Here is a 115,343-nt window from a genome sequence, read left to right as displayed (position 1 = left end):
GGCGACCGGCTCGGCCGCAAGCGACTGCTCGTCATCAGTCTCCTGATGATGGGCGGCGCGACGTTCCTGATCGGTCTCCTGCCCACCTACGCCACGCTGGGCGCCGGAGCCGCCGTCCTGCTGACCCTGCTCCGGCTGATCCAGGGCTTCGCCCTCGGCGGCGAATGGGGCGGCGCGGTGCTGCTCGTCTCCGAGCACGGCGAGCCCCGCAACCGCGGCTTCTGGGCCTCGTGGCCGCAGGCCGGCGCCCCGGGCGGCAACCTGATCGCCACCGGCGTGCTCGCGCTGCTCACCGCCGTCCAGCCCGACGACGCCTTCCTCGCCTGGGGATGGCGGATCCCGTTCCTGCTGTCCGGCGTGCTCGTGCTGATCGGCCTGTGGATCCGGCTCACCGTCACCGAGTCCCCCGTCTTCCAGGAGGCGCTCGCCAAGCAGGACAAGGCGCCGTCGATGCCCATCCTCGACGTGTTCCGCTACCACTGGCGTGACGTCGTCCTCGCGATCGGCGCCCGGCTGGTCGAGAACATCTCCTACTACGTCATCACCGCCTTCATCCTGGTGTACGCGGTGGAGGCGGCCGGCCTGTCCAAGCAGACCGCGCTCAACGCGGTGCTGATCGCCTCGGCGATCCACTTCGTCACGATCCCGCTGTGGGGCGCGCTCTCCGACAGGGTCGGCCGCCGGCCCGTCTACCTGTTCGGCGCCGCCGCGATGGGCCTGTGGGCGTTCGCCTTCTTCCCGCTGATCGACACGAAGTCGTTCTTCCTGGTCACACTCGCCGTGACCGTCGGCTTGATCTTCCACGGCGCGATGTACGGACCGCAGGCGGCGTTCTTCTCCGAGATGTTCGGGACCCGCATGCGCTACTCGGGCGTGTCGATCGGCTACCAGCTCGCCTCGATCGTGGCCGGCGCGCTCGCCCCGATCATCGCCGTCGCCCTCCTCGGCGCCTACGACTCCGGCCTTCCCGTCTCCATCTACGTGGCGGGCGCGGCCGTGCTCACCCTGCTCGCGGTCTACCTGTCCAAGGAGACCCGCGACCGCGATCTGACCGCCATCGAGGCGACCTCGACCCCCGGCCAGCTGCCCGTCCACATCGTGAAGGAGGCCTGATGTCCCGCCGTGTCCAGGGGCTGCTCATCGCCGCGGTGGTCGCGGCCGCCGGGCTCACCGCCGCCCCCGCCTCCGCCTCCTCGTGCCGGTCGATCGCCGTGCCGGGAGCCGAGCACCAGATCAGCGCCTGCCTCGACGACCTGACCACCAAGGGCACCCTGGTCTCGGGCCACACCGACGTGACCGACTGGTCCGGGCTCAACTCCGCCGGAGCCGTGAACCCGAGCGGCGTGCCGGGCACGCAGATCGACGGCTACTTCCCCGACACCTCGACCGGGGACACCAACCACGGGTGGAACCACGACTCGCAGTTCGTCATCCGGCTCCCCGAGCACTGGAACGGCGGCCTGGTCGTCGCGGGGTCGCCGGGCAACAGGGAGACCTACGCCAACGACTTCACGATCTCCGACTGGGCGCTCGCCAAGGGCTACGCCTACGCGGCGACCGACAAGGGCAACGTCGGCGCCACGTTCTACCTCGACGGCAAGCGCCCCGGCGACGCGGTCGCCGAGTGGAACGACCGGGTCAGCCAGCTCGCCGTCGCGGCCAAGAAGGTCGTCAAGAAGAGGTACGGCAAGGCGCCGAAGACCTCCATCGTCGCCGGCCAGTCCAACGGCGGCTACCTCGTGCGCTGGCAGCTCGAGAACCGTCCCGACCTGTGGGACGGCGGCGTCGACTGGGAAGGCGTGTTGTGGAAGGCCGACGGGCCCAACCTGCTGACGTTCCTGCCGGCGGCGCTGCGGGCCTACCCCTCGGGTGACACTCAGGGCATGCTCACCGCGGGCTTCGCGCCCGGCTCCGAGTTCCTGTGGCCCTTCCACTACCAGATCTACTGGGACCTCACCCAGCGGATCTTCCGCGAGGAGTTCGACCCGGACTTCGACGGCGTCACCCAGGCGGGCACGCCGTACTGCGCCACGGGCACGCCCGCCTGCGACACCGACTACGACTACGCGTCCAGGCCCCAGAGCGTGCACCAGGCCGTGGAGAGGGTCTCCCTCACCGGCAAGATCAAGCGCCCGCTGATCACCGTGCACGGCACTCTGGACACCTTGCTCCCCATCAGCCAGGATTCGGACGTCTACGCCAACATGATCGCCGACCACCACCGTGACGGCCTGTTCCGGTACTACCGGATCGAGGACGGCAACCACGTCGACGGTCTGTACCCCGCCTATCCCGACCAGCTCCGCCCGCTGCTGCCGTGCTTCCGCAGCGCCTTCACCGCTCTCGAGCGGTGGATCGGCACCGGCGCGCCGCCCCCCGCCAGCCGTACCGTTCCCCGCCCGACCACGGGCGACCTGGAAAACACCTGCTCTCTCGGAGCCACGCAATGAGTTCATCGATCTCGTCCGAGCGCGTCACCACGCCGCGCCTGACCCTCAACGTCGTCTCGGTGCCGGAGGCGACGGGCGACCCCGTCGTGTTCGTCCACGGCAACGTCTCGTCGAGCACGTTCTGGCACTCCACCATGACGGCGATCGCCGGGCGGTTCCGGCCGCTCGCCCTCGACCTGCGCGGGTTCGGCGATTCCGACCCGGAACCGGTGGACGCGTCCCGCGGCGTGCGGGACTACTCCGACGACGTGCTGTCGTTCCTCGACACGATCGGGCCGGCGCATCTCGTCGGCTGGAGCCTGGGCGGAGCCGTCGTCATGCAGGCGCTCCGCGACCGGCCTGAGGCCGTCAGGAGCCTCACGCTGGTCAACCCCTGCTCACCGTACGGCTTCGGCGGGACGCAGGGTCCCGAGGGGGCGCTCAACCACCCCGACGGCGCCGGATCGGGCGGCGGGGCCGCCAACCCGGACTTCGTCGCGGCGATCAAGGCCCGTGACCTGACGGCGGACTCGCCCATCTCCCCCCGCTCCGTGCTCCGGGCCGCCTACGTGGCCCCCGGCACGGACCTGGGCGAGGAGGAGGACGCGTTCGTGGAGTCGATGTTGTCCACCCGCATCGGCGACGACCACTATCCGGGCGACTCCGCCGCCACCGACGCGTGGCCGGGCCTCGCGCCGGGCAAGCGGGGCGTGCTCAACACCCTCGCCCCGACCAACTTCCGCATCGACGACCTGCACACGATCGATCCCAAGCCGCCGATCCTGTGGATCAGAGGAGCGCAGGACGTGATCGTCTCAGATACGTCGCTGTTCGACCTCGCGCACCTGGGCGCGATCGGCGCGGTCCCCGGCTGGGACGGCACCCCGGCCCAGCCGATGATCGCCCAGACGCGAGCGGCCCTGGACCTCTACGGCGCCTACCGCGAGGTGGTCATCGAGGGCGGCGGCCACGGCCCCCAGATCGACAGTCCCGCCGAGTTCCGCGAGGCGCTCCTGGCTCACCTGCTCGAACGGTAACGAAGGATCCGCCGCGCGATCCTCCTGAGAAGCGACGGCGCGGGCCGCATTCCGGCGGGCAGGACGCTCACCTGCCCGCCGCGGCCCACCGTCAGGCCGAACAGCAGGTCGACGTCCTTCTCGTCCATCCGCAGGCTCGGCCGCCAGGATCCCGGCCCGATGCTGTCGTCCCCGCCCATCCGGCTCACCGGCACCTTCGCGATGAGCTGCCCGGCCAGGCGCCCGGGGATCCCCGGCTCGACGAGCGCGGGCACCGCCATGCTCCGGCCGCGTCCGTCCCGCTCGCGCAGCACCAGTTCCGCCGGCGGTCCCCCACTGGGCGGCACGTACGGCACGGGCACGACGACGAAGACGTGGCCCTCCTGGTGGGCGACCGAGGTCCTCGACGACACGAGCGCGATCGATTCGGGGAACGACTTGGGCTCCACGCAGACGCTGAGCTCGCCGCGCTCCGACCAGCACGGCACGACCAGCCGGCGGGGGTCCTCCGCGAGCACCCCCGCGCAGTTCATCGGCGCGTCGGGCCGGGCGACGCGGGTGCGGCCGGGATGCACGCCGCGCATCCGCACGTGGACCTCCCACACGCCCGGGCGCAGCGGCCTGCCCAGCGCGGCCGATCCCACGTCCAGCCGGGCCTCGCCGCTCGCCCAGACGCGCACCTGGTCCCCCACGGCGGCCCTGCCGACCGTGCTGGTCACCGGGAGGAAGTACATGACGCCGGTCTCCGCGTCGCGGATGTAGACCTCCATCCGGGCCTTGTCCGCCGCCTGGGTGACGTCGGCCGCCTCCTGGTCGAGCAGCCCGTGCATCGGCACCATGGGCGTCCAGAACAGCCGCCCTCCCTCCGACCGGAACCGCAGCGGGCTCCCGTCCGCGCGCACGATCTCGACGCCGAGGTCGAGGGCCAGCACGCTCTGCTCCCAGCGCACGTCGCGCAACTCGGCGCGCAGCCGCGTGCCCTGGAACGCCGCGGCGAGCTCGATGAGCGTCTGCATCCTGCCGTGGCGGAGCAGTGCCACCCGAGCCCTCAGATGGACGGGGAGGTAGGTGTCCAGGGCCGGCGGGAAACGCTCGACGGTGAGGCGGTACAGCAGGGAGAACAGGATCGTGCGCTCGTCGTCGGGGGTCGCCAGGAAACGGCTCCCGCCGAGGCGGCGCAGCCCCAGCACCCGGTACCAGTGGGCGTAGATGCGGTCACGCTGCCGGCCCGGCCCGGTGTGGGCGTCGACGACGTCGAGGATCGCGTGCAGCCCGTCGAACAGCGCCTCGGGGTCCGGCGACTCGTCCTCGATCGGCCCGAGATGGCAGCAGATCTCCTCGGCCAAAATCGCGACCACCTTCGCCGCCAGGTACGCCCTGGTCACGAATGACGGCTCGGACAAGGGGCGGTCGGGGAAGCGCAACTGGTGGGACTCGACGAACTCGCGGCTGAACAGCTTGTGCGCCGTCGGCAACGCCAGCAGGTGGTCGCGCAGGACGTCGGCGCGAGGCTGGTTCCGGGTGAAGGCCGACAGCGGCGGACCGCCGTCCACCACCCTGCCGACCAGCACGTCCGCGTCGGCCTCCACCGCCATGCCGTACATGTGCTCCAGCGCGGCGGGCTCCAGCCGGTCGTGCTGGTTCATCAGGTAGACGTAGTCGCCGCAGGCGACCGACAGGCCCACGTTGCGCGCGCGGGCGAGGGAGCCGTTGTGGTCCAGATGCAGCACGCGGACGTTGGGCCGGTTCGCGGCGATCGCGTCGAGCCGCTTGCGCGCGCCGTCCGTCGATCCGTCGTCCGCGAAGATCACTTCGTACTCTTCCGGCGGGAGCGACTGCTCGAGGAGCGAACGCACGCACGCGCCGAAGGCGTCATCCGCCAGCCCGGGGTTGAACACGGGCACAACCACGCTGACCTTCACACCCATGAGGCCAAGGGTGCAGTGCAGACCGGCGGTATCCCCTCAGGCTTGCCGAAAGGTCGACCAAATCTGACCAGAGAATGGACGCCTCACCGGTGTGAACGGACCGGCGGAAGGCTGGGCGGATTCGGTCTAGTACCAGCCGGTCGACTGGGAGTGCGCCCATGCTCCGCAGGGCGACTTGTACCGGCCGGCGATGTACCCGAGCCCCCACTTGATCTGCGTGGCGGGGTTGGTCTGCCAGTCGGATCCCGCGCTGGCCATCTTGCTGCCGGGCAGGGACTGGGGGATGCCGTACGCGCCGCTGTAGCGGTTCATCGCCCGCTGGTTCCAGTGGCTCTCACGGTCCCACAGCTTCTCCAGGCAGCCCCACTCGCTGCTCCAGCCGCGAGCGTCGGCCATCTGCTTGCCGAGCGCCTTGTTGCTGCCGGGGTCCGGCGTTGAGCCGGGCGGGAAGTTCGCCGGGGAGAAGCCGCCGCCGCCGGGGGCCTTGGGGACGATCTTCACGGGGTCGAGGTCGGCCTTGCGGTTGTCCGTGAGCTCTTTCAGCTTGGCCTGCTTGAGCGCCTGGACGGCATGCGCCTTGAGCGCGTCGTTCTCCGGGTTGGGCGCGTAGGGATCGCTGTTGGCGATGTCCTGGAGGGTGAGCACGTTCCTCGGGGCCTTCGCGTTGTCCATGGCCGTGCGCACGACGTAGGCCGTGCCGCCGGCGAGGACCGCGATCGTGACGCCGATGATGGCGACCCGCTTGGGGGTGACCCAGCCGGGCTTCGATTGGACGTCGGGGCGCTTCGAACGAGAGCGCGACCCGGGCGGACGATCCCTCAGCTGCTGACCAGAGCTCACGGCACCTGAGCTTGCCCTGTCTTGGGGGGTGTTGCGCAACCGAATCGTGAAACCCAGTTGGTGTTCTCTTGACCTAACCGGCCCGCTACATGGACTTTCCATAGAAATGTGATTTTGGTCACATCACCCGTAAATCCCGTCACAGCGGACCCGACAGGATGCCCTTTCCAGCTTGCCCTCGTTTCGTCGGGATCATGTGCGCCCGATGTCACAGTTTCATGTCGAAGATGGGAGAACGTCCGGACCGAACCATAATGACCGCGTGGCAGGCATCCTCCTCGTCGAAGACGACCCCTCCGTCCGCACCGGGCTCGAACTGGCGCTCACCCGCCAGGGCCACTCGGTGACGACGTTCGCGACGGGTGAGGAGGCGCTCGACCATGTGCGAGCGCGGAGGCCCGAGATCGTCATCCTCGACGTGATGCTCCCCGGCATAGACGGGGTGGAGGTCTGCCGCCGCATCCGCAAGCTCGACTCGCTGCCGATCATCCTGCTGACCGCGCGGGGCGACGATCTCGACGTGGTCGTGGGGCTGGAGGCGGGCGCCGACGACTACGTGGTCAAGCCCGTCGAGCCGCGGGTTCTCGACGCCCGCATCCGGGCGATCCTGCGGAGACTCGAGTCCGCGTCCGCCGACCGCGTCAGCTTCGGCGACCTGGTGATCGACCGGGGCGCCCTCAAGATCAGTCTGAACGGCCGCGAGATCCATCTCACCCCGACCGAGCTGCGCCTCCTGCTCGAACTCGTCCGCCATTCGGGTCAGGTGCTCAACCGCCGCTACCTGCTGCGCGCCGTCTGGGACCACACCCACGTCGCGGACTCGCGACTGGTCGACGCGTGCGTGCAGCGGATCCGGGCCAAGATCGAGCCGGTGCCCGCCGACCCGGTCTTCATCCACACGGTCCGCGGGTTCGGGTACCGCTTCAGCCCGCCATGACCTGGGTGCCCACCGGGCTCCGGGCCCGGTTGGTGATCACCTTCCTCCTGGTGGCGGTGACGGCGTCCGCCATGGTCGCGGGTCTCGGCTACCAACTCGTCCGGAGAGAACTGCTCGACCGTGCCGAGCGGGCCGCCGTCGCCGACGTGCGCGACACGCTCTCCACGGTCACCCTGCCCGTCGGGGCCAGCGACGTCGTGTGGCCGAGTGACTCCACCGTCACCGACGACGACCTGGCCGGCCTGGTCAACGCGCTCAGCGGTCCCGGCCGCACGGTGATCATGACCTACGGGGACCTCCAGCACACGAGCCCGGGCGGTCGCTTCACCATGAGCGACGTCCCCGACCAGCTCCGCTGGCAGGCCGGCAGGCGGCTGGTCTACCAGCGCCTGCGTATCGGGAACCAGCCGTGGCTGCTCGTGGCCACCCAGATCCAGCGGGTCAACCAAAGCGGCGCCAAGCGGGCCACGGGGCTCACGGCGTACGTCTTCGTGTCCCTGGCCGAGGAGGAGGGCGTCCTGTTCCGCCTCCGCAACGCCCTGGCGCAGGCGGGAGGCATCACGCTGACGATCGCGCTGACCGTGGCCCTGGTGTCGGCGCGCCGGGTGCTGCTGCCCGTACGGAGACTCGGCGTGGCCGCCCGGGCGCTGGGGTCCGGCGACCTGCACGTCAGACTCCCCGTCCGGGGCAAGGACGAACTGGCGGAGCTCACCGCGACCTTCAACGAGACGGCCGCGGCCCTGGAGCACACGGTCTCGGAACTGCGCACGCTGGAGTCGCTGTCCCGCCGCTTCGTCGCCGACGTCTCCCACGAACTGCGCACTCCGCTGACCGCCATGACGGCGGTGACCGACATGCTGACCGAGGACGCCGCAGGGCTGCCCGACGACGCGGGCGAGGCGATGCTCATCGTGGTCCGCGAGATCGACAGGCTCCGCGTGCTGGTGGAGCACCTGATCGAGATCAGCCGTTTCGACTCCGGCGCGGCCGTGCTGCGGAAGGAGAGCGTCGACGTGGGCGACTGCCTGGCCGACTCCCTGGAGATGCGCGGGTGGGCTGACCAGGTGAAACTCACCATGCCCGTCGGGCTGACGTTCTCCCTGGACCCACGCCGGTTCGACGTGATCGTGGCCAACCTCGTGGGCAACGCGCTCCAGCACGGCTCGCCGCCCGTGCTTGTACGCGCCCGCGTCGACAGGCAAGGACTGGAGGTGACGGTGCGCGATCACGGAAGGGGCATCCCCGAGCAGGCGCTGCCCCACGTCTTCGACAGATTCTTCAAGGCCGGGTCCGACCGGGCGAGAAGCGTCGGCAGCGGTCTCGGGCTCGCGATCGCCAAGGCCAACGCGGAGTTGCACAACGGCACCATCACCGTGGAGCGGCGCGAGCCCGGCACCCTCTTCCGGCTCGGGATCCCCCGGTCATGAGAGGCGCCCGGGCGTTCCTGGTCGCCTTGACGGCCGCCGTGGTCGCGGCGTGCGGCGTGCCGCCGACGGGCGTCGTCGACACCGGCCCCGCCCCCATCGCGCGCGGGGCGTCGAGTCTCACCAGGATCTATCTCGTCCGCGACGGGCGACTCCAGCTGACGAACGTCGCCGTGGGCTCCGCCCACGTCAACGACCTGATGGCCACCCTGTTCAAGGCGGGCGCCCAGCCCGCCGACAGGCTGACCACGGCGCTGGACGGGCTTCATCTCGCCGAGGTGCAACTGGTCCGCTACGCGCCCGACCCGAGCAGCCGCAACGACCCGGACAACACGGTGACCCTGCGCATGCGCGTGTTCGTCAGCGGCCTGAAGATTTCCAGGATCGCCATGGCCCAGATCACCTGTACGGCACGGCTGCGCTCGGAGGTCTGGGCCGTGGAGATCGCGCACGGCACTCCCGGCGACACGGGACCCCTGAAGGTCCACACGTGCCGGGAGTACTGGGATCTGGCCCCCAAGAACGGCCATCTCCCCCCGTGACGTTCGATCAGGTCAGACCGCGATGTTCTCCAGCATCTCGGTCACCAGCGCGGCGATGGGCGAACGCTCCGACCTGGTGAGCGTGATGTGCGCGAACAGCGGGTGGCCCTTGAGCTTCTCCACGACCGCCACGACGCCGTCGTGCCGGCCCACGCGCAGGTTGTCGCGCTGGGCGATGTCGTGGGTGAGCACCACACGGGAGTTGGCGCCGATCCGCGAGAGCACGGTCAGCAGCACACCCCGCTCCAGCGACTGCGCCTCGTCCACGATGACGAACGCGTCGTGCAGCGAGCGGCCGCGGATGTGGGTCAGGGGCAGCACCTCGAGCATGCCGCGGTCGAGGACCTCCTCGATCACCTCGGGCGTCGTCACCGCGCCGAGGGTGTCGAAGACGGCCTGCGCCCACGGGCCCATCTTCTCGTTCTCCGAGCCGGGCAGGTAGCCGAGCTCCTGGCCGCCCACGGCGTAGAGCGGGCGGAAGACGATGACCTTGCGGTGCTGGCGGCGCTCGAGCACCGCCTCCAGGCCCGCGCACAGGGCGAGGGCCGACTTGCCGGTGCCCGCGCGGCCGCCCAGTGAGACGATGCCGACCTCGGGGTCCATCAGCAGGTCGAGGGCGATCCGCTGCTCGGCGGACCGGCCGTGCAGGCCGAAGACCTCCCGGTCGCCCCTGACCAGCCGTACGGACTTGTCCGGCAGGACCCGGCCGAGCGCGGAGCCGCGGCTCGACAGCAGGCGGAGACCGGTGTGGCAGGGCATCTCGCGGGCGTCCTCCAGGTCCGCGGTGCCGTTCTCGAAGAGGGCCTCGACCTCTTCGGTCGTGACCTGGAGCTCGGCCATGCCGGTCCAGCCCGACTCGACCACCATCCCCGCGCGGTACTCCTCGGCGGCCAGGCCGATGGAGGCGGCCTTCACCCGCATCGGGAGGTCCTTCGACACCAGAACCACGTCGCGGCCCTCGGCCGCGAGGTTCTGCGCGACCGTGAGGATGCGCGTGTCGTTGTCCCCGAGGCGGAAGCCCGCGGGGAGGACGGATGGATCACTATGGTTGAGCTCGACCCGGATGGTTCCGACGCCGATCGGCATCGGTTCATCCAGCCGCCCGTGCCGCACCCGGAGGTCGTCCAGGAACCGAAGGGCCTCACGGGCGAAGTACCCCAGCTCGGGGTGATGCCGCTTGGCCTCCAGCTCGGTGACGACAACGATCGGGAGGACGACCTCATGCTCGTCGAAGCGGCTCATCGCCGCCGGGTCGGCGAGCAGTACCGAGGTGTCCAGAACGTAGGTGCGGGATGCGGACGGGTTGTTCGAGGACACTGCCACGCGTTCTCCCCCGGGCACCTAAGAAGGCGCCCTGCCTTGACTGGTGGTGAACGGACCGGGCCCGTGACCTGCCGAAGCGGGTCGGGACTCCAGCCCGCCTCGCAAGGTCGTGACGCAAGGACGGGCCCTCTCCCCAGGTAAGAGCCATCGACCGGGTCGATGGCGACTTACCTACCACGGTACGTAATGAAACCCCTCGACCCAATAGTTGGGCGCTGTCCGAAAGAGGCAGTTCATGTACCGTTTGGAATGATCTCGGCGGCCTAAGAGCCGTACCGCCGGTTACGCGCGGCGTAGGAGCGGAGAGCCCGCAGGAAGTCGACTCTGCGGAAGTCAGGCCAGTAGGCCTCGCAGAAGTAGAACTCGGAGTGGGCGCTCTGCCAGAGCAGGAATCCGGACAGCCGCTGCTCTCCCGAAGTCCGGATGACGAGGTCCGGATCGGGGAGACCGCGCGTATAGAGATGCTCCGCGATGTGCTCGACATCGAGGACCTCGACGAGGTCTTCGATGCTCGCGCCCTTGCTTGCGTGCTCCTGGAGGAGGGAGCGCACCGCATCAGCGATCTCACGTCTTCCTCCATACCCAACCGCAACGTTCACAATCAGCCCGGGACGATGCGATGTGGTTTCTTTTGCATCTTTGAGGACACGGGCCGTGTGATCGGGCAGCAGGTCGAGCGACCCCATGGGCGACACGTGCCATCCCTGGTCGACGATGTCCTGCACCAGACCCTCGATGACCTGAAGCAACGGCCCCAGCTCAGCCTTGTCCCGGGAAAGGTTGTCGGTGGAGAGCAACCACAGCGTCACGTATTCGACGCCGGCCTCACGGCACCACACCAGCAATTCCGAGATCTTGTCGGCGCCCTTCTGGTGGCCGTGGCTGACGTCGCGCAGCCCCATGGCCCTGGCCCAGCGCCGGTTGCCGTCGACGATGACACCCACATGCCGGGGGATCTGGTCAGAGGAGAGCTTCCGCTCAAGCATGCGCTCGTACAGCTTGTACACGAGATCGCGCACACCCATGAAGTCCTCTTCCCTTACGACCTGGGAGCCTCGGTCAGGCAATTATCGCGGGCCTCACGGAGTAGGCGCGCCATGCCCGTCCTCAGCGCGCGGAACCCGGCCCTGCGCGGTGAGCCAGTCGGCGAAGTCTCTCGCGTCGGCCTGCGAGCCTCCGCCGGGCTTGGGACGGCCCGCGGCGTAGGCGGCGAACGCCGCGGCGAAATCCGGACCGAGCGATCTGACCAGATCGGGGAGCCGGCGAGCGACCAGGCCGCGCCGTTTGGCGACGAGGCTGTGCGCCTGGATCCTGACGCGCTCCCCGTCGAAACCCTCGGGCACCGCGCCTCCGGCCACCAGGGCCGCCAGCAGTGCCCCCTGGGCGGCCCTGAGAGACTCGCGCGCCGCGCGGACGGACGGCTCCGCGTCACGCCCAGGCCTCCCCTCGGCGTCGAGCTCCACGTGATGCTCAGGCTTCCGCCCGGCGTACGGCCCCGGCCCCGGCTCAACCACGTGCGGCCCGGCCACGCGACATGGCCGCCCGGATCCGGTCCAGTTCGGCCGCCATCGCCCGGTCGCTCGGGTACTCGTCGTCCCATTCGAGCAGGACCCCAGGAGGCCGTACGCGGCCGCACAGCTCCGCCAGGATGTCGAGCACCGCCTCCGGGGCGGCGGCGGTGTGGGTGTCGTGCCACACGCCGCCGTGGAGGTGTCCTCCGGCCACGTGGACGTAGGCCAGCTCGCTGAGAGGAAGCTCGTCGAGGGCGTCCCGGGCGTCCAGCCCGAGGTTCACCTGGTTGGTGTACAGGTTCGCCACATCGACGAGCAGCTTCACCCCGGTGCGCTCGACCAGTTCGCCGAGGAACTCCGCTTCGGTGAGCTCGTCCTCCGGCCAGCCGAACAGTGCCGCCACGTTCTCCAGCGCGAGAGGAACGGGGAGGGCGGCCTGCGCGAGCCGTACGTTCTCGGCGATGACGGCCAGGGCCTCACGGGTGCGGGGAACGGGGAGCAGGTGGCCCGCCTCCAGGTCGCCCTCGCGGACGAACGCCAGGTGCTCGCTCACGAGCGGCGCCTCCAGCGCCTCCGCGCAGGCGGCCAGGTGCGCGAGGCGCGCCGCGTCGGGCCTGTCCGCACCGCCGATCCCGAGCGCCACGCCGTGCGGGATGACCGGGACGCCGCGTGCGCGCAGCAGGGCGAGGGACTCCGAGAGCCGGGCGGGGTGGACGTTCTCCGCGACCACTTCGACGAAGTCGACGTCCAGCCGTTCGACGGTCAGGTCGATCTCCGAGCGCCACCCGATGCCGACTCCCAGCTCGGCCCGGTCAGTTGCCGCCACCTCCGCAGCCCCCTCCTCCGCAACTCGCGCCGCCGCAACTCGAACCCCCGCCACAGCCGCCGCCGTCGGAACCCGAATGACCGCCGCCCGAATGACCGCCACCCCAATGACCGCCACCCGAGTCGGATCCGAAGGATCCGGCCCCCCAGTCCGAGGGTCCGCCTCCGCAGGCCCCGGACGCACAGCCGCCGGAACCGTCTCCGCCGCTCCCGCCGTGGTCCCGTTCCCTGTCGATCTCGACCGCGACGCTCTGGTCGGGCATCTCGACCAGCCCGTAGAGGGCCACGCCGCCGGCCAGGCCGGTGTAGACCGCGGTGTCCGCCATGATGGAGATCGGCTCGACCCGTGTGCGCGCGTTCCGGGTCTGCGCGGCCTGGAGGGCATCACGCCCGCTCCTGGTGAGAAGGCTCGGCAGCGCCCTCGCGTAACGGCGGTGGGCGCGCAGGCCGGACACGGCGGTGACGCCTGCCACGAGCACCGCCCCGACGGCCAGCGGGCTCCACGGGAGAAGGCCCGCGATCGGCACCACGACGGACACGGCCGTGACCGCGAAGGCGAGGACGACCAGGCGCCCCAACCTGGTGTTGGTCGCGTGCGGGCCGTTGAGCGCGCCGTCAGGGAGCAGGAGCCCCGTGGCGATCAGGCGCAGCTTGAGGTCGGTCATCGCCGGAGCGCGGGCGACCTCGTGACGGATCTCCGACGCCGAGCGCCCTCCCGGTACGGCCGCCAGGTCGAGGACGGCGCGCTCGACTTCGTCCGCGGGCGGAACGGCGCCGGCGACGACGGTGACGCGGCCTCCTCGCGCGACGCGGACCAGTTCCCGGTCCACGAGCAGCGCGATCGCCGTGTTGATCACACGACGCGGGCCGCCGGCGAGATAGGCGAGCTCGTAGTGGGTGAGATCGTCCCGGCTGAAGCCGGAGACCGAACGGATTCTCTGGTGTTCCCGGGTGAAAGCCGACGCCGCGTTCCTCGCGAGAACCGCGACGACGACCGCGACGAGTGGAAGTACGAACTCCATGAACACCCTCCTGGGGGGAAGGAGGGAGCGCGTCACCACCGCCCGTGTCAGCCGCACGGCTTGCGCCCCGTCTATCCATTAGACGCGCGAGTGTTCCCAGAAGTTTCGCATCGGGGGCGCAAGCCGCACAGGATCAGCGGCAGACGGAGACGCGCCCCCCAGCGGCGCCTCAGCCTCCGCATCCGCCGCACCCTCCTCCGCACCCGCCGCACCCGCCGCACCCGCCGCACCCCGACGTGGCCTCCCCGCCTCCGGCCGCGGGGCCGGTGGACGCCTGCTCCTTCTCAGGCTCGCGCCCTCGCCCGATCTCCTTCGCGATCCCCTGATCGGGCAGTTCGCCCAGGCCGTAGAGCGCCACGCCGATCGCCACGCCGATCGCCACGCCGGCGTGGGCGTGCCGTCTCGCCCTCCGCGCCGACGGCTCGCGCCCCGCGGACGTGGGCGCCGTACGTGCACGGGCGTCCTGGACGGCCCACTGCCCTTCCGGGGTGAGCGTGCCCGCCATCAACCGCGAGTGGCGGCGGCGGACGCGGATGCAGTAAATGGCCGACAGGACGTTCACCAGCACCGCCGCGACGGACGGCACGCTCCACGAGACGAAGCCGATGGCCTGCACCAGGAGCAGTAGCGCGGTGACGGCGCCCTCGAACATGATGAACCCGCTCAGTGCGCCGGCGTCCAGTCGGCGCTTCTCCGCGGCCTCGTCGGAGATCAGCAGACCCTTGGCGACCAGGCGCGTCTCGAGGCCGGTCATCGCGGAGCCCTGCAAGAGTTCCCGGCGGAGCCGAGCCGACCTGACACCGCCGGGACGGGAGGCCGGCGAGAGCACGGCCTGCTCGACGGCGTCGTCCGAGGTATGGGCCGACCCGGAGACGCGGTGGATGCGGCCTCCCCGCGAGATCCGGATCAGCTCCCGGTTCATGAGCACGACGATCGCCGTGTCGACCACACGGTCGGGGCCTTCGGCGAGATAGGCCAACTCGTAGGGATCGAGCTCACCCTGGCCGGAGGACCCGTCGCCGATGTCCTCGTGCCCACCGGCGTCGGCCGACATGGCCGACGCGACGAGCGCGATGAAGCCGGCGATCGCGACGGCGACGACGAGGAGTACGTACTCCATGGCACCTCCTGGGGGAGGAGGAGGCGCGTGACGTCACGGCGGCTGTCGTACGGCTTGCGCCTCGTCTACTGATCAGACGCTCCGGGTTCCCCAGAATCGTCGCATCCGGGGCGCAAGCCGTACAGGATCAGCCGAGTCGCTGCACCAGGGCGTCGTACTCGGCCCACAACTGCTTCGGCATGTGGTCGCCGAAGGTCTCGAAGTGCGCCGGGATGAGTGACGCCTCCTCGCGCCAGACCTCGGGGTCGACGGTGAGCAGGAGACGCAGGTTCTCCTCGGAGATGTCCAGCCCCTCGGTGTCGAGCCGGTCCGGGAGGTTGCCGATCGGGGACGGCACGGCCTCCGCATCGCCGTTGAGCCGCTCGACGATCCACTTCAGCACGCGGCTGTTCTCACCGAAGCCCGGCCACACGAACCGGCCCTCGGCGTCCTTGCGGAACCAGTTGACGTAGTAGACGCGCGGCAGCTTCGCCGCGTCGGCGGCCTCGCCGACCTTGAGCCAGTGTGCGAAGTAGTCGCCCATGTTGTAGCCGCAGAACGGCAACATCGCGAAGGGGTCGCGGCGCAGTTCGCCGACCTTGCCCTCGGCGGCGGCGGTCTTCTCCGAGGCCACGTTCGCGCCGAGGAAGACCCCGTGCTGCCAGCTCAGCGACTCGGTGACCAGCGGGACGGCGGTGGCCCTGCGACCGCCGAACAGGATCGCCGAGATCGGCACGCCTGCCGGGTCCTGCCACTCGCGCGCGATGGTCGGGCACTGCCCGGCGGGGGTCGTGAAGCGCGCGTTCGGATGCGCCGCGGGCTCACCCGAGGCCGGCGTCCAGGAGCGGCCCTTCCAGTCGGTGAGGTGGGCGGGCGGCTCGTCGGTGAGGCCCTCCCACCAGACGTCGCCGTCGTCGGTGAGCGCGACGTTGGTGAAGATGCTGTTGCCCCAGAGGGTCTCGACCGCGTTGGCGTTCGTGCTCTCGCCCGTGCCGGGGGCGACGCCGAAGAACCCCGCCTCGGGGTTGATCGCGTACAGCCGCCCGTCGGGACCGAAGCGCATCCAGGCGATGTCGTCCCCGATCGTCTCGACCTTCCAGCCGGGGATCGTCGGCCGGAGCATGGCGAGGTTGGTCTTGCCGCACGCCGACGGGAAGGCCGCGGCCGCGTAGCGGGTCTCCCCTTCGGGCGGGGTGAGCTTGAGGATGAGCATGTGCTCGGCCAGCCAGCCCTCGTCCCTGGCCATCACGCTGGCGATGCGCAGCGCGTAGCACTTCTTGCCGAGCAGGGCGTTGCCGCCGTAGCCGGAGCCGTACGACCAGATCTCGCGGGTCTCGGGGAAGTGGCTGATGTACTTCGTCTGGCTGCACGGCCAGGGGACGTCCTTCTGGCCCGGCGCCAGCGGCGCGCCCACGGAGTGCACGGCCCTGACGAAGTCGCCGCGCTCCTCGATGAGGCGCAGCGCCTCCTCGCCCATCCGCGTCATGATCCGCATCGACACGACCACGTACGGCGAGTCGGTGATCTCCACGCCCAACTGCGAGATGTTCCCGCCCAGGGGGCCCATGCAGAACGGCACGACGTACATGGTCCGGCCGCGCATGCTGCCCTTGAAGAGGCCGGCGAACGTCCGCCGCATCTCGTCGGGCGCGATCCAGTTGTTGGTCGGTCCCGCGTCCTCGGCACGCTCCGAGCAGATGAACGTGCGGTCCTCGACCCGGGCCACGTCGCTGGGGTCGGAGGCGGCGTAGAAGCTGTTGATCCGCTGGGACAACCGGGTGAAGGTCCCCTGCTCGACGAGCAGGTTGGTGAGGCGGGTCCACTCGGCCTCGGAGCCGTCACACCATTCGATCCGGTCGGGCTGGGTCAACTCGGCGATCTCACCGACCCAGGCGGCGAGCGCCGCATGAGTGGTCGGATTCGATACCTCTACTGAAACTGACACGGGGTGGCTCCTCTTGTCGCGGGGCCAAATCATCATCAACGACGAATAGCCGGCGAAGCCAATTGGCGTAGACCATCGAGTTTCCACGCCGTTAAATTCGCGATATTCGTCTTCTCCACTGCCTTTATTGACGTTCTGCCTGGCAGATGCAGTGATGACGCGTGGGTGCACGCCCACGTCGGCCACTTCCGAAGAAACGTCCCGTTCTCCTTACCCGCCTCCCGCGACTTACACATTGGTATAGGCCAATGCGAATGGTCTAGGCCTATCGGCCAATTGGTTCAGTCCACCAGACCGGGGCCCTCCGAACGGACGCGGTCCACGTGCTGGAGGGCATCGCGCAGGTCAGCGAGCCACGTGTCGGTGTGCTTGCCGACGAGCCTGACGCACCAGGCCAGCGCGTCGCTGCGACTGCGCGCCACTCCTGCGGCGACCAGGGTGTCGAGCACCTGCCGCTCGGCCTGCCTGAGCCGGGTCATGACCGGCACGGAGAGAGTGGTGAACATCACTGTCTCACCGTCGACCGTCACCCCCCAGGAGACCTTTCTGCGGAAGCGGTGCTCCGCCTCACGGGCGATCTCCATTCGGCGTTCGCGGGTCTCCTCACGGAACCGCTCGACGTACCCCTCGGCCGCCGCGGCCCGTTCCACCTCGGGCAGGCCCTCCACCACGGTGAGCGGCGGAAGGGTGCCGATGACCGTGATCTCCTCGCGGTCGAGCACGATCCTGGGCCGTTCGGAGAACCATCCGTCGGGGAGGCGCCCCGCGAACCAGCCTCTCAACTGTTCTTCTGCATCCATGTAATGAAGATTACAACTCCGCCCATCAGGAGCCAAGCGTTGACAGTGGCTATCTTTTGATAGCTACTATCAAATTATGGCTACTCTCACTTCTCGCTGGTGGGCGCTCGGCGCGCTCGTGCTCAGCGTGCTGGTCATCGGACTGGACGCGACCGTCCTCAACGTGGCCCTCCCCACGCTCGCCGCCGATCTCGGCGCGAGCACCGGCGACCTGCAATGGATCGTCGACGCGTACATGGTGCCGTTCGCGGCCCTGATGCTCCCCGCAGGCGCGTTCGGCGACCGGTTCGGCCGCAGGCGCCTGCTCCTGGGTGGTCTCGCCGCCTTCGGCGTGGCCTCGGTGATCGCGACGACGGCCGACGGCACCGGCGCCCTGATCGCCTCGCGTGCGCTCATGGGCGCGGGCGCCGCGGTGATCATGCCGTTGTCCACGTCGATGCTGCCGGTGATCTTCGCGCCGGCGGAGCGCGGCCGGGCCATCGCGACCTTCACCGCGGCGATGGCCCTCGGCCTGCCCCTCGGGCCGATCGTGGGCGGTTACCTGCTCGACCACTTCTGGTGGGGCTCGATCTTCCTGATCAACATCCCCATCGTGATCGTCGCCTTCGTGGCTGCGGCCGTGCTGGTCCCCGAGTCGCGCGATCCCTCGGCCCCCCGGCTGGACGTCTGGGGAAGCCTGCTGTCCGTGTCCGGTCTGGGCGCGCTCGTGTACGGAATCATCCAGGCGCCCGCCGACGGCTGGGGCGACGCCGGAGTGGTGACCGCGCTGGCGGCGGGAGTCGTCCTTCTCGGGTCGTTCGTCCTGGTGGAGACCCGCACACGTCAGCCCATGATCGACCTCGGGCTGTTCCGCAACCGCGTGTTCATCTGGGGCGCGATCGGTGCGACCTTCGTCAGCCTCGGCATGACGGGCGTCCTGTTCGTCGTCCCGCAGGATCTGCAGGCCGTACTCGGGCACGACGCCTTCGGCACCGGACTCCGCGTGCTTCCCATGGTCGCCGGGCTCATGGCCGGCGGCCTGGCAGGTGAGCGGCTGATGCGGAGATTCGGACTCCGGGCGATGATGGCCGCCGGCCTCGTGGTGCTGGCCGCGGGCTTCGGTCTGGGCACGATGACCGAGGTGACGATGGGCTACGGCTACATCGCCTTCTGGCTGTCCGTCGTGGGCGTGGGCGTGGGGCTGGCCATGATCCCCGCCATGGACGGCGTGCTGGCCACGCTGCCCGAGGAGCGCTCAGGCTCCGGATCGGCGACGCTGCAGACCATGCGCCAGGTCGGCGGCACACTGGGCGTGGCCGTGCTCGGGAGCCTGCTGTCGGCGGCCTATGTGGGCGGCCTCCCGGCCGGCGCCCCCGAGGCGGCGAAGGACTCGATCATCGGTGCCCTGGCCGTCGGTGACGGCGCCCTCCTGCGGGCGGCCAGGGAGGCGTTCGTCACCGGGATGGACCAGGTCCTGCTCGTCTGCGGGCTGACCGCACTGGTGGCCGCGGCCCTCATGGCGATCTTCCTGCCGGGCCGTACACCGAGGTCCGGCGAGACGGCAGAATCGGAGCATGAGCTCACCGTCGCGCGCTGATCGGAACCCGGACCCTTCGGAAAGCGTGGCCACGAGCCTTCGTGAGCGGAAGAAGGCCAAGACTCGGCGGACGATCCAGGAGCAGGCCCTGCGGCTGTTCGCCGAGCGCGGTTACGAGGCCACGACGGTCGAGCAGATCGCGGAGGCGTCCGAGATCTCTCCGAGCACGTTCTTCCGTTATTTCCCCACCAAGGAGGACGTCGTCGTCCAGGACGACTACGACCCCCTGCTCATCGCCGAGATCGTCCGGCAACCGGCGGGCCTGTCCCCGCTGCCGGCGGTCCGGGCCGCGTTCCGGGCGGCGTTCCACGAGCTCTCGCCGGAGGAACTGGAGCAGACCCTCTTCCGGGCGAAATTGTCCCTCAGCGTTCCCGCGGTCCGCGTGCGGACGGCGGAAGGCCTGTTCACCACCATCGACGGCCTCGCGCAGGCCGTCGCCGAGCGGTCCGGCGCCGATCAGGACAGCCCCGCCGTACGGACCTTCGTGGGAGCCGTGATGGGGGCGATGTTGCCCGCGATCTTCTCCTGGGTCGAGCAGGACGGCGCGAAACCGCTGCCCGACCTCGTCGACGAGGCCCTCGGCTATCTCGAGGCGGGGCTCCCGATCTGAGCCGTCAGCGCACGCCCTTGGCGACCGCCGGGCTCACCCGGACGACTCCCGCCAGATTCTTCGTGTAGATCGGCGAGAACTTCACCACGTCCCCCGTATGAGGCGCCACCAACATCTTGCCGGGGCCCCAGTAGATCGCCACGTGCGAGATGTAGCCGGGGTTCGTGGGGTCGTTCCGCCAGAAGATCAGGTCACCCGGCCGCGCCTGCGACAGGGGGATCCGGGGCCCGGTCGCCCACTGCTGGTCCGCGACCCTCGGCATCCGCACGCCGGCCTGACCGAAGGCCCACTGCACCAGCCCCGAGCAGTCGAAGCTGTCCGGTCCCTCCGCCCCCCACACGTACGGCCGGCCCAGCTTGCCCTCGGCGGCCTGGAGGGCGACCTGGATCTGATTCGTGGACATGAACGCCGTTTCGGGCCATGCCGTACGGCCACGCCGTTCGACGACCACCGGGTTGATGGTCGCCACCTGGCTGCCCTTCGGCAGGATCTTCAGCAGTTTCGCCCGCAGCGCCCGCGAGTCGGCCTTCGGCGCGCTGACGACGAGCGCGTTCCCCGTGGGGATGCCCAGCGACCTGGCGGTCTGCCGGGAGACGACGGCCGAGATCGATCCCATCCCCACGGTGGCGTAGGCCCCGACCCGTAACTGGCGGCCGCCTCCGTCCACCGTGGAGCCGAGCTTGAGTCCGCCGTCCTGGCCCAGGTCGAACGAGACGGCCATGTCACCGGCGGCGATGTTGGCCCAGAGCGCGTCCGACTCGGCGGTCGACTTCGGCGCGTACGGCCGGAACGTCGAGGGTTCGACGCCCATGGTCTGGACCCGCTTGCCGTCCATCCGCACCTCGGCGGCGTCGACGACCTCGGTCCCGGTCACGCCCTTCTGGTCGCGCACCTCCGCCACGTCCTCCGGCGGAAGGGGATGGTCGGCGACCACGAGCAGCTGTGCCCGGATCGGTTTCTTGAGCGGGGCGACCGCCGGCGTCGGGGCCACGGCGGGTCCTGAGGCGGCGACGAACCCGCCCGGATCCCGCACGGGCTGCGTCTGCTGCCGGAAGGCCGCCTTGTCGGGCTCCCTGCCGGTCAGCTCGGCCAGGACCACGACATCCAGGATCAGCACGGAGGTCAGCAGCGCGGCGATGAACGGCACCGTCCTGCGCAGGTTCCGGATCCGGCGACGAGGGTCCCGCCGGGGCATCCGGGGACGGAAGGCGAGGTCCTCACGGACCTCGGAGACGACCTTGGTGAGCCGCGCTCGACCATCGAGCACGATCTCACCCCTTTCGGCATTTAAGGTCCGGTCCATCCCCGAGCCTGCCGTACCGCCGGGAATCTCGCAATCCTTTACCGCGAGACTCCCGGCATGTGGGTGAGACGTTCTCTACGGCTCTAGTTGCCGATGTACGGCACTGCCTCGAGGATCTCCACCGTGTTCTGCCTGCCGTTCGGCAGCGTGTAACTGGCCTTTTCGCCAATCTTCTTGCCGTTGATGGCGGCCCCGAGGGGGGACTTCGGCGAGTACACGTCGATGGGTGCGCCGCTTTCCTCGCGGGAGGCCAGGAGGAAGGTGACCTCCTCTTCGTCGCCGGCGAAACGCACCGTCACGGTCATTCCGGGACCGACGACGCCCTCGGCGCGGGGAGCCTCGCCGACCTTCGCGCTGTCGAGGATCTGACGGAGGTGGAAGATTCGGGCCTCCATCTTGCCCTGCTCGTCCTTGGCGGCGTGGTAGCCGCCGTTCTCCTTGAGGTCGCCCTCTTCCCGGGCGGCTTCGATCTTCTTGGCGATGTCGGTGCGACCCGGGCCAGAAAGGTACTCGTACTCCTCCTTGAGGCGGTCGTACGCCTCCTGCGTCAGCCAGGTGACGTTCTCGTTCTGGGAGACGGCCACGGGTTCTCCTTGTTCCAGTAAGTGACTCGGAAGGCTAGGAAGTTAACGCCTTCGAACGCTTCCCCAAAGAATCCACTATACGAGATTGCAGTACTGGACGTGGACTGCCGTGGCCTGGGCAGTGGTCTTCAGTGTCTCGGTGAAAGCGATGTCCGATTCGCCGCGCGGGACGTCGATCTCGCGGCTGCCGACCTCGATGTGCTGGGTGTCGACCGCGCGCAACCGGCAGGTCGCCGCACGGTCCGCGGGCTTGTGCACGGAGAAGGTGATCCGCGCGGACGCCGGGGCGCTCGCGTCGAAGGTGATGACCTCGGCACTCACCTCCGGATTGCCCTTGAACGCCACCATGACGTAGCCCCAGCCTCCGGCCATCAGGGCGACGACGGCGCCGATGACGACGTACGCCACGAACCGCCGGGGCGTGGCCGGGCGGGGCTGGAACTCGTCCGGCGTGCCGAGGATGGGTCCGGGCACCTGACCCTCCGGGCCGCTGGCGGCCTCGTCGCTCGGCATGACGGAATCTCCCCGTGGTCTCTCGGCGTTGTGCGAATCAATTGTCCCTGGAGGGTTGTTCGGGGTCGCGGTCGGGCGGCGAATCCGAAGCACCCGGCCAATTAGAAGCTAACCTCTCCTGGGAGCTACCAGGACACTTGAGGAGAGCCGTGAGTGCACCGCTGAGGCTGATGGCCGTTCACGCGCACCCAGACGACGAGTCGAGCAAGGGCGCGGCCACGATGGCTCGCTACGTCGCCGAGGGCGTGGAGGTCCTCGTGATCACCTGCACGGGCGGCGAACGGGGGTCGATCCTCAATCCGAAGATGGACCGCCCGGAGATCCTTGAGAACATGGGCGAGGTGCGCCGTCTGGAGATGGCCGCCGCCCGGGAGATCCTCTGCGTCGAGCAGAGCTTCCTCGGCTTCGTCGACTCGGGCCTCCCCGAGGACGAGAACGAGCCGCTCCCCGAGGGATGCTTCGCGCTCCAGCCGCTCGACGTGGCGTCGCGGCCGCTCGTGGCGGCGATCCGCGAGTTCCGGCCGCATGTGATCTTGACTTATGACGACAACGGCGGCTACCCGCACCCCGACCACATCATGACCAACCGCGTGTCGGTGGAGGCGTTCGAGGCCGCCGGCGATCCGGACCGCTACCCCGGCACCGGAGAGCCATGGCAGCCGCTGAAGCTCTACTACCACATGGGCTTCACCAGGGAGCGGTTCGAGGCGCTGCACGCGATCATGAACGAGCGCGGGATGGGCTCGCCGTACGCCGACTGGATCTCGCGCTGGGAGGACCGCCCGCAGAAGTGGGAGATCACCACCCGGGTGCCGTGCGCCGACTACTTCGAGACGCGTGACCGCGCCCTGATGGCGCACGCCACGCAGGTCGACCCGGACGGGTTCTGGTTCGTGTGCCCGATCGACATCCAGCAGGAGGCCTGGCCGACCGAGGACTACCACCTGGCACGCTCGCTGGTGGACACCTCGCTCCCCGAGGACGACCTGTTCACGGGGATCCACGCGGGGGTCTCCCCTGCCTGCTCGTAAGCTGGAGCCGTGAACGTCACACCCGACTACACCAACGTCGGCCCCGGGATCCTCGCCTTCATGGTCGTCGCCGCCATCGGCGTCGCCCTGTTCTTCCTCATCAAGTCGATGAACAGGAAGTTCGCCAAGATCAACGGCCCCGACGACCGGCTCGAGAACCGCCAGGACGGGGGAGACGAGTGACCGAGGTCGTGGACGACGCCGAAAAGGCGCGTTACGAGATCCTGGTCGACGGGCAGGTCGCCGGATTCGCGGAGTACCGGCGCCGACCCGGCAAGATCGTCTTCACTCATACGGTGATCCGCGACGAGTTCGAGGGGCACGGACTCGGCGGCAAGCTCGTGTCCGCCGCGCTCGACCAGGCTCGGGAGGCGGGTCTGAAGGTCGTCCCCATCTGCCCGTTCGTGGCCGGCTACATCGGGCGCCATCCCGAGTATCTCGACCTCGTCGACGACGCCTACCGCGAGACCGTCAAGTCGGCGGACTGACCTGCCTCAGGTCACTCCGCCGACCAGGCCCGCTCCAGCGCCTTGGGCAGCCCCCACCAGCCCAGCGGCGTGAGCACCTCCGCCTTGTCCACGATGCCGAGGTGAGCCCACAGCGGCGTCACGGCCGTGAAGAGCATCTCGGTCGCCTCGAGGTCCTCCGGGTCGTCGGGCTCGACGTCGATGTCCTCCGAGTCGGCGATGAACCGGGCGATCCGCTCCGGTGAGGCGAGCACTCCCGGGCCGTAACGGGCCAGAGTGATCACCACCGCCAGCCAGTCCGCATGGTGGATCGCGCACAGGGAGGCCAGGATCGAGTCCTCGTGGCTCAGCTCCCCCTCCATGTCGAAGAAGCGGGCCGCGTCCTCCTCGTCGGGGAGATCGGAGATCGGGGCGGCGATCCCGGCCGCGACGGCGAGCCACAGATCCTCGTCGCGCTCGGGCAGGAGCCCGTCCTCGAGGCCCGCGCAGGCCCGCAGGATGTTGCCGGGATAGCCCTGCTGGGTGAGCGTGACGCGCAACCGCCCGGCGGCGGACCGGAGGTCATGGACGGGGAGCGGAGGTTCTGGCAGGTCGTCGAGCACGCGGCGCAGCTCGCTGAGTGCGAACGCCTCCTCCTCGTCCCAGGCGGCGAACAGCTCCTGGTCCTGCTCGTCGCTGACCACGACGTTCGGAACCCGCCCGTCGGGCAGAGGCGTCGTGAGCCAGCGCTCCTGCAACTCCTCATAGGCGTGGCGCGCGTCCTGGTCCGCGGCGGCCAGCGCGTCGGCGTCGATCTCGCCGGCGTCCACCTGCTCCTCCAGGAACGCCACCATGCGCTCGTACATCTCGGTGGCGATGGGGCCGCGCTCGCTCTCCTCCGGCCACACGAAGTAACTGCGAGTGAGCAGAATCGGCTCGGTCCCGCTGGACTCCAGCCAACGCTGGACGTCCCCCACCGTGGCCGCTCCGGACTCGATCCGGGACAGGATCGCCCTGGCCGAGTCCCAGAAGACGACGGAGAGCGGGTTGCCCGCCGCCAGCAGCTCCTTGCGCAGGTCGGACAGGGAGACCAGGGCCTGCCCCGAGGGCACGGCCAACAGCACACGGGCCACGTCGCGCCGCGTCAGCGCCGACGCCTGCCGCCCCGAATGCCTTACAGCGAAGTCCAGATCCAAGCTCACGCCCCGTGAGCCTACGCTGGACCGGGCCGGAACACATCCCCGCCGCGTTCGTGGCGGTTCCTTGCCCTAGTAACGGAATGATCTGCTCGTTGTTTTCCCTGGCCGCGTGGGGTCCGCCCGCCCGGGCATGTCGCGGACGCCTGCCGGCCGCACAGTTCCTCACCGCGTCCGTCCTCCTGTCGTGACGGGGACGCTCCTCGGCGTCCTGGCCACCATCGGCCACGCCGGCCATCAGCATCGGCCGGTCGTCATTCCGCCCGGCGCCCTCGTCAGCGATCTCGGCGGCGCCGTCCCGATCGGCATGATCGCCGGTGTCCACCCGTCGATCCGGGCCGCCCGGCTCACCCCGACGGAGGCCCTGTCGACGACCTGACCTCCCCCGAGACCAGGGGCCTTCGCTCGTTTCGGTGTGAGAGGGTGGATCTATGAACCGGCTTGGCGGCGCGACCTCGCCCTACCTGCTCCAACACGCCGAAAACCCCGTCGACTGGTTCCCGTGGGGCGACGAGGCGTTCAAGGAGGCCCGCACCCGCGGCGTGCCTCTGCTGATCAGCGTCGGCTACTCCGCCTGCCACTGGTGCCACGTCATGGCGCACGAGTCCTTCGAGGACCCCGCGACCGCCGAGCTGATGAACGAGCTGTTCGTCAACATCAAGGTCGACCGCGAGGAGCGGCCCGACGTCGACGCCGTCTACATGGGCGCCACGCAGGCGATGACCGGACAGGGCGGCTGGCCCATGACCGTCTTCGCCACCCCCGATGGGGCGCCGTTCTACGCGGGCACCTACTTCCCCCGCGCCCGCTTCCAGCAGCTTCTGCAGGGTGTGTCTCAGGCCTGGCGCGATGACAGGGAGGCCGTCGTCGCGCAGGGGGCCAACGTGGTCGCGGCGCTCAACGAGCGCGCGGGGCTCCCCTCGGGGACGCTCCCCGCGGCGCCGGTGCTGGAGGCCGCGGTCCGCAACCTCACCGAGAGCTTCGACCCGCGCAGGGGAGGCTTCGGCGGCGCGCCCAAGTTCCCCCCGTCCATGGTCCTGGAGTTCCTCCTCAGGCACGGCACCTCCGACGCCCTCGCCATGGCCGGCAAGACGATGGACGCCATGGCCAGGGGCGGCATCTACGACCAGCTCGCCGGCGGATTCGCGCGCTACTCGGTGGACGCCGGCTGGGTGGTCCCCCACTTCGAGAAGATGCTCTACGACAACGCCCTGCTCCTGCGGGTCTACACGCACTGGTGGCGCTCCACCGGGTCGGTGCTCGCCCGGCGGATCGCTCTGGAGACCGCCGACTGGCTGCTGCGCGAGATGCGCACGCCCGAGGGCGGCTTCGCCTCCGCCCTGGACGCCGACAGCGCGGGCTCCGACGGCTCGCACGGAGAGGGCCTGTTCTACGTCTGGACCCCCGAGCAGCTCCGTGACGTGCTCGGTGACGACGACGGGGCCTGGGCCACGTCGCTCTTCGAGGTGACCGGCACGTTCGAGCACGGCATGTCCGTGCTCCAGCTTCTCGCCGACCCCGATGACGGCGCCCGGTTCGACCAGGTCCGTACGGCACTGCTCGCGGCACGTGAGCAACGACCGCGGCCGGGGCGGGACGACAAGGTCGTCGCCTCCTGGAACGGCCTGGCCGTGTCGGCCCTCGCTGAGGCCGGTGCCCTGTTCGACCGTCCCGATCTGGTGGAGGCCGCGCGGGCGGCCGCCGTACTGCTCGACGACCTGCACGCCGCGGAGGACGCCCTCGCGGACACGCCCGGGGGCTCCGCCGTGGACGGCCCGGTACGGCTGCGACGGACCTCGCGTGACGGGCGGGCCGGCGCCAACGCGGGCGTGCTCGAGGACTACGCGAACGTGGCGGAGGGTTTCCTCGTGCTCTACGGGGTGACCGGGGAGACGCGCTGGTTCCATCGCGCGGGCGGCCTGCTGGAGACGTTGCTCGCCCGGTTCCCCGACGGATCGGGCGGCTTCTTCGACTCCCCCGACGACGGCGAACGGCTGTTCCAGCGACCGCAGGACCCGACCGACAACGCCACGCCGTCAGGTCAGTTCGCCGCGGCGGGAGCGCTGCTGTCCTACGCCGCACTCACCGGATCCGCACGGCACAGGGAGGCGGCCGAGGCGGCCCTCGGCACCGTCTCCGTGTTGGCGGCCCAGTACGCCAGGTTCGCCGGGTGGGGCCTCGCGGTGACGGAGGGCACGCTGAACGGGCCGGTCGAGGTGGCCGTCGTCGGTCCCGCCGATGATCCGCGCACGAAGGCCCTGCATCGGGCCGCCCTGATGTCGGGCGTGCCGGGCCTCGTCGTCGCCCTCGGGCCCGGGGGGACCGCGGACGTCCCGCTGCTGGAAGGCCGCGGGCTGGTCGGCGGCGAGCCGGCGGCCTACGTGTGCCGCGGCTTCGCCTGCCGGGCTCCGGTCACCACTCCCGCGGAGTTGCGCGCCCAGCTGTCGGCGTGACCGGCCATCAGCCGATGCCCGGCTGAGTCGGCACCACCGGCGGCGGCTGACCAGGGGTTCCGGCGTCAGGTGGCCTGCCGTCGCCGGGCACGCCCAGGCCTCCGTCCCCGGCGCCTCCGCCGACGTCACCGTCACCGGGTGCGGGCGGGCCGCTGGAACCGGTGGAGACGCCGGGATCCGGCGTGACCACCCCCCTGTCCGGCGGGCTGGGCACGGGGGTGACGCCCGTGCTCGGCGACTGCGAGGGCGACGCGCTCGAGCCGTACCCATCCCAGTAGTAATAGGGATCCCAGGACACGGGGTCGGGGAACTCCTTGACCGGCTTGCCCTCCATGGCCGCGCTCATGAAGTACTTCCAGACCTGGGCGGGCAACGTCCCGCCGTACAGCGCCCCGTAGCCGGGCACGGTCACCGCTTTGTTGTCGTCGCGGAACATGTCGACCGCCACGGCCAACTGGGGGACGTACCCGGAGAACCAGACGGCGGCCGACTCGTCGGTCGTCCCGGTCTTCCCGGCCACGGGGCGGTCGTAGAGGCGGGCGGCGGTGCCGGTGCCACCGGTCACGACCTGCTCCAGCGCGTAGGTCGTGTCCGCGGCCGTGGCCTCGCTGAAGGCCCGCACGCCGCTTACGGTGATCTTCTTGGTCTGCCCGTTCGCGTCGGTGATCGCACGGATCACGTGTGCCTGGCGGTGGACGCCCTTCGCGGCGAACGTGGCGAACCCGGAGGCCTGCTGGACGGCGCTCACCGACGCCGTGCCGAGCGGGAAGGTGGGGAAGTCCTTCTGCTTGACGAGCTGGTCGGGCGGGATCCCCGCCGCCTCCGCCGCCGCCGCGACCTTGTCCAGTCCGACCAGTCGCCCGAGGTCGACGAACGCGGTGTTGACGGAGTAGCGGGCGGCCTGCACGAGCGTGATGGCCGAGCCGTACGACCTGTTCTCGGAGTTGGGGATCTCGGCCGTGTCGACCTTCAGGGGCGAGTTGCCGTACACCCGGGTGCCGAGGCCGTAGCCCGCCTGCAGGGCCGCGGCGAGCGCGTAGGGCTTGAACGTCGAACCGGCCTGGACCTTCGCGGAGAACGCGTTGTCGTACTGGTTGGTCTCGTACCGGCCTCCGTAGAAGGCGACCACCTCCCCGGTGGCCGGGTCGACCGCGGCGAGACCGGTGCGGACGCTCTTGGGCGTGTCGCTGGGCAGCACCGCCTTCACCGACGCCTGCGCGAGCCCCATGAGCTTCTTGTCGAAGGTCGTGGTGATCTTGAGGCCGCCCTGGTTGATGTCCTCGTCGGTGTAGCCCAGCCGGTTCAGCTCCGCCCGCACCTGGGCGAGCATGTAGCCGTTCTGGCCTCCGAGGGACAGCGGGGCCTTCTGCGCGGCCAGCTTGGGGAACTCCTGGACGGCCGCGGAGGCGGAGGTCAGCGCCCGCGTGGCGACCATCCCGTCGATCACCGCGTGCCAGCGGGAGCGTGCCGCGTCGAGGTCGGCGCCCTTGGGGTCGGCGAACCGGCTGGGCTGCTGGATCACCGTCGCCAGATACGCCCCCTCGGCCGGGGTGAGGTTCTGCACGTCCTTGTTGAAATACGCCAGCGAGGCGGCCTGGATGCCGTAGGCGCCGCGGCCGAAGTAGATCGTGTTGAGATACTGCTCGAGTACCCAGTCCTTGGACTTCGACTGATCGACCTTCAGGGCGATCATGATCTCCTTGAGCTTGCGCCCGATGGAGCGTTCCTGACCGAGGCCGCTGTAGTAGTTGCGGACCATCTGCTGGGTGATCGTCGAGCCGCCCTGGAGTTGGCGGCCGGTGAGCGTGGACCACATGGCGCGCGCGGTGCCGGAGAGCGAGACGCCTTTGTCCTGGTAGAACGTCCGGTTCTCCGCGGCGATGACCGCGTTCCGCACCATCGTGGGGACCTGGCTGAGCGGCACGTTCTTCCGGTTGACGCCCTCGTTGGCGAGGACGGACCTGCCGTCGCGGTAGTAGATCACCGAGCCCTGCGCCGTGGCCAGCTCCTGGGTCGTGTCCGGAATCGGGGTCAGCGCCCACACGACGCCGACGGCGGCGATCAGCGCCACGGCCAACGCCGCCACCGCGATGAGGACGATCCGGAGCAGCCGCTTCCGCGGTCGCTTCACGACTCGCTGAACGGTCCCCCATTCAGCCGGTATTGGCCCTTCGCCGCTTTCGACTGGCTTGGTCCAATTCCGGCTGTCACGGTCCCCCCGACCGTCGTCGCCGCCGTGCACGCGTTACCCCCAAAACGTCCCCTTACACCCGTGAGCTGGGCGGATGGATCCACGGTAAACGATGGATAACAATGCTTGGCCCATTCCCATACTGGCGTACGGCGCGGTTTTCCCGCCCGCGTTCCGGCCTATGTGCCCGCCGCGGCGACCAATGGAAGGGTCCGATAAGGGACAGGTGTGTCGAGAGCGATCACCGACGAGGTCCGTACGACGCCCTCGACGTCGACGATGAGATCGATGACCCGCTGGAGATCGGCGTTGCTGCGGGCGACCACCCGGCAGAGCATGTCGCCGCCGCCGGTGATGGTGTGGACCTCCAGCACCTCCGGGACCAGGGCGAGCCGGTCCGCGACCGGCACGTGTCCGCTGACCTGGCGGATCTGCAGCGTCACGAAGGCGGTGACGTCGTATCCCAGAGCCGCGGGGTCGATCTGCGGCCCGTAGCCCACGATGACGCCCCTGGCCGCCAGGCGGTCGAGCCGCGCCTGCACCGTGCCCCTCGCCACATTCAGCCGGCGGGAACTCTCCAGCACGCCGATCCGCGGCTCCTCGGCCAGCAGTGAGATGAGACGGGCGTCCAGCTGATCAATCGTCACAACGTTTACCTCCGCCAGGGATTAGCAATTGAGCAAATTGTCCATCAATACATCTCACTCTTGCACAATTTGGCTACCCCAACGGACAGTGGACTCATGAACGATGTCTTTCCGGTTAACGGCATGGACGCGGTGGTCTTCGCTGTAGGCAACGCGAAGCAGGCCGCGCACTACTACTCGACCGCCTTCGGCATGCGCCTGGTGGCCTACCGGGGCCCCGAGACGGGCAGCTCCGACGAGGTGGCCTACGTCCTGGTCTCCGGTTCCGCACGCTTCGAACTACGCGGATCGGTACGCCCGGGCACGGCGCTCGCCAAGCATGTGGCGGACCACGGTGACGGCGTCATCGACCTCGCGATCGAGGTGCCCGACGCGGAGGCGGCCTACCGGCACGCCCTCGAGCGGGGGGCCACCGGCCTCGTGGAGCCGCACGTCGTGGAGGACGACCACGGCAAGGTCGTGATCTCGGCGATCGCCACGTACGGCGAGACCCGGCACACCTTCGTGGACAGGTCCAACTACGCGGGCGTCTACCTGCCCGGCTACGTCCCCGCCCAGCCGATCGTGGCCGGTCCCGACGTGAAGCACGGCAGGGTTTTCCAGGCGATCGACCACTGCGTGGGCAACGTGGAGCGCATGGACGAGTGGGTCGACTTCTACGAGCGGATCATGGGCTTCACCAAGATGGCGGAGTTCATCGGCGACGACATCGCCACCGAGTACTCGGCGCTGATGTCGAAGGTCGTGGCCGACGGAACCCGCAAGGTCAAGTTCCCGTTGAACGAGCCCGCGGAGGGCAAGAAGAAGTCGCAGATCGAGGAGTACCTGGAGTTCTACGGCGGCGCGGGCGTCCAGCACATCGCGCTCGCCACCAACGACATCCTGGCGACCGTGGACCACATGCGGAAGGCCGGGGTGGAGTTCCTGGCCACGCCCGACTCCTACTACGACGACCCCGAGCTTCGCGAGCGGATCGGCGATGTGCGGGTGCCCGTGGAGGAGCTCAAGAAGCGCAGCGTCCTGGTCGACCGTGACGAGGACGGCTACCTGCTGCAGATCTTCACCAAGCCCGTGGTCGACCGGCCCACGGTGTTCTTCGAGCTGATCGAACGCCACGGGTCGCTCGGTTTCGGCAAGGGCAACTTCAAGGCGCTGTTCGAGGCCATCGAGCGCGAGCAGGCCCTGCGAGGCACCCTGTAAGGGTCACGCGGTAGCGGGCGGCGGGGGAAAAGCCGGATCGTCGGTGCCTGACCTGGGAACCCACCTCACGTAAGGTGGCTCGACATATGGCTGCTCATCATTCGGCGACCCCGCCGCGCCGCCCCGTGGGAAGACTCCTGCGACCGCTGTCGCTGGGGGTCGCGTTGTCCCTCGCCCTGCCTCTCGCAGGCGTCTCCGCAGCGTGCTCCGCCTCCGAGGGCGCGGTGGGCGGTGCTGCGCCGGGAAGCGGCACCCAGGGGGCCTCCGGGATCGGCGACCCCGACTTCCCCGAGGACGGCAACGGCGGCTACGACGTCGAGCACTACGGGCTCAAGCTCTCCTACGACCCCGCTTCCAGGCGCCTGTCGGGCAGCGCGACCGTGCGGGCGAGAGCCGTACAGGATCTGACGGCCTTCGACCTCGACCTGCACGGGCTCACGGTGAGCCAGGTCACCGTCGACGGCGCCGCCGCCCGGTTCGGCCGGCGCGACGACGAGCTGACGATCTCCCCGGTGGCGCGGATCGCCAAGGACGCGCGTTTCGACGTCACCGTCGACTACGCCGGGGTGCCCGATCCGATCCGCAACTACGCCAACCTGGGGACCTACGGGTTCATCGCGACGCCGGACGGCTCGTTCGTCACCTGCGAGCCCAACGGGGCCAAGACCTGGTTCCCCTCGAACGACCATCCGTCCGACAAGGCCACGTACGCCTTCGAGATCACGGTGCCCGCGGGCGTCACCGCGATCGCGAACGGCGAACTCGCCGGAACGCCCGCGACGAGTGACGGCAGGACCACGTTCGTGTGGCGGGAGAGGCATCCGATGGCCTCCTACCTCGCGACGATGACGACCGGCAGGTTCGAGACGCGCACGGGGAAGAGCGCCGCCGGCACCCCCGTCTACGCGGCCGTCGACCCCGCGTTCCACGGCTCGCTGGACACCCTCTACACGAAGACCGGGCAGATCACCGACTACTGGTCGACCGTCTTCGGCCCCTACCCGTTCTCCTCGACCGGGGCCGTGGTGGACGACTACGCCGCCGGCTACGCGCTGGAGAACCAGACCAAGCCGATCTACGGAGGGTTCACCCCGGATTCGGGGGTCATGGCCCACGAACTGGCCCACCAGTGGTTCGGCGACAGCGTGAGCATCACCCGCTGGAAGGACCTGTGGCTGAACGAGGGCTTCGCCACCTACGCCGAGTGGCTGTGGTCGGAGCACGAGGGCGGCACGACGGCCGACACGGTCTTCCGCAACTACTACGCGAAGACCGCCGACTCCATGTGGAGCTACCCCCCGGGCCGGGCCCAGCGCGCCGACCTGTTCAACGGCTCGGTGTACACACGGGGGGCCATGACCCTGCACGCGCTGCGCAGGGAGATCGGCGACGCGACCTTCTTCGCTCTGATCAAGAAGTGGACTGCTTCCCACCAGTACGGCAACGCCACCACCGAGCAGTTCGTCGGCCTGGCCGAGCAGATGTCCGGCAAGGATCTGTCCGGCCTCTTCGACGCGTGGCTGTACCAGCCCAGGCGGCCCGCCGCGGTGATCTGACCAATGCCGCGGTGCTCTGATGCCGCGCCGGCGTGAGCGATGCCCGCGCCGGCCTGCGGGATCAGGAGAAGATCAGCTTGTGCCCGTCGCGCCTGAGCGCGCTCAGCACCTCGTCGCAGTGCGCCGGCCCTCTGGTCTCCAACTGCAGCAGGACCTCGACCTCGTCGAGGTGGAGGCGGGCGCCCATCCGTTCGTGCACCACGTCGAGCACGTTGACACCGAGGTCCGCCAGCCTGCCGAGGAGCGACGCGAGCGCGCCGGGCCGGTCGGTCAGCCGGATGCGGAACGCGAGATAACGCCCGGCCGCCGCGAGGCCGTGCCTGAGCACGCGGGCGAGCAGCAGGGGATCGATGTTCCCGCCGGAGAGCACCACGACCACGGGCGGTTCGAAGGCGTGCGGCTGGTCGAGCAGCGCCGCCACCCCGGCGACGCCCGCGGGCTCGACGACCAGCTTCGAGCGCTCCAGGCACAGCAGCAGGGCCCGCGACAGGGACTCCTCGGAGACCGTCACCACCCTGTCGACCAGATAGTGGATCAGCTCGAACGGCAACTCGCCCGGACGCCCGACCGCGATCCCGTCCGCCATCGTGGACGCGGGCTCCACCATCACCGGATGCCCGGCCGCGAGCGACTCCGGATAGGCGGCCGCCCGTTCCGCCTGGACGCCGACCACCCGGATCCCCGGCCGTTGCGACTTCACCGCGAGCGCCACGCCGGCGGCCAGGCCGCCACCGCCGATCGGGAGCACGATCGTGGCCGCCTCCGGCAGTTGCTCCAGGATCTCCAGGCCGACCGTGCCCTGACCGGCGACGATGTCCGGGTGGTCGAACGGGTGGATGAACAGCGCACCGGTCTTCTCCGCGTGCTCCTGCGCCGCCTGCAGCGCCACGTCGACCGTGTGCCCCGCGAAGACGACGTCCGCGCCGTACGCCCGGGTGGCCTCCACCTTCGGCAGCGGCGCGCCCTCAGGCATGTAGACCGTCGACTTGGCGCCGAGCAGCCCGGAGCCGAGCGCCACTCCCTGGGCGTGGTTGCCGGCGCTCGCGGCCACGACCCCGCGCGCCCGCTCCTCGTCGGTCAGCCGCGCGATGCGCACGTAGGCGCCCCGGACCTTGAACGACCCGGCCCGCTGGAGGTTCTCGCACTTGAGGTAGACCGGCCCGCCGACGGTCTCGGAAAGGACGCGCGAGTGCACCACCGGAGTGTGCGCGATCACGTCGTCGAGAACCTCGCGCGCGGCGACGACGTCGTCGAACGTCATCTGTGGGACAGCCATGCCGTCCATCCTTTCGTACGGCGCCGCTCACGGCGTCGCGATCACGGCCCGCGAACGGTCGGTGGCGAGCTTGACCGCGAACGCGCCCAGCATGGTGCCCATGACGTACCGCTGGAAGCGCAGCCAGGTCGGCCGCGTGCCGAGGAACGCCGCGAGGCTTCCCGCGGTCAGCACGATGAGCGTGTTGATCGCCATGCTGATCACGATCTGCACGGTCCCCAGCAGGAAACTCTGCGTCATCACGTCACCCGCTGAGGGGTCGATGAACTGCGGCAGCAGCGACATGTACATCACGGCGGCCTTGGGGTTGAGCAGGTTGGTGACGAGCCCCATCATGAACAGCTTCCGGGGCGGGTCCGGCTTGAGCGCCTTCGGCTGGAAGACCGACGTGCCGCCCGGCTTCAGGGTCTTCCACGCCAGGTAGAGCAGGTAACCCGCACCGGCCAGCTTGATCGCGACGTATGCCTCGGGGACCAGGGCGAACACCGCCGTCAGCCCGAAACAGGTGGCCGCCAGATAGGCGAGGAAGCCCACCGCGACACCGATCAGGGAGACCAGCCCCGCCCGCCGTCCCTGCGTGATCGAACGCGAGACCAGATAGACCATGTTCGGCCCGGGCGTCAGGACCATGCCCAACGCCACGAGCGCGATTCCCGCCAACGCCCCGAGACCCATGCGAGTCGCCCTTCACCTGTCGGACCGGCCGTCACACAGGTTAGCGGGGCGCCCAATAGCGATCGGCGTCGAGGATCAGCCCGGCGGCGCCGATGAGCCCGGCGTCCTGGCCGAGCATCGCGGGCACCACGCGGACCCGTGCGGAGAACTCCATGCGCGCGTGCTCACGGAGTGCCTCTTCGAGGGGGTCGAACAGGAGCGGCCCGGCCTGCGAGAGCCCGCCCCCGACGGTCACGACGTCGAGGTCGCACAGATGGGTGGCCGAGGCGATCGCGATGCCGACGGCGCGCCCGGCTCTGACCATCGCGGCGGAGGCGATCGGGTCCCCCGCGGCCGCGTCCAGGGCCAGCCGTCGGCCGTTCGCGGTGGCCGCCTCCTGGTAGAGCCCCTCGCCCTGCGGCTGGGATCCCGGCGTCCAGCCCTGTGAGACGGCCCACTCGGCGAGGCCCGGGCCGCGGGCGACGGCCTCCAGGCACCCTCTGCCGCCGCACCGGCAGGGCGGCCCCTCCGGGTCCACGACCACGTGCCCGATGTGACCGGCGTTTCCCGTTCCTCCGTCGATCAGGCGGCCGCCGAGGATGAGCCCCCCGCCGACGCCTGTGGAGACCACCATGCCCAGCATGTTGTCGGAGCCGCGGCCCGCGCCGTGCGAGTGCTCGGCGATGGCCAGGCAGACCGCGTCGTTGTGGATGCGGACCGGAACGCCGGGAAAACGCTCGGCGAGCCGCTCCCGGAGCGGGAAGTCCCGCCAGCCGGGCATGTTCAGCGGCGAGACCTCGCCGGACGGCCAGGTCATCGGCCCGCCCGAGCCGATTCCGACGCCGGCGACGTCCTCCGGCGAGCCGAGCCCGTCGATGAGGCCGGTCAGGGCCTCCCACAGGGCCTCGGCGTCACCTCCGGGAGGAGTCGCCACGCGCTCGGAGGAGATGAGCTCTCCGTCCGGCCCGACCAGTCCCGCGGCGAATTTCGTCCCGCCGATGTCGACGGCCAGCACCAGGTCGGCCACGTCACGCTCCTATGGGGGTGAGGAGGAGAACACCAGGATCGAGGCGGTGAAGCCGTGCACGTGGTTCTGCCCGCCGACGGGGCCCACCTCGCCCGCGGCGAAGAACCCCGCGACGCCGATCGGGCCGAGCGTATCCCGCACGGCCAGAGCGTCATGATCCGGAGTCCCGAACATCGCCGAACCCCGGCCGTTGCAGGAGAACAGCAACGCGCCGTCGACCCGCCCGACCCTCTCGAGGTGGGCGTCGAGCAGCTCGTAGAGGTCCTCGTCGGCGGTCTCCGCGTCCCTCACCTGGAAGCGGACGGTCCTGCCGATCTCCAGCACGTCCCCGACGGCGACCGCCTCACGTTCAGGGTCGATGCCGAGCACCCCGCGGATGAGGAAGTCGCCCCGCTCGTGCCGCTCCGCGTACTCGTCCATCGCGACGCCGATCTGTAACCCCGAGGCGACGAGCTCGCGGTCCTCCTCGTCCAGATCGGTGACGATGTCCTCCAGCCGCGCGAGCGCGGGCTGACCGGCGAGCTCGAGCAGCAGGTTCTCCTCGGCGTGGGTGACGGCCATGGTCGGGCCGATCGGGCGGCATCCCTGGCTGACCACGGTTCCGACGCTCACCGGGCCGCTCAGGAGCACTCCGATCGCGCCTTCGTTGTAGACCTCCCCGTCGGCGAACAGCCGTACGGATCCTCGGCCCTGCATGCCGTTGGCGAGCCCGCCGATGATCGGCAGGGTGCCCAGCACCTCGCTCGAGTGTTCGATGAAGGCGTCGGTGGGGAAGCTGTACGGATCGGCGAGCAGGATGGCGACCCGGTCGTCGAGACCGCGCTCCGGCAGACCCACGACCACGAACCTGTCGCTGGTCCTGAGGGTCTCCAGAGCGAACGTGGTGACCTTGGCCTCCCCGAGGGACGCGGCCCACGCGCTCACGGCCGGTTTGAGCTCGACCCCTCTGGCATCACCGATCACTCCCGTCGCGCTGCACCCGATCACGTGGGCATCCGGCGCCATGCCCATCGCCCGCTGCCCGGCCCGGCCGACCTCCTCGGGATCGTCCCCGCAGATGAAGAAGCACACCAGGTCGGGCGGACCCGACAGGCCGGCGAGAGCCTGGCGGATCGCGGTCTCCGCGGCCTCCACCAGATCGGTGCCCACGGCGAGACCATCGGCGAAGCGGCTTGTCAGTACCGCCATAGCCCCGCCCCCTGTTCGCTAGCGGTTCTCCTTGCCCGATTGTCCCCACTCGGAGGACGACAACGCACACAACACGTCACGCGATGGTCAAGATCCGAAATCCGGATCCGCCGAACGGGGATGCCGGATCCCATGATGGGGACGTAGTCTCGGCAGCGTGCACAAATCGCCCGCGCCTGCCAGCAGCACTCTGCGTGAACTGCGCGAGAGTGGACACGTCCACCGGACGGTCAAGGCCGAGATCCGCGAGAACCTCCTGGCCCGGCTCCGGGCCGGCGAGCCCCGGTTCCCCGGGATCATCGGCTTCGACGAGACCGTCCTCCCGCATCTGGAAAGGGCCCTGATCGCCGGGCACGACCTGGTGCTCCTCGGCGAGCGCGGCCAGGGCAAGACCCGCCTCATCCGCACCATCACCGAGCTTCTCGACGAGTGGTCGCCGGTCATCGCGGGATGCGAGATCAACGATCATCCGTACGAGCCGGCCTGTGTCCGCTGCCTGCGGCTCGCCGGCGAACTGGGCGACGACCTCCCGGTCGCCTGGAGGCATCGCGACGACCGCTACGGCGAGAAGCTGGCCACTCCGGACACCTCGGTCGGCGACCTCATCGGCGACGTCGACCCGATCAAGATCGCCGAGGGGCGCACGCTGGGCGACCCCGAGACCGTCCACTACGGCCTGGTCCCCCGGACCAACCGCGGCGTCTTCTCCGTCAACGAGCTTCCCGACCTGGCCGAGCGCATCCAGGTCTCACTGCTGAACGTCCTGGAGGAGCGCGACGTCCAGGTCCGCGGCTACAACCTGCGCCTCCCCCTGGACATCCTGCTCATCGCCAGCGCCAACCCCGAGGACTACACGAACCGGGGCCGGATCATCACGCCGCTCAAGGACCGGTTCGGCGCGGAGATCCGCACGCACTACCCCCAGTCCGTCGAGGACGAACTGGTCCTGATCCGCCAGGAGGCCGCTCTCGAAGAGCTCGGCGCCGACCTTCCCGCCCATCTGGTGGAGGTCATCGCCCGGTTCACCCGGCTGGTCAGGGAGTCCACCGCCGTCGACGCCCGCTCGGGCGTCTCCGCGCGCTTCTCCATCGCCGCCGCCGAGACCGCCGCCGCGTCCGCCCTGCGGCGGGCCGCCCTGACGGGCGAGGAGCGGCCGGTGACGCGGATCTGCGACCTGCCCGGCGTCGTCCCCACGCTGCGCGGCAAGGTCGAGTTCGAGGTCAGCGAGGAGGGCCGCGAGGTCGAGGTGCTCGCCCACCTGCTCCGCCGGGCGACGGCCGAGACGTTCCGCGGCACCCTGGGCGGGACGGATCTCGCTCCCCTGCTCGAGAAGTTCTCCGAAGGCGTCCAGATCGAGTCGGGCGAACTGGTCCCGGCCAACGAGCTGCTGCGGCGCATCGGCCGGGTGGACGGCCTGGCGAAGATCATGACGCGGCTGGGCCTGGGCGAGGGCGACGAGTCCCCCGGTCACGCGGCCGCCGCGCTGGAGTTCGCCCTCGAAGGGCTCTACCTGATGCGGCGCCTGTCCAAGGACGACATCGCGGGCGGATCGGTGTATCGCACATGACGGACGGCCCGCGCACGCGCGCACAGGCCCCGGCCGGGTTAGCGTAATCCCGTGGCATACCGGTACGGGGAGTATCACGACGGGCCCGATCCACTGGCTCCGCCGTACGACGTCCGCGGGGCGCTCGACGAGATGGGCGACGCGATCCTTTCGGGTTCGACGCCTCTCGACGCCCTGCGCGACCTGCTCAAGCGCGGCCTTCCGGGCCCGTCCGACCGGCGGGGGCTCGACGACCTGCTCCGCCAGGTACGGCAGCGCCGCCGCGAGCTGAGGGAGAACACGCGGCTCGACGGCACGCTCGAGCGCGCCCGCGCCCTGCTCGACAAGGCCATCGGCCAGGAGCGGGCCGAGCTGTTCCCCGACCCGTCGGACGACGCGCGCTTCCGGGAGGCGGCCCTCGACGCGCTGCCCTCCGACACCTCGCGGGCGATCCAGGAGCTCGGTTCGTACGACTGGCGGTCCCAGGCCGCCCGCCAGACGTTCGAGGAGTTGCGCGACCTGCTGCGCCGGGAGGTGCTCGACAGCCAGTTCCGCGGCATGCGGGACGCTCTGGCCAATCCCGACCCCGCCGCGATGGAGCGGGTCCGGCAGATGATGTCGGATCTCAACGACATGCTGGACCGCGACGCGCGCGGCGAGCACACCCAAGAAGATTTCGACCAGTTCATGCAGAAATATCGGGATATGTTTCCCGAGAATCCGCGGAATCTGGAAGAGCTCGTCGACATCCTGGCCCGCCGGGCGGCGGCCACGCAGCGGCTGCTCGCCTCGCTGACGCCTCAGCAGCGTGAGGAACTCGCCGGGCTGATCGACCAGACCCTGGAACAGGCGGGGCTGTCGGAGCAGATGCGGCGGCTGGGCAACGCCCTGTACTCCCGCCGCCCCGACCTCGCCTGGAACACGCCTGAGCGGGTCTCAGGGGACGAGCCCACGGGCATGGGCGACGCCGTGACCGCTCTGCAGGACCTGGCCGACCTGAGCGACCTCGAGACCGCCCTGCGGCAGGACTATCCGGGCGCGCGGCTCGACGACATCGACGAGGACGCGATCAGGCGGGCCCTCGGCCGCTCCGCCGTCGACGACCTCGATGCCCTCCGCCAGGTGGAACGCGAACTGGAGGAGCAGGGCTACCTGCGACGCCATCGCGGCAAGCTGGAGCTCACTCCCAAGGCGGTCCGCCGGCTCGGCGAGACGGCGCTGCGGCGGGTCTTCTCGTCCCTCGACTCGGGCCGCCGGGGCGACCACGACCAGCGGGACGCCGGCAAGGCGGGCGAGCTCACCGGATCCAGCCGTCCCTGGCGGTTCGGGGACGAGCAGCCCATCGACGTCGTGCGCACCGTGGTCAACGGCGTGCGCCGCGGCACCTCACACTCCCGCCGGGTCTCGCTCACCGTCGACGACTTCGAGGTGGCGGAGACCGAACGGCGGTCCGCCGCCGCCGTGTGCCTGCTGGTCGACCTGTCGTACTCCATGGCCCTGCGGGGCACGTGGGCGGCGGCCAAGCAGACGGCGCTGGCCCTGCAGGCCCTGGTGGCCTCGAAGTTCCCGCAGGACGCCGTCCAGATCATCGGGTTCTCGAACTACGCGCGGGTGCTCCAGGCCGACGAACTGGCCGGGCTGGAGTGGGACATGGTGCAGGGCACCAACCTGCACCACGCACTGCTGATCGCCGGCCGCCACCTCGACCGCCACCCGGACTTCGAACCTGTGGTCCTGGTGGTCACCGACGGCGAGCCGACCGCCCATCTGATGCGCAGCGGCGTCCCGCGTTTCGAGTGGCCGCCCTCGGCGGAGACGCTGGAGCTGACCCTGGCCGAGGTCGACAAGATGACCAGGCGGCGGGCGACCCTCAACGTGTTCATGCTCGCCGCCGACGAGCGGCTGAAGGACTTCGTCAACGAGGTCGCCCGGCGCAACGGGGGGCGCGTGTTCTCTGCCAGCGCCGACCGGCTCGGCGAATACGTGGTCAGCGACTTCCTCAAGGTGAGGCGGTCACGCTGACGCGATAATCGATTGCCGATCGGGCTGCGATCGGCGGACGATATTCAGGACTTCCCACTTTCGGTGCTGACCGTTCCACGCCTCGTGGAGGGAGAGCCCAGATGTTCGCCGCCGTCGGCCTGGTCGTCCTGATGGTCGTCACGGGTGTGATGTACGAGATGTGCGTCCACGGTCGTCCCCGTGGCCGCAAGTGACGTCGTCGCGTCTTCGTCCTCCCACTTCGATCAACCAGGCGATAGCCTCAGCGACATGTCGTTTCTCGACAAGCTGCTCCTGTGGCTGCACATAGGCTTCGCCATCTTCGCTATCGGACCGCTGACGGCGGTGACGAGCGTGACGCCCCGCTACATCCGGGCCCGCGACGTCAACGTCCTGAAGTACCTCAACCGGTCCACCCGGCTCTTCGGAGTCCTGACGCTCGGTGTGTTCTTCTTCGGACTGGCCCTGGGGAGGAGCGCCCTGGCCAAGCCGTACCTGTCGGTCGCCATGACGTTGTTCATCGTGGCGGCGGTCCTGCTGGTGATCATCGATCGCGACCAGCGGTCGGCCATGCAGGCGCTGCTCACGGAGAGCCCGGTCGACGACGCCAAGGTGCAGACCGGGCGGATCGCCGCCCTCTCCGGCCTCACCGCCCTGATCTGGCTGGTGATCCTCTTCCTGATGGTGTTCTTCAACCCCTGACGGCCGGCCCCGGCGAACCCGCCGCCGCTGAACAGAAAGGTGGCGACCGTGGCCTCGGACCGCGCGCCGACGACCGGGACCCGGGCGACCTGGGCGCTGGTGGCCCTGGGCATGGCCACTTTCATCTACATCACCGTCGAGCTTCTCCCGATCGGCCTGCTCACGGTGATGGCGGCCGACCTCCACCGGACCCCGTCGGAGATGGGCCTGATCGTCACGGGTTATGCCACCGTGGTCGTGCTGGCCTCGGTCCCGCTCGCCAGGCTCGCGCTGAGGGTGCCCCGGCGGACGCTTCTCGCCGTGACCCTCGGCGTGCTCACCATCGGCTCGCTGTTGACCGCCGCCGCGCCGAGCTATCCGGTCCTGCTGACCGCCCGGCTGCTGACCGCGCTGACGCAGGCGCTCTTCTGGTCGGTCGTCGCCACCACGGCGATCGGGCTGTTCCCTCCGAAGGAGCAGGGACGCGTGGTCGCCCGCCTCGCGATCGGCAACTCGATCGCCCCCGTCTTCGGCGTGCCCGCCGGGACCTGGCTCGGCCAGCAGGCGGGCTGGCGGGTCTCGTTCGTCGTGATGGCCGTCCTGGCCCTCGTCACCTGCGTCGCACTGATCGCGCTGCTGCCCGCCGTCAGCGCCGCAGGCGTCGAGCCGACGCGCGGCTCGGCTCCCGACGCCCGGAGGTACGCGCTGCTGCTCACCGCCACGGTGATCGGCGTCACCGGATTCCTGACCGCCTACACCTACATCACGCCCTACCTGGAGGAGGTCAGCGGTTTCGCCCCGCAGGCGCTCGGGTCGCTGCTGCTGGCCTCCGGCGTCGCCGGGGTCGTCGGCACGATCGCGGTCGGCGCACACCTCGATCGACGCCCTCGGGCCGCGCTGATCGTGCCGCTCGTGGTGATCACCGGCGCCCTGCTCGGCCTGTACGCCCTGGGCACCGCGCAGGCCCCCGCCATCGTGGCGCTGTGCCTGACCGGCCTGTCGTTCAGCGCTCTGGCCACCGCCATCCAGAACCGCACCCTGCAGGTGGCTCCGGGCAGCACCGACATCGCCTCCGCGGGCACCAGTTCGGCCTTCAACGTCGGCATCGCCGCGGGCTCGCTGCTCGGAGGAGTGCTGATCGACGGGCTGGGAACGCGCAGTGTTGCGCTCACCGGCGCCCTCCTGACCTCCGTGGCGCTCGCGGCCCTGCTCAGCGAGAGGTGGCTGGCCCGGCCCGCGAAACCCGCCGACGCCGAGGCGGCGGTGGCGTGCTGATCGCGGGCCGGATCACCGGACTCGTCAGGAAAGCGCCTCCGTCAGGTCGGACAGGAGGTCGTCGACGGTCTCGATGCCGACCGACAGGCGGACCAGATCGCCGGGGACCTCGAGCGGAGACCCGGCCGCCGAGGCGTGCGTCATCCTGCCCGGGTGCTCGATCAGTGACTCGACCCCGCCGAGCGACTCGCCGAGGGTGAACAGGCGGGTGCGGCCGCAGATCGCGACGGCCTCCTCCTCGCCGGCCGCGACCCGGAAGGAGACCATCCCGCCGAAGCGCCGCATCTGCTTGGCCGCGATCTCGTGTCCCGGGTGCCCGGGCAGTCCGGGGTAGAGCACCTCGGTCACCTTGCGGTGTGACAGCAGCAGGTCGACCACGCGCTCGGCGTTGTCGCAGTGCCGGTCCATCCGGACGCCGAGCGTCTTGAGCCCCCGGAGGGTCAGCCACGCGTCGAAGGGCCCGGCCACCCCTCCGATCGCGTTCTGGTGGAAGGCGAGCCGCTCCCCCACCTCCGCCGAACGGGCGATCAGAGCGCCGCCGACGACGTCCGAGTGGCCCCCGACGTACTTGGTGGTCGAATGGACCACCACGTCCGCACCGAGCGCCAGCGGCTGCTGCAGGTACGGCGAGGCGAAGGTGTTGTCCACCAGCAGCACCGCGCCCGACTCATGGGCGATCTGCGCGAGCGCCGCGATGTCGGCGATGCCGAGCAGCGGGTTGGTGGGCGTCTCCACCCAGATCGCCTTGGTCTCCGGCCGTACGGCGGCGCGGACGGCGTCCAGGTCCCCCAGCGGCACCGGGTCGAAGCTCAGCCCCCACCTCGAAAGGACCTTGGAGAAGAGCCGGTAGGTGCCGCCGTAGGCGTCGTCGGGAATCAGCACGTGATCACCGGGTTCGCAGACCGTCCGGATCAGCGTGTCCTCGGCGGCCAGGCCCGAGGCGAACGCCAGACCGCGTGCGCCCCCCTCGACGGCGGCGAGCGCCTCCTCGAGGGCGGACCTGGTCGGGTTCGCGGACCGGCTGTACTCGTAGCCGGCCCGCAACCCGCCGACGCCGTCCTGCTTGTAGGTCGACACGGCATAGATCGGCGGCACGACCGCACCCGTATATGGGTCAGCCTCCTGGCCTGCGTGGACGGCCAGAGTCTCGAAGCCTTCGTTCATGCCGTCGAGCGTAGCCGCTGCCGGGCTACCGCCCGGCCAGGAAGGCCAGCAGGTCCTGCCGGGTGAGCAGGCCCACGGGCTTGCCGTCGCCGAGGACCACCGCGGCGTCGGCCTTCTCCAGGGCCTCGACCGCCCGGGCCACCGGCTCGCCCGAGCCGATCATGGGCAGGGCCGCCGACATGTGGCCCTCGATCGGGTCGTCGGAGCGCATCTTGCCCCGGTACAGGCCCTCCAGGAGGTCGCGCTCAACGATCGAGCCCACCACTTCGGCCGCCATGACCGGCGGCTCCTCCTTCATGACCGGGAGCTGCGACACGCTGTACTCACGCATGATGGAGATCGCCGTGCCGACCGTCTCGTGCGGGTGGACGTGCACGAATTCCGGGAGGCCCGGCGTCTTGCGGCTCAGGACGTCGGCCACCAGGCCCTCGTCGCTCGACGTCGTGAGGAACCCGTAGTCGGCCATCCACTCGTCATTGAAGATCTTCGAAAGATAGCCGCGGCCGCCGTCGGGCAGCAGCACGACGACCACGTCGTCCGGTCCCGCCGCGTGGGCCACCTGGACGGCCGCCACGACGGCCATGCCGCACGACCCGCCGACGAGCAGGGCCTCCTCCCGGGCCAGGCGCCGGGTCATGTTGAACGAGTCCTTGTCGGAGATCGCGATGACCTCGTCGCAGATCGTGGTGTCGTAGGTGATCGGCCAGATGTCCTCGCCGACGCCCTCGACCAGGTACGGACGACCGCTGCCGCCGGAGTACACCGAGCCCTCGGGGTCGGCTCCGATGATCTTCACGCGGCCGCCGGAGACCTCCTTGAGGTACTTGCCGGTCCCGCTGATCGTCCCGCCGGTGCCCACTCCCGCGACGAAGTGGGTGATCCTGCCCTCGGTCTGCTCCCAGATCTCCGGACCGGTCGAGTGATAGTGACTCGCCGGGTTCTCCGGGTTGGAGTACTGGTCGGGCTTCCACGCGTTCGGCGTCTCACGCGCCAGCCGGTCGGACACCGAGTAGTAGGAGTCCGGGTGGTCGGGAGAGACGGCGGTCGGGCACACCACGACCTCCGCGCCGTACGCCCTGAGCACGGCGATCTTGTCCTGCGCCACCTTGTCCGGGCAGACGAACAGGCAGCGGTATCCCTTCTCCTGGGCCACGATGGCCAGCCCGACGCCGGTGTTGCCCGAGGTGGGCTCCACGATCGTCCCGCCGGGCCTGAGGGCGCCGCTCCGCTCTGCGGCCTCGATCATCCGTACGGCGATCCGGTCCTTCACCGAACCGCCCGGGTTGAAATACTCCACCTTGGCCAGCACCTGTGCAGGCGCTCCAGCCGTGACCTTGCGCAACCGGACGAGAGGGGTGTTCCCCATAAGCTCGACCAGCGAGTCGTGTACCCGCACCGCGAAGACCGCCTTGGTTTACCGAAGCTTTGTCAGCTTGCCAGGAGCCGGGGTCCCGAGGGGGTGGCCGGGATTCGGCTAGTTTCAATTCCAAACCGTACCGTGACGTGGGGAGGGCGGGTGATCTGGACGACCGGCGCGGCGCGAACCGCACGACGCATCGCCACGGCCGCCGCACTCGGCGGCGGAGGCCTGACCGCACTGGGAGCGGTCACCTACGGTCTGCTCATCGCCGAGGCCGCGGTGGCCCGCCGGATCGTCGGCCAGCCGCACGGTCTCAACGGCCCCGACTCCGACGGGGTCTACGGCGACACCTACCCCGGTGAGCCGATCCGCGTGGCCGTCCTCGGGGACTCGACGTCGGTCGGCCTCGGCCTGACCGACCCCGCCGACACCCCGGCCGTCATCATCGCGCGGGGCGTGGCCGCCGTCGCCGAGCGGCCGGTACGGCTGAGAGTCCTCGGCCTGTCGGGAGCGGCGTCGGCCGACCTGGACGTCCAGGTGGACCGGGCGCTTGAAGACCGGCCCGAGATCGCCGTCGTCTTCGTCGGGGCCAACGACGTCACGACCGCCACCCTTCCCGCCCGTGCCGTACGGCACCTGCAGAAGGCCGTGCGCCGGCTCCGGGACGCGGGTGCGGAGGTCGTCGTGGGCACCTGCCCCGACCTGGGAACCGTCCGGCCGATCGCGCAGCCCCTCCGGTGGGTCACCCGCCGGTGGTCGCGGCAGCTCGCCGCCGCCCAGACGGTCGCCGTCGTCGAGGCCGGTGGAAGGACCGTGGCCTTCGCGGACGTCCTCGGGCCCGAATTCGAGACCAACCCGGCAGAGATGTTCGGACCAGATCGTTTTCATCCATCTGCCCGAGGTTACTCACAAGCCGCGTACGCAGTGCTACCGTCTGTATGCGCCGCGTTGGGGTTGTGGCCCGGGCCAGAACCCGTGCGCGTCGAAGGATCGCAATACCTTCTGGCGGCAATGGCCGTGGAGGAACCCGGCACCGAGGTCACCGCGACCCATGTGGCCGGCCGGGCGGTCGGCCCCCACGGACGATGGGCGGCGCTGCTTCGCCGGAAACCTGGGCCGATGACGAGCGGCTAGAGCCGGTTACCCCGCGCGGCCAGGCCATCACCCCCTGTAGGAGTGACATGACCCGGCCTCACGTGAAACCTCCTCTCGCTCTCGCCGCAGCCACCCTCCTGGCCGGCGGGGCTCTGACCTCCTGCTCCAGCAGCGACACCACCGACAGCCCGTCGAAGTCCTGGTCGAACGTCCAGGTGAACGCCGTCAGCCGCGTCACCACGGGGGCAGGCGTGGCGGCGGCCACCTCGATGCGGACCAACGGCGCCCTCGAGACCGTCGCCCTCGACCTGGCCACGGGCAAGAAGCTCTGGGCCGTCCCCGCGACGATGGCCGGCCGGCTGCCCGGCATGGGCGTGCAGGCCCCGGCCACGGTGGAGACCGGCAAAGACCAGGCCGTCGTCGTGGCCGTCGATCCCGCGGGCACCGCCCCCAAGACCACCCGGATCAAGGCGACCGTGGTGGCCAGGGACGCCAAGACCGGCAAGCAGAAGTGGGCCCGTCCCATCGAGTCGACCTTCGGCCCGCAGCGCTGCGGGCCGTACATCTGCCTGTCCGAGAACACCTCTCTGAAAACGGCCCGGGTCGTGGTCCTGGATGCGCAGACCGGCAGGACCCAGTGGCAACTCCCCGGAATCGCCGAGGTCGAATGGTCGGACACGACCAACGTCGTGATGTTGCGGCTCGCCTCGCACCCCGTCCTGGAGGCGCACTCGCTGAAGACGGGCAAGGTCGTCTGGCAACTCCCGATCGAGCAGGCCCTCGGCCAGGGCGTCGACCTGTCCGGCGGCTGGTCGTTCGGCGCGACCGGCGACAAGCTCGTGGGCTACGTCGCGCCCTACACCAGCCCCGACACCAAGCAGACCTCGACGTTCGGCCTGTTCTCCGTGCGTCTCGACGACGGCGTCGTCGACTGGATGCGCCCCTCGGTGGTCCGGGTCTACCCCAGCGGCAACCCGGCGTTCGCACCCGTGGTCAGGCCGGTGGACGAGCAGGGACAGTACGGCGGCTTCGCCCGGCTCGACGGGGAGACGGGACGCGTGCTCGGGCAGATCACGCCGACCCAGGTGCCCGGCTCCGGCTGGTGGCTCGCGTTCCCTCCGGCCATGGACAAGCTCGGGTTCCTCAAGCACGACGCCCCCGGCTCGGCCTTCGACCTGAAGACGGGTGAGTCGAGCCCGGTGAAGGACACGACCGGCTGGTCGTTCTGCGCCACGGACCCGCGTCCGCTGCCCCTTCCCGGCGTGACCCCCGGGTTCTACGCGATCGCCGCCCTCTGCGAGTTCGACCTGGCCACCGGCAAGCGGACCTCGTCGTCCGCGGCGCCGCCCGCGTGGTTCACCGGCGGGCAGAACGGCTGGCGCCTCTGGCGTGACGAGAAGGGCGCCCTGCACGCCGTCAACGACGGCACCGCCACCACTCCCGGCATGTACGGATGACCAGTGTCCACGGCACACCTCGCTCCTCCGGTACAAAGTTCTGTTCGCGTGGCCCCAGGGCGTGGCGGAAGCCGTACCGGGGGGTAACCTCCTGCGGAGGAGGGCCGCCCGAACCCTGAGTGCGGTGGCCGGAGAAACAGGGAGAGTCACATGCCTGAGGCAGTCATCGTGGCAACCGCGCGGTCGCCGATCGGCCGCGCCTTCAAGGGATCTTTGAAGGACATCCGGCCCGACGACCTCGCGGTTCAGATCGTCCAGGCCGCGCTCGCCAAGGTGCCGCAGCTCGACCCGAACGACGTGGACGACCTCATGCTGGGCTGCGGCCTGCCCGGCGGCGAGCAGGGCTTCAACATGGGCCGGGTCGTCTCGGTGCTCCTCGGCCTCGACGGCGTGCCGGGCACCACGGTCACCCGCTACTGCTCGTCGTCGCTGCAGACGACCCGGATGGCCTTCCACGCGATCAAGGCCGGGGAGGGCGACGTCTTCATCTCCGCGGGCGTCGAGACCGTCTCCCGGTTCGCCAAGGGCAGCTCGGACTCCCTCCCCGGCACCACCAACCCTCTCTTCCTGGACGGCAAGTCCCGGACCGACAAGCTCGCCGAGGGCGGGGCCCCGGTCTGGCACGACCCCCGCGAGGACGACGCGATCCCGGACGTCTACATCGCCATGGGCCAGACCGCGGAGAACGTCGCGGGGCTGCGGGGCGTCTCCCGGCGCGAGCAGGACGAGTTCGGCGTGCGGTCGCAGAACCTGGCGGAGAAGGCGCTGGCCAACGGGTTCTGGGAGAGCGACATCACCCCGGTCACGCTGCCCGACGGCACCGTGGTGAGCAAGGACGACGGCCCGCGGGCGGGCACGACCTACGAGGCGGTCTCGCAGCTCAAGCCGGTCTTCCGGCCTGACGGCACGGTGACGGCCGGCAACTGCTGCCCCCTCAACGACGGCGCGGCCGCGGTGATCGTCATGAGCGACACCAAGGCGGCCGAGCTGGGGATCACGCCGCTGGCGCGGATCGTCTCGACCGGTGTGACCGGGCTGTCTCCGGAGATCATGGGGCTCGGGCCGGTCGAGGCGTCCCGGCAGGCCCTCGGCCGCGCGGGCATGGCCATCGGCGACGTCGACCTCGTGGAGATCAACGAAGCCTTCGCCGCGCAGGTGATCCCGTCCTACCAGGAGCTCGGCATCGACCTCGACCGCCTCAACGTGAACGGCGGCGCGATCGCCGTCGGTCACCCCTTCGGGATGACCGGCGCCCGCATCACCTCGACGCTCATCAACAGCCTCCGGTTCCACGACAAGTCGCTCGGCCTCGAGACGATGTGCGTCGGCGGCGGCCAGGGCATGGCGATGGTCCTGGAGCGTCTGGCCTAGACGGCCGCGGGGGATCCCGGAGTCGTCCGGGATCCCCCGCAGGGCGTCAGCCGTGGTGGTCTGTCTGGCCCCGCCTCGGCGGAGCGTCAGCCGTGGTGGTCGGGCCCGGCCTTGGTGGGCTCGACCCGGATGAGGACCCGCTTGTCCCGCACCATCGCCTCGCGGTAGTCGTCCCAGTCCGGGTGCTCACCGCTGATGCCCCGGTAGTACCCGACCAGGCCGTCCATGGCCTCCGGCAGCGACACGACCTGCGCGGTTCCCTCGATCTGGACCCAGGGGCCGTAGAAGGCGTCGCTCATCACCGTGAGGAGGACCTGGGGATTCTTACGGGCGTTGCGGGTCTTCGCCGCGGTCTCGCGGCTGCTGACGATGAGATATCCGTCCTCGTCGAGCCCCACGGTGACCGGTGACGTCTGGGGGCGGCCGTCTGCGTGCCAGGTGAACATGACCGCGCGATGGTTGTTCTTCACGAACTCACGCGCCTCATCGAGATCCATGAAGACAATGATGCGCCCACACCGAGGCGGTGCGGGCGCAGGGATTCGGGACCGGTCACTTCCTAGAAGCGACGACGCCGCTCGTGCTCCAGGACGATCGCTGCGGCGTAGCCGTGGCTCAGCCCGTGTTCATCGGCGAGCCAGGCGGCCCGCTCATCACATCTGAGGAACGACGGACCGTTGTCGATGGCTTGGAACCACTCGGGGAGTTCGCGTCCGGTGATGGACGGGACGCGTGCGATCAGCTTTGTCTGTGTCTCCGGTGAGTGGTTCAACGACATGGGCACCTCCACGGATCGGGCTGCTTTGTGTCACAGTGCATCACCAGCCCGTGCTTGACAAGACCCCCGCAGACATCAACTTGTTACAGATTGTTGATCGAAAGTTTTGCACCGTGACGGCACATCCTGTTAAAGGACAAAAAAAGGGCACCCTTCGGAAAAGAAGAGTGCCCTTTTCTCTCGCCAGGCTAGTCGTTGCTTGTGAAATAGCTGATGAAACGGAGAATCTCCAGGTAGAGCCACACGAGGCTCAGCGTGAGGCCGAAGGCCATCAGCCAGGAGTACCGCTCGGGGACGCCCGCCCGGACGCCGCTCTCGATCTGGTCGAAGTCGAGGAGCAGGAAGAAGCAGCCGAGCAGGATCGCGACGACGCTGAAGAGCCAGCCGATCGGGCTGTCGGTGCGAAGGCCGAGGCCCCCGTCCACGAAGAAGCCCGCGACCAGGTTGAGCAGGGCGAGGCCGACGAACGCGAAACCGGCCGCGATGACGAACTTGGTGACCTTCGGTGTCGGCCGGAAGATCTTGAGTGCGTAGACGGCCAGTGTGCCGCCGAAGGCCACCATCGTGCCGAGCACGGCCTGCAGGACGATGCCGTTGAATCGCGACTCGTACGCGTGGCTGATGTAGCCGATCGCGATGCCGTAACAGAGCGCGTAGCCGAGGATGAGCGCGGGGTTCGTGCTCTGCTTGAACGAGACGATCAGGCCGAGGACCAACCCCACCAACATCGCCGGGATGGCGATCCCGGCGCCGAAGTCCATGTACCACGACACGGCCGCGGCGACGACCAGTGCGCCGAGTGTCATGAAACCGCGCACCACGACGTCGTCGATGGTCATCGGGCGCGAGGTCGGCGGAGCGTACGACGGCGCGCCGTACATGGCGTCGAGCTGCTGCACGCTCGGGGTCGCCGAAGTCCATTGCTGCTGACCGGTGGACCCACGCCGGCTGAATATCGGGTTTCTGCTCTCCATCGCTGCCTCCGGGACGCGACTCGCTGCTCAGCCTCTTGCGCGGCTTATTCGGGATGGTGCCCACGAAGCGCCGTGCCCACAAGGGACTCGGCGCTCCGCCAACGTCTGCAACGATCAGGACCCGGCACGAGTTCCCCGCCACGCCGCGCGGAATCGGCGCGGTTTCCCGGCCTCCCCCAGGCATGCCCGCGCCAATAAACTGGGACAGTTCTTTTACTTGAACAATTCAAGTCAAGTGTTAGCGTGTTCAGCAGCGGGTCCGTCTCGGAGACGGATCCACGGCCACCGGAGTTCGCTCCAACCGCCGCGCACGATCGGCAGAGTCGGGCCCTGGGCGGCCGACAACCCTCACCACCGCAGCGCCCCGAGCATCTCGAGGTAGCGATCACGTGTGAGGAGGATGCGGTGCGCAGCCTTGTTTCGCTCCTCGAACCTGAGCGGTCACCACTGACGCGGCTGCGGCCGCGGTCGATCCGCGGCCGGATCACCGTTCTGGTCAGTCTTCTGGCGGTGCTGTTGATCGGGCCCACAGGACTGCTGATCGGCTCGCTGACCCGTCAGGCGTTCAATGACACCGTCTGGCTCGACGCACGCCATCAGTCCTCCACGACCGCCGAGGCCGTCCGCACCGGGCGCCTGGGGAACCCGATCGTGCCCGAGGTCCGCGGCGTCACGCTGATCCAGGTCGTGGCGCCCGATCGGCACGTCATCGCGGCGTCGCCGGCGGCCTCCGGCCTGCCCCCGATGAGCACGGTGCTTCCACGCCCTGAGCGCCCGCAGATGGACGTGCGGGCCTGCCCGGACCACGGCGACGGGAGTTGCGTCCGGATCTCCGCGTACCGCGTGTCGCAGGCGGTGGACTCACCCGTGGTCTACGCGGGCAGGCCCATGGCCGTCGCGACGGCCGCCGCGCCGTTCGACTGGATCTTCGCGGCGGAGGTCGTCGTCCTCGTCCTGCTCACCGGCTGGGGCACCTGGAAGATCGCAGGCCGCACCCTCCGGCCGGTCGAGGACATCCGCACCGAACTCGCCTCCATCAATGTCAGGCATGTCGGCAGCAGGGTCGAAGAGCCCGTGGGCCACGACGAGATCGGCCGCCTGGCCAGGACGGTGAACGGCACGCTGGCACGAATCGAGGAGGCCAAGCGCGCGACCGAGAGCGCGCTGCTGCGGCAGCGTCAGTTCGCGGCGGACGCCGCGCACGAGTTGCGCACGCCGCTCGCCGGGCTGCGGGCGGAACTCGAGGAGGCTCAGCTGCATCCGGACCAGACCGAGTTGGCCGACATGCTCCGGCGGACGCTGACCGACGTCGACCGGCTCCAGACGATCATCGCCGACCTGCTCCTGCTCGCGAAGCTCGGGGCGAACGCGCCGCAGGAGCAGCGGCCCGTCGATCTGGGCGTCCTCGTCGAGGAGGAGATCTCTCATCGGTCCCGGCGCGTAGACGTGCGGCTGCGGCTCGAACCAGGAGTCATGGTCGACGGCGTACGAAGTCAGCTCGGCCGGTTGTTCGGCAACCTGCTCGACAACGCCCAGCGCCATGCCTCCCATGCCGTCCTGGTCGAGGTGTGCCGGGGTGCCGCCTGCGCCGAACTGTCGGTCAGCGACGACGGCACCGGCATCCCGCTCGCGGAACGGGAGCGGGTCTTCGAACGCTTCACCCGGCTGGACAGCGCCCGCAGCCGCGGCCACGGAGGCACCGGCCTGGGCCTCGCCATCGCCCATGAGATCGCGATCGCGCACGGCGGCACGTTGCAGGTGACGGACTCGCCGGAGGGCGGTGCGCGATTCGTCCTGCGGCTGCCGTCGGCGGGGCCTGTCGCAACGGCTCGTGAGCCGATCCCCACGACGATCACCGGGCGCGGCGGGTCACAACCCGCCGAACCAGTCGCGCACGGCGTCTCTGCCGCCCGCGCCCAGAGCGACCATCACGGCGGCACGCGCCTTGACGGGAGCGAGGCCGCGGGCGCCGATCGCACCCGCTTTCGCGGCGAGCCCCATTCCGAACGGCAGGGCATCGAGCGGCAGGCCGGACGTATGACACCGTGACGCGACGACCACCGGGATGTCCCAGTCCGACAGCTCGGTGATCGTGGTGAACAACGTGACCGGGACGTTCGCCTCGCCGGTGCCCTCCAGCACGATCCCACGCGCGCCCGCGTCGACCACGGCCGTCAGCAGCGCCGGCTCGATGTCCGGATAAGTCTTGATCAAGGCAACATGCGACTCGGGCTCTCCCCGGGGATCCGGCGGCCTCGGCGGAGGCGCGCCGAGCGGCTCGACTCGGCCCTCCACCACGCGGCCCACAGGGGAGAACGGCGCGGAGGAGAACGCCGGAACGCCGGCGGCGTCGACCAGGGTGACCCATCGGGCCGCGTGCAGTTCGTCGCCGAGGCAGACGACCGCTCCCACCCCACGGAGGGCCGGGTCGGCGGCGGCCGCAAGCGACGACGCCAGGTTGCCCGGCCCGTCGGCGGACGGGTGGCCCAGAGGGCGCACGGCTCCGGTCAGCACGATCGCCCCCCGGCGGGCCGCGGGCCCCGCGAGCAGGTCGGTGAGGTACGCGGTGTCCTCCATGGTGTCGATGCCGTGCGTGACCACGACCCCGTCGAAGTCCTCGTCCAGAATGGCCGACCGGACCCGCCGGGCCAGGGCGAGCATGGCGGAGGGCGACAAGTCCCAGCTCGGCTCGGCCATGACGTCCTCGGCCACGACCTCCATCGTCCGCATGCGGGCGGGCACGGTCCGCAGGAGATCCGCTCCGGACGCCAAGCCCGGACGCCCCGGGCCGGACGAGTAGGCGATCATGTCGCCCGTCGCGAGCAGCAACACCCGCGCCATGTCAGGCCTCCGGGCCCGTGATGCCCGCGTGCTGTTCGAGCCGTTCGATGCGCTCGGCCAGCGGCCTGAGCTCCTGGCGGACGAGCTCGCCGATCCGCGCGAGCGCGCCCTCCTGGGCCGTGGCGTCCATGACCGGCGCCTGCACTCCCTGTGTCTGCGAGCCCTGTGTCTGCGGGATTTGGGTCGGCGGGTTTTGTGGCTGCGGGCTTTGCGTCTGCGCCCGGAGATGGACGTAACCGGCGAGGGCCGCGACGACGGCACGGCGGGTGAGGCGGGCCTCGGCGCCTCTCGTACGGAGGACCTGCCCGGCCGTGCCGTCGGGCTCTGCGACCAACCCCAGCAGCAGGTGCTCACACCCGATGTAGTTGTGACCGAGCGTCTGCGCCTCCGTCACGGCGAACTCGAGGGCGTTGGCGGCGGGGCCGCTGAACCGCCGGACGGCCTCGTCGCCGGAGGCCTCGGGCCGGTCCGGAAGCTGCCGGGCGAGGTCACGCCCGACCACCTCCGGATCGATCTCCATGGCGCGCAGGACGTGCAGGGCCAGGTTGTTCCCCTCGGCCAGCATGGCGGCGAGCAGGTCCTCCGTCCCGATGGCGGCGGCTCCCCGCTCCCGCGCCCGTTCCAGGGCGAGCTTGAAGACGGCCCGGGCACGCGCGGTGAAGTGCCCCAAACGTCCTGCGGGGTCGTCGAGCTCCAGCTCGCCCACGACGGCCTCCCGGATGGCGGTCACCCTGCGTACGGCCTGCTCCAAGGCTCGCTGGCAGACGGCGGAGACCGGCAGGCCGGCCTCCTTGACCGCCTCGGCCAGCTCGTCGGGCAGGTACACGTTGATTTTCGGCATACCCCTTGTATAACCCCCAAGGGGGCATACATCAACCTCGGAGAGCCGGACCGGACCGTTCGCACGGCCGGGCCACGGTCCCCGCCCCGCCATCACCACCGCACCGAAATGAAATTCGAACACCTGAAATACAGCATTTCCGCAGGTCAGACATTAAATGCGAATGGCACGTTCATGTTTGCCCGGAAGACCTTTCGCAGTCGAAGATGGAGAAATGCGAATTCTCGTGACCGGCGCGACCGGAAACGTAGGGCGGATCGTCACCGAGCAACTCCTCCAGGCGGGCGTCGCCGTAAGGGCGCTGAGCAGGCATCCCGATCAGGCCGCCCTTCCCCGGGGGGCCGAGGTGGTTCAGGGCGACTTGGCGCGGCCGGAGAGCCTGCGTCCGGCGCTGGACGGCGTGGACAGGATGTATCTGTTTCCGTTCGCGGCGACCGCATCAGAGGTGGTCGCCCTGGCCGAGGAGGCCGGAGTCCGCCGCGTGGTCGTCCTGTCGTCGGGCGCGGTGACCGCCGGCTACGACACCGATTTCCACCTGCCCGTGGAGCAGGCCGTGGAGGCCTCCGGCATGGAGTGGACCCATGTACGGCCCGGCGAGTTCATGCTGAACAAGCTGTGGCTGTGGGGGCCCTCGATCCGGGCCGAGCGGGTCGTTCGAGATCCGTTCCCCGACCTGGCCTGGCACCCGGTGCACGAGCGGGACATCGCCGACGTCGCCACGGCCGCCCTCCTGGAGGACGGGCATCAGCGCGCCGCCTACACCCTGAACGGCCCGGAATTCATCAGCCGCCGTGACCAGGTCCGCGCCATCGCCGAGGCCATCGGCCAGGACATCCGTTTGGAGGTCGTGACCCCGGCCCAGGCTCGCGACATGTATCTGGCCCAAGGCGGCTTCGCGGCGGCGAACGCCCGCTTTCTCACCGGGTTCGAGGATTACGCGGGCAATGAAGCCGGGCGATCCGAGGCCGAGGAGTCCGGCCCCGTTGCGTTCAGCCCGATGCCGACCGCGGAGAAGGTCACGGGCAAGGCCGCCCGCACGTTCGGCGACTGGGTCCACGACCATGCCCGGGACTTCGTCTGAAAGCGAGCGGATAGATCAGCCCGCGACCTGACGTCCATGTCACGGGCGCTGACCTGGGCCGTCGACCACGGCGGCGTCCATTTTCGCGTTCAGTTCGACGACGGTGCCCTTCGCGAAGTGCAGGGGATTGTCGGGGTCGTAGTCGCTGTCCACGCCGGGCGGAGGCGGCGGTTCCGTGTAGTCCTTGGTGAACACGGAGCTAGACCCCAGATAACGGTAGGTACGCCGGTCAAAGATGATCTCCGACCGCACTGACTGCGGGTCGATGATGCCGAATGCCTGGCCGTGCCGCCCGGCCGCGTCCTCGGCATCCTCGATCACCGTCACGCCGGGGATGTAGGCCAGCGCGCCGTACAGGGCCGCCTGCTGGCGCGGCGTGACGTAGTACCTCTTCAACGCCTCTTTCACCAGCGTGAACGCGGCGACGTCCCGCCCGCGCGAGGTATCGATGGTCGATGCGCGGATGCCTCCCGTGCGCTCCGCCGCAATGACCCTGTCGACTTCCGCGTAGACGTGCCGTGCCATGCCTTCCGGGTCGGTCGGCGCGCCCAGGAGGAATGCAGCGGACGGAACATCACGCTTGGGATCGATTTCCGACACCGTGACACGGCCATCGTTGCCGATGCCGGCGGTCCAGCGGCCATCCGCGGTGTACCAATCCCGCAGGTCCGATAAGTCGTGCGACTCAGTTTCCCGCTGCAGCGTCCGCACGTACGTCCAGGAGTCCGCGGGCACCTTCTCCGTCGACTGCTTCTCCGCCGCGGTACGCGCCCGCTCTGCCACAGCCGCCACGGCGGGTTGGGCCCCGGCCAGCGCGGCGACCGCGTCCGGCCGTCCGGGGTCTCCTCCGGTGTCCTGCGGCACGGCGATCGCGGTGATGATCGCCGATGCCAGCGCCGCGACCACGCCCGCTCGCAAGATGATCGGCCTCAACCGGAGGCGGCTGCGGCGGGGAGCCGCCATCTCCTCGAGCAGCCGTGCGCGGGCCGCACCCGAGGCGCCCGTGCGGATCGGCGGCGTGTCCCTGCGGAGCTCGGCGAGCATGTGCAGCTCATCCATCGTGGGTCTCCTTCGTCGGGTCGTTTCGACCGAGCTGGGCGCGTAATTTGCGACGCGCCCGGTTCAGGCGCGAGCGCACGGTTCCCAAGGGGATGTCGAGGGCCCGAGCGGTCTCCTCGTAGGTCAGCTCACCCCACACCACGAGCAGCAAGGCATCGCGGTCACCCTGTCCCAGCGTCGCCAGCGCCCCCGCCAGCCGCCGCTTCTGGTCATGAGTGATGAGCCGGTTGACGACGCCGTCGGCCAGCGACTCCGGCAGCGGGTCCACCCCCGTGCGACTCAGAGCCCGCAGGTACCGCACTTCGGAACGCCGATGACGCGCGACGAGCGTGGTGGCGATGCCGTACAGCCACGGGCGCGCGTCGGAGCGGGACACGTCGTAGACGGACCGTCGCCGGAAGGCCGCCAGAAAGGTCTCCGCGACGATGTCGTCGGCCGCGTCCGTACCGACCCTGCGGGCGATGTAGTGATGGATCACTTCGACATGCCGGTCGAAGATGGCCGCGAAGCACTCGGAGTCGCTCAGGGAGGCCGCGATCACCTCGGCGTCGTCCGGGGCCGGGGAGGAAGCCGCGGGTGGGCTGGTCATCTCAGGCAGCACCGCTTGGGCTCCTTCGTCATGAGCGGCCTCATCTCAGTCGGGGGATGGTTCAGCCCTTCTCTCCCGTAGAGCTTCCGAAAGTTCGCACCGTGGCCAAACCAGCAGAACTTCGGGGTTGGCTGTCGCGGCCGTCTTCACCACGTCCCGTGGTGGCGGCGATGTCGTCCGCGGCACCGGGACCGAGCCTGGACATCGCATAGCGGTGGATCGCGGCGAAGTACCGATCGGAGCTCTTCCGCCTTCAACCGGCAGGCGCCACACGGCAGGTGGCCGAGTAAGGCGGCGACGGCGTGGTCGATGTGAACCGCTTCCGCCTGCTCAGCATCGCCGTACTCCTGTGTGCGGGGTCTCAGCGGTCTGGTGGCGAGGCTCGTGGCGCGTGGGCGATCAGTAGCCCAGGCGTACGGTGAAGGTGTATCTGAACCTGGGGGAGTCGACCTTCTCGCAGCGGACGCTGACGGGATGGCGTTCGTGGTCGTAGGAGAAGGAGCCTCCGTCCTTGAAACACTCCGCGACGGCCTTCTCGGTGACGACCCCGCCATCGCTCGCCACCCAGTCCGCGACGGCCTTGACGGGCGGCGGGTCGCACGGTGAGGCTGGGTGGCACTGCTCCGTGAACCGGATGTTGGTCGCGTGTTCGTCCGCGCCCAGTTCGATTCGGTTGAAGCGGCCCTGTGGCGCCGCTATCCGGAACGACCATTCCCGGAGATAGTGGCGCGGCTTGTAGCTCTGCTCGTAGTAAATGATGCCGGCGACCACGCCGCCCGCCGCGGCGAGCGAGAGTACGACGGCCAGAATCCTGCCGATCCGTCCGCGGCGCCGCGGCGTCCCGGGGCGCCGCGGCTCATAGCGGACCGGCGGTCCGCCGTACGGCGGACCAGGGGGCGGAGACCCTGGGGGGCCGGCGGGCCCGTCCGGCGGCGGTGGGGCGTTCATCGGCGAGAACTCTAGCCAGTCCGGGCCTCCGCGTGAAGCGCAGCAGGTACCGCCACGGTCGACACCGCCAATGCGATGCGCGATGGCCACCTGCGCAGCGTGGAATTCCTGGATGTCGAGCGATTCCCGCTCATCACCAGATCCTGACCGCCGAGATCGCGGCCATCGGCACCACGCTCCGCGTCGAATGTGCCTACGTGGACATGAAGTGGCCCGATCGGGCCGGACACTCACGGCGGGATCACGGCGAGCGCCCTTCGAGACGCTGCATTCATGGACAACCGGACAACACAGATCAGCCCGCGACCTGACGTTCACGTCGCGGGCTTGCTCATGCTTGGCGGAAACTGTGCCCCCGGTGGGACTCGAACCCACAACGCAGCCCTTTTAAGGGGCTTGCCTCTGCCGTTGGGCTACGGGGGCGCCGCGATCATATGCCACGGACCACTCATCTGTAACTGGTTAGCCCTTACGCCGCTTGTCCCCCTTTCCGGACAGCATGCACGGCTCTCGTTCCGGCGACCCGGTCCAGGAAGAGCAGGCCGTCCAGATGATCGATCTGATGCTGGACGCAACGGGCCTCGAAGGCGTCGGCGTGGAACGTCATCGGCTCACCCGTGCCCGGTCGTACGCCCTGGACCGTGATCTGAGTGGCCCGGGCGACCTCGGCGGCCAGGCCCGGCACCGACAGGCAGCCTTCACGGGCCACGTCCCAGTCGGCCGCCTCGACGACCTCCGGGTTGGCGATGACCAGTTCCCCCGAACACGACCGGGTCGAGGGATGGCCGGAGACGTCGAGGCACATCAGCCGCCATCCGACGCCGAGTTGGGGGGCCGTCAGGCCACGGCACCCCGGCATGCTGCGCATGACCTCCAGCAGATGGCGCACGACGGAGGACACCACGGCGTCGGACGGGTCCACAGGAGCCGCCGGTGTCACGAGCAGATGGTGCGGCGCGGTGACCACCCCCTCGATCAGACAGGTACGCCTGTCGCCTTCCATCACATCACCGCCGGGTCGGCCGGCCGGAAGGCGATCCGGAATCCGTCCAGGGCCGCGGCCATCGCCCGCATCAGCGAGGCCACGTCAGCCTGAGCGGGCAGTTCCACATCCGCCACCAGGACGAACAGGTTTCCGGCGACTCGTGTGGTCATCGAGGTGACGGCACAGCCCACCTCGGCGAGCAGGCCGGTGGCCACCGGAAGAACGTCGGTCCTGGTGGGGCCGTGCAGGGTGAGGGCGTAGGCGAGCCCGGGAGGGCCGATGTCCGTGATCCCTCCGGGCGATGCCGCCGGGACAGGTGGGACGGCCGAGCCGGGAGCGGCGGGCGGGTCGACCGGCGCGGGAGCGAGATCCGTCACGGCGACGGCCAATCCGGGGATGCTCCGGGTCAGGCTCTCACCGAGGAGATCACGAGACAGACCGGCCGAGACGACGAGGGTCATCGCGAGATGGCCGCCGAGCAGGCTCATCGAGGAGTCACCGATGGCACCACCACCGGCGACCGCTCTCGTGACCTCGGCGACTGCGCCCGGGCGGTCCCTCCCGATCACAGTTACAGCGTAGAGCCCCACCTTCGTCCCACCCTCCGTCGCAGTCACGTTTGACCGCACCGCCGACGGAAGGGGTGGCCGGCATCGTGCTCGGGCGCCGGACGGCACGCGCCCCGGATGCGGAGCGCGTGCCGTACGGTGACGATCTAGCGTGTGGGACCGCTCTGAGCGGCGGCCCTGAACTCGTCGCGGGGGTTCTCGAGTTGGCCGAGCGAGACGGTCTCCCTCTTGAAGAACAGCGACAACGTCCAGTCGGCCATCACGCGGACCTTACGATTCACCGTAGGCACCCGCGACAGATGATACGTCCTGTGCATGAACCACGCCGGGATCCCGCGTAGCTTCACCCCGTAGACGTTCGCGACGCCCTTGTGGAGCCCCAGGCCGGCGACCGATCCGGCGTACTTGTGCCGGTAATCCTTCAGCTTCTCCCCGCGCAGGTAAGCCGTGATGTTGTCGCCCAGGACCTTGGACTGGCGGACGGCGTGCTGGGCGTTGGGCGCGCAGTACTGGCCCGGGTTGGTCACGTCGGGCACGCCGGCGACGTCTCCGGCCGCGAAGGCGCCCTTGACCCCGGCCACCGTGAGGCGGGTCGTGGTCATGATCCGGCCGCGCTCGTCGAGCGGGAGGTCACCGGAGTTGACGACCGGGCTCGGCTTGACGCCCGCCGTCCAGACGATCGTGGCCGACTCGAAGGAGTCTCCGTCCGAGGTCTTCACCAGGCCGCCCTCGCAGGACTTGAGGAGGGTCTTCATCTTGAGTTCGATGCCGCGCTCGCGGAGCTCCTCCGCCGTCCACTCGCCCATCTCGGGGCCGACCTCGGGCAGGATGCGGTCGCTCGCCTCGATGAGGACCCAGCGCAGGTCCTTCTGCTGGATGCTCGGGTAGTACTTGATCGCGTCCTCGGTCATGTCCTCGAGCTCGGCGAGCGCCTCGATGCCCGCGAAGCCGCCGCCGACCACGACGAAGGTCAGGGCGCGGCGGCGCACCTCCTCGTCCTCGCTCGAGTCGGCCCGGTCGAGCAGGGCCAGCACGCGGTTGCGCAGCGCGATGGCCTCGCCGACGGTCTTGAAGCCGATCGCGGCGTCCGCCAGGCCGGGGATCGGCAGCGTGCGCGAGATGGAGCCGGCGGCCATGACGATGACGTCGTACTCGATCTCCCGCGACTGCCCGACGGAGGGCTCGAAGGTCACCGTCCTGGCCTCGTGGTGGACCTTGGAGACCTTGCCGTTGAGGACCCGGACCTTGGGGAGCACCCGGCGCAGCGGGGCCACGACGTGGCGGGGCGAGATGTTGCCCGCCGCGGCCTCAGGAAGGAACGGCTGGTAGGTCATGTAGGACTGCGGATCGATGAGCGTGATCCGAACGCTCCCGTCACGCAGCTCACGGCGGAGCGTGCGCTGGAGGCGCAGGCTGGTGTAGAGGCCCACGTATCCACCGCCGACGATGACAATGTGCTTCGGCTTGCGGTTCACCACGGATGCCCTTCGTGCCTCGATTGCTTGTGAAAGCATTCACAAGGTTACGTCACGAGACGGCATCGGCGCCAATCCGCTCAGAGCGAAACTTCTCCGATATTTTCCGAACCAGCCTGGTCAGAGCCTTCTTCCTTTACGAAGAGCGCCAAAAATTCTCTTCGTGACCGACTTCACACTCGTGAAAGCATTCACAAGCGGTCGTCGGCGATGTGGGCAGGGGCCTCGCCGACGGCCATCGAAGGGGGCGTTCGGCGAGGGTCGTGACCAGGGTGCGGACCGGCCAGCGCGACCGCCCGCGCGAACACCGCGTCGAGCATCTCCGCCGTGACCCGCCCCGTGAACGTGTTCTGCTGGCTCGGGTGGTAACAGCCGATCAGCGTCACGGGCGCCGTGCCGTACGAGAGGGGAACCTCGACCCCGTGGCCGAACGGCGGGCGTCGCCGGGGCAGCGCGAAACCGGCCTCACGCAGCGCCGGCCACACCGCCTGCCAGGCGAAGCCGCCGAGCGCCACGACGACCCGTGTGGACTCCGCCACCAGCGCGAGTTCGCGGGTGAGCCACGGGAAGCAGGAGTCCCGCTCCTCCGGCGTCGGCTTGTTGGCGGGCGGCGCGCACCTGACCGCCGCCATCATCCGCGCGCCGATCAACCCCTGGCCGTCGCCCGCGCGGACGCTCGTCTCCTGTACGGCGAGGCCGGTCCGGTACAGCGACGCGAAGAGCCAGTCCCCGCTGCGGTCGCCCGTGAAGATCCGGCCCGTACGGTTCCCACCGTGCGCGGCGGGGGCGAGCCCCACGATGAGTGTGTGCGGCCTGTCGTCCCCCCAGCCGGCGATGGGGCGGCCCCAGTAGGTCTCCTCCGCGAACGCCCGCCGCTTGACGTCGGCGACGGACTCCCGCCACTCGACCAGTCGCGGGCAGGCCCGGCACACCGACTGCCGGGCGGTGAGTTCCGCCAGCGTCCCGCTGTCCGTCGCCAGCGCGGCGACCTCCAGGGGGTCGTGCGCGACAGGGGTGTCGGGCCGGGCGGGGTCGTCCGGCCAACCGGTTCCGGGAGGTACGCGACTCATGGTCCGATCGTCCCAGCAGGGGGCCGGCGGCGTGGCCGCGGTCTCGCTGATCACCGGAGATTGCCCTTCTCCACGACTTTTCTCCGGTATGCCGGGGTAAATACTCGCCCGTGTCTACCGACTCGTGCCCCCCACTGTTCGGCCCCGCATTCGACGCCGACCCCTATCCCGCGTTCGAGTGGCTGCGGCGCAACGCCCCCGTCACCCGAGTCCCGCTGCCGGGGTGCGAGGCCTGGCTGGTCACCCGATATGAGGACGCCGTCGAGGCGCTCACCCACCCGTCCCTGTCCAAGGATCCGGCGTCGGGCTCACCCGAGTGGCGTGCGGCGAGCCTCGGCCTGCCGCTGGACCACCGCCCCTCCCTCGCGCGCCACATGATCAACGCGGACGGCGAGGACCACTCCCGGCTTCGGCGGCTGGTCAGCGCCACCTTCACTCCCCGCCGCATGGAGGGCCTGCGAGCCCGCGCGCAGGAGGTGACGGACGGCCTGCTCGACCGTCTGGACGGCGACGAGGCCGACCTGGTCGCCGACCTCGCCTACCCGCTGCCGATCACGATCATCTGCGACCTGCTCGGCGTGCCCGAGGAGGACCGGGATGCCTTCCACCGTCTCGCGTCGGTGATCGACTCGGCGGCGGCATCCGAGGTCGAGCAGATCTCCCTCGCCACCGACGGGCTGGAGAAGTTCCTGAGCGATCTCGTCACGCTCAAGCGGACCCGCCCGGGCGACGACCTGCTCACGGAGCTCGTCCGGCGCTCCCACCGGGGCGAGATCCATCCCGACGAGCTGACGTCGACGGCGTTCCTGCTGCTCATCGCGGGCCACGAGACGACGGTCGCGCTGATCGGCAACGGTCTTCTCGCCCTCTTACGGCACCCGGAGCAACTCGCGGCGCTCCGCGCCGACTTCTCCCTGCTCCCCGACGTCGTCGACGAGATGCTCCGCTACGACGGCCCGGTGCGGAACGCCACCTGGCGCTTCCCCACCGAACCCGTCGTCATCGGCGGGCAGCGGATGCTCCCCGGAGATCCGGTCCTGGTGTCCCTGCTCGCGGCCAACCGGGACCCCTCCGTCTTCCCCGACCCCGACGCGTTCTCCCCCGGCAGGATCGGCGAACCGCATCTCGGGTTCGGGCGAGGTCCGCACTACTGCATCGGCGCGGCCCTCGCCAAGGTCGAGGCGGAGGTCGCGATCGGCAGCGTGCTGCGCCGTTTCCCCCGTCTCGCGCTCGCCACCGACCCCGGTGAGCTGGCGTGGTGGCCGAGCGCCATCATGCGGGGCCTGTTCTCACTTCCCGTCCGCCTTGGTGGGTGACGCGGACGGTGTGGCGGAGGGCGCCAGAGCGGGCGTGGCGGAGGGCGCCGGGGCGGGCGTGGCCCCCTCCGGCGAAGACGGGGCGACTCCGGCCGACGGAGAGCCGGTCGGCGACGGTGTCGCCGACGGGCTCGGGGGGACGCACGCGGAGGTGTCGCCCGGCAGCGGGTCGACCCAGGACCCTTCCGGCATGAGCGGAAGCGGATAGGAATTGCGCATCGGCGGCTCGCCCTCGCAGGGGACGGCGATCGCCCGGCCGTACGACTCCGGGTCGGTGGTGATCGGCCTGCCGTCCTGGTCGTAGAGCCGCACGTCGTGCAGCGGGGCCCCGTTCTCGTCGTACGGGATGATGTTGTAGACGCTGCCCCCGTCCAGGACGGCGACATTCTCCACCTGCACGCCGTAGGGAACGGGTGCTCCGCCATCGAAGGCGACGGGGCCCGAGCTCTGAACCGGCGGATCGATCATCGTGGCCAGCACCACGATCGCGGCGACGACGTTGGCGCCGAGCAGCAGTGCCCTCTCCCAGCCGGGGACTCCGGGCACGGCCCGGCGCCCGGCCCATACCGACGCCCAGACCAGCGCGAGCGTGAACACCCACGCCACCACGTCTCCGGGGACCAGCCGGCGCGGTCCGATCCCGGACAGGATGAGCAGCGCCGCCGCGTAGCCGCGCAGGACCCACCAGGCGGGTCGTAACTCGGGCGCGAAGGCGACGGCCTGCCGGTACGGCGGCAGTTGCATCAACCGGGCGTGAGCCGTACCGAGAAGGCCGGCGGCCCGGTTGCGCGTCCGTTCGGTGAGACGCCGGCGCGGGCGGGCGGGCCGGCCCCCATAGGCGGCCCGCAACTCCGCGGCGTACGCCTCGGGAGAGCCGAGGCGATCCTCCAAGGTCATGCCGGGCTCGGCGGCCACCTCCATGAGATGGTCGTCGAGATCCTCGAGCATCTCCTCTCTGTCCGCGGCGGGCAGGTCGGCGAGGGCCGCCCGCACCGCCTCGGCGTACGCGCCCGGGCTCAGCGGGGGGGTGGTCACGAGGCAACCTCCTTGAGCAGGTGGTTCATGGTGGCGGCGAACGAGGCCCACGTCGTCGCCGACGAGGTGAGGAGCGACCTGCCCACGTCGTTCAGGCCGTAGTACTTGCGGTGCGGGCCCTCGTCGGACGCGACCACATAGGAGTTGAGCGCCCCGGCCTTGAAGAGCCGGCGCAGCGTGCCGTACACCGAGGCGTCGCCCACGTCCTCCAGGCCGGCCTCACGCAGACTGCGCACGACGTCATAGCCGTAGCTGTCCCGCTTGGCGAGCACCGCGAGGACGGCGACATCGAGGACCCCTTTGAGGAGCTGGCTGCTGTCCACGCGACGCACAGTACTATGCATTGCGTAATAGCGGCAAGATCTCCACGATTCGAGGGAGACGAACCGTGGATCAGACCAGGGACCAGGCGATCCCGTCGAGGATGTCGTGCTCGCTGACGACGACCTCGGCGAAGCCGTACCGGCGGACGATGCGGTCGAGGATGAGCGCGCCCGCGCCGATGACGTCCACCCGGCCGGGATGCATGACCGGGATGGCCGCGCGCTCCTCCCGGGTCATCTCCAGCAACCGCGCGGAGACCTCGTGGACCTGCGCGGCGGGGATGCGGGAGTGGTGGATCCGCGCGGGGTCGTAGGCGGGCAGGCCGAGGACGATGCCCGCGACCGTGGTGACCGAGCCCGCGAGACCGACCAGGGTCCGCGCGTCCCTGACGGGCACGACGGCCTCGACCCGGTCCATGGCCGCCTCGATGTCCGCGATCGCCGCCTTCACCGTCTCAGGCTCCGGCGGATCTCCCTTGAGATGCCGTTCGGTCAGCCGTACGCAGCCGATGTCCACCGACAACGCCCCCTGGACGGCACCGGAGCCGACGACGAACTCGGTCGACCCGCCGCCGATGTCCACCACGAGGTACGGAGGCTCCCCGGTGTCCTGGCCTCTCGTGGCGCCGGTGAAGGACAGCCGCGCCTCCTCGTCGCCCGTCACCACCTCGGGTTCGACGCCGAAGATCTCGGTGACCCCGGCCACGAACTCGCTCCGGTTGGACGCGTCCCTGGTCGCGGACGTGGCCACGACCCGGACCGGCATCCATCCGGACGGCCCCGCGTGCTCGGCGATGAGCTTGGCGTAGCTCCGCATCGCCGTGAACGTGCGCTCCAGGGCCTCGGGCGCGAGGCGTCCGGTGCGGTCGACGCCCTGACCCAGGCGGACGATCTCCATCCGGCGCTCGATGTCGACCGGCTCACCGGCCCCTGACGCCACGTCCGCGACGTCGGTCATATCGGCGATGAGGAGGCGCACCGAGTTCGTGCCGCAGTCGACGGCCGCGACCCTCACGACGACTCCCCGGCTTCGGCGCAGGGCCCTTCCGCCCACCATTCGGGCAGGGCGTCGAGAGCCTCACGGCCGAACGGGTTGGCTCCCGGGACGGCCAGCTCGTGGGCGACCAGGGCGTGCAGGCACTTGACCCGGTCGGGCATGCCGCCGGCGGTCTGCATGTCGCGGGGAAGCGGCTCCAGGCCGTCCTCGCTCGCGGCCCGATCCCGCCGGGCGAGGTAGTCCTCGTGAGCCGCCAGATACGCCGCGGCCAACTCGGGGTCCTCCGCCAGCCTGGCCTGCATGAGCTTCATCAGGCCCGACGACTCCAGCGTGCCGATGGCCGACGCCGCCTTGGGGCAGGTCAGGTAGAACAGCGTGGGGAACGGTGATCCGTCGGGCAGCCGCGGAGCGGTCTCCAGTACGTCGGGCAGGCCACAGTGGCACCTGTGCGCGACGGCCCGCACCCCGCGCGGAGAACGCCCGAGCTGGGCCTCCACCGCGGCCAGATCGGCCTGATCCACCACTGTCGAACTCCTCGCCATCACTCCTGGCCCGTCTGCACACTCGCCTGCACGGCGTCGCGCCCGCTGTCGGCCGCCTCGACCGACTGCCACAGCGTGAGATACCACGGGGCCTGCTCCGCCGGCTTGGCCCCCGCCTTCGCCGCGGCCTTGCCCTCGCCCGCGTCGAGCACCACGAAACACTTCGCGCCGGGCTCGCAATAATGGAGCCGCTCCTTGGCCTGGCGCTTGATGTACTCCGGGTCCTCCAGCTGCCTGCGGCGCTCCTCGAGCTTCTGCAGGTTCCTGAGTGCCTGGGTCTGCTGCTGCTCGAGCTGCGCGATCTGCCGCCGCTGCGCGACGTACTCCCGGATGGGGTAGGCGAGGCTCATCGAAATCGCGCACACGACCACCGCGAGGATGGCCGCTCGCCCGGTGAGCTGCGGTCGCTTCGCCAACGCGACACCCCTTCCGGTTTCCGTCTCCGGTTCCGTACGGCTTGCTGCGCCCTTTCGGGTTACCCCTGGAAGCGGGGGAACGCGCCGCGACCCGCGTAACGGGCGGCGTCGTCGAGGAGCTCCTCGATGCGGAGCAGCTGGTTGTACTTGGCCACCCGGTCGGACCGCGCGGGCGCGCCGGTCTTGATCTGGCCGCAGTTGGTGGCGACGGCCAGGTCGGCGATCGTGGTGTCCTCGGTCTCGCCCGAGCGGTGGCTCATCATGCAGCGGTAGCCGCTGCGGTGGGCCAGGTCGACCGCGTCGAGGGTCTCCGACAGGGTGCCGATCTGGTTGACCTTGACGAGCAACGCGTTGGCGGCGGCCTCACGGATGCCGCGCTCCAGCCGCTCCGGGTTGGTGACGAACAGGTCGTCGCCCACGATCTGGACCTTGGTGCCGAGCGAGGCGGTGATGGCCTTCCAGCCCTCCCAGTCCTCCTCGTCCAGCGGGTCCTCGATGGAGACCAGGGGGTAGGAGCGGACCAGGTCCTCGTAGAACGAGATCAGCTCGCCCGCCGAGACGCCCTTGCCGTCGATCGTGTAGACGCCGCCCGAGTGGAACTCGGTGGCCGCCACGTCGAGCGCGAGCGCGATGTCCTCGCCCGGCGTGTAGCCGGCCTTCTCGATCGCCACCATGATCAGGTCGAGTGCGTCGCGGTTGGACGGCAGGCTCGGCGCGAAGCCGCCCTCGTCGCCCAGGCCCGTGGCGTAGCCCTTCTCCTTGAGCACGGACTTCAGCGTGTGGTAGGTCTCCGCGCCCATCCGGACGGCCTCGGAGAAGGTCTCCGCGCCGATCGGGGCGATCATGAACTCCTGGATGTCCACATTGGAGTCGGCGTGCGCGCCGCCGTTCAGGATGTTCATCATCGGCACCGGCAGGATGTGGGCGTTGGGCCCGCCGATGTAGCGGAACAGCGGCAGGTCGGAGCTGTCCGCGGCGGCCTTGGCGACGGCGAGCGAGACGCCGAGCAGCGCGTTGGCGCCGAGCCTGGCCTTGTTGGGCGTGCCGTCCAGGTCGAGCATGGTCTGGTCGATCAGCCGCTGCTCTTCGGCGTCGAAACCGATGATCTCGTCGGCGATCTCGTCGGTCACGCCGAGGACGGCCTTCTCGACACCCTTGCCGAGGTAGCGCTTCTTGTCCCCGTCACGAAGCTCCACAGCCTCGAACTGGCCGGTGGAAGCACCGCTCGGGACGGCGGCGCGGCCGGTGCTGTAGTCGTCCAGCAATACCTCGACCTCGACCGTGGGGTTCCCCCGGGAGTCGAGGATCTCGCGGGCGGTAACGGCCTCGATGGCAGCCACGAACGCTCCTAGCAAAGTCGCGGGCAGTTTGCCTGCTGAGCCTACCGGTCCTTACCAGCCGCCACGGCTCGGGGGCAGACCATTCTCCCGGCGTGTCTCATCTGTCAGGATTCGATCTCCCACTCCTCGATCCGCCGCCGGTACTCGCGCGTCACCGCCCTCAGTTCGGCCTCGGGATCGAGCCCTTCGTCCTGCGCGAGCCGTACAAGCTCGAACAGGCGCGCGCCCACCGTGTCGGGGAGGTCGCCGGCGAGGGAGGCGGGGACGCCGGCGCGTCCGGCCCGGCGGAGCATCTGCGCGGCGAGGGAGAGCGCGGGCTGCCCCATGGGCACGCCGCTCAGCGCGGAGTCGGTCTCGCCCTTGGCCGCGCGTTCGGCCGACTTGATCGTCTCCCAGTTGTCGCTCACCTCTCCGGCGCCCGAGACCGTGGTGCCGGCGAAGACGTGCGGATGGCGGCGGACCAACTTCTCGACGATCCCCGTCGCGACGTCGTCGATGTCGAAGCCGCTCTCCTGGCCCCGTTCCTGGGCCAGCCGGGAGTGGAACATCACCTGGAGCAGCAGATCGCCCAACTCTTCCCTGAGCGCCGTGAAGTCCCCCTGGTCGATCGTCTCCAGGACCTCGTAGGCCTCCTCGACGAGATAGGGGACGAGCGACTCGTGGGTCTGCTTGCGATCCCACGGGCATTCACGGCGGAGCCTGTCCATGACCTGGACGAGGTCGAGCAGCCTGGCGCCCGGAAGGTCGTACGAGCCGGGGATCACCTCGATGACGGGCGGGTCGGCCATGGCGATGGCGGCGTGGCCGATGGCGCGCATCAGGTCCTCGTCGCCGTCCTGGGCGGCGAGCCAGACGACCGTGCCCGTGCTGCCCTCGGCGGCGAGGGCGGCCGGGTCGGGGGTCCCGACGTCGACGTGGATTCCGGCCTCTTCCAGATAGGGGAGGACAGGATGGCCGGCGGACCCGGTGAGGACGCGCTCCGAACGGAGTGCCGCCCACGCCTGCCCGGTCAACAGCCCCGGAGCCACTCGCGGAGAAGTGGTGACAACCACCAACGCCATACCCTCAGCCTCCCTCACCCTTTTTGCCCGTGATCATGCACGGGTTCGTGGATCGGCCCCTGACCGGCCGCTTTCCCACGCGTGATCATGCACGGGTTCGTGGATTCGGCTCCGACCAGCCACTTCTCCGTGCGTGATCATGCGCAGGCTCGGCGGAAGGTGCGTCACGCAGGGGAAACGCGATTCGTGATCATGCAATTGCATGATCACGAACCTTCCTCCCGCAGATCAGTGTGGAACTTTACGAATCCGCGCATGATCACGAAATGAGTCGTGGCAGGCGAAGGGGCCTTTTCACGAACTTGTGCATGATCACGCCGAGAGTTCGCGCAGGTCCGTACGGCCGGCACCGAATGTGTGCATGATCACGCGGGAGGGGCGGCGGCGGGGGGCTGCTCGGGGGCGGGAACCTTGCCGAAGCGTTCGTCGGGCAGGAACCCCTGCTGGGCGTCGAACTTGCCGTACCGCGGGCTGAAGCGCATCGGGACCTTGGTGTCGGCCTCCTGGGTCACCTTCTGCAGAGCGGCCTGCTGGCTCTGCTGATCGACCCCACCGCCCGCCTGCTCGACCAGCTTCTGCTGGATGATCAGCGAGCTGATGAACTCCCGGCCCATGGACAGCGGGACACCACTTTGCAGCAGCGCCGCGTCCGTCTGCGACTGGCCGCCCTGCGACGCGATGACGTCGTCGATGTCCCGCTGGGTGACGGCGATGCCCCGCTGCTTGCCGAGCTGGATGTACTGCTCGTCGTTGGCCAGCCGAAGCAGGATCAGTTGCGTCAACGGGATCCTGAGGCCGAGCTGGTCCTCGGTCATCTTGTGGGCGGCCAGATCCTTGCGGAAGTCCTGGATCTTGGTGTCCAAGTCACTGGCGGCGATGCGTTCCTTGCCCACGATGGCCGCGGCGCCGGCCTGCACGGGGCCACACGCGCTCAATGCGACACCGGCCACCGCGACGGCCACGGCGACGCGCACTTGATATGACTTCACGAACGATCCTCCCGAGGACACCGGCCAGGCAATTGTGCCGGTTCTCTGTCTTTTGCGCGATCTCGCGCGAGCGCCGTGAGACCGCCAATCCGCGGTCACTGTACCCGTATGGGTTCAAGGAACATGGCGTCGACCAGGTCTCCGCACCATTTCAGCAGCTCCAGGTCCCGCAGCGGCTGACCGCCGATGGGCTTGGTCTTGGGCACCGGCACCAGCAGGACCTCGGTGGCCTGCTTGACGATCGACCGCGGATACAGCCGCTGCAGCCGCACCTGCTGGGAGTCCCGCAGAACCACGGGCGCGAACCTGATCTGCTGGCCCTGCAGGGTGACGTCGGTCAGCCCGGCCTTGCGGGCCTTGATCCGGAACCGCGCCACCTCCAGGAGGTTGTCCACCTCCTGCGGCGGCCTGCCGTACCGGTCGGTCAGCTCGTCGCGGACGGCCGCGATGTCGTCCTCGGACGCGATCGCGGCGATGCGCTTGTACGCCTCGAGCCGCAGCCGCTCCGACGTCACGTAAGCGTGAGGCACATGCCCGTTGATCGGCAACTCGACCTTGACGTCGGTCCGCTCCTCGACCTCGGGCTCCCCGGACAGCTTGGACTTCTGCTCCTGCACGGCCTCGGACATCATCCGCACGTAGAGGTCGAAGCCGACGCCGGCGATGAAGCCCGACTGCTCCGCCCCGAGGATGTTGCCGGCGCCGCGGATCTCCAGGTCCTTCATCGCGACGTACATGCCCGCGCCCATCTCGGTGTGCTGCGCGATCGTGGCGAGCCGCTCGTGTGCGGTCTCGGTCAGCGGGGACTCCGGCGGGTAGAGGAAGTAGGCGTAGCCGCGCTCGCGTCCCCGCCCCACCCGGCCGCGAAGCTGGTGCAGCTGCGACAGGCCGTAGTTGTCCGCCCGATCCACGATGAGCGTGTTGGCGTTGGGCACGTCGAGGCCGGACTCGACGATCGTGGTGCAGACGAGCACGTCGAAGTTGCGCTCCCAGAAGTCCACCATGATCTTTTCGAGCTGGTGCTCGTTCATCTGGCCGTGGGCGACGGCGATCCGCGCCTCGGGGACCAGCTCGTGGAGCCGCGCGGCCACCCTGTCGATGCTGCGCACGCGGTTGTGCACGAAGAAGGTCTGGCCGTCGCGCATCAGCTCGCGCCTGATCGCCGCCGCGATCTGCTTCTCGTCGTACGGTCCGACGAACGTGAGGATCGGGTGGCGCTCCTCAGGCGGGGTGAGGATCGTGGACATCTCGCGGATGCCGGTCAGGCCCATCTCCAGCGTGCGCGGGATCGGCGTGGCCGACATGGCGAGCACGTCGACCTGGGTGCGGAGGTGCTTCATGGCCTCCTTGTGCTCGACGCCGAACCGCTGCTCCTCGTCCACGATGATCAGGCCGAGGTCCTTGAACCTGACCTCGGGCGACAGCAGGCGGTGGGTGCCGATCACGACGTCGACGGCGCCGTTCCTGACCCCCTCCATCGTCTCCTTGACCTCGCCGTCGGTCTGGAAGCGGGACATCGGCTTCACCGTGACGGGGAAGCTGGCGAACCGCTCGCCGAACGTCGACAGGTGCTGCTGGACGAGCAGCGTGGTCGGCACGAGCACGGCGACCTGCTTGCCGTCCTGGACCGCCTTGAACGCGGCCCGCACCGCGATCTCGGTCTTGCCGTACCCGACGTCGCCGCAGATCAGACGGTCCATCGGGACCGGTCGTTCCATGTCCCGCTTGACCTCGTCGATCGCCTCCAGCTGGTCGCCGGTCTCGGCGTACGGGAAGGCGTCCTCCATCTCGCGCTGCCAGGGGCTGTCGGACGCGAAGGCGTGGCCGGGGGACGCCATCCGGGCCGAGTAGAGCCGGATCAGCTCGCCCGCGATCTCCCTGACGGCCTTCCTGGCCTTGGTCTTGGCCTTGGCCCAGTCGGCGCCGCCCATGCGGTTGAGGGTCGGCGCCTCTCCTCCGACGTAGCGGGTGACCTCGTCGAGCTGGTCGGTCGGCACGTAGAGCCGGTCGCCCTTGGCGTACTCGATGACGAGATACTCCCTGGTCGCCCCTTGGATCGTGCGCTGGACCATCTCGATGTAGCGCCCCACGCCGTGCTGCTCGTGCACGACGTGGTCGCCGACCTTCAGCTGGAGCGGATCGACCATGTTGCGGCGCCGCGACGGCAGCCGCCGCATGTCCTTGGTCGACGCCTTCTGCCCGACCAGGTCGAGATGGGTCAGTACGGCCAGGCCGGGGATGACGAATCCGTGGTCGAGGCGGCCGGTGGTGACCTGGACGACGTCACGCGGCGGCGGGGCGTCGAGCGAGGGCGTCAGCCTGGCCGCCACGTCGACGCCCTTGAGCAGCTCGACCATGCGGTCGGCCGGGCCGTGGCCCTCGCTGAGCAGCACGACCGACTTGCCCGCGCCCAGCCACCCCTTGATGTCGGCCAGCGCGCGCTGGGTGTCGCCGCGGTAGGCCTCGACGTCATGGGCGTCCAGCTCGGCCCCGTCGCCGAAGGGCGCGATGCTCCACCACGCCTGGCCCAGCTCGCGGGCGTGGCCCTGAACGTCCTCCAGCGTCCGGAACGCGGCCGCCTCGAGGTCGATCGGCGCCTCCCCGCCTGCGGCGGCGGTGATCCAGGACGCCTCCATGAACTCCTGGCTGGTCCGCACCAGCTCGACGGCCCGGCTCCGGATGCGCTCGGGGTCGCAGACGAACACGGCCGAGCGGACGGCCAGGTGATCGAGCAGCAGGTCCATCGAGCCGGCCAGGACCGGGGCGAACGCCTCCATGCCCTCCACCGGCACACCCTCGGCGAGCTGGTCGAGCACCTCCTTCAGCGCGGGGTGCTCCTCCCCCAGCTCGCGGGCGCGTAGCCGTACGTCGTCGGTGAGCAGCAGCTCGCGGCAGGGCGCGGCGAACAGGCCGTCCTGCGCGATCTCCAGCGAGCGCTGGTCGGCGACCTTGAACCAGCGGATCTCCTCGACCGTGTCGCCCCAGAACTCCAGCCGCAGCGGGTGCTCCTCGGTGGGCGGGAAGACGTCGAGCAGGCCGCCGCGGACGGCGACCTCCCCGCGCTTTTCGACCATGTCGACGCGGTGGTAGCCGTTGCCGACCAACTGCGCCACGACGTCGTCGAGATCGGCGTCGTCACCCGCGCTGAGCCGTACGGGCTCGAGGTCGCCGAGGCCGGACACGATCGGCTGCAGCAACGAGCGGACAGGGGCGACGACAACCTGGAGCGGCCCTGCGTTCGGGTCGCCCGCGACCGGGTGGGCCAGGCGGCGCAGTACGGCGAGCCGCTGGCCGACCGTGTCGCTCCGGGGCGAGAGCCGTTCGTGCGGAAGGGTCTCCCACGCGGGGAAGACCGCCACCGAGCTCTCGTCGACCAGCCCGGTGAGGGCGGCGGCGAGGTCCTCGGCCTCCCTGCCGGTCGCGGTCACCGCGAGCACGGGACGGACACGGGAGAGGGCGGCCACGGCCAGCGGCCGGAGCGCGGACGGCGCGATCAGGTCGGCGCCGGGATCGGCGGAGCCGCCGGCTCCTTCGAGAACGGCGGCCAGTTTCGGTTCGGCGGCGACAAGATCGAGCAGTCCGGAAAGAGACATTTATGCCTTCAGAGCCCCACGACGGCAAGCGAAATGGCCCGAGCCAGATATGGACCGGGGTTACCCAGGCTACGCCCGTCGGCCCCCGCACCGGGCAGGAGCCCCGAAGCCGCCGAAACCCCGGCACCGCAAATGCTCTACTCATCGCACTTAGGTGGTTACGCTCTGTGGCATGCCTGAGGTTCAGTGGTCGCCCGTCGGCGAGGATGACGTTTTCGGTCAGCGAGTCCGCGAGCAGTGGACCGAGCAGCTGGGGCGGCGCCTCGACATCCTGGTCGCCGGATGCGGACGGGGCGGCACGCTGGACGTCGGCCGATCCGATCCCCTGGTCACGGGGGTGGACGAGGACCTGCCGCCACTGCGCGCCCACACCGCCTCACGCCAGGACCTGGACGCGTGGTACCTCGACGACATGCGCAAGGTGCCCATCCCGCCGCGCTCCTTCGACGTGGTCCACGTGTCGTTCCTGCTGGAACGCATCCACAACGCCGAGCTCGTGCTCGACCGCCTGGTCGGAGGGCTCCGGCCCGGCGGCCTGCTGCTGATCAAGGCCAGGGATCGCAGGTCGGCGTACGGCTTCTGCGACCGGATGGCGCCCTCCTGGTTGCGGGGGGCCCTGTGGAGGAGCCTGATGCCCGCCGGGTCCGTGGGCCCGCTACCGGCGGTCTACGAGCCGATCGCCTCCCGTGAGGGCATCCAGGCGTACTGCCTGATGCGCGGCCTGATGATCGCCGAGGACTACTCCGGCGCGACCGGCCCGGCCCGGCGTGGGCCGCACGCCGGACTCGTCAAAGCGGTCTGCGGCGCCGTCGCCGCCCTGTCCGGTGACCGCCTCTCCGGCACGAACGACGAGGTCTGCATGGTCGTCCGCAAGCCCCAGAACCATTTCGCCCGCCTCATCTAGCGGAGGGTGAGGACCGTCAGCCACCACATCCGGGACTGCGGGTCCCAGCGGTGGCGCCACAGCTGAACGGCCCGCCTGCCGTCCACGCTCACCAGGACCAGCCCGTCGTCGAACTCGTCGCCGCACCCGCCCGCGCAGCCCCGTCCGGGCCTTCGCGAGGGCGGTCTGCACGAGATCCTCGGCGGTGTGCTGATCGCCTCCGGTCAGGAGGAACGCCGGCCTCATCAGCGCCGGCGAGCGCGCCGACACGAACTCTCGGAAACGTCGCTCGTCTGCGGCGTCCACAGTCACCTCCAAGGAATACTGTCGGCTTCTAGACGCCGTGCGCACCCTCCCGCTATGCGTCCGAACGACGCGATGTGTGTTGGCGACCGAATCGATCGGAATAGACGAATGACTGAGTGGACTCCCGACGCCCGGGAGCTGGCCGATCTGGAGTTGCTGCTCTCCGGGGCCTTCGCGCCGCTGACCGGCTTCCTGACCTCGGCCGACGCGAGCGCGGTGGCCGAGAACGGCACGCTGTCCGACGGGACGCCCTGGCCGGACCCGATCACGCTCGCCCTTCCGGACGACGTCCCGCCCGGCGCCCGGGTGACGCTCAAGGATCCCGAGGGTGCGGCGGTGGCCGTGCTGACCGTGGAGGAGCGGGACGGCCACCACGCGGCAGGCCCCGTGAAGGCGCTCGACGTGCCCGTCTTCGGGCCGTTCGCCCGGCTGCGCCGTACGCCCGACGAGGTCCGCAAGGATCTGCCGCACGGGGAGATCCTCGCCGTGACCATGCGGGGGCCGCTGGACTCCACCGTCCTCGAGGACGTGGCGGCGACCGCCGAGGAACTGGAGGCCACCGTCGTCCTGATGCCGCTGGTGTTCGGCGAGGGCGGGCCCGCGGTGGTGCGCGCCGCGCTCAAGGCGTCGGAGCGGCTCCCCGGATCGACCGTGGTCGCCGTGCCGCTCGCGCCCCGCGAGGACACCGAGATCGACCTGGAGTTGCGCGAGCACGTGGCGCGCAACTACGGCGCGACCGAGCACTACGCCGGCCCCGCCCCCATCGTCATCCCGGGACCGCCGCACCGGCGGGGACTCGTGGTGTTCTTCACCGGCCTGTCCGGCTCGGGCAAGTCGACGGTCGCGCGCGGCCTGCGCGACACGCTGCTCGAGCGAGGCGGGCGCACGGTCACCTACCTGGACGGCGACGTGGTGCGGCGGCTGCTGTCGGCCGGGCTCACCTTCTCCCGCGAGGATCGCGACCTGAACATCCGGCGCATCGGCTTCGTCGCGGCGGAGGTCGCCCGGCACGGCGGCCTCGCCATCTGCGCGCCGATCGCGCCCTACGCGTCCACGCGCGACGAGGTGCGGGCCATGGTGGAGGAGGTCGGCGCCGACTTCCTGCTGGTCCACGTCGCGACCCCGCTGGAGGAGTGCGAGCGCCGCGACAGGAAGGGCCTGTACGCCAAGGCCCGCGCGGGCCTGATCCCCGAGTTCACGGGGATCTCCGATCCGTACGAGGAGCCCGACGACGCCGAACTCGTGCTCGACACCACGGGGATGACGGTCGAGCGCTCCGTGAACACGGTGCTCAACCTGCTCACCTCCGGGGGCTGGATCCGCTGAGCCGCGGCGTCCCCGCCCGCGAGATCAGCGGGTGGGGACGCGGGTGCCGGTGAACTCGGGCTCCCGGCCGAGTTCGGCGAACGCGCGGCCGCCCCCCGGAGTCGTGTCGAACCGGGTGTCGCCGCGCGGAGCCACCGGCGAGTCGAAGTACACCAGCGCCTTGATCTGCGGGTAGTCGTCGATCTGCCGCGCGACGGACAGGTAGAAGTCGCGCTTGAACCTGGGCGAGCCCGATCGCTCGAAGGCCCCCCACTCGGCGATCATGATCGGCTTGCCCGGGAAGCGTCCCTGCATCCACCGATAGAAGCCCGGCCACTTGGGATACTCCGGGCGCGTCTTGTTCACCATGCCGGCGAAGTCGGACACCTGGGAGTCGGCGTAGGGGTCGATGGCGACCCAGTCGACCACGTCGTCGCCCGGATAGAGCGACTCGAACCACGGCTTGGACGCCCAGTTGGGCGCCCCCATGTAGGTCATCACCGTCACGGCGTTCTGCACCCCCCTGGCCCGGAGGCGGGAGACGACGTGCCGGTACATGGCCACGTAGTCGGTGGCCGAGAACCCCGCGCCCGAGCGGACGTCGTCCTCGGGCTCGTGGTGGATCGTCAGGAAGAAGCGACTGGGGAAGGTCCGGGTGATGTAGCCGGCGAGCGCGTCGATGCGGTCGTCCACGTCGCCTCGGGCCACCTGGGCCCACGAACGGTCCGGCGCCGGTTTCCAGTTGACGAGCAGCAGGCGGGGACCCTGCGCGATGGCGCGCTCCTGCGGCGTGGGGAACAGTTCGTCACCCCGGTGGTAGACGTGCACGATGTCCGCCCGGCGGCCCATCCGCCGCTCGGCCGTCTCGACGGACTGCAGCGGACGCCTGCCGGAGAAGACGTCGGGCGCGATCCCCCACCACGCCCCGCACGTCGGAATCAGCTTCTCCGTCACCACGCAACTGGCGACCTTCGGCGGCCTGTGCGTCTGGTCGAGGAACGTCCCGACCCCCCGTGACGTCGACGTGCCCGACGCGGCCGAGCAGCCCACCGCGCCCGCCCCCATCAGTACGGCCAGGCCGGCAAGTGCGGCCAAGCCGGCGCCCCCAGTTCGTCGCACCGTTTCCCCCCATCGTGTGGTCCGGATCCCCGCGGGGGTTCACCTTCCCACCAAGAGGGGGCGGTCGGTGGGCCATTCTTACCAACTCATCTGTCTAGAAATTTCCGAGAAAAGTCGACCGCTATCCGGTCATTCTTGCGTGGAAAATCTTCAATAGCGGATGGGGAAACCTCTCACCGGCCTATAGTTCGACTCCGGGCGAGGGGCACGGAGAGTTGGCCATGATTCTTTCACCGCATAGCAGAGACATCGCGGAGTACGGTTCCGTCCTGCGCAGGCGGTGGCAAGTATTCCTGTCATGCCTGGTCACAGGTATGATCGGTGGCGCCGTGTTGTTGTCGGAGACGCCTGCCGCATATACGTCCGCCGCCCAGGTGCAGGTGTTCCCCACCGGGATGCAGGAACAGGTCAATCTGATAACCCCGCGGCAGAAGGAACCCCTCAACCTCGATACCGAGGCACAGATCGCACAATCCACCGTGGTCGCCTCTCTAGCCGCCCAGGCCCTGAAATATACGGATCCCGACGGCTTGCGCGAAATGGTCGAAGTAGACGTGCCTCCCAATTCGGCCATTCTTTCCATCTCGTTCACCACCGCCGATCCCGAATCGGCCGCGAAAGGCGCCCAGGCATTCGCCGACGCGTATCTGCGAAACCGCCTCAGCTCGGCCACGGACGCGCTGACGGCCGAGCAGAAGGTCCTCGCGGCCAAGCTGCGCCAGGTGAACGCCGATCTGGCGAAGGCCGCCGCCGCCGTGCCCACCCAGGCCCGTGGATCGGCCGCGCGGGCGATCGCCGCGCACCGGCAGACGGTGCTGGCCCGCCAGGCGTCCAGCCTCACGGTCAAGTACGACGCCCTGAAGACCGTCGCGATCACGCCGGGGACCGTCATCAGCCCAGCGCGGCCGCCCACGGAGCCGAGCGCCCCCAGCGCCCCGATCTACCTCGGCAGCGGGCTCTTCCTCGGCCTGATCTGCGGCGCGGGAGCGGCGTTCGCCCGGGACCGGCTCGACACCCGGCTCCGCCGATCCGGTGACGTGGAACGCCTGACCGGACTGCCCCTGCTCGCCGAAACCGCCACCCGGCCGGAAACGACGATCTTCCACGAACTCGCGGCCGTCGCGGTGACCGCGCTGGGCGACGGGCGCCACACGCTGCTCCTCGAAGAACTCGGCGACGAGAGCCACGGCCGGTCCATGGCCGAGGGGCTCGGCGCGGCGCTCGCCCGCCTCGCCCCCATCTCCGTCGTGACGGGGCGCGAAGGCCGCCCGGACGCGGCGATGCTCCTGGCGGCACTCGGCCGGACCACGTCCGACGACGTGGCGGGAGCCGTACGGAACCTGGCCCGCCAGGGAGTGCGGGTCCTGGGCGTCGTGGCCGTGCCGCCGGGGCTGACGGTGTCCGTACCCGGCCAGGCGGAGCAGGTCACGTGAGGCCGGCGGTGTGGCCGGTCGCCGCGCTGCTGATCGGCTATCCCGTCTGGTGGGCACTCGGACTCGGCGGCCTCGCGGTCGTCGTGCTCGCCGTGCCGATGGCCGTGATCCTGTGGCGCAGGCGGCCGATCAGGGTGCCCAAGGGCTTCGGCCTGTGGCTGTTGTTACTGGCGGGATACCTCATCAGCGCCGTCACACTGGCCGAGACGCCCGACGGCACCTACGGCGACCTCAGCCCCGGCCGGATCACCGGCTACCTCGTGCGCCTCGCCGTCTACGCCTCGCTGCTCGTCATGGTCGTCTACCTGGGCAACCTCTCGCTCGACGAGCTTCCCCAGCTCACCCTCGTGCGGATGCTGGGCGTGCTGTTCATCACGACGGTCGCCGGCGGACTGCTGGGCGTCCTGGCTCCCGGCTTCCAGTTCACCTCGCCGCTCGAGATGGTCCTGCCGGGGTGGATCGGCGACAACTCCTTCGTGCGCAACCTCATCCACCCGACGGCCGCGCAGGTGCAGCACGTGCTCGGGCACAGCTCGCCGCGTCCCGAGGCGCCGTTCGAATGGGCCAACGCCTGGGGCAGCAACGTGTCGGTCCTGGTCATCTGGTTCGTGGTCGGATGGTGGGCGTACGGCGGGCCGTACCGGCGGGCGATGGCGGCGGTGCTGATCGTGGCGGCCGCCGTGCCGATCGTCTACTCGCTGAACCGCGGCCTGTGGATCGGGCTCGCCATCTCCGCCGCCTACCTGGCCCTGCGCGGCCGCCCGCTGCTCGTCGGGGCGGCCGCCGCCCTCGCGGGGGCGGCGTTCTTCCTGTCGCCGCTGAGCGCGATCGTCGCCCAGCGCATCGACAGCCCGCACAGCAACGACATCCGGGCGTTCACCGTCTCCTCCACTGTGCGCGTGGCCGCCACGTCGCCCCTCATCGGCTACGGCAACACCCGCAACGCCTTCGGCAACCAGCGCACGATCACGACGGGCAAGACGCGCTGGTGCGAGGAGTGCGGCCATCCCCCGCTGGGCAGCGACGGCCAGTTGTGGCTGCTGCTGATCAGCCAGGGTTTCGCCGGGGCCCTGCTGTACGTGGGCTTCTTCGCGGGCGCGGTCCGCCGGTTCTGGCGCGACCGCACGCCCATCGGGCAGGCGGGGACCCTCGTCATGATCCTCGTGCTGTTCTACATGCTCGTCTACGACGGTCTGATCAGCGCGCTGAGCCTGTATCTGATCTCCTTCGCCCTCCTCTGGCGGAACGCATGAGAGACACCCCGACACGTCTGCGCTACCTGCACGAGGTCCTGGCCCAGTTGTACCCGCCCGGCACCTCCAAGGCGGCCCGCACGCTGCTCCCGCACCGGCTCGTGCCGCGGCGGCTGGTCCCCCGCACACGGTGGCACGCGGCCCTCGGCCGCGGCGTTCCCGTGTGGGACGGCCCGGACACGATCGAGACCCACCTCAGCCAGGTGCTCGACCGGCGGATCCACGCGGTCGTCCACGTACGGCCCGCCCGCCGGGCGAACCGCAAGCCCGTGCTGGAGGCGCACGGCGAGGACGGGCTCGTCGCGTTCGTGAAGATCGGCGACTCGGACCGGACCAGGGAACTCGTCCGGCACGAGGGCGCGGTGCTGCGGATGCTGGCGGACCACCCCATGAAGGTGGTCGTACCACCTTCCGTCGTCCATCACGGAACGTGGCGCGGGCTCGAGGTGCTCGTGGTCTCCCCCCTTCCGGTCACCGCGGCGCCGGTGCCCCGGGGGCTGCGCGACGCCGCCGTGGCCGAGATCGCCTCACTCGGACGGCGGAGCATGGCCGCGCACCGGCGCGGCCGGGGTGAGCCGGCCCGGCCACGATCACGAGCACTGTCCGCACAGGTGAGCGGCAGGCCGCTGCATGACCAGGCGGGGTGGGGATGGCATGGCGACTTCGCTCCCTGGAACCTGTCCGCGGCCCCGGACGGGCGGCTGCTCGTCTGGGACTGGGAACGGTTCGCCACCGACGTCCCCCTCGGATTCGACGCCCTCCACTACTACTTCAACCGCGCGTTGCGCCGTATGCGCCCTGCCGTGGCGGCCCGCTCCTGCCTGGCACAGGCCGGCCTGCTCCTGGAGCCGTTCGGCCTGTCCTCCGCGGAGGCCCGCCGGGCGGCCGCCCACTACCTGATCACCCTTGCCGATCGGCACCACCGGGACGGCCACGAGCCCCTCGGTCCCTCGTCCCTCTGGCTCAACCCCCTCGTCGATCATCTGGAGAGCCTCCTGTGAGGTCAACGTTGAAGCGCTCGGCCCATGCCGTCTCCCTCACCACGGGCATGCTCACGACGCGTGCGCGGATACTGCCGTCGTTCCTGATCGTCGGAGCGCAGCGATGCGGCACCACCTCGCTCTACCGCGCTCTCTCCCGGCATCCCCTGATCGTCAAGCCGGTGTTGCGCAAGGGCGTGCACTACTTCGACGTGAGTTACGACCACGACATGTCCTGGTATCAGGCGCACTTCCCGCTCAAGGCCACCGCACAGCGGCTCCAGCGCCGGTACGGCCAACGCACCCAGGCCTTCGAGTCGTCGCCGTACTACCTCTTCCACCCGCTCGCGGCCGCCCGGATCGCCTGGAACCTCCCGGGGGTCAAGCTGATCGCGCTGGTCAGGGATCCGGTCGAGCGGGCCGCGTCGGCGCACGCGCACGAGCTCGCTCGGGGGTTCGAGACCGAGCCGTCGTTCGAGCGCGCACTGGACATGGAGAGCGCGCGGCTCGCGGGCGAGGCCGAGCGGCTGCGCGAGTCTCCCCACTACCTGAGCCACGCCCATCGCCACCACGCCTACGTCGCCCGCGGCAGGTACGCCGAACAGCTGAACCGGATGGAGCTTCTCGTCGGCCGCGACCGGATCCTCGTCCTCGACAGCGGTTCGTTCTTCCGTGAGCCCGACCCCGTCTATGACCGCGTCCTGGAGTTCCTGGGGCTGCCGCGGATGGGCGACCCGGTGTTCGAGGTGCACAACGCGCAGCCGCGGACCTCCGAGATGCCGCTCTCGGTGCGCCAACGGCTGGGCGCGCACTTCGCCCCGTGGGACGCCCTCCTCCAGCAATGGCTCGGGACGGAGCCCTCGTGGCGCCGATGAGCGCCCTCGGAACACGTCGTCCCGGCTCCGGCCTGGCGCGCGGCAGCCTCGCCGGGCTCGCCGCCGCGGGGGGCGGAGCGGCGAGCCAGTTCCTCATCGTGCTGCTCATCACGCGATCGCTCGATCCCGACGCGGCGGGGGCGTTCTTCACCGCGACGGCACTGTGCCTCATGCTCGCCGGAATCCTGCGGCTCGACGCCGGGAACGGCCTGATCTACGCCCTGGCAAGACGACCACGCGAGTCATCGGGCCGCACGGTGTTGTGGGCGGCGCTCACCCCGGTCGCGGCGGTCTCCGCGCTCGCCGCGTGCGCCGTCACGGTCTTCGACGGAGAGCTGGCCGAGCTGACCGGCGTCCCGGACGGCGTCTGGCCGGCGCTGGCCGCGACCCTGCCCGCCGTCGTGCTGGCGGACGTGCTGGTGTCGGCCACCCGAGGCCTCGGCTCGATGCGGCCGACGCTCCTGCTCGACGGCCTCGGCCGGCCGATGGGCCAGCTCCTCCTCGTCGCCGCCGGAGTGCTCGTGGGCGCCTCGCTGCCCATCCTGACGGCGGCGTGGGCCCTGCCGGCGGTCCCCGCCACCGTGCTGGCGGCGGTGTGGCTCCGGCGGCACCTGCCGGGTTCGACCGCTCCCCCACTCGGACACGGCGGAGGCGAGATGGTGGCCTTCAGGGCGCGCGGCGGGGACGGGATGGCGGCCTTCAGGCTCGCGCGCGGCGGGGGTGGGATGGCGGCGTTCTGGCGTTACACGGGGCCGAGGTCGGCCGCCGCGGCGATCCAGGCGGTGTTCCAACGGCTCGACATCGTGATCGTCGCGGTGCTGGCGGGTCCGGCCCCCGCCGCCGTCTACACGGCGGCCACCCGGTTCAAGGTCGTCGGGCAGCTGGCCAACCAGGGGCTGGTGCAGGCCGTGCAACCCCACCTCGTCAGGGCGCTCGCCGACGGCGACCTCGCGCGGGCCCGGCGCCTCTACCAGACCACGACCATGTGGCTGGTCGTGCTCACCTGGCCGATCTGGCTCGGGTACGCGGCCCTCGCGCCGTGGTTGCTGCCGTTGTTCGGCCCCTCCTACGCCGACGGCGTGGCCATCGCGCTGGTGTTGTCCGGAACCATGGTGGTCGCCACCGCCTGCGGCATGGTCGACGTCGTCCTCATCGCGTCCGGACGCACCGCGGCGAGCCTGGCCAACACCGCCTGCGCCGTGGCGGTGACCATCGTGGTCGACGTGCTGCTGGTGCCGTCCCACGGCGCGCTGGGAGCGGCTCTCGGCTGGTCGGCCGGAGTGCTGGCGAAGAACGCGTTGCCGCTGGTCCAGATCTCCCGCCGCTACGGCCTGCGCCCCTTCGGCAGGCACTCCGCGAGCGCGTTCCGCCTGCGAAGGGTCGTCGTGTGAAGGCCTCCGGACCCCCTGTCCTGGTCACCGGCCTGCCGCGCAGCGGCACGAGTTGGGTGGGCAAGATGCTCGCGGCGAGCGGGCACCTGGTCTACGTCAACGAGCCGCTCAACCCGGAACGCCCGCCCGGCCGCTCCCCCGGCGTGCTCGCCGCGTCCGTGACCCACCGGTTCCAGTACATCTGCGCGGACGACGAGACCCCCTGGCTCGACGCCTTCTCCGGAACGGTCGCGCTCCGCTACCACTGGCTGGCCGAGCTTCGCCGTAACAGGCGGCCACGCGACCTGGCCAGGATGGCCAAGCACGGCACGGCGTTCGGGATGGGCGCACTCCGCGGCAGGCGCGCCCTGCTCGACGATCCCTTCGCGCTCCTGTCCGCGGAATGGTTCGCCCGACGGCTCGGCTGCCAGGTGATCATCCTGGTCCGGGATCCCGTTTCGTTCGTGGCGAGCTGGCAGCGGCTCGGCTGGACGGTCTCCTTCGACGAACTCCTGGGACAGCCGCTGCTCCTGCGCGACCACCCCGGTGTCGAACGGCTCCGCCCCCTGGCCGGCTCGCAGGACCGCATCGCCAAGACGGCCGCCCTGTGGAGTGCGGCCCGTCAGGTGACCGACGCGGTGGCCGCCCGCTCGACCGGCATCCGCGTGGTGGGCTTCGAACACCTCGCCTCGGCGCCTCTGGACGGCTTTCGCGACCTCTACGAGTGGTGCGGGCTGCCGTGGACCCGCCGGGCCGCCCGGCGCATCACCACGGCCTGTACGGCACGGCGCTCCCGATCGGGCGGCTTCGCCTGGACGGGCCTGTCACGGACGGCCTTCCGCCCCATGGACTCCCGCCAGGCCCTCAGCGCCTACCGCCGGCGCCTGTCCCCCGAAGAGATCGCCCGCATCCAGTCCCTGACCTGCCTGCCGACCGCCTGAGCTGCTCTTCCAGGAAGCAACGCCGGGATAGTTCATAGATCGGACGGGTGACGCGGCACACGAAGGTGCCGGCCCTCTTGCCACATCTGATGCAGGAGCCTGAATCCGTCGTCGCCCGTGCAACATCCGTCGGCCACCGCCTCGGACATGAGGTCCATGGTGTCGCGGGTGGTTATGCCTTGAGCACGCGCGTACTCCTGAGCGTCCCGATCATCGGTGATCCAGTGCGAACCGGTGAACTCCGCCCAGTTCAAGATCACGTGGCAGGTCTGCGCCTCTCCGAGGTGCTTCAGCGGCTGACGCGGTGACCCGCCGAAGACCGCTCGGCGAACACGCTCGATCTGCCTGTTCTCCTCGGGATCATCGATCTCGATCGGATCCCCCAGCCAATTGCCGCCGGCGATCGCGCCCAAGCCGGGATAGACGCGGGAGGACTGTGCCGCCTCGAACGCGATCGCCTCAGTCCAGCGTCCACGACCGCGCAGGGTCTTCTCCAATAAAGGGAGGCTGTCCACGCAGGCGAAATTGCACAGCACTGTGTTGTCGGGAAACCAGTACCAGGTCATGAGCCGAGGGGGGATTCCTCTCTCGTTTCACTGATGGCCTGCCGCAACGTGGCGGTGTCGACGCCGATCAGATTCGCGTACGGCCTGAGCGTCGCCTTTCCATCGGCATACGCCTGGAAGGTGCCCCGCACGAGCGAGGCAGGAGTCCGCGGACGCGACGCCGACTCGATCCACTCCGCCAGCACATCCACGGCATCGGCCAGATGAGCCGCCTGACCGGCGTTCAGTGATCTGAAAGAGTCACAGAGCCGGCGATCGATGAGGCCGAGATTGAACAGCCGCCACGCAAGCGTGCTCGGCGATACCCAGAAGCGGCAGGCGAGCTTCGCGAACGCGGTCTCCGACCATGTGAGCCGAGCGTCTTCCTCGCGAAGGATCTCCGCGGGAAGCAGGAACTCGGCGGCGAAGGCGTTCGCTCTGATTTCCGAGGGCTGCTGCTTGTGAACACTGTCATGAAGGTCGGCGTCCAGGTGGAGTCCCTGGTTGTCACCGGTAAGCAAATGAGCCAGTTCATGGGCGATGGTGAACCTCTGACGGGCGGGCACCTCCGATGTACCGATCACCATGAGCCGCGTTTGCTCGTCCGCGTAGGCGAGTCCATCGAACCCGTCCGGGAGGCGAACGATCGCGACATCCACCCCGAAAAGGTCCTCAATGACTTCGGACAGATCACGCCGCCGACAGGGATCGATCCCGCCGCTTCGTGCGAGATCCCGAGCCTCGGCGGCAAGGTTGCGTCCTTGGTCGATCGGTCGTCCCGCCTTCAGAACCGGCGCGAAGGCGGACAACTCCTGCCGATATCCGAGAAATGCCAGATCCGCCCGGATCTGGGCGAGCCGTTCCGCCTCACGGATAGCCGTATCCGATGACGTGGACGAAGCCATGGAGGTTCGTGCGGCCAGGGAAGGAACAGTCGAGTCGCCACCCAGGAGCCAGTCGACGGAGACCCCACCCACATCGGCGATCCGCGCCAGGTCCAGCGAGGTGAATCGCCGAATGCCCGACAACGACTTGGACATCTTCGGTGAGTCGAGCCCCGCTCGTGCGGCGAACTCGGCCTGGGTGATGCCACTGTCCGCGATCAGTCGGCGCACCCGCTCCGCCGTTCTCTCCCCAGCCATACCGAAAGCCTAGATTCGAATTGCGAAAATCGCAAACACGCATTGATCATTGACGTCCGCAAACCGACCGACGAGCCCGCCACAGGCGTTTCAGCAGGCAGACGGCCAGCAGACGGAGGGCGAACGGCAGGTCGTCGACGAGGTAACGCCGTGCCAGCCTGCCGGGCTCGCTCAACAGCCGGAACAACCACTCCAGCCCGTGATCCCCCATCCACGCGGGAGCCCGCCGTACGGCGCCGGCGGTGAAGGCGATCGCGGAGCCGCAGCCCACGAACCACGCCCCGGGCAGGTCGGCCCGGACCATGGCGATCAGCCGATCCTGCTTCGGGAACCCGAGCCCGACGAAGACCAGCCGCGGCCCGGCCGCGACGAGCCTCCTCCTCACCTCGGCGAGAGCCTCCGGACACGTCTCGAACCCGTACGGCGGGGCGTCGGTCCCGGCCACCACCAGCCCCGGATAGCGCTCGCACAAGACGTCCCGCGCGGTCTCCGCCACCCCTGGCGGCCCGCCGAGCAGATAGACCGGGATGCCGCCGACGGCCGCGGCCTCGGAGAGCGACCAGATCAGATCGGCTCCGGTGACCCGCTCGGGCAGGGGCCGGCCGAGCAGCCGGGCCGCCCAGACCAGCGGCATGCCGTCCGCGACCGCCAGGTCGGCCCGGGTGACCAGGGCGCGCAGGTCGGCGTGACGCGAGATCGCCCGGCAGATGTCCACATTGGGGGTGACGAGGTGTCCTCCGCGACCTCGGCCGAGCGCGGCGACGACGTGCTCCACCACCTGGGCCTCGGTCAGCGGATCGACCTTGACCCCGGCGACCGCCACTCGCCCCTGCCTGCGCCGGCGGGCCGGAGCGGGCGCCACCCCCGAACGAGGGGCCATCAGATGCCGTGACCGCGGGCGTTGAGCAGGCTCAGCACCGCGCTCGCGGAGATCAGCCGGCCGGCCACCGCCAGAGCGACGGCCGCGCGCGGCTCGCTCCTGCGGGCCGCGAAGGCCCTGAGCGCCCAGCGGGCGGCCTCTCGGCGGTGGCCGAGAGCCGCGTGCGAGAAGGCCAGCTGGCCGTAGATCCGGGCGGCGCCGTACGCGTCCGCCGCCAGTTCGGGATGGCGGGCCAGCATCCAGTCGAGGCCCGCGATGCGATCCGCCCACTTCATGACGTACTGCGAGGCACCCCAGCGCACGCGGACGAGCGGACGGTCGACATGGACGATCGGGTGCCGCCAGGCGGCACGCAGCGCGAGGTCCCAATCCTCGTTCTGACCGCCGGGTGCGCTCTCGTCCACCCAGATGGAGCCCCGCCGGAACAGGAACGTCGAGGAGTGGACCATCATCATCCGCGAGCGCGTCAGGTGCTCGCGCGTCACCCGGGCGGTTCCGGCGAGGCGGGGGACGCGGCGTGAGCCGTACTCGACCTCGATCGCGCAACTGGCGAAATCGGCCTCCGGCTCCTCGGCCAGCGCGGCCGCCTGTACGGCGAGCTTGCCGGGCAACCAGAGATCGTCGTCGTCGCAGAAGGCCACCAGCTCGGTCTCGAGCGCGGCGATTCCGGAGTTCCTGGCGCCGGGCAGGCCGGGGCGCTGGCGGTTCGGCAGGATCCGGACGCTGCCCCGGGAGGAGCCGATGCTCCCCACCTGCTCGGCCACCTGCTCGACCGGCGCGCCTCCCGCGTCGACGACCACGACCACCTGCAACCGGCGACTGTAGGCCTGGCCCAGCACGCCGGCCACCGCGGCGGCGAGCGAGCCTGGCCGGTCTCCTCGGGTGGGGATCACGACACCCACGGACGGGTTCAAATCACGAGCTCCGATCAGTATGCGAGGGGGTAGCCGTACATCAGCAGCAGCGGCCAGGTCAGCGCGGTGACCAGCCAGCGCTGCCGGAACGGCAGTGCGGCGCGGCGGTCGTGGAACTCGATGTGGCCCACGGCGAACCTCATGGGATTGCCGGAGACCGTGTGCGCGACGCCGAGTCGCGCCTGCCCGTCCTCGATGAAGCCGAGCGTCTCGCGAGAGTCGGTCAGCTCCAGGTCGCCGGCCAGTTCCGTCAGCGTCGCGACGGGGTCCTGCACGAGATCCTCGTAGTGGACGCGGACGACCTGGACGCCCTTCCAGCGGAGGACCTCGAAGGCGAGGTTCTGCGCGAGCCAGTGCATCGCCGTCCGGGCGGGCGCCCACCGGGCCATCGGCCGGCCGTCCTCGGGCCGCCGCACCCTCCTGCGCCAGGACGCCGCGACCGCGCGGGGGTCGCGCACCACGTGGACGACCCGGAGGTCCATGGTCGCGGACAGGCAGTACGCCAGGGAGGCGTGCTTGCTGGAGTCGATGACGACGCGCGCCGCCGCGACCTCGGCCGCGGCGGCATAGATCCGCGAGTACGCCGAGACGTACTCGGCGAGCTCGGCCTCCCGGGTCAGCAGCCCGATGGCGAAACCCGGAATGCGGCGCGTGCGGTCCACCCGGGCACGGAGCTCCTGCAGCATGACGGCACGGCTCTCACGCCAGTAACCGAACGCGCGGGAGCCGACCTTGCTCCAGAACGTGCACTGGGAGAACGGCTGACCGCAGCCACAGGGCTCGTCGGCGCGAACGCCACGCGCCCACAGATGGACGACCTCTCCGAGCGGTGCCACACCCGGAATCTCACCGAGCAGGCGCTCGAGCAGGGTGGTGCCGCTACGGCCCAGCCCTCCTACGAAGATCACCGGCTGAGCGTCGGCCACGAGCCCTCCACCTAGTGGATGCGGAACGTGACGACCCTAGCGCGGAGAGTAATCGAACGCCTGATGATCCCTAAAGGATCTACTCAGTGAGCGTCGACGATCATCCCTGCCCCGACTGTGCCGTTGGTGGTCTCGTCGATCAGGATGAATCCGCCGGTGAGGCGGTTCCTGGCGTAGTCGTCCACGAACAGCGGCTGAGTGGTGCGCAGCGTCACCCGGCCGATCTCGTTGAGCCCCAGCGAGGTCGCCGTCTCGTCACGGTGAAGGGTGTTGACATCCAGGCGGTACTGCAGGTCCCTGACCACGGTCCGCGCGGTCCTCGTGGTGTGCTTGAGAACCAGCTTGGAGCGGGGCTGCAGCCTCACGCCGTCGGCCATCCACGCGACCATCGCGTCGATCTCCTGGGCCACGTGCGGCTGGTTGTGCGGACGGCAGATCATGTCGCCGCGCGAGATGTCGATGTCGTCCTCCAGCCGGATGGTGACCGACATGGGCGGGAATGCCTCGTCGAGCGCGCCGTCGAAGCTGTCGATCGACTTGATCCGCGTGGTGAGGCCCGACGGCAGGTGCATGACCTCGTCGCCCGGCTTGAGGACGCCACCGGCCACCTGACCCGCGTATCCGCGGTAGTCGTGCAGCGACTGGTTCGTCGCGTTGTGCGGTCGGATGACGTACTGCACCGGGAAGCGGACGTCGACGAGATTGCGGTCGGAGGCGATGTGCACGTGCTCCAGGTGATGGAGCAGCGCCGTGCCCTCGTACCACGGCATGTTCTCCGAGCGGGAGACCACGTTGTCGCCGTGCAGCGCGGAGATCGGGATGAACGTGAGGTCGCTGGCGTTCAGCTTCGACGCGAAGGCGGTGAACTCCTCGCGGATCTCCTCGAACCGGGCCTCGGAGTAGTCGACGAGGTCCATCTTGTTGACCGCGAGGACGAGGTGGGGCACCCGCAGGAGCGTCGTCAGGAACGCGTGCCGCCGCGACTGCTCCAGCACGCCCTTACGGGCGTCGATCAGGATGATCGCCAGGTCCGCGGTCGAGGCTCCGGTGACCATGTTCCGGGTGTACTGGATGTGACCCGGGGTGTCGGCGATGATGAACTTCCGCCGGGGCGTCGCGAAGTAGCGGTAGGCGACGTCGATCGTGATCCCCTGCTCGCGCTCCGCCCGGAGACCGTCGGTGAGCAGGGACAGGTCGGTGTACTCGGTGCCCCGGTCGCGCGAGGTGCGCTCGACCGCTTCCAACTGGTCCTCGAAGATCGCCTTGGAGTCGAAGAGCAGCCGCCCGATCAGCGTCGACTTGCCGTCGTCCACGCTGCCCGCCGTAGCGAAACGAAGGATGTCCATTACTCGTGCTCCCCAAGGTTCGTACGGCCGGCATCAGGAAGATCAGCGCGCATCAGAAGTACCCTTCCTTCTTGCGATCTTCCATGGCGGCCTCGGACGCGCGGTCGTCGGCGCGGGTGGCTCCCCGTTCGGTGATCCTGGTCGCCGCCACCTCTTCGATGATCTGCTCGACCGTCGTGGCCGTGGAGGCCACCGCGCCGGTGCACGTCATGTCGCCGACCGTGCGGTAACGGACCACCGCCTCGAAGATCGGCTCGTCGTCGCCCCGCTGGACCACCTCGTCATCGCTGAGCAGCATGCCGTCCCGCTCGAACACCTTGCGGGTGTGGGCGAAGTAGATCGAGGGGATCTCGATGCCCTCGCGCTGGATGTAGTACCAGATGTCCAGCTCGGTCCAGTTGGACAGCGGGAACACGCGGATGTGCTCCCCCTTGCGGATCCGGGTGTTGTAGAGGTTCCACAGCTCGGGCCGCTGGTTCTTCGGATCCCACTGCCCGAAGTCGTCGCGGAAGGAGAACACGCGCTCCTTGGCCCTGGCCTTCTCCTCGTCACGCCGGGCCCCGCCGAACACGGCGTCGTACTCGTTCTCCTCGATCGCGTCGAGCAGGGTCGTGGTCTGCAGCCGGTTGCGCGAGGCGCGCCGCCCGGTCTCCTCCATCACCCGTCCCGCGTCGATGGATGCCTGGACCGAGGCCACGACCAGCCGTGCGTTCAGCTCGGCGACGCGCCGGTCCCGGAAGTCGATCACCTCGGGGAAGTTGTGCCCGGTGTCCACGTGCATCAGCGGGAAGGGGATCGGCGCCGGCCAGAACGCCTTCTCGGCGACGCGCAGCATGACGATCGAGTCCTTGCCACCAGAGAAGAGCAGACAGGGCCGCTCGAACTCGGCCGCGACCTCGCGCATGACGTGGATCGCCTCGGCCTCGAGCACGTCGAGCTGTGACGTCGTGTAGTCACGCTGGAGCATTGGTGCTTCCTCCGGGAGATTAGCGATGAAGGTCACGGATGCCGGCGAGCAACGTTGGCGCCAGATCCGGTAGGCAAACAAGGATATCCGGCAGGGAGGGGTCTGCCTGGTTGTAGACCAGTGGCGAGCCGTCGATCCTGCTCGCGTGCGCCCCCGCGGCGAGCGCCACGGCGACCGGCGCGGCGGAGTCCCACTCGTACTGGCCGCCCGCGTGGACGTACGCCTCGACCTCTCCGGTGAGGACGGCTGAGATCTTGGCCCCGGCCGAGCCGATCGGGACCAGATCGGCGCCCGCGAGGAACGCGAGCTTCCGCACGAACTCGGGGGGCCGGGTGCGGCTGACCGCGATCCGGAACCGCTCGCCGGGCCTTGCCAGCACGGGCGGGACGGCCGCCGTCAGGGTCCTGCCCTGGGCCGGGAGCGCGACCGCCCCCGCCGTCAGCGAGCCTTTCTCCCACAGCGCGACATGGACCGCCCAGTCGGACCGGCCCTCCTCGGAGAACTCGCGGGTGCCGTCGAGCGGGTCGACGATCCACACTCGGTCGGCCGACAGGCGCCGCGGATCCATCCGCTCCTCGCGGGTCGCCTCCTCCGACAGGACGCTGTCGCTCGGCCTGAGGCGCTGCAGGGCCTCGGTGAGGAACCGGTGCGCCATCAGGTCGCCCGCGTCTTTCAGCGCACGCTGGTCGGCGAACCCGTGCTCGGCCCGGAGTGCGAGCAGCCGTTCCCCCGCCTCCGTGGCGAGATCACCCGCGAGGGCGTGGTCGTCCCTAATCGTCATTCAGTAAGCTCCCGCGCCGCCCGCGACCGCTGACCAGGTCTTCCAGAGAATCTGCAGATCCAGCATCAGCGACCAATTCTCGATGTAACGCAGGTCCAACCGTACCGATTCCTCCCAGGAAAGATCAGACCTGCCGTTGACCTGCCAGAGGCCGGTCATTCCAGGGCGTACGACCAGCCGGCGGCGGACGTCGTCGCGGTACCGCGCGACCTCCTCCGGCAGCGGCGGGCGCGGCCCGACCAGAGACATGTGACCCCGGAGCACGTTGATCAGCTGGGGCAGCTCGTCGAGGGAGTGCCGCCTCAGCCGGACGCCCATGCGGGTGACCCGCGGATCCTGGCGGATCTTGAACAGCAGGCCGTGGCCGTCGTTGACGAGTTCCACCTTGCGGGCCTCGGCGTCGTTCCGCATGGTCCTGAACTTGAGGATCGTGAACTCCACGCCGTCCTTGCCGACCCGCGTCTGCCTGAACAGCACCGGCCCCGGGCTCGACGCCCGTACGGCTATCGCGACGACGAGCATCAACGGAGCGAGCAGGACCAGGGCGACGCCCGCGACCAGCCGGTCGAAGGCCGTCTTGATCAACTGGCGCGCGCCGGCGAGGTCCGGGTGCTCGACGTGGAGCAGGGGAAGCCCCGCCACCGGCCGGATCGCGGTGCGCGGTCCCGCCACCTCCATGAGGGCGGGGGCGACGACGAGGTCGGTGCGGGTCCGCTCCAGCCGCCAGGCCAGTCTGCGCAGCGCCGTGCCGTCGAGTTCCGGACAGGCGAGCACCGCCACGGTGTCCGCCCCCACCTGCTGCACGACGAGGGGGACGTCGGTGAAGTCGCCCAGGATGGGGACCTCCTCGATCTCCCCCTGCGCATCGGTGGGCAGGCAGGCGGCGACGATCTCCATCCCGTGATAGCGCTCGCGCCGGAATCTCATGGTCAGTTCGGCGATGCCCGCGCGATGGCCCACCGCGACCACCCGGCGCATGCAGTCCTCGCCCCGGCGCCGGCGCCCGTGCAGGCGGCGGCGTAAGCCGTACCGGGCGAGGAGGGTCAGGACCGTCATGAGCGGCAGCGCCACGACCACGTAACCGCGGGCGAGGTCGGCCTTGGTCACGTAGGCCGTGATGGCGACCGCGGCGATGAGGGTGAACCCGCACTGCGCGATCCGGCGGAACTCCTCCGAGCCCACCCCGATCAGGCGGGGCTCGTAGCCCCGGTTGAGGCCGATCATGCCGGCCCACACGGGCGGAAGCGCTCCACTCAGCACCACATAGGGCGCCACATAAGGAGTAACCTCGCCGAACCTGAGCAGTACTGCGGCTACCCCGGCCAGAAGGGCACACGTCATGTCGGACACAGCCGCATGGAACCGGTATCGCGTCGCCCAGCGCGGCGGCCGCGGGATCGGATGCGCCGGCGTCGGCCGCGCCCGGCCGGCGGCGACCACTGAAACTTCGCCGTCCAGCACGCACCCTCCACACTCGTCGCCTCGCGCCGTCACGTAACGGCATCGTCACTGACAGTGAGGAATGCTAGCGGTCATCCGGTGGGGCTTAGAGGAGAATTCGTGAAAGCCGAAACGTACATCTCTGTCGATATCGAGGCCGATGGCCCGATTCCGGGCCCATATTCCATGATCAGCATCGGTATGACGGTGGCGGGGAGGATGGTCGGCAGGAGCTTCGAGAAGACCGATCCCGAATCGGCGACCTTCTACGCGGAGCTCAGGCCCATCAGCGACGACTTCGTCGCCGAATCGCTGGCGGTCAGCGGACTCGACCGCGACGCGCTGGTCGAGGAGGGGCGCGACCCCGCCGAGGCCATGGCCGCCGCCGCGGCCTGGATCCGGGAGGTCTGCGGAGCGGACCTCCCGGTGCTGGCGGCGTTCCCGCTGGCCTACGACTGGATGTGGATGTACTGGTACTTCCTGCGTTTCACCGGGGAGAGCCCGTTCGGCCACTCCCGGTGCATCGACATCAAGACCCTCTACACCGCCAAGGCGGGCGTCCCCGTCGCGTGGTCGACCAAGCGGCAGATGCCGCGCGAGGTGCGATCGGACCGCCGCCACACCCACAACGCGCTGGACGACGCCGTGGAGCAGGCCGAGCTGTTCCAGAACCTGATGCTCTGGCCGGGATCAGCGGGGCGGCTTCACCGGGTTGAGATCCCCCGCGTGGAACCTGTTCTGGGTGGCCTCGACGCCGCTCGTGATCAGTGACTCCACCATGTCGGCCGCACGGTCGACCAGGAACGGCAGGTCCTTGCGCTCGGCGGTGGCGAAGTCCTTCAGCACGTAGGCCGCCGGATCCATCCGTCCCGGTGGGCGGCCGATGCCGAAGCGGATCCGCGGATAGTCCTTCGTCCCCAGCGACTTGGTGATCGACTTCAACCCGTTGTGGCCGTTGTCCCCGCCGCCCAGCTTCGTGCGCAGCGCGCCGTAGGGGATGTCCAGCTCGTCATGGATGACGATGACGTTCACGGGCGCGACCTTGTAGAAGTCGGCCAGCGCCTTCACCGGACCGCCGGACAGGTTCATGTACGACAACGGCTTTGCCAGCACGGCACGGGCGCCGGCCGACCGCCCCTCGACGATCTCGGCCCGCGACTTGTGGACCTTGAAACGGCCGCCCATCCGGGCCGCCAGCTCCTCGACCACCATGAAGCCCGCGTTGTGCCGGTTCCCGGCGTACTCGGGCCCCGGATTGCCCAGGCCGACGACAAGCCATCGCTGATCACCGGACTCGGCGATCCCAGACATCACGGTCTCCTCACATGAAGAAGTCCTCCACAGGAGGTCCTGTGGAGGACTGTCTCACATCGGTGCTACTCGGCGGACTCGGCCGAAGCGGCCTCGCCCTCGGCAGCGCCCTCAGCGGCGGCCTCGCCCTCCGCGGGCAGCTCGGCCGTCGGAGCGGCGATCACGTGCAGGACCAGCGCCTCGGGGTCGCCCTGGAGCGTGGTGCCCGTCGGCAGCGGGAGGTCGGCCGCGTGGACGACGAAGCCGACGTCCTTGCCGTCGACGTCGACGGTGACGCCGGTCGGGATGTGCGTGGCCTCGGCCTCCACCGACAGCGTGATCAGCTGCTGGTCGAGGATGGCGCCGCCGATCACCTCGCCGGTGACGTTGACCGGGATCTCGACGGTGACCTTCTCGCCCCGCTTGACCAGGAGCAGGTCGATGTGCTCGATGTAGCCCCTGATCGGGTCACGCTGGACGCCCTTGGGCAGCGCGATCTCGTCGACCCCGTCGCCGTGGACGCGGATGAGGACGTTGGCCTGACGCAGCGCGAGCAGCAGCTCGTGGCCCGGCAGGGTCAGGTGCTTGGGCTCGGTGCCATGGCCGTACAGCACGGCGGGAACCTTGTTCCCCCGGCGGATCGCACGGGCGGCGCCCTTTCCGAACTCCGTGCGGAGCTCAGCGGCGATTCGAACTTCGGACATGGCACATCTCCTAGGGGTTGCTTGACGATTGGTGAGCACCCACCCTGATCCGCCCTAGCGGAAGGCGTTACGGGCGCAGCGTGAACAGCCTACCGTGTCGATTGCGCGAGCTCCGCTCGCGCGGGCTCGGGGCGCCTTGGAGGCCGCGCCCCTCGCGAACCAGGGACCCTCGCGAACTAGCTGTCGCCTTCGAAGAGGCTGGTGACGGAGCCGTCGGTGAAGACCTCGGTGATGGCACGGGCGATCAGCGGGGCGATCGACATCACGGTCAGGCTGTCGAACCTCTTCTCGACGGGGATCGGCAGGGTGTTCGTCACGACCACCTCGGAGATCCGCGAATTCTTGAGGCGATCCACCGCGGGGTCGGAGAACACCGCGTGCGTCGCCGCCACGATGACGTCGGTGGCCCCGTGCTCGTAGAGCGCGTCGGCCGCCTTGCAGATCGAGCCGCCGGTGTCGATCATGTCGTCGATCAGCACGCAGGTCCGGCCCTGGACCTTGCCGACCACCTCGTGCACCTTCACCTGATTGGCCACGTCGAGGTCGCGGCGCTTGTGGATGAACGCCACCGGGGTGCCGAGCGAGTCCGACCAGCGCTCCGCGAGCCGTACACGGCCGGTGTCAGGCGAGACGATCGTCGTGGTCGCCGGGTCGAGCTTGCCCCGCAGGTAGTTGATCAGCACCGGCATCGCGAACAGGTGGTCCACCGGGCCGTCGAAGAAGCCCTGGATCTGAGAGGTGTGCAGGTCGATCGACATCAACCGGTCGGCGCCCGCCTGCTTGAACATGTCGGCCATCAGCCTGGCCGTGATCGGCTCTCGCCCGCGGCCCTTCTTGTCCTGCCGCGCATAGCCGTAGAAGGGCATGATGACCGTGATCCGCTTGGCCGAGGCGCGCTTGAGCGCGTCGACCATGATCAGCTGCTCCATGATCCACTGGTTGATCGGCGCGGTGTGGCTCTGCATCACGAAGGCGTCGCAACCGCGGACGGACTCCAGGTAGCGCACGTAGATCTCGCCGTTCGCGAAGTCGCGCAGCGCGGTGGGCGTGATCTCGACGGCGAGATTCGCGGCCACCTCGTCGGCCAACTCGGGGTGGGCGCGTCCGGAGAAGAACATGAGGTTCCGCTCACCCATCGTCTTCTTGCCGCTCATGCCACACTCCTCGACTGCCGAGCCCCCCGGCCGGCCGTTCCGTAACGGGTCGCCTGGTCCCGCACACACGACTCGACGCCGTGCCGTCCTGTTCGCTCGCCCCGCTGAACCACGGTGTCCTCCTGGCCTGCCCCTGAGGGCGTTACGCGGTGAGACCGCGCCTTGTTCTCATTACCGATGCCGTACGGCTCACGCAACGAACGCCGCACGCCGTCCGGCGGTGCCGCCTGTCCGTGACCACTCAGAACTGTGCCTCGCGACTACTCCGCGCCCGTCTGCGGCTCCGCCTGCTCATCCGGCTCGGCGACGGCCTGTTCGGCCGCCTTGGCCGAGGCCGTCCCCGGGCGGCGGCGGACGACCCACCCCTCGATGTTGCGCTGCTTGCTCCTGGCCACGGCCATCGCCCCCGGAGGGACGTCGCCGGTGATGACGGAGCCGGCGGCGGTGTAGGCGCCGTCGCCGATGGTCACCGGAGCGACCAGCATGTTGTCACTGCCCACCCGGACGTGGTCGCCCACGACGGTGCGGTGCTTGTTGATCCCGTCGTAGTTCACGAAGACACAGGCCGCGCCGATGTTGGAGCCCGTCCCGATGGTGGCGTCGCCGACGTACGACAGGTGGGGGATCTTGGACCCCTCGCCGACGGACGAGTTCTTGGCCTCGACGAAGGTGCCGATCTTGCTCTTGCGCCCGAGGACCGTCCCGGGCCGGAGGTAGGCGTAGGGGCCGACGGACGCCTGCGCGCCGATCTCGGCCCGGTCGCAGACCGCGTTGCGCACCACGGCGTCCGCGCCGACGACGGTGTCGGTCAGCGTGGTCGCGGGGCCGACCTCGGCCCCGGAGGCGACTCTCGTGGAGCCGTGGAGCTGGGTCGCCGGGTGGATCACCGCGTCCGCCTCGAGCCTGACCTCGGCGTCGATCCAGGTGCTCGCGGGGTCGATGATGGTCACGCCGGCCCGCATGTGCGCCTGGAGGATCCGGTCGTTGAGGACCCGGCGCGCGAAGGCGAGCTGGACGCGGTCGTTCACGCCCTCCACCTCGACGTAGTCGGACGCGACGTGCGCCCCGACCCGGTGCCCGTCCTCGCGGAGGATGGCCAGGACGTCGGTGAGGTACTCCTCGCCCTGCGCGTTGGCCGCGCCGACCCGCTTGACCCCGTCGGCGAGGAGCGATCCGTCGAACGCGTAGACGCCCGAGTTCATCTCATGGATCGCCCGCTGCTCGGGGCTCGCGTCCTTCTCCTCGACGATCTCCAGGACGGCTCCGCCCGCGTCGCGGACGATCCGGCCGTACCCGGTCGGGTCGGGGACCTCCGCGGTGAGGACCGTGACCGCGTTGCCGTCCGCGGCGTGCCTTTCCAGCAGCGCCGCGAGAGTCGCCGTGCGGAGCAGGGGCGTGTCGCCGTACGTGACGAGGACCGTTCCTCTGATGTCGCCCACCGCCTCGAGGGCGGTTCTCACGGCGTGGCCGGTGCCGTTCTGCTTCTCCTGGACGACCGGGAGCGCGTCGGGCGCCGTGGTGGCGAGGTGGCTTTCGACCTGGTCGCGGGCGTGTCCGATGACCACGACCAACTGCTCGGGGTCGAGGCCGCGGGCGGCGGCGAGCATGTGGTCCACAAGCGCGCGACCGCAGAGCTCATGGAGGACTTTGGGGGTGTTCGACTTCATCCGAGTGCCCTCGCCGGCGGCGAGGACGATGACGGCGGCCGGACGCGGCACACTCACGGACTGAGGCTCCCTCGGCGTCACGATAGAGACGAGTCGGCTTCCGGTTCACGGGCGGCCACCCACAGGGCACCGCACGGTCACCCGCTCGACAAGGTGAGCTTACCTGTCGGGCCTGAGATCGAATCCAGCCCCACCCATAACCACCCGATCCTCAGCTGCCGCTCCGGCGCCAGGACTCGAACCTGGACAACAGGGACCAAAACCCTGCGGGCTGCCAATTACCCAACGCCGGAAAGGTTTGGCGAGCGCCCGGTGATCCCGGCCGCAAGCCGCCTCCTACGATACCGATCCCCCCGGATCTGTGACGCCAAGACGCGGTCCGCCGATGATCCCGAATCCGGGGCCGTCCGGCTCGGCGGCTTTCCGGGCGCGCCGGTTACCCGGTCGGATCCTCCGGGCAGACCATCCGATATCCGCGCGGCCGGAGGACCGGATCTCCCGCCGCGGGGATGGCTCATTTAGCAGATGATCAGCCGATCTAGCAAGACGTGGATTCGCCACCAGATGTGCGCGGGAGCGTCACCTTCCCCACATTCAGTCGGCGAAATTCCTAACTTACGATGGCGTAGGTTACGGTGGCGTAGCCAGACATCTTCCCCACACGCGAGGTAGCCAATGACCGTCCTGACCGAACGGCCCGGACCGCAGCCCAAACCGGACTTCGAGCCCCAAGGCAAGTCCCGGGGCGATCTGATCATCTTCGGCGTCGTCGTCGGAGCCCCCATCCTCGCGGTCATCGCCGCGGTGCCCTTCGCCTGGGGATGGGGTCTGGGCTGGACGGACATCGCGATCGCCTTCGTGTTCTACGTCATCTCCGGACTGGGCGTCACGGTCGGATTCCATCGCTACTTCACCCACGGCTCCTTCAAGGCCAAGCGGCCCCTGAAGATCGCCCTGGCGATCGCGGGCAGCCTCTCGCTCGAGATGTCCGTCCTCGACTGGGTCGCCGCCCACCGCAAGCACCACAAGTTCTCGGACAAGGAAGGCGACCCGCACTCGCCTTGGCGCTTCGGCACCAGCGTCTGGGCGCTGTCCAAGGGACTGCTCTGGGCGCACATGGGCTGGCTGTTCGAAGTGGAGCGGGTCAACCGGCAGAAGTACGCCCCGGACCTGGCCAAGGACCCGGACATCATCAAGCTGCACAAGTGGTTCCCCGCCCTGGCGCTCACCTCGCTCCTGCTGCCCGGCGCGCTGGGCGGCCTGCTGACCTGGTCGTGGCAGGGCATCGTGACCGCTCTCTTCTGGGGCACGGTCGTCCGCATCGGTCTGCTGCACCACGTCACCTGGTCCATCAACTCGATCTGCCACGTGTTCGGCGACGAGGAGTTCGAGTCGCGCGACAAGTCCCGCCAGGTGTGGTGGCTCGCCATCCCGTCCTTCGGCGAGTCCTGGCACAACCTGCACCACGCCGACCCGACCTGCGCCCGGCACGGCGCGCTCAAGGGCCAGATCGACCTGAGCGCCGGGACGATCCGCCTGTTCGAGAAGGCCGGCTGGGCCTACGACGTGCGCTGGCCCACCCCCGAGCGACTGGCGGCGAAGCGTCTTGGCTGACGCCATCGGTACGGATGACAGGGCCGCCGTCGACCTGGCGGCCCTGGCTTCTCCGCGTTCCACCTCTGACGACGACGATTCTGGTAGGGCCGCCGCCTTACCCCTGACCAGGGCGACAGCGGTGGCCGTACGCGCACATATCCAGCCCGTGCCCGCGGACGCGGGCGATTCCGCGCCCGCGAAAGCCGTACGCAAGGCGGCTGAGGGCCGAGAACAGGCCATGATTGAAGTCGTGAGCGACTCCTCCCGATCCCGCAAGCGCATGACTGGCGCGGAACGGCGCGAGCAGCTGATCCAGATCGGCCGGACCCTGTTCGCCGAGAAGGGCTTCGACGGCACCTCCGTCGAAGAGATCGCGGCGAGTGCCAAGGTCTCCAAGCCCGTGGTCTACGAGCACTTCGGCGGCAAGGAGGGCATCTACGCGGTCGTCATCGACCGCGAGATGCAGCGACTGCTGAGCCTCGTCTCGCAGGCCCTGGTGGCGTCGCACGCGCGGGTGAAGCTGGAACGTGCCGCGCTCGCCCTCCTCCAGTACATCGAGGAGAGCAGTGAGGGCTTCCAGATCCTGGTCCGCGACTCCCACGCCGCCTCCGGCACGGGCACGTTCGCGAGCCTGATCAGCGACATAGCCGGCCAGGTGGAAGACGTGCTCGCCGACGAGTTCAGGGAGCGTGGCTACGACCCGAACCTCGCGCCGATGTACGCCCAGATGCTGGTGGGGATGACCGCGCTGACCGGGCAGTGGTGGCTCGAGGAGCGCCGGCCCCGCCGCGAGGAGGTCGCCGCCCACCTGGTCAACCTCTCCTGGAACGGTCTCACGGGTCTCGACCCGAATCCCGGCCTCACGGCGGCGTCCCGCGGTCTGGTGCTGACGCCCACGACGGAGCCCCGTACAGCGGCCCGCCCGAACGAGCGCGAGCTCAAGGAGCAGGAGAAGGCCCGGCGCGAGCACGAGAAGCTGCGCGAGCGCGAGGTCAAGGAGCAGGAGAAGGCCCGCGAGCGGGAGCTCAAGGAACTCGAACGAGCCCGGGAACGCGAGCTCAAGGAGCAGGAGAAGGTCAGGCGCGAGCAGGAGAAGGCCCGCGAGCGGGAGCTCAGGGAGCAGGAGAAGGTCCGCGAACGGGAGCTCAAGGAACTCGAACGAGCCCGCGAGCGCGAGCAGAGGGAACGGGACAAGCAGCGGGAACGCGAAGAGCGGGAAGAGCAGCGGTCGCAGGAGGCCAGGGCACGGGCGAAAGCGGCCGAGGACCCGGCGGACACCGAAGTCGACAGGGTGCCCTGACGGTTTCGTTGCGTCGTAGTTAACGTACCGTTCAACGAATTAGGGCATATTTTGTCATATGTCCGCCGAATTCGCTTCCGTGCCCAAACCCGAGGATGCCACCCTGCCCGAAGACGCACCGCTGCCCCAGGACCGGTTCCTCAACCGGGAGGAGAGTTGGCTCCAGTTCAACGAGCGTGTGCTGGAGTTATCGGAGGACCCGTCGGTCCCCCTACTCGAACGCGTCAGATTCCTGGCGATCTTCGCAAGCAACCTGGACGAGTTCTTCCGCGTCCGGGTGGCCGGCCTCAAGCGCCGGATGGCGACCGGCCTGCTCCTGCGGACCAAGAGCGGCCTGAAGCCCAGCGAGGAGCTGGCGCGGATCGCGGCCATCGCCGACGACCTCGCCCGCCGGCATGCCGGAGACTTCCACGACGGCGTGCTGCCCCAGCTTGCCGCGGAGGGGATCGAGATCGTCCGCTGGGACGACCTCGGCCGGGACGAGCGGACGGCGCTGCGGAAGCTGTTCCAGGAGCGGATCCGGCCCGTGCTCACCCCGCTCGCGGTGGACCCCGCACACCCCTTCCCTTACATTTCCGGCCTTTCCCTCAACCTCGCTGTGACCGTCCGTAACCCGATCAGCGGGAACACGGTCTTCGCCCGGGTGAAGGTGCCGTCGCAGCTGCCGAGGTTCGTCACCGCGTCGCAGAGCCGGTTCGTCCCGATGGAGGACGTCATCGCCGCCCACCTGGGCGAGCTCTTCAAGGGCATGGAGATCGTCGAGCACCACGCCTTCCGGGTGACCAGGAACGAGGACCTCGAGGTCGACGAGGACGTCACGGAGAACCTGATGCAGGCGCTGGAGCGGGAGCTCCGGCACCGGCGGTTCGGACCGCCGGTCCGCCTGGAGGTCGAGGACACCATCACCCCCGAGGTGCTGGACCTGCTCGTCGACGAACTGCGGGTGGCCGACCACGAGATCTACCGGCTCCCCGGCCCGCTGGACCTGACCGGCCTGCACGCCATCGCCGACCTCGACCGGAGCGAGCTGAAGTTCAACCGGTTCGTGCCGGCGGAGGCCGTGAGCGCCGAGGACGGCCTGTTCGCCACGCTGCGGGAGCGGGACATCCTCCTGCACCACCCGTACGACTCGTTCGCCACGAGCGTCCAGCGGTTCGTGGAGGAGGCGGCGGCCGACCCGGACGTCCTGGCGATCAAGCAGACGCTCTACCGGACCAGCGGCGACTCCCCCATCGTGGACGCCCTGATCGACGCCGCCGAGGCCGGCAAGCAGGTCGTCGTCGTCGTGGAGATCAAGGCCAGGTTCGACGAGCACGCGAACATCTCCTGGGCGCGCAAGCTGGAGAAGGCGGGCTGCCACGTCGTCTACGGCGTGCTCGGGCTGAAGACGCACTCCAAGCTGGCCCTGGTGGTCCGGCAGGAGGCGAACGGCGAACTGCGGCGCTACTGCCACATCGGCACCGGGAACTACAACCCGAAGACGGCCAGGCAGTACGAGGACTTCGGGCTGCTGACGGCCGACCCCCAGGTGGGCGAGGACGTCACGGATCTGTTCATCCACCTCACCGGCTACTCGATCCAGGAGGACTACCGCCGGCTGCTCGTCGCGCCCGACTCGCTCAGGCAGGGCCTGCTGTCCAGGATCGAGGGCGAGATCGAGCACCACAGGAACGGCCGCCCGGCGCGGATCCGCATCAAGACGAACTCGATGGTCGACGAGCCGCTCATCGACGCGCTCTACCGGGCGTCGCGGGCAGGTGTGCCGGTCGATCTCTGGGTCAGGGGAATCTGCACGCTCAGGCCGGGCATCCCCGGTTTGTCGGAGACGATCCGGGTCAGAAGCATCCTGGGCCGTTTCCTCGAGCACTCGAGGGTGTACGAGTTCGGCGAGGGCGACCGGTCGGAGATCTGGATCGGCAGCGCCGACCTCATGCGCCGCAACCTGGACCGGCGCGTCGAGGCTCTGGTGAGGGTGACCAGCGGCCAGCAGCGCGAGTACCTGTCCGACCTCCTCGACCTCGCCATGAGCGACACCACGACGGCGTGGACGCTGAACTCCGACGGGAAATGGCTGCGTCACCGCGGCGAGATCGATCTGCAGCACCACCTGATCGCACGCAGGCGCTGGCGGGCCGTGGACGACGCGACCAGCCTGGACTGAGGGATGCTCATGTTCGAACCCGAGGTTCGATCCACCGGCATGACCGACATGATCCGCGCGGCCGGAGCCGTCGTGTGGCGTGGTGACGAGACCGACCCCGAGGTCGCCCTCGTCCACCGGCCGAAGTACGACGACTGGAGTTTTCCCAAGGGGAAGCTCAAGCCGGGCGAGCACATGATCGCCGGGGCCCTGCGCGAAGTGCGGGAGGAGACCGGCCTGGACGTGGTGTTCGGCCGGTCCCTGCCGCCGAGCCACTACCTCAAGGACGGCCGCCTCAAGCGGGTGGACTACTGGGCGGCGCGGGCCTCCGGCCCCGGCGGGGAGATCATCACGGTCGACGAGGTGGACGAGGTCGTCTGGCTTCCGCTGAACGAGGCCAGACGGCGGCTGACCTACGAGTGGGACGCGGGCCTGCTCAGGGCCCTGACCGCTCTGCCGCTCGCGACCGTTCCCCTGATCTTCGTACGGCACGGCCTGGCCGGGTCCCGCCAGGAGTGGACGGGCGACGACGATCTCCGCCCACTCGACGAGTTCGGGTGGGCGCAGTCGGCGGCCTTCACGGCGGTGCTCGGCGCCTACCGCCCGGCGGCTCTGGTGAGCTCCCCCAGCCTGCGCTGCGTCGAGATGCTGAGGCCGTACGCCGGCGGCCGGGGGATGCGCGTCCGCGAGGACGGGGCGCTGTCCGAGGACGGCTACGACCCGCGCGCCGCCGAGCGGCTGGTGAGCGAGCTCATCGAGTCGGGCGAGCCGTCCGTGGTGTGCAGCCACGGCAAGGTGCTGCCGGAACTGCTCGCGATGGCGGGTGAGAGCCGCCTGAACGACGCCGAGGGCCAGCTCGGCAAGGGGGCCTTCACCGTGCTGAACCGGGCGGGCGGGCGCCTCGTGAGCGTCGAGCGTTACATCACGTGACCCTCACCCCTGTGAAGTGCCGGGTCACGTTACATCACGTGACCCTAGAGCACGTGGAGTCCAGGTGACCTGGCCCTCACCCATGGTCGAGTGCCGGGTCACCCGCTGACGTCGGCCCACACGTTCGGGAACTCCTCGTGGGCCCGCTCGGCGTCCGCGTGCTCCAGGCCGACCAGGACCCCGTAGGTGAAGGTGTCCTCGCCCGCGCCGCGGGCGGCCTCGGCCTCGTCGGCGAGCACCCCCTGGGCCACCACGCCGTCCTGGTGCCTGCCCAGCACCTCCTGCACGGTCTCGGCCCGCTTGGCCAGCCCGGCCAGCCCGACCGCCTCCGCGGTGTAGCGGGCCCGCTTGGCGGCCTTGCGGACGTCGTGCATGGCGATCTCGCGCTGGTCGAGGTCCTCCATGGCCTGCGCGACGTCGTAGGCGTCGCCGACCCGCTTCCATCCCTTGTCCGCGATCTTCTCCAGCACCTTGCCCGCGTCGCCGGCCGCGCGATCGGTCAGCGGGGGGCGGGCCACGAACTCCTCCAGGCCGTCGAGCAGCGCGAAGTAGCGCTCACCGCTGAGCGCCTCGCGGATCCGGCCGTAGGCCTCGTGCTCCCGCGTCAGCAGGTCGTCGCCCAGCCGCCGGCGTACGGGCCCCACCACCAGGGAGGGGTCGAGGGCGTCGAGACGCCGGGCGAACCTGTCCCTGATGACCTCCAGATCGCGCGCCTCGCCCAGCACCTCACCGATCCACCTGAGCTCGTCCTGCAGCTCGGCGGTGTCGCCGAGGATCGACTTGAAGGCCTTGAACGCGCTCCGCAGCCGCCGGCTGGCGACTCTCGCCTGGTGGACGGCGTCCTCCTCGGCCCGCCGTACCCGCGGGTCCTGGGCGGTCAGCGCCTTGACGTGGCCTCTCAGATAGGCGACGACGACCTCGCCCGCGGACCCCGGGGCGAGCGCGGTCTCCGGCCGGGGGGAGACGCCGCCGAGGAGGCGGGCCAGTTTGCTGCTCGCGTCCGCGGGGGTCGCCCCGGCCTTGAGAAGGCGTTTCCCGACGCGCCTGAGCACGTCGCGGTCGCCGTCCTTCAGCTCGGCCTCGACCTCACGCCAGCGGACAACGCGGGGCTCGTCACCGAGCACGGTGCCTTTGACACGGTCGTCCGCGACCTCCACGAGCGCCTGGCCTTCGGGGCCGATGAGCCGGGTGACGCCCCGCCGCGTCTCGAGCTGGGCGACGGGGGCCAGGGCCGCGCCCCTGGTGTAGGCGAGGACGAGCTCGGCGAGCTCCGGAGGCACGATCTTGGCGCTGCGCGTCAGCGGGACAGTGATCTCCTGCCTGGCTCGCTTGGCCTTGGGCAGCTTGAGGTGCCAGCCCTCGTCGTCGCCGCCACGACGGCGGCGCAGGGTGATCCCGCGCGCGGCCAGCCGCAGGTCCGGGGTATCGAAGTACAGCGCGACGAGCTTGTGGCTGAGAGGCTGGGCCACCTCGGCGCAACCCTTGACATCACTCAGGTCCGGCAGGCCGAACTCGGATGGCACGTCGAACTTGTCTTCGATCTCGATCGTCATGATCACCCCTAGCGTCGGAACCTTATTTGACGCGGCAATTCCACCTTAAATGGAATATATGCGGCCTTCGGCTATTTATGGGCGACCAGGAAGATTCTTCTGAAAGGGAACGCCGTGCCGTACGGCTCACGCGGGTAGGCCTCGCGGAGACGGCGGCCGCACTCGGCGAGGAAGGCCTCCTGCTCCCCGGGGGACAGCCGGTCGAGGATCGGCCGCAGGGCCGTGCCCCGCACCCACGTGAGCGCCGCGTCCTCTCCCTGGAGCACGTGGACGTAGGTCGTCTCCCAGGTGTCGACCGCGCATCCGAGGGCGGCGAGCCGCCGCAGGTACTCGACCGGTTCCGCGACCGGCGTCCGCTGGGCCAGGTCGCCCAGCCGGTCCCGCCATTCCGTACGGCACAGCTCCCGGATGATCGAATGGCTCGGCGAGCCGAAGTTCCCGGGGACCTGGAAGGCCAGCCAGCCGCCCTCCGCCAGATCGCCGATCCAGCGTTCGAGCAGGTCGAGATGCCCGGGCACCCACTGCAGCACGGCGTTCGAGACGATCACATCGACGGGACGGGCGGGCCGCCAGTCACGGACGTCGGCGACCTCGAACGTCGGCCCCGCCGGCGCGTCCTCGATCATCGCGGGCGAGGAGTCCACCCCGTGCACCGCCGCCGCCGGCCAGCGCCGGCACAACGACGCGGTCAGCTCGCCACTGCCGCAGCCCAGGTCGACCACGTATTCGGGCGTTTCGGCCCCCACGCGTGCGACCAGGTCGAAGAATGGCCTCGAACGCTCCCCGGCGTAGGCCCGGTAGATCGCCGGGTCCCAGATATCGTGATCCATCAGCATCCTCCCCGATACTTATCTTGACATCAAGATAATCGATATCGTGGAAGATATCTCGACGTCAAGAAAGCTAGACTCTGCGCATGACCTTCTCGAGGCCCGTCGAGGACGAGGTGGACCGTCTGGTCGCAGCCTGGCAGCAGGAGCGGCCCGACCTGGACGTCGCGCCGCTGGAGGTGCTGAGCCGGGTCTCGCGGCTGAGCAGGCACCTTGAGCGCGAACGACGTGCCGCCTTCGCCGAACACGGCGTCGAGTCGTGGGAGTTCGACGTGCTGACCGCGCTTCGCCGGTCAGGCGAGCCGTACGAGCTGAGCCCCGGTGCGCTGCTGCGGGCCACACTGGTCACCTCCGGCACGATGACCAACCGGATCGACCGCCTGGCGGCCTCCGGGCTCGTGGTCCGGCGTCCCGACCCCGAGGACCGGCGCGGCGTACTGGTGCGCCTCACCCCCGCCGGACTGGAGCGGGTGGACGCCGCCTTCGCCGATCTGCTCCGCCGCGAGCGGGAACTTCTGGCCGGGCTGGACGAGCACGAACGGCAGGTGCTCGCCGGACTGCTGCGCACGCTGCTCGTGCCGTTCGACGCCTCCGCGGAAGCCGCGCACTAGCTCCCGGACTCCCTCTCGTTTCCTCTCGCGATGGACCGCCTCCTCGCGGCGTACGGCGTTGCGCGCCGCACAAAACAGAGCGACTTATCGCTGTTTTTTCCGAAATGCGCAAGACCCTCTTGACGGATATGCACTGTGATTGATGACACATTGGTGTCAAGCGGTCGGCAATCTATAAAGGTTGAAATGCCATGCATATCCCCCCGGATGTGAGCAAAGAGGCTCGCGCTCAATGCCCCATTCGGTGCCGACCACTGAGGGGTTCCCGCGCATGCTTCCTCGTTTCGCCGTGTTATCGGCGGCCGCCGTCATCGGCCTCACCCCGCTCGTCATCCCCGCCCACGCCACGGCGCACAGGCCGCCTTGTGGGCGCGCGGGGACCGACGCGGCCGTCCAGTCCCCCGTGGAGATCGACCGCGCGACCGCCTGCCGTCGCGCCGTTCCGCGCCTCGTCATCCACTATCCGCCCAACGTGGACGGCAAGATCCTCTTCCAGGACCGGGCTCCCATCGGCGGCCGGCTGAGCGAGCACGACGACATCAGGTTCGTCGTCGAAGACGAGCGTGCCCGGCCGTACATCACTCTCGGCGGCGAGCGATACGACCTGAGCAACGTGCACTTTCACGGCCATGCGGAGCACAAATTCGCCGGCGAGCCGTTCGCCCCCGTAGAGGCGCACCTCGTGCACGAGAAGACTTCGGGCGAGAGGGGTTATGCCGTCCTGTCCGTCCTGCTCGACCAGAGAAACGACGGACGGCCCTCCGAGCACGACCGTCTCCTCACGTCACCTCCGGCATTGGGGATGTCCAGAGATGTCCGGAACATTCATCTTTGGGACTTACTGCCCATCGGGCGTACGACCTTTCGCTACACAGGGTCGCTGACCACGCCGGACGAGGAGGGAACCTATTTCCAGCCCGTGAACTGGGTCGTGTTCGGCCAGCGGGCGAAGGCGGGCCGCGAGGGCATCCGGACGTTCAGGTCGTTGTGGCCGACCGGCGAAGGCAACTCACGAGAACTCCAGCCCAACTTTCCACCCCCCACCATCTCCACCCACTAACCCCCTCGCCGCGACCCTCCTCGTCGTGATCATGCACAGGTTCGTGATCAAGCCCCGTGACCAGGCGTTTCCTCTGCCGTGATCATGCACAGGTTCGTGATCACATCGCATGAGCTGGGGCGATACCCTCCGTGATCATGCACTCGACCATCGCCAGATCACCAACCGCGTTTCCGCTGGTCACGGTATGGATACACGAAAGTGTGCATGATCACGAACTGAATGTGCGCAGGTCGGGCACGCTTCTTCCGAACCCGTGCATGATCACGAACTGAATGTGCGCAGGTCGGGCACGCTTCTTCCGAACCTGTGCATGATCACGCGCGATGGGGGTGGTGGGTCAGGAGGAGGTGGAGTCGAGGCGTTCGGCCAGTTCCATCCATTCGAGCTCGACCGAGTCCTTCTGCGCGCCGATCTCGCGGAGTTCCGCGTCGAGCTTGCCGAGCCGTTCGAAGTCGCTCGCCGCCGTGGCCATCTCGGCGTGCACCTTCGCCTCACGCTCGCCCAGCTTGTCGAGCTGCCGCTCCAGCCGGTTCAGCTCCTTCTGGAGCTCCCGCAGCTCCTTGGCCGACAACCCCGCGTCCACCGCGACCTGGGCGGCCGCCGGAGCCTGCGCGGGGGCCGTAGCCGTACCGGCTGAGGCGGCCCGGGCGGACAACGCCGCCCCGGACGCCCGGCGCTCCAGATACTCGTCCACACCGCCCGGCAACATCGACAACCTGCCGTCGCCCAGCAGGGCCACGCAGCGGTCGGCGACCCGCTCCAGGAAGTAGCGGTCGTGGCTGACGACGACCAGCGTGCCGGGCCAGGCGTCGAGTAGATCCTCGAGCTCGGTCAGCGTCTCGATGTCGAGGTCGTTCGTCGGCTCGTCCAGGAGCAACACGTTGGGCTCATCCATGATCAGCCTGAGCAGCTGGAGACGTCGCCGCTCGCCACCCGACAGATCGCCGACGACCTTCCACTGCGCCTCGCCCTTGAAGCCGAGGATCTCGAGCAGCTGGGACGCCGACCATTCCTTCTTGCCGACGGTGACGTACTTGCGGACCTCTTCCACCGTCTCGAGCACGCGTCGCCGGGGATCGAGCTCGACCAGTTCCTGCGAGAGGTGCGCGAGCCGTACCGTCTTGCCCTCGACGACCCGGCCGGAGTCGGGTGCGACCATGCCGGAGAGCAGGCGTAACACCGACGACTTGCCCGAGCCGTTGACACCGATCAGGCCGACCCGATCACCGGGGCCGAACTGCCAGGTGCAGTGGTCGAGCACGAGCGGGCCCGCGTCGGGACCGCCCGCGTGCAGCGTCACGTCCTCGAGGTCGTAGACGGTCTTGCCGAGCCGTGCGGAGGCGAACTTCAGCAGTTCGACGCTCTCCCGCGCCGGCGGCACATCCGCGATCAGGGCCTCGGCGGCGTTGATGCGGAACTTGGGCTTGGAGGTCCGGGCGGGCGGCCCGCGCCGCAGCCACGCGATCTCCTTGCGCATGAGGTTCTGCCTGCGGTCCTCCGCCGCCTGCGCGATCCGTGCCCGCTCGGCCTTGGCCAGGACGTAGGCGGCGTACCCGCCTTCGTAGCGCTCGACGCCCCCGTCCACGACCTCCCACGTCCGGGTCGCCACTGCGTCGAGGAACCAGCGGTCGTGGGTGACGACCAGGAGCGCCGACCTGCGCTGGGAGAGATGACCGGCGAGCCAGGCGATGGCCTCGATGTCGAGGTGGTTGGTCGGCTCGTCGAGGAGGATCAGGTCGTGCTCGCCGATGAGCAGCCTGGCCAGGGCCGTACGACGTCGCTCACCGCCCGACAGCGCGGCCGCCTTCGCCGACAGGTCGATGTCGCCGAGCAGGTTGGCGAGGATCTCCCGGATGGCCGGGTCCCCGGCCCACTCGTGCTCCGCCCTGTCCGCGAGGACCAGATCCCGTACGGCGGCCGCCGGGTCGAGGTCGTCCCGCTGGGACAGGCCGCCCACACGCAGGCCACGGTTGTGGGTCACCCGTCCGCTGTCGGGCTTCAGCTCTCCGGTGATGATCGAGACCAGCGTGGACTTGCCGCCGCCGTTGAGGCCGACGACACCGATCCGATCGCCCTGTTCGATGCCGAGGGAGACACCGGAGAGCAGCGGTTTGGGCCCGAAGGCTTGGGAGACGGATTCGAGATTGACCAGGTTCATCGCCCGTAAAGCCTATCCGGCGACGACGGCTCCCGGGACGGGCCCCGAAGCGGTGACGACGGACCGGCAGACGCCCGCACTCGTGAGCGCGAGCGCCACCTCGGCGGCGTGTGTCCCGGAATCGGCCAGGAAGGCGCACGTGGGCCCGGAGCCTGACACGATCGCGCCGAGCGCGCCCGCCTCGCGCCCCGCGTCGAGCGTGCGGCCGAGAGACGGGCGGAGCGCGAGCGCGGCGGGCTGCAGGTCGTTGACCAGCGCCAGGCCGAGCGCCTTCGCGTCACCCTCGTGGAGGGCCGCCATGAGCGGCTCACTGGCGATCGGCCAGGCCGCCTCCTCGCCCGCGGCCTCGCGCAGCCTGTCGCATTCGCCGTAGACCTTGGGCGTGGACAGGCCGCCGTCCGCGAGCGCGAAGACCCAGTGGAAGGTGCCGCCCGTCTCGACCGGCGTGAGCAACTCGCCCTTGCCCCTGCCCACCGCCGTGCCGCCGAGGAGGGCGAACGGCACGTCGCTGCCGATGTCGCCGCCGATCTCCATCAGGTCCTCGACGGGGAGCCCGAGGCCCCACAACTCGTTGCACGCCACCAGGGCCGCCGCGGCGTCCGCGCTGCCGCCGGCCATTCCGCCGGCCACCGGGATCGTCTTACGGATCAGCAGGTCGGCGCCGCGAGAGACGCCCGCCCGTGCCGCGAGGGCCCTGGCCGCCTTCGACGCCAGGTTGTCCTCACCTGTGGGCACGCTCCCCGCCGACTCGCCCTCGACCCGTACCGTCAGCGTCTCCCCCGACGTGGCCGGCTCTGACGCCGTCAGCTCGTCGAACAACGACACGGCGTGGAAGACGTTCACCAGGTCGTGGAAGCCGTCATCGCGGAGGGGCCCCACGGCCAGCTGGAGGTTGACCTTGGCGGGCACGCGCACGGTGACCTCGATCATCGCCCGCTCACCGCTTCCCCGACTCGTCCTGTCACTGCGGCCATGGGATCCGAGCCTAACGTGGCCTGGACCTGCGACCAGCCAATAGATCCTCCTAAATGAGGGCGAAAGGCATACACGCAGACGGTACGGTTTGGATGATCCCCCGGTCCATGGAGCACACCGATAGACGGCCCCAGCGCGACGAGCGCGCCTCTGTCCCCGAGCGACCCGGCCGCCATCGGCGGTTACACGCTGCTCGGGCGGCTCGGCACGGGCGGCATGGGAACGGTCTACCTCGGTTCCTCTGACGACGACCGGCTGGTCGCCGTGAAGGTCGTCCGGCGGGAGTACTCGGAGGACCCCGACTTCACCTCGCGGTTCCACTCGGAGGTCGAGCACGCGCAGGCGGTGGCGTCCTTCTGCACCGCAGAGGTCATCGGGCACGGCGAGGCCGCGGACGGCCGGCCGTACATGGTCACCGAGTTCATCCCGGGCACTCCGCTCGACCGTCAGATCTCGACGTACGGCAAGCTCGAGGCGGCGACCCTGCACGGCGTCGCGTTCGGGGTCGCGGCGGCGCTGACCGCCATCCACTCGGCCGGGCTGGTGCACCGAGACCTGAAACCGGCCAACGTCATCCTGTCGATGTCAGGGCCCCGGGTCATCGACTTCGGCATCGCCCGGGCCGTCGACGCGACCCACGGGCACACCAAGACGGGCGAGGTCGTCGGGACCCCCGGCTGGTGGGCTCCCGAACACCTGCAGGCGCACCCCGTGGGCCCGCCGGCCGACATCTTCACCTGGGGCTGCCTGGTGGCCTACGCGGGAACCGGCCGCCATCCCTTCGGAGAGGGCCCGCCGATGGTCCTCGCCCATCGCATCCTGGAGAGCGAGCCCGACATCACCGGCCTCCCGGAGGGTCTCGCCCACCTCGTGCGCCGGGCGCTGAACCGCTGGCCCACGAACCGGCCGACCGCCCAGGAACTGCTGCTCGCCCTCGTCGGCGGGCAGACGGAGCAGACGACCGAGGCGATCGAGGAACTCTGGGACCCGCCGCAGAACCTCCTGCCCGTCACCGCCCCCGCACCCCTGCCGACACTCCGCCGGAGAAGGCCGCCCACGGCCGTGCTCCTGGTCGCGGGCCTCGTGGCGGTCATCGCCGCCGGTCTGGTCATCGGGCTGCGCACCGGGAAACAGGGCGTCGTGACGGCCGGCGTACCGCATGCCCGGGCGAACGACATAGGCCGCCGCCTCGAAGTCGGGGACGTCCAGCTCGTCGTCCAGCGGCCCACCTGCCGGGGAGCGGCCGATGCGGGCCAGACGTGCCTGGTCGAATGGGCGCTGCTCAACATGGGCGGCTCCAAGGTCGACCTGGCCGGGCCGCTCGACCTCGTCGACGACGAAGGGATCACCCGCGCCGCCGTGGGCGCCGTCAAGGACTCACCCGCCTCCATCCAGCCCGGGGACATGATCTCCCTGGCCACGGAGTACACGCTGCCCGCGGATCGCAGGGCCGTACGGCTGATCGGACCGGTGATCACGGGTGGCGGCGACATCGAGGTGCGCCTATGACCGGCGCGCGAGTGGGACGCCTGATCCTCACGGCGGCGATCGCACTGGCCTGCGTCGCGGCCGTGTCCCCCTCCCCGCCGCCGACGCCCGACCCCACGCCGGAGATCACGCCGACGGTCACCCCCGAGCCCACTCCCAGCGTCTCGCTCGAACCCACACCGACTCCGACGGTCGTCGTCCCCACGCGGGGGTTCACTCCGCGGCCTCCCCAGCCGGGCAACCCTCGGCCCCCCACGCACGATCCGGCTGAGAGGTGCCCGCACGCGGGCGAGTTCGACTTCGACGGGGACGGCCAGGACGACGCCGTGGTGGGCGACCCGTTCGCCGGCTTCGGAACCGCGCGCGGCGGAAGGCTCTTCCTCCTGCGGGGACGGCCCGGCACTCCCCTCGACCCGGCCATCCAGGCCTTCGAGGCGGGCACGCCCGGCTGGATCGCCCGCCCCGGGCACATCGACGGTGACCGGTGCATGGACCTGGTGGTGGCCAACCCGTTCGCGGACGGCAGGCGCGGCTCCGCCACGGTGGGCGGTTCCGGCATCGCCTACGTCTACTGGGGCGGTCCCGACTTCGGCCGCGTCGCCACCCGGCTGGAGCTGAAGCCGCCCGTGGCGCGATCATCCGCGCATTTCGGCTGGTCCGTGGCCGTGCGGGACGGCCTCGTGGCGATCGGCGCGCCGTACGAGGACGCCGACGACACCATCGACTCCGGCGCCGTGTACGTCTTCGATCTCAAGGATCGCAAGCCGGGCGAACCTCAGCGGATCACCCAGGACTCACCGGGCGTCCCGGGCATCAGCCAGCCCGGCGACATGTTCGGCTGGGCGGTGACCCTGGGCAGGCTCGGCGGCTCCCCCGGCGCCGCCGACCTGGTGATGGGCGTGCCCTTCGAGGACAACGAGGACACGGGCCAGGCGGACACGGGAGGCGTCACCCTGGTCTACGACGTGGCCTCCCGCCCCTCGCGGTACCGCGGCAGGAAATGGGATCTCGCCTCCGTCACCGACGGAGTCCCCTCCAACGCGGGCGACAACTTCGGGTACTCCCTGCGGTACGGCAAGGACGGCGACCAGGGTTATCTGGCGGTCGGCGTGCCCAAGGCGGACCCGGAGGGCGCACGGGACGCCGGGGCGGTCGTGCTCTTCGAGGCGACCGACGCCGGTCCGCGCTTCCTCCGGGTGCTGCACCAAGGACTCGACATCGTGGGCGACAGCCCCGACCCCGGCGACAGGTTCGGCTGGTCCGTGGCCCTCAGCGGCCCGTACGTCCTCGTCGGCGCACCCGGCGAGAGCGGGCCCACCACGCCGGAGAGTGGCGCCGTGAACGTCGTCCCGCTCGGAAACGGCTCCGCCGGCCTGATGGCGACGCTGGGCGACCCCCGGCCGTACGACCATTTCGGGTGGAGCGTGAGCCCGTTCGGAGACGGCCGGTTCCTGATCGGCGCTCCCGATCGGGGAACCACTGGCACGGTCACCGTCGTGACCACGGCGACCGCCGCGAGCGGCCGCAACCTTCGCGAGATGTCACCCGAGCAGGCAGGTCCGACGGGTACGGAATCCCTGGACTTCGGGGCCTCCGTGGCGGGCTAGCCGAGCCGGCCGGCCTGATCGTTCGTCTCAGAGCCCCGTTTCGCGGTCCGTCTCAGGGGCCGGCTCGAGGTCAGTTTCAGAGTCCGTCTCGAGGTCCGTCTCGGGGTCCGTCTCGAGGGGTGGCCGATGCTCGGCGATGCGCGCGAAGTCCTCGATGCCGAGTTGCTCGCCTCTCTTGGACGGATCGATCCCCGCCTTGACGAGTGCGGCCTCGGCGGCGGCAGCCGTACCGGCCCAGGACGCGAGTGCGGCGCGCAGCGTCTTACGGCGCTGGGCGAAGGCCGCGTCGATGGCCGCGAAGACCTCTGTGCGCGGCGCCGAGGTCTCCGGCGGGTCCCTGCGGACGAGGGAGACCAGGCCGGAGTCGACGTTCGGCGCCGGCCAGAAGACGTTGCGGCCCACGGGGCCGGCCCTGCGGACATCGGCGTACCACGCGGCCTTGAGCGACGGGATGCCGTAGATCTTCGATCCCGGTGCGGCCGCGAGCCGGTCGGCGACCTCCGACTGGACCATGACCAGGCCCCGGCGCAGCGACGGCAGCGCCTCCAGAAGGTGCAGCAGCACCGGCACGGACACGTTGTAGGGCAGGTTGGCCACGAGCGCGGTCGGTTCGGCGCCCAGATCGGCGGGCCGTACCCGGAGGGCGTCAGCGTGCAGGACAGTCAGCCGGTCGGCCAGTTCGGGAGCGTGCTCGGCCACCGTCAGCGGCAGTTGCGCCGCGAGCACCGGATCGATCTCCACCGCGACGACCCGCGCGACCTCGGGGAGCAGCGCCAGCGTCAACGAGCCGAGGCCGGGACCGACCTCGATGGCCACGTCATCCGGGGACAGTTCGGCCGTCCGGACGATCCTGCGCACTGTGCCGCCGTCGATGACGAAGTTCTGCCCGAGCTTCTTCGTCGGCCGGATGTTCAGCTTCTTCGCCAGCGTGCGTACCTCTACCGGACCGAGCAGGCTCATCCCTCCAGTGTGGTGCATACGTGCGGGTCGATTCGCCGCCGCGTCAC

General features: G+C 69.9%; 104 protein-coding genes, 2 tRNA genes and 2 pseudogenes (2 of these 108 running past the window's edge). 43 read left to right on the top strand and 65 right to left on the bottom strand.

What is annotated here, in order from left to right:
- The 3 genes in view from Psi02_RS08445 to Psi02_RS08435 are tightly spaced (each overlapping or abutting the next) and all read left to right on the top strand, a layout consistent with a single transcriptional unit that may run on beyond the window.
- On the top strand, nt 1-1,113 hold the 3' portion of the coding sequence (locus tag Psi02_RS08445) for an MFS transporter (RefSeq protein WP_203972888.1). It extends 234 nt beyond the left edge of the window; only the last 1,113 of its 1,347 coding nucleotides appear in the window; its start codon lies off the left edge, out of view; the stop codon is at nt 1,111-1,113.
- Nucleotides 1,113-2,450 carry a 3-hydroxybutyrate oligomer hydrolase family protein gene (locus Psi02_RS08440; RefSeq protein ID WP_203972887.1) on the top strand — a complete coding sequence of 446 codons (1,338 nt, stop codon included), beginning with the start codon at nt 1,113-1,115 and terminating at the stop codon, nt 2,448-2,450. The genes Psi02_RS08445 and Psi02_RS08440 overlap by 1 nt, the downstream gene beginning before the upstream one ends.
- Nucleotides 2,447-3,466, top strand: coding sequence for an alpha/beta fold hydrolase (locus Psi02_RS08435; RefSeq protein WP_203972886.1), 1,020 nt, complete (start codon nt 2,447-2,449; stop codon nt 3,464-3,466). The genes Psi02_RS08440 and Psi02_RS08435 overlap by 4 nt, the downstream gene beginning before the upstream one ends.
- Here Psi02_RS08435 and Psi02_RS08430 read toward each other — a convergent pair.
- The gene (locus Psi02_RS08430; RefSeq protein ID WP_203972885.1) at nt 3,448-5,373 is read right to left on the bottom strand and encodes a glycosyltransferase family 2 protein; all 1,926 of its coding nucleotides are present in this window, start codon (nt 5,371-5,373) and stop codon (nt 3,448-3,450) included. The genes Psi02_RS08435 and Psi02_RS08430 overlap by 19 nt on opposite strands.
- A 126-nt stretch (nt 5,374-5,499) precedes the next feature.
- Nucleotides 5,500-6,213, bottom strand: a complete 714-nt coding sequence (locus Psi02_RS08425; protein ID WP_239094714.1) for an aggregation-promoting factor C-terminal-like domain-containing protein — start codon at nt 6,211-6,213, stop codon at nt 5,500-5,502.
- A 262-nt stretch (nt 6,214-6,475) separates the two neighbouring features.
- On the opposite strand from Psi02_RS08425, the gene Psi02_RS08420 reads away from it, so the two are divergent.
- From Psi02_RS08420 to Psi02_RS08410, 3 genes are read left to right on the top strand one after another with little or no spacing between them, the layout of a single operon-like run.
- Entirely contained in the window at nt 6,476-7,150 is a 675-nt protein-coding gene (locus Psi02_RS08420; RefSeq protein ID WP_203972884.1) for a response regulator, read from the top strand.
- The gene (locus Psi02_RS08415) at nt 7,147-8,577 is read left to right on the top strand and encodes an ATP-binding protein (protein WP_203972883.1); all 1,431 of its coding nucleotides are present in this window, start codon (nt 7,147-7,149) and stop codon (nt 8,575-8,577) included. Before Psi02_RS08420 ends, Psi02_RS08415 begins: the two co-directional genes overlap by 4 nt.
- Complete coding sequence (locus Psi02_RS08410) at nt 8,574-9,116, top strand: hypothetical protein (protein ID WP_203972882.1); 543 nt, start codon at nt 8,574-8,576, stop codon at nt 9,114-9,116. The genes Psi02_RS08415 and Psi02_RS08410 overlap by 4 nt, the downstream gene beginning before the upstream one ends.
- A 12-nt stretch (nt 9,117-9,128) precedes the next feature.
- On the opposite strand, the gene phoH2 is transcribed toward Psi02_RS08410, so the two are convergent.
- The 8 genes from phoH2 to abmR form a co-directional block, all read right to left on the bottom strand.
- On the bottom strand, nt 9,129-10,439 hold the full coding sequence (phoH2, locus tag Psi02_RS08405; protein WP_275415164.1) for an RNA 5'-3' helicase PhoH2: 1,311 nt from the start codon (nt 10,437-10,439) through the stop codon (nt 9,129-9,131).
- Between the two features lie 263 nt (nt 10,440-10,702).
- The gene (locus Psi02_RS08400) at nt 10,703-11,464 is read right to left on the bottom strand and encodes an isoprenyl transferase (RefSeq protein WP_203972881.1); all 762 of its coding nucleotides are present in this window, start codon (nt 11,462-11,464) and stop codon (nt 10,703-10,705) included.
- A 54-nt stretch (nt 11,465-11,518) separates the two neighbouring features.
- Nucleotides 11,519-11,902 (bottom strand): SCO6045 C-terminal-like domain-containing protein, encoded by a 384-nt coding sequence (locus tag Psi02_RS08395; protein WP_203972880.1) that lies wholly within the window; start codon nt 11,900-11,902, stop codon nt 11,519-11,521.
- 43 nt (nt 11,903-11,945) lie between these two features.
- Entirely contained in the window at nt 11,946-12,776 is an 831-nt protein-coding gene (locus Psi02_RS08390) for an MbnB/TglH/ChrH family RiPP precursor modification enzyme (RefSeq protein ID WP_239094713.1), read from the bottom strand.
- Nucleotides 12,763-13,797, bottom strand: a complete 1,035-nt coding sequence (locus Psi02_RS08385) for a TIGR04222 domain-containing membrane protein (protein ID WP_203972878.1) — start codon at nt 13,795-13,797, stop codon at nt 12,763-12,765. The genes Psi02_RS08390 and Psi02_RS08385 overlap by 14 nt, the downstream gene beginning before the upstream one ends.
- A 169-nt stretch (nt 13,798-13,966) precedes the next feature.
- Nucleotides 13,967-14,917: a TIGR04222 domain-containing membrane protein gene (locus tag Psi02_RS08380; RefSeq protein WP_203972877.1), complete on the bottom strand. Its 951-nt coding sequence runs from the start codon at nt 14,915-14,917 to the stop codon at nt 13,967-13,969.
- 127 nt (nt 14,918-15,044) lie between these two features.
- Nucleotides 15,045-16,874 carry a phosphoenolpyruvate carboxykinase (GTP) gene (locus Psi02_RS08375; protein ID WP_203973034.1) on the bottom strand — a complete coding sequence of 610 codons (1,830 nt, stop codon included), beginning with the start codon at nt 16,872-16,874 and terminating at the stop codon, nt 15,045-15,047.
- Nucleotides 16,875-17,122: 248 nt separating this feature from the next.
- Nucleotides 17,123-17,641, bottom strand: coding sequence for an ATP-binding transcription factor AbmR (gene abmR / locus Psi02_RS08370; protein WP_203972876.1), 519 nt, complete (start codon nt 17,639-17,641; stop codon nt 17,123-17,125).
- A 76-nt stretch (nt 17,642-17,717) separates the two neighbouring features.
- Here abmR and Psi02_RS08365 point away from each other — a divergent pair, with 76 nt between their 5' ends.
- Nucleotides 17,718-19,217 carry a DHA2 family efflux MFS transporter permease subunit gene (locus Psi02_RS08365; protein WP_203972875.1) on the top strand — a complete coding sequence of 500 codons (1,500 nt, stop codon included), beginning with the start codon at nt 17,718-17,720 and terminating at the stop codon, nt 19,215-19,217.
- A 25-nt stretch (nt 19,218-19,242) separates the two neighbouring features.
- A complete protein-coding gene (locus tag Psi02_RS08360) occupies nt 19,243-19,827 on the top strand; it encodes an acyl-CoA-like ligand-binding transcription factor (protein WP_239094712.1) in 585 nt (194 codons plus the stop codon).
- 4 nt (nt 19,828-19,831) lie between these two features.
- Here Psi02_RS08360 and Psi02_RS08355 read toward each other — a convergent pair whose 3' ends face one another.
- From Psi02_RS08355 to Psi02_RS08345, 3 genes are all read right to left on the bottom strand, one after another.
- Entirely contained in the window at nt 19,832-21,094 is a 1,263-nt protein-coding gene (locus Psi02_RS08355) for a C40 family peptidase (RefSeq protein WP_239094711.1), read from the bottom strand.
- A gap of 119 nt (nt 21,095-21,213) precedes the next feature.
- On the bottom strand, nt 21,214-21,714 hold the full coding sequence (gene greA, locus Psi02_RS08350) for a transcription elongation factor GreA (RefSeq protein ID WP_203953769.1): 501 nt from the start codon (nt 21,712-21,714) through the stop codon (nt 21,214-21,216).
- A gap of 75 nt (nt 21,715-21,789) precedes the next feature.
- Nucleotides 21,790-22,227, bottom strand: a complete 438-nt coding sequence (locus Psi02_RS08345) for a DUF4307 domain-containing protein (RefSeq protein WP_203972872.1) — start codon at nt 22,225-22,227, stop codon at nt 21,790-21,792.
- 149 nt (nt 22,228-22,376) lie between these two features.
- On the opposite strand from Psi02_RS08345, the gene mca reads away from it, so the two are divergent.
- The 3 genes from mca to Psi02_RS08330 are packed head-to-tail and all read left to right on the top strand — an operon-like array spanning nt 22,377 to nt 23,746.
- A complete protein-coding gene (gene mca, locus Psi02_RS08340; RefSeq protein WP_239094710.1) occupies nt 22,377-23,258 on the top strand; it encodes a mycothiol conjugate amidase Mca in 882 nt (293 codons plus the stop codon).
- A gap of 9 nt (nt 23,259-23,267) precedes the next feature.
- Nucleotides 23,268-23,441 carry a hypothetical protein gene (locus Psi02_RS08335; protein WP_203953771.1) on the top strand — a complete coding sequence of 58 codons (174 nt, stop codon included), beginning with the start codon at nt 23,268-23,270 and terminating at the stop codon, nt 23,439-23,441.
- Entirely contained in the window at nt 23,438-23,746 is a 309-nt protein-coding gene (locus tag Psi02_RS08330) for a GNAT family N-acetyltransferase (protein WP_203972871.1), read from the top strand. The genes Psi02_RS08335 and Psi02_RS08330 overlap by 4 nt, the downstream gene beginning before the upstream one ends.
- A gap of 11 nt (nt 23,747-23,757) precedes the next feature.
- Here Psi02_RS08330 and Psi02_RS08325 read toward each other — a convergent pair whose 3' ends face one another.
- On the bottom strand, nt 23,758-24,906 hold the full coding sequence (locus Psi02_RS08325; protein ID WP_239094709.1) for a hypothetical protein: 1,149 nt from the start codon (nt 24,904-24,906) through the stop codon (nt 23,758-23,760).
- 181 nt (nt 24,907-25,087) lie between these two features.
- On the opposite strand from Psi02_RS08325, the gene Psi02_RS08320 reads away from it, so the two are divergent.
- A complete protein-coding gene (locus tag Psi02_RS08320) occupies nt 25,088-25,279 on the top strand; it encodes a hypothetical protein (RefSeq protein ID WP_203972870.1) in 192 nt (63 codons plus the stop codon).
- A 52-nt stretch (nt 25,280-25,331) separates the two neighbouring features.
- Nucleotides 25,332-27,353, top strand: a complete 2,022-nt coding sequence (locus tag Psi02_RS08315) for a thioredoxin domain-containing protein (RefSeq protein WP_203972869.1) — start codon at nt 25,332-25,334, stop codon at nt 27,351-27,353.
- A gap of 7 nt (nt 27,354-27,360) precedes the next feature.
- Here Psi02_RS08315 and Psi02_RS08310 read toward each other — a convergent pair whose 3' ends face one another.
- Nucleotides 27,361-29,484 carry a transglycosylase domain-containing protein gene (locus tag Psi02_RS08310; protein ID WP_203972868.1) on the bottom strand — a complete coding sequence of 708 codons (2,124 nt, stop codon included), beginning with the start codon at nt 29,482-29,484 and terminating at the stop codon, nt 27,361-27,363.
- A gap of 239 nt (nt 29,485-29,723) precedes the next feature.
- Nucleotides 29,724-30,191, bottom strand: coding sequence for an Lrp/AsnC family transcriptional regulator (locus Psi02_RS08305; protein ID WP_203972867.1), 468 nt, complete (start codon nt 30,189-30,191; stop codon nt 29,724-29,726).
- Between the two features lie 96 nt (nt 30,192-30,287).
- Here Psi02_RS08305 and hppD point away from each other — a divergent pair, with 96 nt between their 5' ends.
- Entirely contained in the window at nt 30,288-31,391 is a 1,104-nt protein-coding gene (gene hppD / locus Psi02_RS08300) for a 4-hydroxyphenylpyruvate dioxygenase (protein ID WP_203972866.1), read from the top strand.
- Nucleotides 31,392-31,477: 86 nt separating this feature from the next.
- Nucleotides 31,478-32,947, top strand: a complete 1,470-nt coding sequence (locus Psi02_RS08295; protein ID WP_203972865.1) for a M1 family metallopeptidase — start codon at nt 31,478-31,480, stop codon at nt 32,945-32,947.
- A gap of 61 nt (nt 32,948-33,008) precedes the next feature.
- Here Psi02_RS08295 and ilvA read toward each other — a convergent pair whose 3' ends face one another.
- From ilvA to Psi02_RS08275, 4 genes are read right to left on the bottom strand one after another with little or no spacing between them, the layout of a single operon-like run.
- Nucleotides 33,009-34,223, bottom strand: coding sequence for a threonine ammonia-lyase (gene ilvA / locus Psi02_RS08290; protein WP_203972864.1), 1,215 nt, complete (start codon nt 34,221-34,223; stop codon nt 33,009-33,011).
- Nucleotides 34,224-34,250: 27 nt separating this feature from the next.
- Nucleotides 34,251-34,898 carry a LysE family translocator gene (locus Psi02_RS08285; protein ID WP_203972863.1) on the bottom strand — a complete coding sequence of 216 codons (648 nt, stop codon included), beginning with the start codon at nt 34,896-34,898 and terminating at the stop codon, nt 34,251-34,253.
- Nucleotides 34,899-34,938: 40 nt separating this feature from the next.
- Nucleotides 34,939-35,904, bottom strand: a complete 966-nt coding sequence (locus Psi02_RS08280) for an ROK family protein (protein WP_203972862.1) — start codon at nt 35,902-35,904, stop codon at nt 34,939-34,941.
- Between the two features lie 9 nt (nt 35,905-35,913).
- Entirely contained in the window at nt 35,914-37,092 is a 1,179-nt protein-coding gene (locus tag Psi02_RS08275) for an FIST signal transduction protein (protein ID WP_203972861.1), read from the bottom strand.
- Between the two features lie 157 nt (nt 37,093-37,249).
- Here Psi02_RS08275 and Psi02_RS08270 point away from each other — a divergent pair, with 157 nt between their 5' ends.
- From Psi02_RS08270 to Psi02_RS08255, 4 genes are all read left to right on the top strand, one after another.
- The gene (locus Psi02_RS08270; protein WP_203972860.1) at nt 37,250-38,659 is read left to right on the top strand and encodes a sigma 54-interacting transcriptional regulator; all 1,410 of its coding nucleotides are present in this window, start codon (nt 37,250-37,252) and stop codon (nt 38,657-38,659) included.
- A 51-nt stretch (nt 38,660-38,710) separates the two neighbouring features.
- Nucleotides 38,711-40,660, top strand: coding sequence for a vWA domain-containing protein (locus Psi02_RS08265; protein ID WP_203972859.1), 1,950 nt, complete (start codon nt 38,711-38,713; stop codon nt 40,658-40,660).
- Nucleotides 40,661-40,909: 249 nt separating this feature from the next.
- Complete coding sequence (locus tag Psi02_RS08260) at nt 40,910-41,341, top strand: hypothetical protein (RefSeq protein WP_203972858.1); 432 nt, start codon at nt 40,910-40,912, stop codon at nt 41,339-41,341.
- A 48-nt stretch (nt 41,342-41,389) separates the two neighbouring features.
- Nucleotides 41,390-42,595 (top strand): MFS transporter, encoded by a 1,206-nt coding sequence (locus Psi02_RS08255; RefSeq protein ID WP_203972857.1) that lies wholly within the window; start codon nt 41,390-41,392, stop codon nt 42,593-42,595.
- Nucleotides 42,596-42,619: 24 nt separating this feature from the next.
- Here Psi02_RS08255 and Psi02_RS08250 read toward each other — a convergent pair whose 3' ends face one another.
- Together Psi02_RS08250 and Psi02_RS08245 are read right to left on the bottom strand one after the other, a co-directional pair.
- Entirely contained in the window at nt 42,620-43,759 is a 1,140-nt protein-coding gene (locus Psi02_RS08250; RefSeq protein WP_203972856.1) for a cystathionine gamma-synthase, read from the bottom strand.
- A gap of 25 nt (nt 43,760-43,784) precedes the next feature.
- A complete protein-coding gene (locus Psi02_RS08245) occupies nt 43,785-45,155 on the bottom strand; it encodes a cystathionine beta-synthase (RefSeq protein WP_203972855.1) in 1,371 nt (456 codons plus the stop codon).
- A gap of 120 nt (nt 45,156-45,275) precedes the next feature.
- Here Psi02_RS08245 and Psi02_RS08240 point away from each other — a divergent pair, with 120 nt between their 5' ends.
- The 3 genes from Psi02_RS08240 (at nt 45,276) to Psi02_RS08230 (ending at nt 49,042) form a co-directional block, all read left to right on the top strand.
- Nucleotides 45,276-46,253 (top strand): SGNH/GDSL hydrolase family protein, encoded by a 978-nt coding sequence (locus Psi02_RS08240; protein WP_203972854.1) that lies wholly within the window; start codon nt 45,276-45,278, stop codon nt 46,251-46,253.
- A gap of 47 nt (nt 46,254-46,300) precedes the next feature.
- Nucleotides 46,301-47,671: an outer membrane protein assembly factor BamB family protein gene (locus Psi02_RS08235; protein WP_203972853.1), complete on the top strand. Its 1,371-nt coding sequence runs from the start codon at nt 46,301-46,303 to the stop codon at nt 47,669-47,671.
- Nucleotides 47,672-47,821: 150 nt separating this feature from the next.
- Nucleotides 47,822-49,042, top strand: coding sequence for an acetyl-CoA C-acetyltransferase (locus Psi02_RS08230; RefSeq protein ID WP_203972852.1), 1,221 nt, complete (start codon nt 47,822-47,824; stop codon nt 49,040-49,042).
- A gap of 86 nt (nt 49,043-49,128) precedes the next feature.
- Here Psi02_RS08230 and Psi02_RS08225 read toward each other — a convergent pair whose 3' ends face one another.
- The 3 genes from Psi02_RS08225 to Psi02_RS08215 form a co-directional block, all read right to left on the bottom strand.
- Nucleotides 49,129-49,539 (bottom strand): PPOX class F420-dependent oxidoreductase, encoded by a 411-nt coding sequence (locus tag Psi02_RS08225; RefSeq protein WP_203972851.1) that lies wholly within the window; start codon nt 49,537-49,539, stop codon nt 49,129-49,131.
- 62 nt (nt 49,540-49,601) lie between these two features.
- Complete coding sequence (locus Psi02_RS08220; RefSeq protein ID WP_203953796.1) at nt 49,602-49,820, bottom strand: DUF4287 domain-containing protein; 219 nt, start codon at nt 49,818-49,820, stop codon at nt 49,602-49,604.
- Between the two features lie 188 nt (nt 49,821-50,008).
- Nucleotides 50,009-50,794: a Bax inhibitor-1/YccA family protein gene (locus tag Psi02_RS08215; protein ID WP_203972850.1), complete on the bottom strand. Its 786-nt coding sequence runs from the start codon at nt 50,792-50,794 to the stop codon at nt 50,009-50,011.
- A 744-nt stretch (nt 50,795-51,538) separates the two neighbouring features.
- Here Psi02_RS08215 and Psi02_RS39980 point away from each other — a divergent pair.
- Nucleotides 51,539-52,591, top strand: a pseudogene (locus tag Psi02_RS39980) (sensor histidine kinase); the annotation flags it as partial.
- Between the two features lie 72 nt (nt 52,592-52,663).
- Here the strand turns inward: Psi02_RS39980 and Psi02_RS39975 are convergent.
- A complete protein-coding gene (locus tag Psi02_RS39975) occupies nt 52,664-53,635 on the bottom strand; it encodes an asparaginase (protein ID WP_239094708.1) in 972 nt (323 codons plus the stop codon).
- 1 nt (nt 53,636) lies between these two features.
- Nucleotides 53,637-54,476, bottom strand: a complete 840-nt coding sequence (locus Psi02_RS08205) for a Clp protease N-terminal domain-containing protein (protein ID WP_203972848.1) — start codon at nt 54,474-54,476, stop codon at nt 53,637-53,639.
- 214 nt (nt 54,477-54,690) lie between these two features.
- On the opposite strand from Psi02_RS08205, the gene Psi02_RS08200 reads away from it, so the two are divergent.
- The gene (locus Psi02_RS08200; protein WP_203972847.1) at nt 54,691-55,557 is read left to right on the top strand and encodes an SDR family oxidoreductase; all 867 of its coding nucleotides are present in this window, start codon (nt 54,691-54,693) and stop codon (nt 55,555-55,557) included.
- Between the two features lie 39 nt (nt 55,558-55,596).
- On the opposite strand, the gene Psi02_RS08195 is transcribed toward Psi02_RS08200, so the two are convergent.
- The 3 genes from Psi02_RS08195 to Psi02_RS08185 form a co-directional block, all read right to left on the bottom strand.
- Nucleotides 55,597-56,616: a CU044_5270 family protein gene (locus Psi02_RS08195; RefSeq protein ID WP_203972846.1), complete on the bottom strand. Its 1,020-nt coding sequence runs from the start codon at nt 56,614-56,616 to the stop codon at nt 55,597-55,599.
- Complete coding sequence (locus Psi02_RS08190; RefSeq protein ID WP_308442219.1) at nt 56,609-57,217, bottom strand: RNA polymerase sigma factor; 609 nt, start codon at nt 57,215-57,217, stop codon at nt 56,609-56,611. Before Psi02_RS08190 ends, Psi02_RS08195 begins: the two co-directional genes overlap by 8 nt.
- A gap of 387 nt (nt 57,218-57,604) precedes the next feature.
- Nucleotides 57,605-58,153, bottom strand: coding sequence for a hypothetical protein (locus Psi02_RS08185; protein ID WP_203972845.1), 549 nt, complete (start codon nt 58,151-58,153; stop codon nt 57,605-57,607).
- A gap of 60 nt (nt 58,154-58,213) precedes the next feature.
- Here Psi02_RS08185 and Psi02_RS41055 point away from each other — a divergent pair.
- A pseudogene (locus Psi02_RS41055) lies at nt 58,214-58,300 on the top strand (YceI family protein); the annotation flags it as partial.
- A gap of 203 nt (nt 58,301-58,503) precedes the next feature.
- Here Psi02_RS41055 and Psi02_RS08175 read toward each other — a convergent pair.
- The 5 genes from Psi02_RS08175 to Psi02_RS08155 all read right to left on the bottom strand — a co-directional run bounded on the left by Psi02_RS08175 (nt 58,504) and on the right by Psi02_RS08155 (nt 62,252).
- Nucleotides 58,504-58,576, bottom strand: a tRNA-Leu gene (locus Psi02_RS08175).
- A gap of 46 nt (nt 58,577-58,622) precedes the next feature.
- Nucleotides 58,623-59,156, bottom strand: coding sequence for a peptide deformylase (locus Psi02_RS08170; RefSeq protein WP_203972844.1), 534 nt, complete (start codon nt 59,154-59,156; stop codon nt 58,623-58,625).
- On the bottom strand, nt 59,156-59,707 hold the full coding sequence (locus Psi02_RS08165; protein ID WP_239094707.1) for an ACT domain-containing protein: 552 nt from the start codon (nt 59,705-59,707) through the stop codon (nt 59,156-59,158). The genes Psi02_RS08170 and Psi02_RS08165 overlap by 1 nt, the downstream gene beginning before the upstream one ends.
- A 146-nt stretch (nt 59,708-59,853) precedes the next feature.
- On the bottom strand, nt 59,854-61,221 hold the full coding sequence (locus tag Psi02_RS08160; protein ID WP_203972843.1) for an NAD(P)/FAD-dependent oxidoreductase: 1,368 nt from the start codon (nt 61,219-61,221) through the stop codon (nt 59,854-59,856).
- Between the two features lie 152 nt (nt 61,222-61,373).
- The gene (locus Psi02_RS08155) at nt 61,374-62,252 is read right to left on the bottom strand and encodes a uracil-DNA glycosylase (protein WP_203972842.1); all 879 of its coding nucleotides are present in this window, start codon (nt 62,250-62,252) and stop codon (nt 61,374-61,376) included.
- A 110-nt stretch (nt 62,253-62,362) separates the two neighbouring features.
- Here Psi02_RS08155 and Psi02_RS08150 point away from each other — a divergent pair, with 110 nt between their 5' ends.
- Entirely contained in the window at nt 62,363-63,568 is a 1,206-nt protein-coding gene (locus Psi02_RS08150) for a cytochrome P450 family protein (protein ID WP_203972841.1), read from the top strand.
- On the opposite strand, the gene Psi02_RS08145 is transcribed toward Psi02_RS08150, so the two are convergent.
- The 9 genes from Psi02_RS08145 to mfd form a co-directional block, all read right to left on the bottom strand.
- The gene (locus tag Psi02_RS08145; RefSeq protein WP_203972840.1) at nt 63,542-64,603 is read right to left on the bottom strand and encodes an HAAS signaling domain-containing protein; all 1,062 of its coding nucleotides are present in this window, start codon (nt 64,601-64,603) and stop codon (nt 63,542-63,544) included. The genes Psi02_RS08150 and Psi02_RS08145 overlap by 27 nt on opposite strands.
- Nucleotides 64,600-64,926 (bottom strand): PadR family transcriptional regulator, encoded by a 327-nt coding sequence (locus Psi02_RS08140; protein WP_203953812.1) that lies wholly within the window; start codon nt 64,924-64,926, stop codon nt 64,600-64,602. The genes Psi02_RS08145 and Psi02_RS08140 overlap by 4 nt, the downstream gene beginning before the upstream one ends.
- Nucleotides 64,927-64,996: 70 nt before the next feature.
- Complete coding sequence (locus tag Psi02_RS08135; protein WP_203972839.1) at nt 64,997-65,983, bottom strand: Ppx/GppA phosphatase family protein; 987 nt, start codon at nt 65,981-65,983, stop codon at nt 64,997-64,999.
- A complete protein-coding gene (locus Psi02_RS08130) occupies nt 65,938-66,465 on the bottom strand; it encodes a DUF501 domain-containing protein (protein ID WP_203972838.1) in 528 nt (175 codons plus the stop codon). Before Psi02_RS08130 ends, Psi02_RS08135 begins: the two co-directional genes overlap by 46 nt.
- Nucleotides 66,465-66,881 carry an FtsB family cell division protein gene (locus Psi02_RS08125; protein WP_203972837.1) on the bottom strand — a complete coding sequence of 139 codons (417 nt, stop codon included), beginning with the start codon at nt 66,879-66,881 and terminating at the stop codon, nt 66,465-66,467. Before Psi02_RS08125 ends, Psi02_RS08130 begins: the two co-directional genes overlap by 1 nt.
- A 59-nt stretch (nt 66,882-66,940) precedes the next feature.
- Nucleotides 66,941-68,221 (bottom strand): phosphopyruvate hydratase, encoded by a 1,281-nt coding sequence (gene eno / locus Psi02_RS08120; RefSeq protein WP_203953816.1) that lies wholly within the window; start codon nt 68,219-68,221, stop codon nt 66,941-66,943.
- A gap of 104 nt (nt 68,222-68,325) precedes the next feature.
- Complete coding sequence (locus tag Psi02_RS08115; RefSeq protein WP_203972836.1) at nt 68,326-69,282, bottom strand: nucleoside triphosphate pyrophosphohydrolase; 957 nt, start codon at nt 69,280-69,282, stop codon at nt 68,326-68,328.
- Between the two features lie 365 nt (nt 69,283-69,647).
- Nucleotides 69,648-70,271, bottom strand: a complete 624-nt coding sequence (locus Psi02_RS08110; protein WP_203972835.1) for a hypothetical protein — start codon at nt 70,269-70,271, stop codon at nt 69,648-69,650.
- Between the two features lie 95 nt (nt 70,272-70,366).
- Nucleotides 70,367-73,864 (bottom strand): transcription-repair coupling factor, encoded by a 3,498-nt coding sequence (mfd, locus tag Psi02_RS08105; protein WP_203972834.1) that lies wholly within the window; start codon nt 73,862-73,864, stop codon nt 70,367-70,369.
- Nucleotides 73,865-74,036: 172 nt separating this feature from the next.
- Here mfd and Psi02_RS08100 point away from each other — a divergent pair, with 172 nt between their 5' ends.
- On the top strand, nt 74,037-74,768 hold the full coding sequence (locus tag Psi02_RS08100; protein ID WP_203972833.1) for a methyltransferase domain-containing protein: 732 nt from the start codon (nt 74,037-74,039) through the stop codon (nt 74,766-74,768).
- A gap of 393 nt (nt 74,769-75,161) precedes the next feature.
- Nucleotides 75,162-76,379 carry an adenylyl-sulfate kinase gene (cysC, locus tag Psi02_RS08095; RefSeq protein ID WP_203972832.1) on the top strand — a complete coding sequence of 406 codons (1,218 nt, stop codon included), beginning with the start codon at nt 75,162-75,164 and terminating at the stop codon, nt 76,377-76,379.
- A gap of 24 nt (nt 76,380-76,403) precedes the next feature.
- Here cysC and Psi02_RS08090 read toward each other — a convergent pair whose 3' ends face one another.
- Nucleotides 76,404-77,453, bottom strand: a complete 1,050-nt coding sequence (locus Psi02_RS08090; protein ID WP_239094705.1) for a glycoside hydrolase family 26 protein — start codon at nt 77,451-77,453, stop codon at nt 76,404-76,406.
- Nucleotides 77,454-77,791: 338 nt separating this feature from the next.
- Between Psi02_RS08090 and Psi02_RS08085 the strand changes: the two genes are divergently transcribed.
- Genes Psi02_RS08085 through Psi02_RS08060 form a run of 6 tightly spaced genes read left to right on the top strand, consistent with a single transcriptional unit; the run spans nt 77,792 to nt 84,329 of the window.
- A complete protein-coding gene (locus tag Psi02_RS08085) occupies nt 77,792-78,910 on the top strand; it encodes a YveK family protein (RefSeq protein WP_203972830.1) in 1,119 nt (372 codons plus the stop codon).
- Nucleotides 78,907-80,163 carry a hypothetical protein gene (locus tag Psi02_RS08080; RefSeq protein ID WP_203972829.1) on the top strand — a complete coding sequence of 419 codons (1,257 nt, stop codon included), beginning with the start codon at nt 78,907-78,909 and terminating at the stop codon, nt 80,161-80,163. The genes Psi02_RS08085 and Psi02_RS08080 overlap by 4 nt, the downstream gene beginning before the upstream one ends.
- The gene (locus Psi02_RS08075; protein ID WP_203972828.1) at nt 80,160-81,164 is read left to right on the top strand and encodes a hypothetical protein; all 1,005 of its coding nucleotides are present in this window, start codon (nt 80,160-80,162) and stop codon (nt 81,162-81,164) included. Before Psi02_RS08080 ends, Psi02_RS08075 begins: the two co-directional genes overlap by 4 nt.
- The gene (locus Psi02_RS08070; protein ID WP_239094704.1) at nt 81,161-82,018 is read left to right on the top strand and encodes a sulfotransferase; all 858 of its coding nucleotides are present in this window, start codon (nt 81,161-81,163) and stop codon (nt 82,016-82,018) included. Before Psi02_RS08075 ends, Psi02_RS08070 begins: the two co-directional genes overlap by 4 nt.
- Entirely contained in the window at nt 81,985-83,409 is a 1,425-nt protein-coding gene (locus Psi02_RS08065) for a lipopolysaccharide biosynthesis protein (RefSeq protein ID WP_239094703.1), read from the top strand. Before Psi02_RS08070 ends, Psi02_RS08065 begins: the two co-directional genes overlap by 34 nt.
- Nucleotides 83,406-84,329 carry a sulfotransferase gene (locus Psi02_RS08060; RefSeq protein WP_203972827.1) on the top strand — a complete coding sequence of 308 codons (924 nt, stop codon included), beginning with the start codon at nt 83,406-83,408 and terminating at the stop codon, nt 84,327-84,329. Before Psi02_RS08065 ends, Psi02_RS08060 begins: the two co-directional genes overlap by 4 nt.
- Before the next feature lie 32 nt (nt 84,330-84,361).
- Here Psi02_RS08060 and Psi02_RS08055 read toward each other — a convergent pair whose 3' ends face one another.
- From Psi02_RS08055 to Psi02_RS08015, 9 genes are all read right to left on the bottom strand, one after another.
- Nucleotides 84,362-84,895 (bottom strand): PIN domain-containing protein, encoded by a 534-nt coding sequence (locus Psi02_RS08055; protein WP_203972826.1) that lies wholly within the window; start codon nt 84,893-84,895, stop codon nt 84,362-84,364.
- Entirely contained in the window at nt 84,892-86,016 is a 1,125-nt protein-coding gene (locus Psi02_RS08050) for a helix-turn-helix domain-containing protein (RefSeq protein WP_239094702.1), read from the bottom strand. Before Psi02_RS08050 ends, Psi02_RS08055 begins: the two co-directional genes overlap by 4 nt.
- 46 nt (nt 86,017-86,062) lie before the next feature.
- The gene (locus Psi02_RS08045) at nt 86,063-86,878 is read right to left on the bottom strand and encodes a WecB/TagA/CpsF family glycosyltransferase (RefSeq protein WP_239094701.1); all 816 of its coding nucleotides are present in this window, start codon (nt 86,876-86,878) and stop codon (nt 86,063-86,065) included.
- Between the two features lie 17 nt (nt 86,879-86,895).
- A complete protein-coding gene (locus tag Psi02_RS08040) occupies nt 86,896-87,798 on the bottom strand; it encodes a glycosyltransferase family 2 protein (protein WP_239094700.1) in 903 nt (300 codons plus the stop codon).
- 26 nt (nt 87,799-87,824) lie between these two features.
- On the bottom strand, nt 87,825-88,736 hold the full coding sequence (locus Psi02_RS08035; protein WP_239094699.1) for a sulfotransferase family protein: 912 nt from the start codon (nt 88,734-88,736) through the stop codon (nt 87,825-87,827).
- Between the two features lie 83 nt (nt 88,737-88,819).
- Nucleotides 88,820-90,082, bottom strand: coding sequence for a sulfate adenylyltransferase subunit CysN (cysN, locus tag Psi02_RS08030; protein ID WP_203972823.1), 1,263 nt, complete (start codon nt 90,080-90,082; stop codon nt 88,820-88,822).
- A 52-nt stretch (nt 90,083-90,134) separates the two neighbouring features.
- Entirely contained in the window at nt 90,135-91,049 is a 915-nt protein-coding gene (cysD, locus tag Psi02_RS08025; RefSeq protein ID WP_203972822.1) for a sulfate adenylyltransferase subunit CysD, read from the bottom strand.
- A gap of 19 nt (nt 91,050-91,068) precedes the next feature.
- Entirely contained in the window at nt 91,069-91,830 is a 762-nt protein-coding gene (locus Psi02_RS08020) for a 3'(2'),5'-bisphosphate nucleotidase CysQ (protein ID WP_203972821.1), read from the bottom strand.
- Nucleotides 91,831-93,171 (bottom strand): sugar transferase, encoded by a 1,341-nt coding sequence (locus Psi02_RS08015; protein WP_203973024.1) that lies wholly within the window; start codon nt 93,169-93,171, stop codon nt 91,831-91,833.
- A 219-nt stretch (nt 93,172-93,390) separates the two neighbouring features.
- On the opposite strand from Psi02_RS08015, the gene Psi02_RS08010 reads away from it, so the two are divergent.
- The gene (locus Psi02_RS08010) at nt 93,391-94,041 is read left to right on the top strand and encodes a 3'-5' exonuclease family protein (RefSeq protein ID WP_203972820.1); all 651 of its coding nucleotides are present in this window, start codon (nt 93,391-93,393) and stop codon (nt 94,039-94,041) included.
- On the opposite strand, the gene pth is transcribed toward Psi02_RS08010, so the two are convergent.
- The 5 genes from pth to Psi02_RS07985 all read right to left on the bottom strand — a co-directional run bounded on the left by pth (nt 93,961) and on the right by Psi02_RS07985 (nt 98,378).
- Nucleotides 93,961-94,581, bottom strand: a complete 621-nt coding sequence (pth, locus tag Psi02_RS08005) for an aminoacyl-tRNA hydrolase (RefSeq protein ID WP_203972819.1) — start codon at nt 94,579-94,581, stop codon at nt 93,961-93,963. The genes Psi02_RS08010 and pth overlap by 81 nt on opposite strands.
- A 65-nt stretch (nt 94,582-94,646) precedes the next feature.
- A complete protein-coding gene (locus Psi02_RS08000) occupies nt 94,647-95,264 on the bottom strand; it encodes a 50S ribosomal protein L25/general stress protein Ctc (protein WP_203972818.1) in 618 nt (205 codons plus the stop codon).
- 176 nt (nt 95,265-95,440) lie between these two features.
- A complete protein-coding gene (locus Psi02_RS07995) occupies nt 95,441-96,418 on the bottom strand; it encodes a ribose-phosphate diphosphokinase (protein ID WP_203883331.1) in 978 nt (325 codons plus the stop codon).
- A 260-nt stretch (nt 96,419-96,678) separates the two neighbouring features.
- Nucleotides 96,679-98,142 carry a bifunctional UDP-N-acetylglucosamine diphosphorylase/glucosamine-1-phosphate N-acetyltransferase GlmU gene (gene glmU, locus Psi02_RS07990; RefSeq protein ID WP_203972817.1) on the bottom strand — a complete coding sequence of 488 codons (1,464 nt, stop codon included), beginning with the start codon at nt 98,140-98,142 and terminating at the stop codon, nt 96,679-96,681.
- A 164-nt stretch (nt 98,143-98,306) separates the two neighbouring features.
- A tRNA-Gln gene (locus Psi02_RS07985) sits at nt 98,307-98,378 on the bottom strand.
- Between the two features lie 382 nt (nt 98,379-98,760).
- On the opposite strand from Psi02_RS07985, the gene Psi02_RS07980 reads away from it, so the two are divergent.
- The 4 genes from Psi02_RS07980 (at nt 98,761) to Psi02_RS07965 (ending at nt 104,051) form a co-directional block, all read left to right on the top strand.
- Complete coding sequence (locus tag Psi02_RS07980; RefSeq protein ID WP_203953839.1) at nt 98,761-99,699, top strand: acyl-CoA desaturase; 939 nt, start codon at nt 98,761-98,763, stop codon at nt 99,697-99,699.
- 232 nt (nt 99,700-99,931) lie between these two features.
- The gene (locus tag Psi02_RS07975) at nt 99,932-100,981 is read left to right on the top strand and encodes a TetR/AcrR family transcriptional regulator (RefSeq protein ID WP_239094698.1); all 1,050 of its coding nucleotides are present in this window, start codon (nt 99,932-99,934) and stop codon (nt 100,979-100,981) included.
- A gap of 58 nt (nt 100,982-101,039) precedes the next feature.
- Nucleotides 101,040-103,142: an RNA degradosome polyphosphate kinase gene (locus tag Psi02_RS07970; RefSeq protein ID WP_203972816.1), complete on the top strand. Its 2,103-nt coding sequence runs from the start codon at nt 101,040-101,042 to the stop codon at nt 103,140-103,142.
- A gap of 39 nt (nt 103,143-103,181) precedes the next feature.
- A complete protein-coding gene (locus tag Psi02_RS07965; protein WP_239094697.1) occupies nt 103,182-104,051 on the top strand; it encodes an NUDIX hydrolase in 870 nt (289 codons plus the stop codon).
- 98 nt (nt 104,052-104,149) lie between these two features.
- Here Psi02_RS07965 and Psi02_RS07960 read toward each other — a convergent pair whose 3' ends face one another.
- Nucleotides 104,150-105,604: a CYTH and CHAD domain-containing protein gene (locus tag Psi02_RS07960; protein ID WP_203972815.1), complete on the bottom strand. Its 1,455-nt coding sequence runs from the start codon at nt 105,602-105,604 to the stop codon at nt 104,150-104,152.
- Nucleotides 105,605-105,675: 71 nt separating this feature from the next.
- Entirely contained in the window at nt 105,676-106,434 is a 759-nt protein-coding gene (locus Psi02_RS07955) for a trans-aconitate 2-methyltransferase (RefSeq protein WP_239094696.1), read from the bottom strand.
- 86 nt (nt 106,435-106,520) lie between these two features.
- On the opposite strand from Psi02_RS07955, the gene Psi02_RS07950 reads away from it, so the two are divergent.
- Both Psi02_RS07950 and Psi02_RS07945 read left to right on the top strand, forming a co-directional pair.
- Complete coding sequence (locus tag Psi02_RS07950) at nt 106,521-107,045, top strand: MarR family winged helix-turn-helix transcriptional regulator (protein ID WP_203972814.1); 525 nt, start codon at nt 106,521-106,523, stop codon at nt 107,043-107,045.
- A 271-nt stretch (nt 107,046-107,316) separates the two neighbouring features.
- Nucleotides 107,317-108,105 (top strand): carbonic anhydrase family protein, encoded by a 789-nt coding sequence (locus Psi02_RS07945; protein WP_203972813.1) that lies wholly within the window; start codon nt 107,317-107,319, stop codon nt 108,103-108,105.
- A 340-nt stretch (nt 108,106-108,445) separates the two neighbouring features.
- Here Psi02_RS07945 and Psi02_RS07940 read toward each other — a convergent pair whose 3' ends face one another.
- Together Psi02_RS07940 and Psi02_RS07935 are read right to left on the bottom strand one after the other, a co-directional pair.
- Nucleotides 108,446-110,266: an ABC-F family ATP-binding cassette domain-containing protein gene (locus tag Psi02_RS07940; RefSeq protein WP_203972812.1), complete on the bottom strand. Its 1,821-nt coding sequence runs from the start codon at nt 110,264-110,266 to the stop codon at nt 108,446-108,448.
- 12 nt (nt 110,267-110,278) lie between these two features.
- Nucleotides 110,279-111,196, bottom strand: coding sequence for a 4-(cytidine 5'-diphospho)-2-C-methyl-D-erythritol kinase (locus tag Psi02_RS07935; RefSeq protein ID WP_203972811.1), 918 nt, complete (start codon nt 111,194-111,196; stop codon nt 110,279-110,281).
- A 165-nt stretch (nt 111,197-111,361) separates the two neighbouring features.
- On the opposite strand from Psi02_RS07935, the gene Psi02_RS07930 reads away from it, so the two are divergent.
- Nucleotides 111,362-112,750, top strand: a complete 1,389-nt coding sequence (locus tag Psi02_RS07930; RefSeq protein ID WP_308442222.1) for a serine/threonine protein kinase — start codon at nt 111,362-111,364, stop codon at nt 112,748-112,750.
- On the top strand, nt 112,747-114,336 hold the full coding sequence (locus Psi02_RS07925; protein WP_203972809.1) for an FG-GAP repeat protein: 1,590 nt from the start codon (nt 112,747-112,749) through the stop codon (nt 114,334-114,336). The genes Psi02_RS07930 and Psi02_RS07925 overlap by 4 nt, the downstream gene beginning before the upstream one ends.
- Before the next feature lie 27 nt (nt 114,337-114,363).
- Here Psi02_RS07925 and rsmA read toward each other — a convergent pair whose 3' ends face one another.
- On the bottom strand, nt 114,364-115,296 hold the full coding sequence (gene rsmA / locus Psi02_RS07920; protein WP_239094695.1) for a 16S rRNA (adenine(1518)-N(6)/adenine(1519)-N(6))-dimethyltransferase RsmA: 933 nt from the start codon (nt 115,294-115,296) through the stop codon (nt 114,364-114,366).
- Nucleotides 115,297-115,339: 43 nt separating this feature from the next.
- On the bottom strand, nt 115,340-115,343 hold the end of the coding sequence (locus Psi02_RS07915) for a TatD family hydrolase (RefSeq protein WP_203972807.1). Its footprint extends 851 nt past the window's final position; the window shows 4 of its 855 coding nt (coding positions 852-855); its start codon lies beyond the right edge, outside the window; the stop codon is at nt 115,340-115,342.

This window comes from Planotetraspora silvatica (assembly GCF_016863315.1).
GTDB lineage: Bacteria > Actinomycetota > Actinomycetes > Streptosporangiales > Streptosporangiaceae > Planotetraspora > Planotetraspora silvatica.
This window is presented reverse-complemented; position numbering and strand designations above follow the sequence as displayed.

Coding starts and splice junctions, on each gene's coding strand:
- Psi02_RS08440 (WP_203972887.1), top strand. CDS start 1,113: ATGTCCCGCCGTGTCCAGGGGCTGCTCATCGCCGCGGTGGTCGCGGCC.
- Psi02_RS08435 (WP_203972886.1), top strand. CDS start 2,447: ATGAGTTCATCGATCTCGTCCGAGCGCGTCACCACGCCGCGCCTGACC.
- Psi02_RS08430 (WP_203972885.1), bottom strand. CDS start 5,373: ATGGGTGTGAAGGTCAGCGTGGTTGTGCCCGTGTTCAACCCCGGGCTG.
- Psi02_RS08415 (WP_203972883.1), top strand. CDS start 7,147: ATGACCTGGGTGCCCACCGGGCTCCGGGCCCGGTTGGTGATCACCTTC.
- Psi02_RS08410 (WP_203972882.1), top strand. CDS start 8,574: ATGAGAGGCGCCCGGGCGTTCCTGGTCGCCTTGACGGCCGCCGTGGTC.
- Psi02_RS08400 (WP_203972881.1), bottom strand. CDS start 11,464: ATGGGTGTGCGCGATCTCGTGTACAAGCTGTACGAGCGCATGCTTGAG.
- Psi02_RS08385 (WP_203972878.1), bottom strand. CDS start 13,797: ATGGAGTTCGTACTTCCACTCGTCGCGGTCGTCGTCGCGGTTCTCGCG.
- Psi02_RS08380 (WP_203972877.1), bottom strand. CDS start 14,917: ATGGAGTACGTACTCCTCGTCGTCGCCGTCGCGATCGCCGGCTTCATC.
- Psi02_RS08375 (WP_203973034.1), bottom strand. CDS start 16,874: ATGATTTGGCCCCGCGACAAGAGGAGCCACCCCGTGTCAGTTTCAGTA.
- abmR (WP_203972876.1), bottom strand. CDS start 17,641: ATGGATGCAGAAGAACAGTTGAGAGGCTGGTTCGCGGGGCGCCTCCCC.
- Psi02_RS08365 (WP_203972875.1), top strand. CDS start 17,718: ATGGCTACTCTCACTTCTCGCTGGTGGGCGCTCGGCGCGCTCGTGCTC.
- Psi02_RS08345 (WP_203972872.1), bottom strand. CDS start 22,227: ATGCCGAGCGACGAGGCCGCCAGCGGCCCGGAGGGTCAGGTGCCCGGA.
- Psi02_RS08315 (WP_203972869.1), top strand. CDS start 25,332: ATGAACCGGCTTGGCGGCGCGACCTCGCCCTACCTGCTCCAACACGCC.
- hppD (WP_203972866.1), top strand. CDS start 30,288: ATGAACGATGTCTTTCCGGTTAACGGCATGGACGCGGTGGTCTTCGCT.
- Psi02_RS08295 (WP_203972865.1), top strand. CDS start 31,478: ATGGCTGCTCATCATTCGGCGACCCCGCCGCGCCGCCCCGTGGGAAGA.
- ilvA (WP_203972864.1), bottom strand. CDS start 34,223: ATGGCTGTCCCACAGATGACGTTCGACGACGTCGTCGCCGCGCGCGAG.
- Psi02_RS08285 (WP_203972863.1), bottom strand. CDS start 34,898: ATGGGTCTCGGGGCGTTGGCGGGAATCGCGCTCGTGGCGTTGGGCATG.
- Psi02_RS08275 (WP_203972861.1), bottom strand. CDS start 37,092: ATGGCGGTACTGACAAGCCGCTTCGCCGATGGTCTCGCCGTGGGCACC.
- Psi02_RS08260 (WP_203972858.1), top strand. CDS start 40,910: ATGTCGTTTCTCGACAAGCTGCTCCTGTGGCTGCACATAGGCTTCGCC.
- Psi02_RS08250 (WP_203972856.1), bottom strand. CDS start 43,759: ATGAACGAAGGCTTCGAGACTCTGGCCGTCCACGCAGGCCAGGAGGCT.
- Psi02_RS08235 (WP_203972853.1), top strand. CDS start 46,301: ATGACCCGGCCTCACGTGAAACCTCCTCTCGCTCTCGCCGCAGCCACC.
- Psi02_RS08230 (WP_203972852.1), top strand. CDS start 47,822: ATGCCTGAGGCAGTCATCGTGGCAACCGCGCGGTCGCCGATCGGCCGC.
- Psi02_RS08225 (WP_203972851.1), bottom strand. CDS start 49,539: ATGGATCTCGATGAGGCGCGTGAGTTCGTGAAGAACAACCATCGCGCG.
- Psi02_RS08220 (WP_203953796.1), bottom strand. CDS start 49,820: ATGTCGTTGAACCACTCACCGGAGACACAGACAAAGCTGATCGCACGC.
- Psi02_RS08215 (WP_203972850.1), bottom strand. CDS start 50,794: ATGGAGAGCAGAAACCCGATATTCAGCCGGCGTGGGTCCACCGGTCAG.
- Psi02_RS39975 (WP_239094708.1), bottom strand. CDS start 53,635: ATGGCGCGGGTGTTGCTGCTCGCGACGGGCGACATGATCGCCTACTCG.
- Psi02_RS08205 (WP_203972848.1), bottom strand. CDS start 54,476: ATGCCGAAAATCAACGTGTACCTGCCCGACGAGCTGGCCGAGGCGGTC.
- Psi02_RS08200 (WP_203972847.1), top strand. CDS start 54,691: ATGCGAATTCTCGTGACCGGCGCGACCGGAAACGTAGGGCGGATCGTC.
- Psi02_RS08195 (WP_203972846.1), bottom strand. CDS start 56,616: ATGGATGAGCTGCACATGCTCGCCGAGCTCCGCAGGGACACGCCGCCG.
- Psi02_RS08185 (WP_203972845.1), bottom strand. CDS start 58,153: ATGAACGCCCCACCGCCGCCGGACGGGCCCGCCGGCCCCCCAGGGTCT.
- Psi02_RS08170 (WP_203972844.1), bottom strand. CDS start 59,156: ATGGAAGGCGACAGGCGTACCTGTCTGATCGAGGGGGTGGTCACCGCG.
- Psi02_RS08160 (WP_203972843.1), bottom strand. CDS start 61,221: ATGCTTTCACAAGCAATCGAGGCACGAAGGGCATCCGTGGTGAACCGC.
- Psi02_RS08155 (WP_203972842.1), bottom strand. CDS start 62,252: ATGAGTCGCGTACCTCCCGGAACCGGTTGGCCGGACGACCCCGCCCGG.
- Psi02_RS08135 (WP_203972839.1), bottom strand. CDS start 65,983: ATGGTGGGCGGAAGGGCCCTGCGCCGAAGCCGGGGAGTCGTCGTGAGG.
- Psi02_RS08130 (WP_203972838.1), bottom strand. CDS start 66,465: ATGGCGAGGAGTTCGACAGTGGTGGATCAGGCCGATCTGGCCGCGGTG.
- Psi02_RS08115 (WP_203972836.1), bottom strand. CDS start 69,282: ATGGCGTTGGTGGTTGTCACCACTTCTCCGCGAGTGGCTCCGGGGCTG.
- mfd (WP_203972834.1), bottom strand. CDS start 73,864: ATGTCTCTTTCCGGACTGCTCGATCTTGTCGCCGCCGAACCGAAACTG.
- Psi02_RS08100 (WP_203972833.1), top strand. CDS start 74,037: ATGCCTGAGGTTCAGTGGTCGCCCGTCGGCGAGGATGACGTTTTCGGT.
- cysC (WP_203972832.1), top strand. CDS start 75,162: ATGACTGAGTGGACTCCCGACGCCCGGGAGCTGGCCGATCTGGAGTTG.
- Psi02_RS08085 (WP_203972830.1), top strand. CDS start 77,792: ATGATCGGTGGCGCCGTGTTGTTGTCGGAGACGCCTGCCGCATATACG.
- Psi02_RS08075 (WP_203972828.1), top strand. CDS start 80,160: ATGAGAGACACCCCGACACGTCTGCGCTACCTGCACGAGGTCCTGGCC.
- Psi02_RS08065 (WP_239094703.1), top strand. CDS start 81,985: ATGGCTCGGGACGGAGCCCTCGTGGCGCCGATGAGCGCCCTCGGAACA.
- Psi02_RS08055 (WP_203972826.1), bottom strand. CDS start 84,895: ATGACCTGGTACTGGTTTCCCGACAACACAGTGCTGTGCAATTTCGCC.
- Psi02_RS08050 (WP_239094702.1), bottom strand. CDS start 86,016: ATGGCTGGGGAGAGAACGGCGGAGCGGGTGCGCCGACTGATCGCGGAC.
- cysN (WP_203972823.1), bottom strand. CDS start 90,082: ATGGACATCCTTCGTTTCGCTACGGCGGGCAGCGTGGACGACGGCAAG.
- cysD (WP_203972822.1), bottom strand. CDS start 91,049: ATGCTCCAGCGTGACTACACGACGTCACAGCTCGACGTGCTCGAGGCC.
- Psi02_RS08020 (WP_203972821.1), bottom strand. CDS start 91,830: ATGACGATTAGGGACGACCACGCCCTCGCGGGTGATCTCGCCACGGAG.
- Psi02_RS08015 (WP_203973024.1), bottom strand. CDS start 93,171: ATGACGTGTGCCCTTCTGGCCGGGGTAGCCGCAGTACTGCTCAGGTTC.
- pth (WP_203972819.1), bottom strand. CDS start 94,581: ATGTCTGGGATCGCCGAGTCCGGTGATCAGCGATGGCTTGTCGTCGGC.
- Psi02_RS08000 (WP_203972818.1), bottom strand. CDS start 95,264: ATGTCCGAAGTTCGAATCGCCGCTGAGCTCCGCACGGAGTTCGGAAAG.
- Psi02_RS07995 (WP_203883331.1), bottom strand. CDS start 96,418: ATGAGCGGCAAGAAGACGATGGGTGAGCGGAACCTCATGTTCTTCTCC.
- Psi02_RS07980 (WP_203953839.1), top strand. CDS start 98,761: ATGACCGTCCTGACCGAACGGCCCGGACCGCAGCCCAAACCGGACTTC.
- Psi02_RS07970 (WP_203972816.1), top strand. CDS start 101,040: ATGTCCGCCGAATTCGCTTCCGTGCCCAAACCCGAGGATGCCACCCTG.
- Psi02_RS07965 (WP_239094697.1), top strand. CDS start 103,182: ATGACCGACATGATCCGCGCGGCCGGAGCCGTCGTGTGGCGTGGTGAC.
- Psi02_RS07960 (WP_203972815.1), bottom strand. CDS start 105,604: ATGACGATCGAGATCGAAGACAAGTTCGACGTGCCATCCGAGTTCGGC.
- Psi02_RS07955 (WP_239094696.1), bottom strand. CDS start 106,434: ATGGATCACGATATCTGGGACCCGGCGATCTACCGGGCCTACGCCGGG.
- Psi02_RS07950 (WP_203972814.1), top strand. CDS start 106,521: ATGACCTTCTCGAGGCCCGTCGAGGACGAGGTGGACCGTCTGGTCGCA.
- Psi02_RS07945 (WP_203972813.1), top strand. CDS start 107,317: ATGCTTCCTCGTTTCGCCGTGTTATCGGCGGCCGCCGTCATCGGCCTC.
- Psi02_RS07940 (WP_203972812.1), bottom strand. CDS start 110,266: ATGAACCTGGTCAATCTCGAATCCGTCTCCCAAGCCTTCGGGCCCAAA.
- Psi02_RS07935 (WP_203972811.1), bottom strand. CDS start 111,196: ATGATCGAGGTCACCGTGCGCGTGCCCGCCAAGGTCAACCTCCAGCTG.
- Psi02_RS07925 (WP_203972809.1), top strand. CDS start 112,747: ATGACCGGCGCGCGAGTGGGACGCCTGATCCTCACGGCGGCGATCGCA.
- rsmA (WP_239094695.1), bottom strand. CDS start 115,296: ATGAGCCTGCTCGGTCCGGTAGAGGTACGCACGCTGGCGAAGAAGCTG.